The following is a 90368-nucleotide window of genomic DNA, read 5'->3' on the forward strand; positions in this document are numbered from 1 at the left end:
CGAGGTGGCGTATATTACGCTTTCCTCTTTCAGAGTCAAGCGTTTATTTTCGCTTTCGTCTGACTGACTACCGGGTTGTTAAGCCGCTTTCGAAGCCGCTTTGCCGTGTCAGTGGAGGCGCATTATAGGGAGTTCTCAGAGCCTGACAACCCCTAATTTGAAAAAACTTTCTGACCGCGCGTTTTTTAATCGTAACGCTTATTTTTGGCGCTGTTTGATGGCTTTTGGCAGGTCAGCAAGGCTATTAATGACCAAATCTGCCGCCGCCTCGCCCTCTTCCGTTACAGGTTTGCCAGTGCGTACCAGCACTTTAGTCCCAACCATAGCTGCGGCGGCGGCCTGCATATCTTCAATTTTGTCGCCAACCATATAAGAAGAAGCCATATCGATGTGCAGGAAGTCACGTGCAGAAATCAGCATACCCGGCTGCGGCTTACGGCAATCACAATTCTGACGAAACTCTTCCACGCTTCCTTCCGGGTGATGAGGGCAATAATAGATGCCATCGAGATCCACACCGCGGTCCGCCAGCGACCAGTCCATCCACTCGGTCAGGTTCTCAAAATCTGCCTCGGTGAACATCCCGCGTGCGATGCCGGACTGGTTAGTTACCAGCACCAGAGCAAAGCCCATCTCTTTTAATTCGCGCATTGCCTCTATAGCACCATCAATAAACTCGAATCGGTCAACTTCATATACATAGCCATGATCGACATTAATGGTGCCATCGCGGTCGAGAAAAATAGCGGGTACGGACTGTGCCACTGGAGAACTCCTGATACGGATTAATTGCGGCTAGTATCGCATGATTTAGTAATAAGGAGAGAACAGTCCTTCACTCCCTGATTGATTTAGACGTCTGGATGCCTTAACATCCATATCGATTACGGTAACTTTGGTTACTGGTAGCAGAAAATTCCACGGCTATTACCTATACGATAATAAATAACTCAATGATTAAACTTTCAAATATCACCAAGGTGTTCCAGCAGGGCAACCGCAGCATACAGGCATTAAACAATGTCAGTCTGCATGTGCCTGCCGGGCAAATTTATGGCGTGATTGGCGCGTCCGGTGCGGGGAAAAGCACCCTCATCCGCTGTGTAAACCTGCTTGAGCGTCCGACTCAGGGTTCAGTTCTGGTTGATGGCCAGGACCTGACAACGCTTTCCGAAACCCAGTTAACTAAAGCCCGTCGCCAGATTGGCATGATCTTCCAGCACTTTAATCTGCTCTCTTCGCGTACCGTATTCGGCAACGTTGCTTTGCCGCTTGAGCTGGACAATACGCCAAAAGAAGAGATTAAACGCCGCGTTACCGAACTGCTGGATTTAGTTGGCCTCAGTGAAAAACACGATGCCTGGCCTGCAAACCTTTCCGGTGGTCAGAAACAGCGCGTGGCGATTGCCCGTGCACTGGCAAGCAATCCAAAAGTGCTGTTGTGCGACGAAGCCACCAGCGCGCTGGATCCCGCCACAACCCGCTCTATTCTGGAGCTGCTGAAAGACATTAATCGTCGCCTGGGGCTGACTATTCTGCTCATCACCCACGAGATGGATGTCGTAAAACGCATTTGTGACTGCGTGGCCGTTATCAGCAACGGCGAGCTTATCGAGCAGGATACGGTGAGCGAAGTGTTCTCCCATCCGAAAACGCCTCTGGCTCAGCAGTTTATCCAGTCCACTCTGCATCTCGACGTACCGGAAGATTACGCTCAGCGCCTGAGCGCAGAGAATAAAGAAAGCGCGGTACCTTTATTGCGCCTGGAGTTCACCGGCCAGTCGGTCGATGCCCCCCTTCTCTCTGAAACAGCACGTACCTTCAACGTGAACAGCAACATTATTAGCGCGCAGATGGATTATGCCGGCGGCGTGAAGTTCGGCATCATGCTGTGCGAAATGCACGGCGAGCCAAAAGATACGCAATCGGCTATTGCCTGGCTGCAGGAGCAACACGTGAAAGTAGAGGTGCTGGGTTATGTCTGAAGCAATGATTTGGTTACTGGCTCGCGGCGTGTATGAAACGTTAGCCATGACCTTTGTTTCCGGTTTCTTCGGGTTTGTGATTGGCCTGCCTGTCGGCGTGTTGCTGTACATCACTCGCCCCGGGCAAATCAGCGCTAACGCGAAGCTTTATAGCAGCCTCTCGGCGGTAGTTAACATCTTCCGTTCTATCCCGTTCATTATTCTGCTCGTCTGGATGATTCCTTTTACCCGCGTCATCGTAGGAACTTCTATCGGCCTGCAGGCGGCGATCGTTCCATTGACCGTTGGTGCAGCGCCGTTTATTGCCCGAATGGTCGAAAACGCCCTGCTGGAAATCCCAACCGGTCTGATTGAAGCTTCACGCGCGATGGGCGCCACGCCGCTGCAAATCATCCGCAAAGTGTTGCTGCCGGAAGCACTTCCGGGCCTGGTAAATGCCGCCACCATTACCCTTATTACCCTGGTAGGCTATTCTGCAATGGGCGGTGCCGTTGGTGCGGGTGGTCTGGGCCAGATTGGCTATCAGTACGGTTACATCGGCTACAACGCGACAGTAATGAATACCGTGCTGGTTCTGCTGGTCGTGCTGGTTTACTTAATTCAATTCTCTGGCGATCGTATCGTCAGGGCTGTTACACACAAATAAACACAACTGCATTCATACAAGGAAAAGGACATGGCTTTTAACTTTAAAACGTTCGCCGCGGTCGGCGCTCTGATTGGCTCTCTGGCCCTGGTGGGTTGCGGTCAGGAAGAAAAAGATCCAAACCACATTAAAGTCGGCGTGATTGCCGGTGCAGAACAGCAGGTTGCCGAAGTCGCTCAGAAAGTGGCTAAAGAGAAATATGGCCTCGACGTTGAGCTGGTGACCTTTACCGACTATGTGCTGCCAAACGAAGCGCTGAGCAAAGGCGACATCGACGTTAACGCCTTCCAGCACAAGCCTTATCTGGATCAGCAGATCAAAGATCGCGGTTATAAGCTGGTTTCCGTGGGCAATACTTTTGTTTACCCAATCGCCGGTTATTCCAAAAAAATCAAATCTCTGGATGAGCTGCAGCCGGGTTCTCAGGTAGCACTGCCAAACGACCCGACTAACCTCGGTCGCTCTCTGCTGCTGCTGCAGAAAGAAGGTCTGATTAAACTGAAAGACGGTGTTGGCCTGCTGCCAACCGTTCTGGATGTAACCGAGAACCCAAAAAATCTGAAGCTGGTTGAGCTGGAAGCACCGCAGCTGCCACGTTCTCTGGATGATGCTCAGATTGCTCTGGCGGTCATCAACACCACTTACGCCAGCCAGATTGGCCTGACGCCAGCGAAAGACGGCATCTTCGTTGAAGACAAAAACTCTCCTTATGTGAACCTGATCGTTTCTCGTGAAGACAACAAAGATGCAGAGAACGTGAAGAAATTCGTTCAGGCATACCAGTCTGACGAAGTGAACGAAGCGGCCAACAAAGTCTTTAACGGCGGCGCGGTTAAAGGCTGGTAAGTTTCCATTCTTCAGTTTTACGTAAATAATTAAAGGCGGGCGCAAGCCCGCCTTGTTATTTTGATTCGGGCTTGCTTCAATGTTCCCCGTTTTACATTCATTGAGGAAAAATTATGCGTGCTTTACCGATCTGTTTATTAGCATTCATGCTGAGCGGCTGTTCAATGCTAAGCAGATCCCCCGTAGAACCCGTTCAAAGCACGGCAGCTGCGCCGAAGACAGAAACCGAGAAACCTAAAGCACCTCGCCCTGCTCCGGTCAGAATCTACACCAACGCAGAAGACTTAGTGGGTAAACCGTTCCGTGATTTAGGTGAAGTCAGCGGAGAGTCTTGCCAGGCAAGCAATCAGGATTCGCCTCCGAATATCCCGACCGCACGCAAGCGCATGCAGATCAATGCTTCCAAAATGAAAGCCAATGCGGTTCTGCAGCACAGTTGTGATGTCACCACGGGTGCGCCAGGGTGCTATCGTCAGGCCATTTGCGTTGGATCTGCGCTACAAGTTTCGGCGCAATGACCGAATTCCAGTTTGCGCAAATTGGCGTAATTCGCTCTCCTTATAAAGAAAAGTTTGCCGTACCGCGTCAGCCAGGCTTAGTCAAAGATGGCGGCGGTGAACTGCGTCTGCTTGCGCCGTACAACCAGGCCGATGCCGTTCGCGGGCTGGAGGCTTTTAGTCACCTGTGGCTACTGTTTGTATTCCATCAAACGATGGAAGGCGGCTGGCGCCCAACGGTACGTCCTCCCCGGCTGGGGGGGAATGCCCGCATGGGCGTGTTTGCTACCCGCTCTACCTTCCGCCCCAATCCTATTGGCATGTCGCTGGTTGAACTGAAAAGCATTCATTGCCAGAAAGATGAAGTCATTTTGCAGCTTGGCAGCCTGGATTTGGTAGACGGTACGCCCATCGTGGATATCAAACCGTACCTGCCCTTCGCAGAAGCCGTACCGGATGCGCGTGCGGGCTATGCGCAACAGGCGCCTCAGGCAGAAATGAACGTGACCTTTACGCCCGAGGTTCAGCTACAGCTCGCCGGGCTGGAAGGCCGCTATCCGCATATTGCGCGTTTTATCTGCCAGGTACTTGCTCAGGACCCTCGTCCTGCTTATCGTAAAGGCGAGGATGTCGGGAAGACTTACGCTGTTCTGCTGCTGGACTTTAACGTCCGCTGGCGCGTCACAGAGCAAGGCTTTGAGGTGTTTGTGCTCGAAGCGAGTTAATTTAGCCCCCTCTCTTTTGACATCTCTGCCACACTGGTAAACTAAACCACTTTTTTTGAAGCAGGCCGCCCGTGGCCTGCGATCTGCCGTTCAAATGGAACCGTAACAACATGCGTACTAGCCAATATCTGCTCTCCACTCTGAAGGAGACACCTGCCGACGCTGAAGTAGTCAGCCACCAGCTGATGCTGCGCGCCGGGATGATCCGTAAGCTGGCCTCCGGTTTATACACCTGGCTGCCGACAGGTTTACGCGTCCTGAAGAAAGTCGAAAACATCGTGCGTGAAGAGATGAACAACGCCGGTGCTATCGAAATGTGCATGCCGGTGGTTCAGCCAGCCGACCTGTGGCAGGAGAGTGGACGTTGGGAGCAATACGGTCCGGAGTTACTGCGTTTTGTTGACCGTGGCGAACGTCCTTTCGTGCTGGGTCCAACTCACGAAGAAGTGATCACCGATCTGATTCGCAATGAGCTGAGCTCTTATAAGCAGCTGCCGCTGAATCTGTTCCAGATCCAGACCAAATTCCGTGATGAAGTGCGCCCACGTTTTGGCGTTATGCGTTCCCGCGAATTCCTGATGAAAGACGCCTACTCGTTCCATACGTCTCAGGAATCCCTGCAGGAAACCTATGACAAGATGTACGAGGCTTACAGCAAAATCTTCTCCCGCATGGGTCTGGATTTCCGCGCCGTGCAGGCGGACACCGGCTCCATCGGCGGCAGCGCCTCCCATGAGTTCCAGGTGCTGGCACAAAGCGGTGAAGATGATGTGATCTTCTCTGACAGCTCGGACTATGCGGCAAACATTGAGTTCGCTGAAGCCCTTGCGCCGGCAGCAGGCCGTGCAGCACCGACCGCTGAAATGAGCCAGATTGATACTCCGAATGCTAAAACCATCGCCGAGCTGGTAGAGCAGTTCAACCTGCCAATCGAGAAAACGGTTAAAACTCTGCTGGTGAAAGCGACCGAAGGTAGCGCTTATCCGCTGGTTGCTTTGCTGGTTCGTGGCGATCACGAGCTGAACGAAGTGAAAGCCGAGAAGCTGCCACAGGTAGCAAGCCCGCTGACGTTCGCCACCGAACAGGAAATTCGCGATATCGTGAAAGCTGGCCCTGGCTCCCTGGGTCCGATCAACCTGCCGGTTCCGGTTGTGATTGACCGCAGCGTAGCCGCTATGAGCGATTTCGCCGCTGGTGCAAACATCGACGGCAAGCACTTTGTCGGCATTAACTGGGAACGCGACGTTGCGCTGCCGGAAGTGGCTGACATTCGCAACGTTGTTGCCGGCGACCCGAGCCCGGATGGCAAAGGCACGTTGATGATCAAACGCGGCATCGAAGTGGGTCACATCTTCCAGCTAGGCACCAAGTACTCTGAGGCGTTGAAAGCTGCCGTTCAGGGCGAAGATGGCCGTAACCAGACGCTGACCATGGGCTGCTACGGTATCGGTGTTACCCGAGTGGTCGCCGCCGCCATTGAACAGAACTTTGATGACCGCGGTATTCTGTGGCCGGATGCTATCGCTCCGTTCCACGTTGCGATTCTGCCAATGAACATGCACAAGTCCTTCCGCGTGCAGCAGCTGGCTGAAGAGCTGTATACCACGCTGCGTGCGCAGGGTATCGACGTGCTGCTGGATGACCGTAAAGAGCGTCCAGGCGTGATGTTTGCCGATATGGAACTGATTGGTATTCCTCACACCATCGTTATCGGCGACCGTAATCTCGACAACGAAGAGATCGAATATAAACATCGCCGTGCCGGTGAAAAGCAGATGATCAAAACCAGCGAGATCGTTGATTTCCTGGTAAAGCAGATCAAAGGTTAATTTACCGCTGAGCATAAAAAAGCCCGTCCAAATGGACGGGCTTTTTCGTTTTAGTCGTTACAGTCTTTGCCGGGCTTAAACTTCGCCCCCTTGTCGGCCACCAGCGCTTTTTGCAGCTCTCCGCTATCAGGGGAGGCCTGCAGCGTAAAGTGCCCTTCTACCACCAGCAGAATTGGCGCATTGTTCTTACCGCGAGCTGCCGCATAGGCACGTTCCAGTTCGGCGTTATCCGCCACGGCAAAAGTTTTACCTGTAGCGCAGTCCTCAAATACAGCGGCGTCGGCCATGTATTGGTACTTACCTTTCATCGGCATTGGCGTTGACGGCAGCTTCGCATCAACCGCTTTCAGCGTGTAGTTGAACTGCGATTCAATCGAGTTGCCTTCGCGGTCCAGCATCACCAGGCTGTCGCCCTTTGGATGGAAGTACTGCTTCTCGCCTTCGCTGTCGGTCAAGACCAGCTTATCGGCGGTACGCGCCCATTTACCGTAGCTGGCAAACGAGGCTCCCTTCCCCTGATAAGTCTGGTTCATCACCCAGGTACCGTCCTTTTCGAGGAACAGCGAGGTTTCAATCCCTTCACAGTCTGCGCAAGGTACTACGCCGCGATAGCTCTGCTGCATCGGTTTCAGTTCCGCCGCCTGAGCAGGGATCAGGGTTTGCGTTTCCGTACGATTATTACAGCCAAATAGCGTGAACAGGCTTAGCGCTGCCAGCGCCGCCAGAAGACTCTTCTTCATGCTTTATTCCTTATGCCATTGTCCCAACTTCGCCGCTACTCCGGATGGCGGCGAACTTTGCCGCGCAGTGCTTTGGTCGTCGACTTCTGCGCCTTAGAGGTCAGACGTCGCTCTTTAGAAGCTCGCGTCGGCTTTGTCGCGCGACGGCTCTTCTGCACTACGGTGAGTTCTTGTATCAGTGAAACCAGGCGAGCCACCGCCGCTTCACGGTTCATCTCCTGGCTTCGATATTCCTGGGCTTTGATCACCACGACGCCTTCAGGCGTGATCAAATGGTGACTTACTGCCAGCAGACGTATCTTATACGACTCGGGCAGGCTAGAGGCAGGGATATCAAAGCGCAAATGAATAGCCGTTGAGGTTTTATTCACATGCTGCCCGCCTGCACCCTGGGCGCGAATCGCGGTAATCGTGACTTCATTGTCCGGGATAGAAACCGTTCGCGACACTGAAATCATTGCTGCAGCCAGGCCGTAAAGTGGATTTCCAGATTATTCTCGCTATCAGACAGCCAAATCGCACCGTCCTGGATAGTCGCCTGCAGGTTCATGGTGCGCGTGCCAAATTCGCTTAGCTTCGCCAGCTGTACGTCATCCAGATACCAGATAGACAGGTTTTTAAACTGGCTCAGGCGGTTCTGGTTCTGCTGCCACCAAATTTCCGCCGCCCGACTATTATAGGTAAACAACGCTACCTCGGCCGACTGGCTGCAGGCTTTTTTCACCCGACGCTCTTCCGGCAGCCCAAGTTCTACCCACAGATCAATGCCGAGGTGATCGTTTTTACGCCAGATTTCCGGCTCGTCTTCCGCGCTAAGGCCGCGGGTAAACTCCAGACGCTCATCCGCATATTTGATCCACGCCAGCAGGCGCAACATCATGCGTTCCTGCGTTTCCGAAGGGTGGCGCGCCAGCGTCAGGCTGCTGTCCAGAAACCGATTACGATCGAGATCGGCCACATTTACCGTCGCCTTATAAATTGTCGCTTTTAACGCCATCACACTTCTCCATACACAATTGCGCGCTATTGTAGCGAAATAACATACTCGCGGCTCGAAGTATGACGGGTATATTTGCGTGGCTGATATCGGTTACATTGCTGTGGTATAGTCACCTTGCTAAACAGAGTTTATCTTCGTAGGCTTAGACTTGACCCCACGAATAGGTCTGAAGTCGGGACTCTGAGAGGAGGGTATGTGGAAAAGTATTGTGAATTGGTTCGGCAACGCTACGCGGAAATTGCCAGCGGTGATTTAGGCTACATTCCTGATGCCTTAGGATGCGTATTGAAGGCTCTGAACGAAGTCGCCTCCAGCGAGGCCGTCTCGGAGTCGGTCAGGGAACAGGCGGCTTATGCTGCCGCGAACTTACTGGTGAGCGATTATGTCAATGAATGATGCGTATCAACCCATCAACTGTGATGATTATGACAATCTCGAGCTCGCCTGCCAGCATCACTTGTTACTGACGCTGGAGTTAAAAGACGGAGAGATTTTCAAGGCCAAAGCGAGCGATCTGGTTTCTCGTAAAAACGTCGAATACCTGATTGTCGATGATGCCGGCGCTACGCGAGAGTTACGCCTCGATAAAATTAACAGCTTCAGCCACCCCGAAATTGGCACTATCGTGGTCAGCGTCGAATAACTGTTGTCACCGCATATAACACAAAACGGGCAGCCAGGTTGGTTGCCCGTTTTGTTTACGGCTTCATTGAGGCGTAGTACGCCGCCAAGTTGCTGATATCTTCGTCCGAAAGCCCGCTGACGTAAGCCTTCATGATTTCTGCCTGCCCACCGCTCCGCTCCCCTTTTTTGTAAGCCTGAAGCGAGTGTTCGAGATAGGCTTCGCTCTGCCCACCGATGTTTGGATAGAGCGGGGCAGACGCTTTCCCACTCATGCCATGGCAGGCGACACAGGTCATGGCCTTTGCTTCCCCGGCTTGTGCATCTCCTTTAGCGAGAGCGGGTAAACTACAGGCCATTAGCCCAAGCAGCAGTACGATTTTTTTCATTGCTCAACTCCCTTTTGCCAGTCTATATGCCAGCATGACTGTTCCGTGGCCTGCCCCTCGCGGGTGACAAAAATGCCTGGCGCAGCAATAAGCTGTTCGCCATAAAACAGCAGCGGCGTGGTATCTCGCTCCCACGGAGGAATACGCAGTTCCTGCCAGATTTTTTTCAGCGTCCGCCCTTTATCCCGGCCGACGATATGCAGCAAACCTGAAGCCTTAAAACGCAGACTAACGATTTCACCGTCTGCTGGCGCACGTACCGCCATTCCCTTACCGCTGAGAGAAACCATTCCCAGCCCTGGAAGATGCAGCGGGCGATAAGGCGCAGGCCATAAATAGCTTTTATCCCGATCGACGTTGAGCAGCGGAACCCAATACAGCTCCCCCTGAAAACGCCTGATTTCATGCTCCCCCAGGCGAAGGCGAGGATTGGCATCTTCCCGGCTTAAGGCAACTTCCTGCCATAAACGCAGCAGAGAAGCTCTGGACGGCATCGCGGCACGATGAAACGCCAACCAGCGTCGCACCAATGCAAATCGTCTGGCCTCGCTCATCGTCAACATCGGTTCAAGGCGCAGCGCACCCTGCTCTGACATTAACGTATCCAGTTGTTCCGCCAACAACTCGTCAAGGAGCTGCTCCTGCTCGCCGCACAGCTCAGCGCTGCGGGCAACGCTACGGGAAAAGTGTGGCCATCGCTGCTGCAAAAGGGGAACAACCCTCAGGCGCAGGAAATTCCGGTCGTATTTATCATCCTGGTTGCTTTCGTCTTCAATCCAGCAGAGCCGGTAAGCGTGAGCCCACTCTTCAAGCTGTGAGCGAGATGTTGTCAGCAAAGGACGCAATAATGAGGTATCGCCAAAGGGCAAGATAGCGGGCATCGACGCCAGTCCGGCCGGGCCGCTTCCACGCTTAAGCGCCAGCAGGAAGGTCTCGCACTGATCGTCCAGATGCTGCGCCGTGAGCAAAACTTCTCCGGCGAGGAGCGAATCCGATAACGCCTGATAGCGAGCCGCTCTCGCCTCCCCTTCAATCCCCTGCCCACCGGCAGGAAGCTGCACATGAGCCACATCAAAAGGCACACGCCATGCCGCACAAAGCGCCCGGCAATGTTCTACCCAGCTATCTGCCCTTGGGCTTAGTCCGTGGTGGATATGCATCGCTCTGATATTAAGTTCAGGCTGAACAGTATCGCGCAGGGTCACCAGTTGATGCAGCATAACGGTCGAGTCCAGCCCGCCGCTGAACGCCACCAGCAGCTGGCGATGAGGATGCAGGAAGGACTGAAGTTCGCGGATAGTCATAGTTCGTCGTTACGAAGGGTTTGCCCGGCAAATTACCGGGCATTCGCGACGCTGGCAAGGTTTACTGCTGATAAAGTTCCAGCGGCAAACCGTCAGGATCGCTGAAGAAAGTGAAGCTTTTGTTGGTCAGGGGATCGATGCGAATCGGTTCGCATTTTACGCCATGGCTTTCCAGGTGCGTTATCGCCTGCTCGATGTTATCCACGCTGAAGGCCAGATGACGAAGTCCGCAGGCCTCCGGGCGGCTCGGGCGCGCTGGCGGGAACGGGAAAGAGAACAGCTCAATCACATACTGGCCGTTCAACGCCAGATCGCCTTTCCAGGAATCTCGCTCTTTGCGGTAAACTTCCGACTCAAGCGTGAACTCCAGTACATCGCAATAGAATTGCTTACTGCGTTCGTAGTCCGACGCGATAATCGCGACGTGATGAATTTGCTTTAAACCCAGCATAAAATCTCCTTAGTCACTGCAGGGAAGGTAATCATCGCTTCCCTGCAAAGCAAGCTCTCAGGCCTCTTTTAGGACTCGTACTCTGTAGATCCCATCCTCACCGAGTTTTGCACCATGAATATCGGTTTCGAAGCCGGGATAGTGCTCTCCAACCGAGCAAAGCATCAGCAGAAAGTCGAGCACCGCGCGGCTCTCTTTGGTGATAACCTCTCCCGGCATTACCACCGGAACGCCCGGCGGATAAGGCAGGATCATGTTGGCTGATACTCTCCCCAAAAGCTCTTCAATCTCCACCGTTTCTACGTTGCCTTTGACCTGCTGCTGATAGGCTTCGTGCGGCGTCATGCGCATTTCCGGCAGGACGTCAAAAGCGCGCAGCATCAGATCCGGCAGGTTATGCTGCTTGATGAGCTTGTGGATCCCCTGCGCCAGCGTCTGAATACGCATATTGCGATAAAAGTCAGGATCTTCCGCGTACAGATCCGGCAGCATATTCTTCACCCGCAGATTAAGATCGTAAGAGCGCTTAAACTCCGTCAACCCACGCAGCAGGCTTAGCGCTTTTGTCTTATCAATGCCGATGCTGAACAGGAACAGCAGGTTATACGGACCGGTTTTCTCTACCACGACGCCGCGCTCATCGAGAAACTTGGCCACCAGCGCCGCCGGGATCCCCTCTTCCGCCATCTCCCCCAGCTCGCTCATGCCCGGTGTCAGGATGGTCACTTTGATCGGATCGAGATACATATGATCCGCATCGGCATCCCGGAAGCCGTGCCAGTCTTCTTCGCCTGGCGCAATAGGCCAGCACTCTGCCTCGTCAACATGATCGGGCTGCCAGATGTCGAAGAACCAGTCTTCTGATTCTTCACGCAGGCGCTGCACTTCCCGGCGGAAATGCAAAGCTCGCTCTACGGAACGGTTGATCAGCCTTTTACCGGGATTGCCGCGCATCATCGCCGCCGCGGTTTCAATGGAGGCCACCAGCGGGTAGCTCGGGGAAGTTGTGGTATGCATCATGTAGGCTTCGTTAAAGGTATCTTCATCGTAGTCACCTTTAATATGAATCATCGAAGCCTGTGAGAAAGCCGCCAGCAGCTTATGAGTCGACTGGGTTTCATAGATAACCTTGCCCGGAACCCTGTCGCCACTCATGCCGCTTTTTCCCTGATAAATCGGGTGGAAATTGGTATAGGGCACCCACGCTGAATCAAAATGAATCGACGGCACATCCAGCGTTTTTTTGATGAAGTCGGTGTTATACAACAGCCCGTCGTAGGTCGAGTTGGTGATAACCGCGTGTACCGGCCACTGTGCATTCGGGGTTTCAGCGACCTTATTCTCGATATTTTCTCGAGTGAACTCGCGCTGTGGGATCCCCCCCAGAATACCCAGCGCGTTACGCGTAGGCTTCAGCCAGATCGGCACCAGGTTAGTCATCATCAGCAAATGGGTCAGTGACTTATGGCAGTTACGATCGACCAGTATTGTGCTGCCCGACGGCGCGGCGTACATACCAACAATTTTGTTGGATGTCGAAGTGCCGTTGGTCACCATATAGCTTTGCTCGGCGCCAAAAGTGCGGGCGATATACTCTTCTGCCTCCAGGTGAGGGCCGGTATGGTCAAGCAGTGAGCCCAGCTCCGTCACCGAAATAGAGACGTCGGCCTTCAGCGTGTTACCGCCGAAGAAGTCGTAAAACAGACAACCGACCGGGCTTTTTTGGTAGGCGGTACCGGCCATATGCCCTGGCGTACAGAAGGTATATTTCCCCTCTTTCACATAGGTGAACAGCGCTTTGGTCAGCGGCGGCGTAATCGTATCCAGGTACTCGTCGGTGTACTGGCGAATACGCAGGGCGATGTCGTCGGCCGCGCTAAGCGCGTACTCGAAGAACCACAGCGCCATGCGCATTTCATTCACGCTAACGTCCAAAGAAGAGTGGGTATTGATGAATGCATACAGCGGCAGATCTTCATTTAGCAGGTTGATTTCGCTGCACAAGTCGAGGCTGTATTCGTCCCAGTCAAAAACAACGCCACAAATGCGCGGGTTGTGCTCGATCAGCTTAAGCAAGTCGGTACTGTTGGTCGGGTAGATGAGCTGAAAGCCGTGCAGTTCCAGCGCGCGATGAAGTTCCTTGATGGGCTCGTCTTTGTAGAAAACGCCGTGCGGCCCCATGATCGCAATGGTATTCAATGTTCACCTCCTGGAAAAAGACTGTGCTAAGCATAGCGTAATGTGATTTTCCATGAAGCTATAAATGCAAAAAGGGCCGGAAAATCCGACCCTTATCGTTATTCAACACCCTAAAATCAGGCGTAGCCGTAGCTCATCAGACGCTGGTAGCGACGGTTTAACAGCTCGTCTTTATTCAGCACATCGAGATCGGCCAGATCGGCCAGCAGCTGTGCACGCAGGGAAGCAGCCATCACTTCCGGGTTGCGGTGCGCGCCGCCCAGCGGCTCGGGGATCACGGTATCAATAAGCTTCAGCTCTTTCAGACGCGGAGCAACAATGCCCATTGCTTCTGCGGCCAGCGGAGCTTTATCGGCGCTTTTCCACAGAATGGACGCGCAGCCTTCTGGAGAGATAACGGAATAGGTGCTGTACTGCAGCATATTCACTTTGTCGCCCACGCCAATCGCCAGCGCGCCGCCGGAGCCACCTTCACCGATAACGGTACAGATGACCGGCACCTTCAGGCGGGACATTTCACGCAGGTTACGGGCAATCGCTTCAGACTGACCACGCTCTTCGGCGCCAACGCCCGGATAAGCTCCCGGCGTGTCGATGAAGGTGATGATCGGCATGTTAAAGCGTTCAGCCATTTCCATCAGGCGCAGCGCTTTGCGGTAGCCTTCCGGGGCCGGCATCCCGAAGTTACGACGGATTTTCTCTTTGGTTTCACGCCCTTTCTGATGACCAATGATCATCACCGGACGGCCTTCCAGACGAGCGATACCCCCGACAATGGCTTTATCGTCGGCATAGGCACGGTCACCCGCCAGTTCGTCAAACTCATCAAAAGCCAGACGAACGTAATCCAGGGTGTACGGACGCTGCGGATGGCGCGCCAGCTGCGCTATCTGCCATGCGCCTAAATCAGCGAAGATCTTGCGGGTCAGCTCAACGCTTTTCTCGCGCAGACGCTGCACTTCTTCGTCCAGATTAATATCCAGTTTTTCATCCTGGCGGCTAACGGCCGTCAGGGAATCGATTTTCGCTTCCAGCTCTGCAATCGGCTGTTCGAAATCAAGGAAATTCAGACTCATAATATTCCTGTTTTAGTCAAACTCCAGTTCCACCTGCTCCGAACCAATCAGCGTTCGCAAATCGTTAAGTAAACGATCGCTAGGGGAAACACGCCATGTCGCACCGAAGCGCAACCGGGCTCGTGCATCCACCCTCTGATAGTAGAGATGTACTGGAATTGTCCCCGAACGATGGGGTTCCAGAGACTGACGGAGACGGTTTAAAAGCTGGTCATCAATTTGCCTGTCCGTCAGCGAGATAGCAAGCCCACGCGCGTACTTTTCACGGGCTTCGTCGATGTCCATCAGCTCGCGGGCCGTCATTTTAAGCCCTCCGCTGAAGTCATCAAAGCTGACCTGTCCGCTGACGATCAGGATACGGTCTTTTTCCAGCAGATGCTGGTATTTTTCTAGTGCATCTGTGAATAACATCACTTCCAGACGACCAGAGCGGTCATCCAGCGTACAGATGCCGATGCGATTACCTCGCTTGGTGACCATCACCCGCGAAGCAATCACCAGACCCGCAGCCGTGGTCATTTTACCACGTTCTGTCGGGTGCATCTCTTTCAGGCGCATGCCACCGACATAGCGCTCAATTTCTTTCAGGTACTGGTTAATCGGGTGGCCGGTAAGATACAGCCCAAGCGTTTCACGCTCCCCTTCCAGCACCACATGATCCGGCCATGGGGTCACGCTGGCGTAGGATTTTTCGACCTGCTCTGGCTCTTCTGCCAGTACGCCGAACATATCCGCCTGGCCGATGGCTTCCGCTTTCGCGTGCTGGTCGGCCGCTTTCAGCGCATCACCTAAAGCGTTCATCAGTGCGGCACGGTGCGGCCCAAGCCGGTCGAATGCCCCGGACATAATGAGTTTTTCCAGCACCCTGCGATTCAGCTTTTTGATATCGGAGCGAGCACATAAATCAAAGAGATCGAGGAAGTGCCCGCCCTGATTTCGCGCCTCGATAATGGCTTCAATAGGGCCTTCGCCCACGCCTTTGATCGCGCCGATACCGTAAACAATTTCCCCGTCATCGTTAACGTGGAAATGATAAAGACCAGAGTTAATGTCCGGCGACAGAACTTTCAGCCCCATGCGCCAGCACTCATCCACCAGGCCAACCACTTTCTCGGTATTATCCATATCGGCGGTCATTACGGCCGCCATAAATTCTGCCGGATAGTGCGCCTTCAGCCACAGCGTCTGGTAAGAAACCAAAGCATAGGCGGCGGAGTGAGATTTGTTAAAGCCGTACCCGGCAAATTTCTCCACCAGGTCAAAGATTTTCATCGACAGCTCGCCGTCGACGCCGTTATTTATCGCGCCCTCTTCAAAGGTGCCGCGCTGCTTGGCCATTTCTTCCGGTTTCTTTTTACCCATCGCACGGCGCAGCATGTCCGCGCCGCCAAGGGTATAACCAGAAAGTACCTGGGCAATCTGCATAACCTGTTCCTGATACAGGATGATGCCGTAGGTTGGCTCCAGTACCGGTTTCAGGCTTTCGTGCTGCCATTCCACGTCCGGATAAGAAATCGCTTCGCGCCCGTGCTTACGGTCGATGAAGTTATCTACCATCCCTGACTGCAGCGGGCCCGGGCGGAACAGGGCCACGAGGGCAATCATATCTTCGAAGCAGTCAGGCTGCAGACGCTTAATCAGGTCCTTCATGCCGCGCGATTCAAGCTGGAAGACCGCAGTGGTTTCCGAGCGCTGCAGCATGTCGAAGCTTTTCTTGTCCTCGAGCGGGATGGCGGCGATATCAATCGGCTCCAGCCCCTGTTTTGCCCGACGCGGGTTGATCATTTTCAGCGCCCAGTCGATGATCGTCAGCGTACGCAGCCCCAGGAAGTCAAACTTCACCAGGCCGGCATATTCAACGTCGTTTTTATCAAACTGGGTAACAGGGTGCTGCCCCTGATCGTCACAATAAAGCGGCGCAAAATCAGTAATTTTGGTCGGCGCAATAACCACGCCACCGGCGTGTTTCCCGGCATTGCGCGTAACGCCTTCCAGCTTGCGCGCCATGTCGATCAGCGCTTTAACCTCTTCGTCAGCTTCGTAGATCTCCGGCAGTTGAGGCTCGGCCTCGAAGGCTTTCGCCAGCGTCATACCGGGATCGGGAGGAACCAGCTTGGAGATACGATCGACAAAGCCGTATGGGTGGCCGAGCACGCGGCCTACGTCACGAATAACCGCTTTCGCCGCCATCGTACCGAAGGTAATGATCTGCGAAACGGCTTCACGGCCATACATTTCCGATACGTGGTCGATAACCTGGTCACGTTTTTCCATGCAGAAATCGACGTCGAAGTCCGGCATCGAAACACGTTCCGGGTTAAGGAAACGTTCGAACAGCAGGTCAAATTCAAGCGGATCGAGATCGGTGATTTTCAGCGCATAGGCCACCAGCGACCCCGCACCGGAACCACGCCCCGGTCCCACAGGCACGCCGTTATCCTTGGACCACTGGATAAATTCCATCACGATCAGGAAGTAGCCGGGGAACCCCATCTGGTTAATAACCTGCAGCTCGATGTCCAGACGCTCGTCGTATTCAGGGCGTTTTTGGGCTCGCTCGTCAGGATCCGGGAACAGGAACTCAAGACGCTCCTCCAGCCCTTCTTTGGATTTCATGACCAGGAAATCTTCGGTGGTCATTTCACCGGTAGGGAACTGCGGCAGGAAGTATTCGCCAAGGCGCACGGTAACGTTGCAGCGTTTTGCGATTTCGACGCTGTTTTCCAGCGCTTCCGGAATATCCGAGAACAGCTCGCACATCTCTTCTTCGCTACGCATATATTGCTGAGCGGAGTAATTGCGCGGGCGCTTAGGATCGTCCAGCGTGAAGCCGTCGTGGATAGCTACGCGGATTTCATGCGCGTCAAAGTCGCCAGCGTCGATAAAACGGACGTCATTGGTTGCCACCACCGGCAGGCCGCGTTCGTCAGCCAGCGCTACGGCGGCGTGGAGATAGTTCTCTTCGTCCACTCGACCGGTACGAATCAATTCCAGATAGAAGCGATCGGCAAAATGCTGCTGCCAGAATTCCAGGCACTGATCGACCAGCGGCTGATTCCCACGAAGCAGGCTTTTACCAATATCTCCCATGCGCCCGCCGGACAGCAGGATCAGACCTTCATTTAGCTCAACCAGCCATTCACGGTCAATTATTGGGCCCGCGGCGCCGTAGCCACGCTGATAGGCACGAGAAATCAGTAAGGTAAGATTTTGGTAACCTTCGTTGTTCGCGGCCAGCACCGTCAAATGACTCAGTTCGTCACCCAACAGCTCGTTAGCCACGTTGAAGTCTGCGCCGATGATAGGCTTAATGCCGGCACCATGGCCGGAACCATAGAATTTCACCAGCCCGCAAAGGTTGGTGAAATCGGTGATAGCGAGAGCAGGCATGCCCAGCGCCGCGGCTTTTTTTACCAGCGGTCCGGTTTTAGCCAGCCCATCAATCATGGAATAGTCGCTGTGCACCCGAAGGTGAATGAAACGTGGTTCAGCCATCTCTCACCAATTACTCTGTATCAGCTACTCGCGCTCAGGACACCAGCCCAAGCACGCGTTTGACGGGACCGAAGCTGCGGCGATGATGCTCGGTGGCGCCATGCTCGGCCAGCTTTTCGAGATGAAAAGCGGTTGGATAGCCCTTGTGTTGGGCAAAACCGTATTGCGGGAAGCTAAGATCCAGCTCGGCCATTTCACGATCGCGCGTGACCTTGGCAAGTATTGACGCCGCGCTGATTTCTGCAACCCGGCTGTCGCCTTTTACCACCGCCAGCGACGGCACAGGCAGCGCAGGGCAACGGTTTCCATCGATCAGCACGTATTCCGGCACCACGCTCAAGCCTGCGACAGCACGCTGCATTGCCAGCATGGTGGCATGCAGGATATTGATTTTATCGATCTCTTCCGGCTCGGCGCGGCCCAGACTCCAGCTCAGCGCTTTCTCAATTATCTCGTCATACAGCGCCAGGCGACGCTTCTCTGATAGTTTTTTTGAATCTGCCAGGCCCACGATCGGCCTTGCCGGATCGAGGATCACCGCAGCGGTAACGACTGCGCCAACCAAAGGCCCGCGGCCCACTTCATCAACGCCTGCAACGAGATGCGTATGCGGGTAAACGAATTCGATCATTGAGCCAGCTCCAGCACGGCGTCCGCCGCCTGTTGGTCCGCGTTGCAACGGATCTGCTGATGCAACGCCCGGAAGGTATCGTGCATTTGATGACTGACCGCGCCGTCTTCCAGCAGTGGCTCCAGCGCACAGGCAAGCCCGATAGGCTCACACTCGTTTTGCAGCAGTTCTTTAACCAGCTCACGCCCTGCCAGCAGATTAGGCAGGGAAACATAGTCAGTTTTCACCAGGCGCTTCGCCAGCCAGAAGGTAAACGGCTTCATGCGATAGCCTACGACCATCGGGCATTTCGCCAGCATACATTCAAGCGCCGCCGTACCGGAGGCCAGAAGCGCTGCGTCGCTGGCAATCATCGCTTCACGTGCTTTTCCATCAAGCAGATGGACGTGTAGCTCTGGGGCAATCTCGGCCTTAATTTTTTCAAACTGCTCGCGACGTTTTGCATTCACCAGCGGCACGACAACTTCCAGCGCAGGCCAGCGCTTACGCAGTAATTGAGCGGTTCTCAGGAAGTCCGCGCTGAGCATTTCGACCTCAGCGCCGCGGCTGCCGGGCAGCAGCGCCAGGCATTTTGCATCAGGCGCAATACCTAACGTTGCGCGAGCGGCATTTTTATCCGGATCCAGCGGCATGGCATCTGCCATGGTGTGCCCGATGAAGCGACACGGGACGTTAAACCGGTCGTAAAACGCTTTTTCGAAAGGCAGAAAAGCCAGCACCAGATCGGTCGATCTGCCAATTTTGAAAACGCGTTTTTGTCGCCATGCCCAAACGGACGGGCTGACGTAGTGGATCGTGCGGATCCCCTGCTTCTTGAGGTTGCCTTCGAGGGTAATGTTGAAATCCGGCGCATCGATGCCGACGAACACGTCCGGCTGCAGCTCGGTGAAGCGCTTTGTGAGGTCACTGCGGATGTGAAGCAGGCGGCGTAAACGGCCCAGCACTTCAACAATGCCCATGACCGCAAGCTCTTCCATCTCATACCAGGTTTCACAACCTTCGGCCTGCATGAGCGGCCCGGCTACGCCAACAAAGCGAGCATCAGGCACGCGGGCTTTAAGTTCGCGGATGAGACCGGCACCAAGAATATCGCCGGAAGTTTCTCCGGCGACCAGGGCAATCGTGAGGGGACGACCAGGCTTCATTTAGCGAATCAAACCACGCGTGGAGCGCGCAAAGAATTCAACAAATGCGTTCACTTCCGGATGCTGAGCTGCAATTTCAGCAATTTCCGGCTTCGCCTCTTCAAGCGTTTTGCCGCTGCGATAGAGGATCTTGTAGGCGTTACGAATAGCGTGCAGCGCCTCTTTGCTGAAACCGCGACGCTTCAGGCCTTCGATGTTCACGCCAAACGGTGTCGCATGGTTGCCCTGAGCGATAACGTAAGGTGGAACGTCCTGCGCGACGCCGGAACAGCCGCCAACCATAACGTGAGCACCGATGATGCAGAACTGATGCACCGCGGTCATCCCACCAATGATGGCGTGATCCCCAATTTGTACGTGACCTGCGAGCGTTGCGTTGTTCGCGAGGATAACGCGATCGCCAACCCGACAATCATGCGCAATATGCGCATTGATCATCAGCAGGTTATCGCTACCCACCTTCGTCAATCCCTCGTCTTGTACCGTTCCGCGATGGATGGTGACGCTTTCGCGAATGCGGTTGCGATCGCCAATTTCCACACGAGTCGGCTCACCCGCATATTTCAGATCCTGGTTAACTTCACCGATAGACGCGAACTGGTAAATCTCGTTATCACGGCCAATTTTAGTATGGCCGTTTACGACAACATGGGATTTCAGTACCGTACCTTCGCCGATTTCAACGTTTGGACCTACGAGACAAAACGGGCCAATGTGGACGTTAGGGCCGATAACGGCACCCTCTTCCACGATAGCGGTTGGATGAATAAAGGCGGACTTATCAATCACGTATTAGGCCTCCCGGCTGCGTGCGCACATCATGGTTGCTTCGCAGACAATTTTTCCGTCAACGGTCGCAACGCCTTTGAAACGCGTCAGACCACGACGAGTTTTCTCAAAGGTGACTTCCATAACCATCTGATCGCCTGGCACGACCGGGCGCTTGAAGCGCGCTTCATCGATACCAGCAAAATAGTACAGTTCACCAGGCTCAAGTTTACCCACGCTTTTAAACGCCAGAATACCGGTAGCCTGCGCCATGGCTTCCAGAATCAGCACGCCAGGGAAAATTGGCTTGCCCGGGAAGTGGCCCTGGAAAAACGGCTCATTTACAGAGACATTTTTTACTGCGCGCAGAAAACGACCTTCTTCAAAATCCAGCACGCGGTCAACCAGCAAGAACGGATAACGGTGCGGCAGAAGCTCTAAAATCTCTTCAATGTGCAGAGTATGAGTGTCAGTTGTCAAAATACTCTTCCTGTCTAAATATTCTAAATGACAATAATAACACGGCCTGCGGCTATCAAAGAAAGCCAGCAGGCCGCAAATCAAAACGCGCGTCTCACGCTCCAACCCTTATGGCCGGAAGCACGGCAGCGCAGGGAGCAGGCGACGATCAGTCTTGTTGATTGACCTTACGTTCGATGGTTTTTAAGCGTTTGCTCATCTCATCGATATTCATCACCAGGGCAGCGGTTTTACGCCACGCTTTATTAGGCTGCAGTGGGATCCCCGAGGAGTAAACCCCTGGTTCGGTGATCGGGCGCATTACCATGCCCATACCGGTCACGGTCACCTTGTCACAGATTTCCATATGGCCGTTGATCACGCTGGCACCACCAATCATGCAATAACGGCCAATTTTCAGGCTGCCTGCCATGATAACGCCACCCGCAACCGCAGTATTGTCGCCAATCACAACGTTATGTGCAATCTGGCACTGGTTATCAATGATAACACCATTGCCGATAATCGTGTCATCCAGTGCACCGCGGTCGATAGTTGTGCAGGCGCCAATCTCAACGCGATCGCCAATAATCACCCGGCCCAGCTGAGGAATTTTCACCCAGTTACCGCGATCGTTGGCATAACCGAAGCCGTCAGAACCAATCACAGTGCTGGACTGAATCAGGCATTGAGCGCCGATTTCGATGTTGTGATAGATGGAGACATTCGCCCATAAACGGCTGCCAGCGCCGATTTTGGTATTTTTGCCTACGAAACAGCCTGCGCCAATAACCACGTTATCGCCAAGCTCAACGCCCGATTCGATAACGGCATTCGCGCCGACGGAAACATTATTACCCAGCTTAGCCGTCGCATCGATCGCCGCGCTGGGTGCGATATCACTTGCAGGCTGAGGCGTGGTATCAAGAATTTGTGCCATGCGGGCATAGGTCAGGTAGGGATTCTTCACTACCAGCGCCGCACTTTTGGCGTAAGGGAGGTCGGCTTCGGTCATGACGACGGCAGAAGCCTGGCAGACTGCCAGATGTTCACGATAACGAGGATTAACCATGAACGTGATGTGGCCAGACTGAGCAGTTTGCATAGATGCAACGCCGGTGATGACGAGATCGCCATCACCGTGCAATTCTGCATCCAACTGCTGGGCTAATTCAGCCAGTCGAATTGAAGACATTACTTATTTAACCTGTTTCAGTACGTCTGCAGTGATGTCTTTCACGTCGTTACCTGCGTAAGCAACGGTGTTTGCATCCAGAACAACATCATAACCTTTGTCATCTGCAACTTTCTTCACAGCGGCCTGGATACGAGTAACCAGTTTGCTGCGCTCTTCGTTGGAACGACGGTTGCGATCCTGCTCAAAAGCCTGTGCTTTTTCGGAGAACGACTGACGTTGAGCCATCACGTCTTTTTCCATTTTGCTGCGATCTGAAGCTTTCATGGTTGAACCATCGCGCTGCAGGCGTTGCATTTTGGATTGCAGATCGTTTTCCATCCCCTGCAGTTCGCCGGCACGGCCTTTGAACTCATTTTCCAGGGTTTTAGAAACACCAGTGCTTTGTGCGACCTGTTGGAACAGGTTGCCCATGTTAACTACTGCGATGCTGGAGGCAGCCTGAGCGCCGGCTGAAGCAACCATAGCAATCCCGAGACCTGCGGCAACTAACCACTTTTTCACAATAAACTCCTTACCATCCCATAGGTGTCCGAAGACACTGTTTTTTTGCGAACACCCGCGAACTGACTAAGCGGCTAACGGGTGCAACGCCTCACTGCTGTTGCGTTCCTTCGCGCAGAACAAATTACCAGGTTTTACCAATGTTAAACTGGAACTGTTCTGCCTTGTCTCCCTCATATTTCTTAAACGGCTGGGCATAAGAGAAGACCAGCGGCCCCAGAGGAGACATCCACTGCAATGCCAAACCTGCAGACATACGAATATTACCTGGCGTACTGTAATCAGGTATACCCGCAGCTCTGGTTTCGGCGGTATTTTCCCATTTGGTATCCCAAACGGTACCCGCGTCAACGAACAGGGAAGTTCGAACGGAGTTCGAGTACTTCTCGCTCAGGAACGGCGTCGGGGTAATCAGCTCAAAGCTGGCAACACCCATGGCGTTACCGCCCACCGCATCGTTAGAGTTACACACATTCCCGGTTGTACAGTTACGCTGGTTCGGCCCGAAGTAAGCCGCTTTAGGACCAATGTTGTTCGACTGGAACCCACGCACGGTGCTTGAACCACCGGCATAGAAGTTCTCGTAGAACGGAAGTTCTTTGCCACCCAGACCATCACCGTAACCCCAACGGGTACGGCCCAACATGACCCATGTATGATCGTCGTTGATCGGGAAGTAAGTCGCCGTATCTAACGTCACTTTATAGAACTCGTTATCAGAGCCTGGAACGGTGACTTTACCATTCAGGTTAACGCGAGAACCATCCGTCGGGAAATAACCGCGGTCGAGGTTGTTGTATGTCCAACCATAGTTCAGAGTGAAGTCATCCGCCGAGAAACTGTTGTCACTGGCGTTCATATTCGGGTGCTGACCCACAGAATCCAGGTAACGCCACATTGCTATCTGAGGCTGCATATTCGACAGATCGTTATGCACATAGCCCAGGCCGAGACGCAGCGTGTTGTATTCGTTTACCGGGAAGCCCAGCGTGGTATCTAAACCGTAGCTTTTGTTGGTGTAGTCGGACAGGTCCGCATCATCAGCTTTAAAGTCGTTATAGAAGATACGACCGCCGAGGCTAACGCCATCAACCGTAAAGTACGGATCGGTCGCCGACAGTTCCGCGTAGGTCTGGTAGTCGTTTTTGGTTCCGCTGATACCGACAGAGTAACCCGTACCCAGCCAGTTATCCTGCTGAACGCCAACCTGGAAGCTCACGCCACTTTCAGTACCGTAGCCAACACCGAAGTTGAAGCTACCGGTGTTGCGCTCTTTAACCTTGTAGACGACGTCAACCTGATCCGGGCTGCCCGACACGCGCTGGGTATCCACATCGACGGTCTCGAAGTAGCCCAGACGGTTCAGACGCTCTTTACCGGCATCAACCAGGTTGCTACCCAGCCAGGCCCCTTCCATCTGGCGCATTTCGCGACGCAGAACAGAATCTTTACTGGTGTCGTTACCTTCGAAGCGGATCTTACGCACGTAGTAACGGTTACCGGAGTCGACGTTAACGTGCAGCTTCACGGTTTTGTCAGCGTCATTAATTTCTGGCTGGGTCTGTACGCGCGGATACGCATAGCCATAACGGCCCAGCAGTTTCTTAATGTCGTCTTCCATTTTGGTGACTTTGGTGCCGTTATACAGCTCACCCGGCTTCATTTTGGTCAGGCTTTCAATTTCTGCTGAATGCCCTGCCAGATTGCCTTTCACATCCACGCCGGCAATCTTGTACTGATCGCCTTCAGTGATGTTAATCGTCACGTAAATGCTTTTCTTGTCCGGCGTCAGGCTAACCTGCGTGGAATCAATATTGAAACGCGCATAGCCACGGTCCAGATAGTAGCTACGCAGGGTTTCAAGGTCACCCGCCAGCTTCTGTTTCTGGTATTTACGGTCACCCACAACGTTCCACCACGGCACTTCATCACGCAGCTGGAAGCGAGAGATCAGTTCATCCGTGGTAAACGCATGGTTGCCCACGATGTTGATCTGCTGGATTTTCGCAGAGACGCCTTCCTGGAATACCAGCTTGAGGTCAACGCGGTTACGCGGCAGCGGCGTGACGACAGCTTTAACGCTGGCGCTGTATTTACCGACGCTGTAGTAGAAATCTTCCAGCCCTTTCTCGATGTCGCCCAGGGTCGTACGATCGAGGGATTCACCCACACGCACGCCGGAGGCTTCGAGGTTCTGCTTGAGCATGTCATCTTTCACCGACTTGTTGCCGGAGAAGGTGATGCTGGCAATTGTCGGGCGCTCTTTGACCTGCACCAGCAGCGAGTTGCCATCACGCAGAACCCGCACATCTTCAAAGTTGCCGGTGGCAAACAGTGAGCGGATTGTATTACTGATATCCTCGTCAGAGACAGTGTCGCCTACGCGCACTGGCATACTGAGGAGGGCCGCACCGACGGCGACTCGCTGCAGGCCTTCGAAATGAATGTCTTTCACCACGAACCCGTCTGCACCGTATACGGTGGCGCTGCTAAACAGCAGCGACGCTATGAGGAGCTTTTTCATCGCCATCGTTGTTATGCGTTCTTCCTAACCTAATTCTCTCTATAAACGAGAGAAATCATTGAAAAGTGCAAGCCCCATTAATAGCACCAGCAAGATAGAGCCAATGCGATAACTGAAGTCCTGAACTCGCTCGGAAACCGGTGTGCCTTTCAGTTTCTCAACCGCCAAAAAGAGCAGGTGCCCGCCGTCAAGGACGGGGAGTGGAAACAGATTAATAATCCCTAAGTTGACGCTGATAAGCGCCAGGAACATCAGGAAGTAAATTAAACCATATTCCGCCGACATACCTGCACCTTGAGCTATGGAGATTGGCCCACTGAGGTTGTTCAGTTTTACATCACCGGTTATTAATTTCCCCAGCATGTTGACCGTCAGCTTCATCAGTTGCCAGGTTTTATCCGTGGCTTCTGCTACAGCGGTGAACGGCCCATACTGACGCACTGTTTTGTACTCATCAGGCAGCGGGATAATTTTAGGTATCACCCCTGCAAACCCTTCAGCCTTCGCTTTACCCGGTTTTGTATCCGGTATCAGCGTCAAAGACAAGGGGCTACCCTGTCTTTCAATCTCTACAGCCAGCGCCTGCCCTGGATTATCACGAACCAGGTTAACAAACGTGCTCCACTGAAGGAGCGGCTGACCGTTGACTTTAACGATCCTGTCCCCGGCTTGCAAACCGGCCTTACTTGCCGCTGACTGAGGCTGGACTTCATCCAGTACGTTTTCAATCTGCGGACCACGAGGCCTGAAGCCAAGTGATGTTACCGGATCCTGCTTATCAGGCTCAAACTGCCAGTGGCTCAAATCGAGAGTCACATCCCGAGTTTGGTTCGTCCCAAACGGCGCATAAGAGACTCGGGCGCTCGCGTCGCCAATCTTACCGATTAAAGCTAAACGAACAGCATCCCAATCAGGCGTTTCGATGCCATCTATCGCTTTTAGTTCCATCCCGGCGCTAATTTGTGCTTCGGCAGCGATAGAGTTGGGGGTTATTTCACCGATCACCGGGCGCAGGCTAGGGATGCCAATGATAAACACGAGCCAGTAGGCAAAGATAGCGAAGATGAAGTTAGCGACAGGCCCGGCGGCAATGATAGCCGCCCTCTGTGAAACCGTTTTGTTGTTGAACGCCGCATGGCGCATTTCCGGTAACACCGGTTCAACGCGCTCATCCAGCATTTTGACGTAGCCGCCCAGCGGGATTAGCGCAATAACAAACTCGGTTCCCTGGCGGTCGGTACGACGCCATAGCGCCTTACCAAACCCGATGGAGAAGCGTTCCACACGAACGCCACAGCGGCGAGCAACCCAAAAATGGCCAAACTCATGCACGGTAATTAAAACACCCAGTGCAACGATAAACGCAGCCAAATTCCAGAGTATGCTCAGCATAAAACCTTCCGTTAAATCGTCCTGAATACCAGAAGCAGCAGACACGCAAACACCGGCACCGCCGCTGTCAGACTGTCAATGCGGTCAAGAATACCACCATGTCCTGGGATAAGGTGACCACTATCTTTAATACCGGCCTCGCGCTTGAACATACTCTCGGTTAAATCACCCAGCACGGACGCCAGCGCGGCGACAATGGAACAGGTTAGCAGAACAACAGGCGCAACGTTTAAATCAGCCCACATGCCGAACAGCAAAGAGATAACGGCAGACGTCGCAAGACCGCCGATAAACCCCTGCCAGGTCTTGCCTGGGGAAACCTTTGGCGCAAGCTTATGCTTGCCAAACATTTTCCCAAAGACATAAGCGCCTGAATCTGCGCCCCACACCAGCACCATCACGTACAACAGCCAGATTGAACCGCTGTAGTGGTTAATATCATAATGCCAGCTACGCAGCGCGACCATGCCCCAGAAGAACGGAATAATGGTTAGCAGGCCAAAGACCAGGCGGATCGGCTTAGAATTGCGCCACAGCGCCGCAGAGGCCGGGTAAAACAGAACCAGCAACAGCGCCGCTACCCACCAGACCAACGAAGCCCAAAGCGAGATTTCAATTACCGGTAAATGCACCGAATGCCGGTACTCTGGCAGCGAAATCAGCATGACCGCAAGCAGCAGCCCACAAAGAACGGCCAGCCAGACGCGCTGTGAACGCGCAACGAAACCAGCAAGTTGACCCCATTCCCATGCAGCCAGCATACAAATGACCAGCGTAGCAATCGCAAAGCCTACTGGCGGAAGCCAAAACAGCGCCGCGATTACAATGGGAATCATAATAAACGCGGAAATCAGGCGATACTTCAGCAAAAGTGACCCCCAACAGGCTTATTCACCACCAGGTGCTGTGCCACCAAAACGACGCTCTCGGGTTGCAAAAGCATTTAGCGCACCTTCAAAGTCTTGTTCATCGAAATCAGGCCAAAGAACATCGGTAAAATAAAGTTCCGCATAGGCAATTTGCCAGATGAGGAAATTACTGATGCGATGCTCTCCCCCTGTCCTAATTACTAAATCTACGGGAGCCAGTTCATGCATGCAGATCTGCTGACCGAGCAGTTCTTCATCTATCTGATCCGGGCGCAATGAGCCTTCCTGCACCTGCGACGCAAGCTGTCGCACTCCCTGAATGATATCCCAACGCCCGCCATAATTCGCGGCGATATTGAGCGTCAGCCCAGTATTCTCACTGGTTAATGCTTCAGCTTTTTTGATTCGTTCTTGCAGGCGGAGGTTGAATCGGCTGGTATCGCCGATTACCCGTAAGCGGACATTATGGCGGTGAAGGCTTTTAACCTCACTGTCTAATGCCCAGACGAACAGCTCCATCAATGCGGTCACTTCCTGAGCCGGGCGGTTCCAGTTCTCGCTGCTAAAAGCGTAAAGCGTCAGCGCATCAATGCCGTTGTTCGCTGCAAAGGTAACAGCCCGGCGTACCGATTTTGCGCCAGCTTTATGACCGAAAACCCTCATTTTCCCCTGACGCTTAGCCCACCGGCCGTTACCATCCATGATGATGGCAACATGGCGTGCGCCCTGCGTGATTAAGGATTCGCTTAATTGTTGATTAGCAGACAACATAACGCGTAATGATTCCCTGAAAAAAATTAAGCGGTACTCAGGAATACTGAAGCCTGGTGCACAAAAAAGCCGTGTTGTGACACGGCTTTCCACCTAACGCTCAGTCACATCTGGCGATTAAGTGGCGCAGACTATATCACTGAAGCACAAAGCGAACAAATGGCGGCACTTCAGCCGGCTGAATTATCACCGGCTTGCGAGGTTCATCACTTGTTTTTTGGCGATTTCACGAGCAATTGCATCCACACGCAGCACTTCTTCCACGCTTTGCGGTTCGCTTAAGTTCATTGCCTCAAGCACGCTGCGGTTTAACACCGCGATGTCGGTAAACCGCACCTGCTGATTCAGGAAAGCCTCAACGACCACTTCATTTGCCGCATTAAGCGCGGTAGTCGCCGCCTGCCCTTGCGCACTCGCATCAATAGCGAGTTTCAGGCATGGATAACGTTCGAAATCAGGCTCCATAAAGGTCAACGAGCCTGTTTTACAGAAATCGAGCGGTGCGACGCCGGATTCAACGCGTGCAGGGTAAGCCATAGCATGCGCGATAGGCGTGCGCATATCAGGCGCTCCCAGCTGAGCAAGTACGCTGCCGTCACGGTAGCGAACCATTGAGTGAATGACCGACTGAGGATGAATCAGCACTTCCATCTGTGCTGCAGATGCGTTGAATAACCAACGCGCTTCAATGTATTCGAGACCTTTATTCATCATGGTGGCGGAGTCGACGGAAATTTTACGCCCCATCGACCAGTTCGGGTGGCTGCATGCCTGATCGGGCGTCATTGCCGCTAAATCCGCATAAGCCGTTTCCCGGAACGGGCCACCCGATCCGGTGAGGATAATTGACGATACGCCATTATCCTCAAGGCTAGCGTATCCCAGGTTCCGCTGAATTGTTTCCGGCAAACTCTGAAAAATCGCGTTGTGTTCGCTGTCAATCGGCAACAATTGCGCCTTACTGCGTGCAACGGCTTCCATAAACAGTCGCCCGCAGGTGATCAGTGACTCTTTATTCGCCAGTAACACCTGCTTGCCCGCAGAAATAGCGGCCAGCGTAGGCGGCAGCCCGGCTACGCCAACGATAGCGGCCATCACCTGATCCACTTCACTTAACGCCGTAACTTCACAGGCCGCCTGCTCGCCCGCCAGTACCTCAGTTTTACTCCCCTGCTCTTTCAGGAGATTACGGACTTCCGCAGCCGCTGACTCGCTGGCCATCACCGCAAACCGCGGCGAAAACTCCAGGCACTGCTCAACCATTTTCCCGACGTTGCTGCCCGCAACCAATGCCGTTATGGCAAATTTGTCAGGATTATGACGAACGACGCTCAGCGTGCTGACGCCAATAGAGCCGGTGGATCCAAGAATAGTGAGCTGCTTCATGAGGTACTCAAAGTCGTAAAATGAAGGATTAATGGCGCATTAGTTTGCGGCGCAAGGCGCCCGTTGTCTATGCCTTTGCCTGACGTTTTATAAAGCAAAACGCCGCCCGTAAACGCTTCGCGATGCGCGAGGGCTTACTGAACGGCGTTATACTCGTCATACTTCAAGCTGCAGGTGCGTTACCTGCATACGTCCACTTCAGTCACATAGTTAGCAATGCTCCTGAAGATGTCCGTCTTTGCCGCCTTCCTGCAACTCGAATTATCTAGAGTATATACACAAAAAAAATGTGGTTTAGAACTGCATCAGCTCGGTTTCTTTTTCAGACAGAGCCGCATCCACTTTCTTAATGGCTGCATCAGTCAGTTTCTGCACGTCATCCTGAGAACGACGATCGTCATCTTCGCTGATCTCTTTGTCTTTCAGCAGGGCTTTAACTTTGTCGTTAGCGTCACGACGAACGTTACGTACCGCAACGCGTGCGCCTTCGGCTTCGCCACGTACGATTTTAATCAGATCTTTACGACGTTCTTCAGTCAGCGGAGGCAGTGGAACACGGATATCGGTACCCGCAGAGCTTGGGTTCAGACCGAGGTCAGAAGCCATGATCGCTTTTTCAACCGCCGGGCCCAAAGAACGATCGAAGACGTTGATCTTCAGGGTGCGGGTATCCTCAACGGTAACGCTGGCCAGCTGACGCAGCGGAGTTGGCGTACCGTAGTATTCCACTACGATACCGTCCAGCAGGCTTGGAGAAGCACGGCCGGTACGGATTTTGCTGATTTGGTTTTTAAACGCTTCGACGCATTTATCCATACGCACTTCAGCATCTTTTCTGATATCGCTAATCACGTTACGAATCCTTGAAAACTGGTTTAAGGCGGACCACGCTTATTCACGGCAGCAGTGACGCTGCAGGCTAAGTATAGTCCCGTTTATTCCTGGCTGTAGATAAAGCCAAATCTTACCCTGATTACAGGGCAACTGAAATTATTCAGTAATTAAAGTGCCTTCTTTCTCACCCATTACCACGCGACGCAGCGCACCCGGCTTATTCATGTTGAACACGCGGATCGGCAATTTGTGGTCGCGAGCAAGGGTAAACGCGGCTAGATCCATAACTTTAAGTTCTTTATCAAGAACTTCAGTGTAGGTCAGCTGCTCGTACAGCGTCGCAGCAGGATCTTTCACCGGATCGGCGGTAAACACGCCATCCACCTTGGTGGCTTTCAGCACCACGTCTGCTTCAATTTCAATCCCGCGCAGGCAGGCGGCAGAGTCAGTGGTAAAGAACGGGTTACCGGTACCGGCAGCAAGAATAACCACGCGGTTCGCGCGCAGCAGGCTAATCGCTTCTGCCCAGCTGTAGTTGTCGCAAACGCCATTCAATGGAATAGCGGACATCAGGCGGGCGTTCACATAGGCGCGGTGGAGCGCATCACGCATCGCCAGGCCGTTCATGACGGTCGCCAGCATGCCCATGTGGTCGCCCACGACGCGGTTCATGCCGGCTTTTGCCAGACCTGCACCACGGAATAAGTTGCCACCGCCGATTACCACCCCGACCTGAATGCCAAGTTCCACCAGCTCTTTAATTTCCTGAGCCATACGGTCCAGAATACTCGCGTCAATACCAAAGCCTTCTGTGCCTTGCAGAGCTTCGCCGCTCAGTTTGAGCAGAATACGTTTGTAGACGGGTTTTGCATTGGTAGCCATGTTTCTTTCCTGAGAACAGTCAACGAATGGGGGATGGTTAATTCTGGCGACATTCTGTCGCATTTCAGCCCGCTCGCCTAACGGAGCGCTCTGAAACTGTAAAGCTGGATAAAAAGGAACCGCCGGTTGGCGGTTCCTTTTAAGCCATTAAGACTGCTTGGACATAGCAGCAACTTCTGCTGCAAAGTCAGTCTCAACTTTCTCGATGCCTTCACCCACTTCGAAGCGGATGAAGTTAGTCACGTCAGCGTTGTGCTCTTTCAGCAGCTGAGCAACAGTTTTGCTTGGGTCCATCACGAACGGCTGACCAGTCAGAGAAACTTCGCCGGTGAATTTCTTCATGCGGCCTTCAACCATTTTCTCTGCGATTTCTTTTGGTTTACCGGACTGCATCGCGATGTCCAGCTGAACCTGGTATTCTTTCTCTACAACTTCTGCAGAAACGTCTTCAGGTTTAACGAACTCAGGCTTGCTTGCAGCGATGTGCATTGCCAGCTGTTTAACCAGCTCTTCATCAGCGCCTTTAGCCGCAACCAGAACACCGATACGTGCGCCGTGCTGGTAAGAACCCAGAACTTCGCCTTCCAGGGAAGAAACGCGACGGATGTTGATGTTCTCACCGATTTTAGCAACCAGTGCAACGCGCTCTTCTTCGAACTGCGCTTTCAGAACTTCAACGTCGGTGATTTTGCCAGCAACTGCTGCATCCAGAACTTTATTAGCAAACGCCTGGAAACCGCCGTCTTTAGCTACGAAGTCGGTCTGGCAGTTAACTTCCAGAATCACGCCGTAGTTGCCGTCGATCTTAGTGATGATCACGCCGTCAGCAGCAACGTTGCCTGCTTTTTTAGCTGCTTTGATCGCACCGGATTTACGCATGTTCTCGATTGCCAGCTCGATGTCGCCGTTGGCTTCGGTCAGCGCTTTTTTACAATCCATCATGCCAGCGCCAGTACGCTCACGCAGCTCTTTTACCAGGGATGCGGTAATTTCAGCCATTCTAAAATCCTCGGAGATGTGGCCTGCCCGACACGGTGGCCAGACGGGCTTAAAAGTGAAAAAGGGGCCATAAAAAGGCCCCTAACCAAACGAGATACTACCTGGTTAAATAAGGGCTCTGGCGAGCGTGCCTTATTATTCTGCTTCTACGAAGCTTTCTTCCGCCTGAGAAGCCAGATCCTGAGAACGGCCTTCACGAACGGTTGCAGCTACAGCGCCCAGGTACAGGCTAACAGCACGGATAGCATCGTCGTTACCAGGGATAACGAAATCAACACCGTCCGGATCAGAGTTGGTATCAACGATAGCAAATACTGGGATACCCAGGTTGTTTGCTTCTTTGATAGCGATGTGCTCGTGATCGGCATCGATAACAAACAGTGCGTCCGGCAGGCCGCCCATGTCTTTGATACCGCCCAGGCTGTTTTCCAGCTTGTCCAGCTCACGAGTGCGCATCAGCGCTTCTTTCTTAGTCAGCTTGTCGAAAGTACCGTCTTGAGCCTGAATTTCCAGGTCTTTCAGACGTTTGATGGACTGACGAACGGTTTTCCAGTTAGTCAGCATGCCGCCCAACCAGCGATGGTTCACGAAGAACTGATCGCAGCTGTTAGCAGCGTCTTTCACCGCTTCGCTTGCAGCGCGTTTAGTACCAACGAAAAGGATTTTGCCTTTGCGAGAAGAAATCTTGTTCAGTTCAGCCAGCGCTTCGTTGAACATTGGTACAGTTTTCTCAAGGTTGATGATGTGAACTTTGTTACGTGCGCCGAAGATGAAAGGCTTCATTTTCGGGTTCCAGTAACGGGTCTGGTGACCAAAGTGAACACCAGCCTTGAGCATGTCGCGCATGGAAACAGTAGCCATGTTTTAAAACCTCTATATAAAGTATGGGGTTATGCCTCCACGTATCCCATATTGCCGACCCCAAAGGGCACCCCGGAACATGTGTCGATACGTGTGTGTTATTTACACAAAGTGAGCGTATTTGGCTGTACCCGAAAAATCGGAATACAAGTCCGGCGCGCTTTATACCATAAATGGCGCTCAGACTCCAATAGTTGTTGCCGTGATGCCCGTTTGATGATTCTCAATTTTGCAGGGAGACGCCCCCCCTGATACCATTACAGCAACTTCCCTGCTCATTTCATGTCGACGTTATCGACATCTGCGGATCTGATATGGCTATCTCAATTAAGACACCTGAAGAAATCGAAAAAATGCGCATCGCTGGCCGCCTGGCTGCCGAAGTGCTGGAAATGATCGAACCCCACGTAAAACCGGGTATTACCACCGGCGAGCTGGATCGCATCTGTAATGACTACATCGTGAATGAACAGCAGGCCATTTCCGCCTGTCTGGGCTACCACGGCTTCCCAAAATCGGTCTGTATTTCTATCAATGAAGTGGTTTGCCACGGCATTCCAGACGATGAAAAAGCGCTGAAAGACGGCGATATCGTTAACATCGACGTCACCGTTATCAAAGACGAATACCACGGCGATACCTCAAAGATGTTCATCGTAGGTAATCCAACGATTCTTGGCGAACGCCTGTGCCGCATCACCCAGGAAAGTCTCTATCTGGCGCTGCGCATGGTGAAGCCGGGCATCCGTCTGCGCACCCTTGGCGCGGCTATCCAGAAGTTCGTTGAGGCCGAAGGTTTCTCCGTTGTGCGCGAGTACTGTGGTCACGGCATTGGCCGCGTGTTCCATGAAGAACCACAGGTTCTTCACTACGACGCAGACGACGGCGGCGTGGTACTTCAGCCGGGCATGACCTTCACCATCGAACCTATGGTCAACGCCGGTGATTACCGCATTCGCACCATGAAAGACGGCTGGACGGTGAAAACCAAAGATCGCAGCTTGTCTGCTCAATACGAGCATACTATTGTGGTGACGGAGAACGGCTGCGAGATTATGACCCTGCGTAAAGATGACACCATCCCTGCAGTGATTTCGCATAACGAATGATGCCCTGACGTCAGTCAGCAATCTAAGCCGGCCCTGAGCCGGCTTTTTTTATGGGTAGCGCACAATGAGTCCAGCTTTACCAGAGCAGTTTGCCAACACCACCGAACCCGAGATTTCCGGCCAGCCGGACTATCCAAACAGTTGGCAGGAAGCCGAACTTAACTGCGCGGACATCAAGTCGCACTTAGATACTTTCCAGAAATGGCTGGGTACGGCCTTTGATAGCGGCATTTCCGCTGAACGGCTGATTGAAGCCCGCACCGAATTTATCGATCAGCTGCTGCAGCGGCTGTGGATAGCTTATGGCTTTGCCGATGTTCCGGAAGCCGCGCTGGTTGCCGTGGGCGGCTATGGTCGCGCCGAGCTACACCCGCTGTCGGATATCGACCTGCTGATCCTGAGCCGCAAGCGGCTGACCGATGCCCAGGCGCAAAAAATCGGCGAGCTGCTGACCCTGCTTTGGGACGTGAAGCTGGAAGTCGGCCACAGCGTACGCACGCTGGAAGAGTGCCTGCTGGAAGGCTTATCAGACCTGACGGTGGCCACCAACCTTATCGAGTCTCGCCTGTTAATTGGCGACGTGGCCCTGTTCCTTGAACTCCAGAAACATATATTCAGTGAAGGCTTCTGGCCGTCGGCGAAGTTTTTTGCTGCCAAGGTTGAAGAGCAAAACGAGCGTCACCAGCGCTACCACGGCACCAGCTACAATCTTGAACCCGATATTAAAAGCAGCCCCGGCGGCCTGCGTGATATTCACACGCTGCAGTGGGTGGCCCGCCGCCACTTCGGTGCGACCTCAATGGGGGAAATGGTCGATTTTGGCTTCCTGACCGAAGCGGAGCGCAAAGAGCTTGATGAATGCCAGCATTTACTGTGGCGCATTCGCTTTGCTCTGCACCTCGAGGTTAATCGCTACGATAACCGCCTGCTGTTTGACCGCCAGCTTAGCGTGGCCCAGCGCCTGCACTACAGCGGCGAGGGCAACGAGCCGGTCGAACACATGATGAAGGATTTCTACCGCGTTACACGCCGCGTGGGCGAGCTGAACCAGATGCTTCTGCAGCTGTTCGACGAAGCTATTCTGGCGCTTGATGCCAGCGAAAAACCACGTCCGCTGGACGATGATTTCCAGCTGCGCGGCACGCTCATCGATTTGCGGGACGAAACTCTGTTCATGCGCGAACCGCAGGCTATCCTGCGCATGTTCTACATGATGGTACGAAATCGCGACATCACCGGCATTTACTCAACCACCCTGCGCCATCTTCGCCACGCCCGCCGTCACCTGACCCAGCCGCTTTGCTATATTCCGGAAGCCCGCGAGCTGTTTCTCGTGATGCTGCGTCATCCTGGCGCGGTAAGCCGTGCGCTGCTGCCAATGCATCGCCATAGCGTGCTGTGGGCCTATATGCCGCAGTGGTCGCACATCGTCGGCCAGATGCAGTTCGACCTGTTCCACGCCTACACGGTGGACGAACACACCATTCGCGTCCTGCAAAAGCTGGAAAGCTTCGCCAAAGAAGAAACACGCTCGAAGCACCCGCTGTGCGTCGATCTGTGGCCTCGCCTGTCGCACCCGGAGCTGATCTTAATCGCCGCGCTGTTCCACGACATCGCCAAAGGGCGAGGCGGCGATCATTCCGTGCTGGGAGCGCAGGACGTTCTTAAGTTTGCCGAACTTCACGGGCTGAACTCGCGGGAAACCCAACTGGTTGCCTGGCTGGTTCGTCAGCACCTGCTGATGTCCGTCACCGCCCAGCGTCGTGATATTCAGGATCCGGAAGTCATCAAGCAGTTTGCCGAAGAAGTTCAGACCGAAAACCGGCTGCGCTACCTGGTCTGCCTGACGGTCGCAGATATCTGCGCAACCAACGAAACGCTGTGGAACAGCTGGAAGCAAAGCCTGCTGCGTGAGCTGTACTTCGCTACCGAAAAGCAGCTGCGCCGCGGGATGCAGAACAGCCCTGACATGCGCGAACGCGTCCGCCACCACCAGCTTCAGGCGCTTGCACTGCTGCGGATGGATAATATCAACGAGGAAGCCCTGCACCATATCTGGGCGCGCTGCCGGGCCAACTATTTTGTTCGCCATACGCCAAACCAGATAGCCTGGCATGCACGTCATTTGTTGAAGCACGATCTCAGTCAGCCGATGATCCTGCTTAGCCCACAGGCAACGCGCGGCGGCACGGAGATCTTTATCTGGAGCCCGGACAGGCCTTATCTGTTTGCCGCCGTCTGCGCCGAACTCGACCGGCGTAACCTCAGCGTGCACGACGCGCAGATCTTCACGACCCGTGACGGCATGGCGATGGACACCTTTATCGTGCTCGAACCCGACGGCAGCCCGCTGTCGATTGATCGACACAATATTATTCGTCACAGCCTTGAGCAAGCGATCACCCAGACGACCTGGCAGCCGCCGCAGCCTCGTCGCCAGTCGGCAAAACTGCGCCACTTTACCGTCGATACCGAAGTCAATTTCCTGCCAACCCACACCGACCGGCGTACGTTCCTTGAGCTGATTGCGCTCGATCAGCCTGGCCTGCTGGCGAGGGTGGGTGAAGTGTTTGCCGACCTCGGGATTTCGCTCTATGGGGCGAGAATTACGACAATTGGTGAGCGAGTAGAAGATTTATTTATAATCGCGACCGCAGACCGGCGTGCGCTTAATAATGTGCTCCAGCAGGAAGTGCAGCAACGGTTGACAGCGGCCCTTAATCCAAACGATAAATAACGGTCTTTTATTTTTTACCTTTTTGGCCCTCGGGCGACAGTCAAGTTCCCTGTCGCCCAAAAGTTGAAAGGTAAGTCACAATCAGGAAATGTTCATCATGCAGCAGCTACAAAATGTAATCGAATCCGCTTTCGAGCGTCGCGCCGAGATCACCCCGGCAAATGTTGATACCGTGACCCGCGAAGCGGTGAATCAGGTGATTGCCCTGCTCGACAGCGGTGCGCTGCGCGTTGCTGAAAAAATTGACGGCCAGTGGGTAACCCACCAGTGGCTGAAGAAAGCGGTTCTGCTTTCTTTCCGCATTAACGACAATAAAGTCATCGAAGGCGCTGAAAGCCGCTATTTCGATAAAGTCCCGATGAAATTCGCCGACTACGACGAAGCTCGTTTCCAGAAAGAAGGCTTCCGCGTTGTGCCACCTGCGGCGGTCCGCCAGGGTGCTTTCATCGCACGTAACACCGTGCTGATGCCTTCCTACGTCAACATCGGCGCCTACGTCGATGAAGGCACCATGGTTGATACCTGGGCGACCGTTGGCTCCTGCGCGCAGATTGGTAAAAACGTTCACCTGTCCGGCGGCGTCGGCATCGGTGGCGTACTTGAGCCGCTGCAGGCTAACCCAACCATCATCGAAGACAACTGCTTCATCGGCGCACGTTCCGAAGTCGTCGAAGGCGTGATCGTCGAAGAAGGTTCCGTTATCTCCATGGGCGTTTACATCGGCCAGAGCACCCGTATCTACGATCGCGAAACCGGTGAAGTGCACTACGGCCGCGTTCCGGCGGGCTCCGTTGTCGTTTCCGGCAACCTGCCTTCTAAAGACGGTTCCTACAGCCTGTACTGCGCGGTCATCGTGAAGAAAGTGGACGCCAAAACCCGCGGTAAAGTGGGCATCAACGAACTGCTGCGCACCATCGACTAAGTTTTTTGCACCAAAAGGCGGGTTATCCCGCCTTTTTTGCATCTGGCACTAGCGGAAAAGGAATTTTCCGTTAACTCTCTAATGGTTATTGATATTTAAGGGTACCGCTTATGTACGATAATTTAAAAAGTCTGGGTATTACCAATCCTGATGAAATCGATCGTTACAGCCTCCGGCAGGAAGCCAACAACGATATCCTGAAAGTCTATTTCCAGAAGGATAAGGGCGAGTTTTTTGCCAAAAGCGTGAAGTTTAAATACCCACGCCAGCGCAAAACCGTGGTGGCCGATGGTGTAGGCCAGGGCTACAAAGAAGTGCAGGAGATCAGCCCCAACCTGCGCTATGTCATCGATGAGCTCGATCAGCTTTGCCAGCGCGACCGCACCGAAGTCGATCTGAAGCGTAAGATCCTCGACGATCTGCGCCACCTCGAGTCAGTGGTGACCAACAAGATCAGCGAAATTGAATCCGATCTGGAAAAACTGACCCGTAACAAGTAGTTCAGTAACCCATAAAAAAGGGCCGCTTTTGCGGCCCTTTTCAGTTCTACACGGAGATTACTGCATCAACAGGTAAATCTGCGAATCACCACGCTGGATGCTCAGCGCCATCACCGACGGCTTGCTGTCCATCACTTTACGCAGCTCGGCGATGTTGTTCACCGCCTGCTGGTTCACGCCGACGATAATGTCACCTTTTTTCAGGCCAATACGCGCCGCCGGAGTATTTGGCTTCACGCTGGTGACCTGCACGCCTTTCTGATCTTTACCGCCGCGGTTGCTCATTTCAGCCCCGTCGATACCGGTAAAGATAGTGGCAGCATCCACCTGGTTCTGGGTGCTTTGCTGCAGCTCCAGGCTGACCGTCACCGGCTTGCCGTCGCGCAGCAGGCCCAGCGAGATTTTGCTGCCTACTGGCATAGAACCGACTTCTGCACGCAGCGCGGCGAAGCTACTGATAGGCTTATTATTCAGGGAGGTAATTACATCCCCGGCCTTAATGCCCGCTTTTGCGGCGGAAGAGTTCGGCATCACCTGGCTGACAAACGCGCCGCGCTGAGCGTCGACTTTCATCGCTTTCGCCAGCTCAGAGTTCAGCTCGGTGCCCAGAATCCCCAGCTCGCCGCGGCGAACCTGGCCGTACTGCACCATCTGAGCGGTCAGGTTTTTCACCATATTGCTCGGAATAGCGAAGCCGATACCGATGTTGCCGCCGTCCGGCGCCAGAATTGCGGTGTTGATCCCGATAAGCTCGCCGTTCAGGTTAACCAGCGCCCCACCGGAGTTACCGCGGTTAATCGCCGCATCGGTCTGGATAAAGTTTTCGTAGTTTTCAACGTTCAGGCCGCTACGACCCAGCGCCGAAACGATACCGGAGGTCACGGTTTCACCCAGGCCATACGGGTTCCCAATCGCCACGGTGTAGTCCCCTACGCGCAGCGCGTCGGAGTCGGCAATTTTAATCGCCGTCAGGTTTTTCGGATCCTGTAGCTGGATAAGCGCGATATCGGAGCGCGGGTCTTTACCCACCACTTTGGCGTCAAACTTACGGCCATCGCTCAGCTGAACCTTGATCACGCTGGCGTTATCCACCACGTGGTTATTGGTGACTACATAGCCTTTCGCTGCGTCAATAATGACGCCAGAACCCAGCGCCATAAATTTCTGCTGCTGGCTGCCGCCGTCGGCTCCGCCCTGACCACCGCCCTGACAGAACGGCGAGCTCTGGAACGGCGAACCGTCCTGGCAGAACGGTGAGTTATCACCGAAGAATTGCTGGAAATTACGCCCCATACGCGGAGTATTTACCGTTGTGCTCCCTTCAACGTTGATACTCACCACTGAAGGCATCACCTGCTCCAGCATCGGCGCAAGGCTTGGCAGCGGCTGCGCAGCAGATGCAGAAGAGGCCGTCTCAGCGGCGGAGGCAGACATCGGACTCAGCGCCAAACCCAGACTAAGAGCCAGCGCACTCATTGCTAACGTGGTTTTTTTCATGGAATCATCTCAACTTTCAAATAACGCAAAATTGCTGTGTTGGTGTACACCATTCAGAGTGAACTTTACGCGCTAAGTTCAGCGCTTAAGTGCATGGAAAAAGTAAAAAATTATTGGTCATCTTTACAAAACTCGCGAAAACCTCACTCCACCGCCATCAGGCGTCGATACTCATCCCAGGCGTATAAATCGGTCATTCCACTGATGTAATCCTGGATAAGCCTTGCACGGAAATAGTATTCCCACACGGAAAAATCAAGGCTTGCCGGGTGTAAAGCGTTCACCGCTTCCACATAGGCAAGCCTATGTTTGGTCGAAAGCTTATGGAAAAGGCGTGACGCGATAGGCAGACGGCGCAGGCTTTCCTTGCTGACCAGCTCCGTGAAATCCTCGGTTGAAAGTTCGAGTAAGGGACTGTAAATATCCAGTAAGCCGCTGATAACCCGGTAACCCTGCAGTTCCAGCTGTTCGATATCCGGGTGGCTGAACACCTGGCGCACGGCCACCTGTTTATACAGCTCCAGCAGCCGGGCAAACGGGCTGTCGTCCTCCAGCAGCGCATGATTGAACTCGCCGGAGTAAATCTCCGGTAAATTGTCGATAAAGCGCTGGGCGGCATACGGGGCCAGCTTGTTCAGCGTATTGACGCGCAGATACATAAAGAACTGATCTTCCGCGCTGCGTCGCATTTGATTGGTGCGGGATTTATCCCAGGCATCTTTCACCACCAGCTCAAAGAGATCGCCCTTCGCCTGCTCTCCCCATGACTCGCAGAGATGCTGATACAGTTGCTCAACGCTGAAAATACGTTTTTCGACGGCATCTTCCAGATCGGCCACGCAGTAAGAAATATCGTCCGCCGCTTCCATTATCCAGGTGAGAGGAAAACGGCTGTATTCGCCAAGATCCAGCTCTTTGCGCAGGCGGGCGATATACCCTTCTTCCGACAGATAAAAGCCCGGTTTTTTCATTAAATAAGCGTGGCTGGCAGGTGGCGTGTCGGCAAACCAGGCCGGACGGGTGTACTTGAGGATGCAGCCGACCTGCGCCCAGGTCAGGTTCATCCGCAGCAGGCTATGCACCAGGCGAATACCCTGTGCGTTCCCTTCGAAATGACATAAATCCTGACGCACTTTACTGCGCAATGCGTTTAAAGACTCTTCGCCTTCGCGCAGCCGTAAAACGTCCACCTTGCAGCGGTCTTCGCTACGGGGCTGGCCGCCGCTGTCTTTTGGCTGCAGGCGCTGGCGAAACCAGTCGTTAATCGCCGACTCGCCAAAATGGCCGAACGGGGGATTACCGATGTCATGCATCAGGCAGGCCATTTCCACTATGCTTTCAAACGGGCCGGTCAGCTCATCGAGGCCATATTTCTCCAGCGCCTTTTGCTCCTTCAGGCGGCTGAGGATCTCCTTGGCAATGTAGCGCCCTACCTGCTGAACCTCTAGCGAATGGGTAAGACGGGTGCGCACGGCGGCATTGCGTTCAAGCGGGAAGACCTGAGTTTTCTGCTGCAGGCGGCGGATGGCCGGAGAGTTGATTATCCTGCCGCGATCGCTTTCGAAGATGCGCAGGATCTCAAGTTCGCTCTTCACGCCTTCGGGCGAGCGGAAGCGTCGGTGCCAGTTAATTTTTTTGCGGAAGTCTATTTCGCTCATGCCCACTCCTGTTCCGTTGATAAGGAGACTGTTTGCCATGATAGACTATGCCCCGAAAATCGAGTCATGTTCCACCACATTAGCGAGTATCTCTATGAAAGCAGGCATTATTGGTGCAATGGAAGAAGAAGTTACGCTGCTGCGTGACAAAATCGAAAACCGTCACACTCTGAGCATCGCCGGTTGCGAAATTTATACCGGGACGCTGAACGGCGTTGAAGTGGCGCTGCTGAAGTCCGGCATCGGCAAAGTTTCTGCGGCCATGGGTGCTACGCTGCTGCTGGAACACTGCAAGCCGGACGTTATCATCAACACCGGTTCAGCAGGTGGCCTGGCGCCAACGCTGAAAGTAGGCGATATCGTGGTGTCCGACGAAGTACGCTATCACGATGCTGACGTCACCGCTTTCGGTTACGAGTATGGCCAGATGGCGGGCTGTCCGGCGGCTTTCGTTGCCGACAAAAAGCTTATCGACGCGGCAGAAACCTGCATTAAAGAGCTGGATCTGCACGCGGTTCGCGGCCTGATCGTCAGTGGCGACGCGTTTATTAACGGCTCCGTTGCGCTGGCAAAAATTCGCCACAACTTCCCGCAGGCCGTTGCGGTAGAAATGGAAGCGACGGCTATTGGCCACGTCTGCCATAACTTCCACACGCCGTTCGTGGTGGTTCGCGCTATCTCCGACGTCGCCGACCAGCAGTCTCACCTCAGCTTTGAAGAGTTCCTGGCCGTTGCGGCGAAACAATCCACCCTGATGGTGGAGAAACTGGTTCAGCATCTGGCTCGTGGCTAAGCTCATCCTTTGGCGCGGGGCCGCCGCCCTGCTCCTTTGCCTCCCGGCGCTGCTGTTGGCGGCGCCTCGGGTCATCTCCCTCTCACCCGCTAATACCGAACTGGCCTTCGCGGCCGGTATCACCCCTATTGCGGTGAGCGCTTACTCTGATTACCCACCTCAGGCAAAGCAGATTGAACAGTTAGCCAACTGGCAGGGCGTCAATTTCGAGCGCATTGTCGCCCTGAAGCCGGATGCGGTACTGGCCTGGCGCGGCGGTAATCCCGACAGGCAGGTTAACCAGCTTGTTTCGCTGGGGATCAAGGTCATCTGGCTGGATCCGAAAAGTGTCTCTGACGTTGAGGCCGCGCTGCGCCAGCTTGCACCGCTTAGCCCAACGCCTGAAAAAGCGCTGAAGGCCGCGGCTGAGCTTTCCCGTCAGTTTGCCGAGCTGAAAGCCCGCTACGGCCATACCCAAAGCAAAAAAGTGTTCCTGCAGTTCAGCCAGCAGCCGCTTTTTACCACCAGCAAAGAGTCGATTCAGAACGAAGTCGTTGAGCTATGCGGCGGGCAAAATATCTTTGCCGACAGCCGGGTGCCCTGGCCACAGGTCAGCCGTGAACAGGTGCTGATGCGCAAACCACAGGCTATTATTATTGCTGGCGATGCGAGCAATATTCCGTCCGTACGGCAGTTCTGGAGTAATCAGTTGAAAGTTCCGGTTATTGCCGTCAATGATGACTGGTTTACACGTTCCGGCCCGCGTATTATCCTCGCCGCAAAACAGCTCTGCGAAGAGCTGGCGAAAGCTTAACGTCACGCTCTGAGGGTCATAAATGCTGGTCTATTGGCTGGATATCGTCGGTACCGCCGTGTTTGCTATTTCCGGCGTTTTGCTAGCCGGAAAGCTGCGGATGGATCCCTTTGGCGTGCTGGTGCTTGGCGTGGTCACGGCGGTAGGCGGGGGCACGATCCGCGATATGGCGCTGGCTAACGGCCCGGTGTTTTGGGTGAAAGATCCCACGGACCTCGTCGTCGCTATGGTGACCTGTATGCTGACAATTGTGCTGATACGCCAGCCTCGCCGCTTGCCTAAGTGGGTTCTTCCCGTGCTCGATGCCGTCGGCCTGGCGGTGTTTGTGGGTATTGGCGTTAACAAGGCTTTTCTGGCGCATGCCAGCCCGCTGGTTGCAATCTGCATGGGCGTAATTACCGGGGTAGGCGGCGGGATCATCCGCGACGTGCTGGCGCGCGAAATCCCTATGATTTTGCGCACTGAGATTTACGCCACCGCCTGCATTATCGGCGGTATCGTCCACGCCACGGCTTACCACACCTTTAACGTCCCGCTGGATCAGGCCAGTATGATTGGCATGGTGGTGACTTTGGTGATTCGCCTGGCGGCCATCTACTGGCACCTTAAACTGCCGACCTTTGCGCTAAATGACCGACAATAGCGATAAAAAAAGCCGCGTTTGATACGCGGCTTTCTTGTTTCAGCTGAACATCAGATGCTGAAGGAAGAACCACACCCACAGGTGCTTTTTGCGTTCGGGTTGGTCACCACGAAGCGGGAGCCTTCCAGGCCTTCGCTGTAATCTACCGCGCCGCCGACCAGGTATTGCAGGCTCATCGGATCCACAACCAGAGCAACGCCCTGTTTCTCGATGGTCATGTCGCCGTCGTTAATCTGGTCGTCAAAGGTGAAGCCATACTGGAAGCCGCTGCAACCACCACCGGTGATATAGACGCGAAGTTTCAGATCAGGGTTCTCTTCGTCTGCAATCAGACTTTTCACTTTATTGGCTGCTGCTTCGGTAAACTGCAGCGGCAGCGCTACGTCATCACTCATTTTTTGCTCCCAACAATGAACAAGTCGGGCAGAAAATAACCCGCACTTTAGCGGCATTATCTAATACCCTGGTAAATCGTTCAAGTATTCTGCCCGGCAGAAGCCAGCTCGTTCGCTCTGGCCTTCTCAGCCTCTTGTTTTGCCAGCGTTCTTGCCAGAATAACCGAGTATAAAGGTTTTCCGCCCAGGAATTGTGCCAACAGTGTGGCCCCAAGGCAGGTGATTATCATTGGCAGAATGAGCTGGTAATTATCCGTCATCTCAAGCACCAGCACGATTGCGGTCAACGGCGCGCGCAGTGAAGCCGCCAGCAGCGCCCCCATTCCGGCAATCGCAAAAGTCCCCATATCAAGGTGATAAGCCGGGAACCAGGCCGCACAGGCCGTACCGAAAGCCGTGCCTAACAGCGTGCCCAGCGCCAGCATTGGGGCAAAAATACCCCCCGGCGCGCCGGAGGAAAAACACAGCAGCGTCGTGATAACGCGAGCCACAAACAGGAACAGCAGCATGCCGATGGTGTAGTTCCCCATCGCCGCAATTGGGATCAGGCTAAACCCGCCGCCGGACGCCGCCTGCTGAATAAGCCCCAGCACGCCGCAAAGTCCACCGATGAGGCCGCCAATCAGCACCCATTTCTTAATATTGCCGCCGTGGATGCGCTGGAACATATCCTGAGCGCCAATCACCAGCCGGTTAAATACCACGCCGACAATGCCAAAGATCATGCCGAGAATCAGGTACAGCCACAGCGTGTTGACCGGCGCATCCGCCAGTTTGCCGACCTGAATCACCGTCGTTTCGGTATTAAAGATACGGAACACGATGCTCGACATAATCACGCCGATAAACACCGCTTTTATCGAAATCAGGTTGTAGCGGAACTGGCTACGCATCTCTTCGATGATAAACAGAATCCCGGCAAGAGGCGCATTAAACGCGGCGGACAAGCCTGCGGCTGCGCCGGTCGCCAGCAGCGAGTGCCGGGCTTCTGCGCCTTTCATGCGAAAAATGTCGGTGACCATTCGCCCTATATTACCGCCGAGCTGTACCGTTGGCCCTTCCCGCCCCAGCACCATTCCTGCACCAAGCGTGCCCATCCCGCCGATGAATTTCACCGGGATCACGCGCCACCAGCGCACCGGCCGCAAATCTTCCAGTGCACCTTCTATTTCAGGAATCCCCGAACCACCGGCCTCCGGCGCAAAGCGACGCACCAGAAAATACCCCACCATCGCCAGCAGCGCGGAGCTGATAAACGCCAGCGGCCACACCAGCCAGGCGCTGTCAGCAACCTGCGCCAACATACCGATACGGTGCTGCAGCACCCAGTTGACCGATTTCTCAAACGCCACGCCGACCAGGCCCGCCAGGGTTCCCACGATGGCAGCCATCAATAGAATCATTAGCGGCATTTTATCCTGGCCAATCAGGCGACGCAGAATAGCGCCGCGACGCTGGCTTACGCTTTGCGCCGGGTCGAGAGAATCATGGGCTAAATTCATGGGTTCAAACCGTTTAGTCATACAAATAAGGCGGGCATTTTACCCACAGAACACACCTTCGTCTTATTAAATTCCCTAATAAACCGTAACGTTTGATTTGGGCAAATATTTCAACGCAGCGCAGGTTTCACATAGAATAGCCCGCTGTCACCATTTCCACGAATCAGGAGCCGATTCATGAGTAAGTCTGAAAACCTGTACGCCGCAGCCCGCCAGGTCATTCCCGGCGGCGTTAACTCACCGGTACGCGCCTTTACCGGCGTGGGCGGTGTGCCACTGTTTATCGAGCGTGCGGACGGGGCTTACCTGTATGACGCGGACGGTAAAGCCTATATTGATTACGTCGGCTCGTGGGGCCCAATGGTGCTCGGCCACAACCATCCGGCGATCCGCAATGCGGTCATCGAAGCCGTTGAGCGCGGTCTGAGCTTTGGGGCGCCAACCGAAATGGAAGTGAAAATGGCGGAGCTGGTTTGCGAACTGGTTCCGACCATGGATATGGTTCGTATGGTGAACTCCGGTACCGAAGCCACCATGAGCGCCATCCGCCTGGCTCGCGGCTACACCGGCCGCGATAAAATCATCAAGTTCGAAGGCTGCTATCACGGCCACGCGGACTGCCTGCTGGTGAAAGCCGGATCCGGCGCGCTGACACTCGGCCAGCCAAACTCGCCGGGCGTACCGGCAGACTTTGCGAAACACACGCTGACCTGCACCTACAACGATCTGGTCTCCGTCCGCGAAGCCTTTGAGCAATATCCGCAGGATGTGGCCTGTATCATCGTTGAGCCGGTTGCCGGCAACATGAACTGCATTCCGCCTCACGCAGACTTCCTGCCGGGCCTGCGTGCGCTGTGCGACGAATTCGGCGCATTGCTGATTATCGATGAAGTTATGACCGGCTTCCGCGTGGCGCTGGCTGGCGCTCAGTCTTACTATGACGTCGAGCCAGACCTGACCTGCCTCGGCAAAATCATCGGCGGCGGGATGCCGGTAGGTGCCTTCGGCGGCCGCCGTGAAATCATGGACGCGCTGGCGCCAACCGGCCCGGTTTACCAGGCGGGTACGCTTTCCGGCAACCCAATTGCGATGGCGGCTGGCTTCGCCTGCCTGACCGAAGTCTCTCAGCCTGGCGTCCATCAGACTCTGACCGAACTGACGGAAATGCTGGCTACCGGCCTGCTTAAGGCGGCAAAAGCAGAAAACATCCCGCTGGTGGTGAATAACGTCGGCGGCATGTTCGGCCTGTTCTTCACCGATGCAGAAACAGTGACCGGCTATAAAGACGTGGTGGCGTGCGACGTGGAGCGCTTCAAGCGCTTCTTCCACCTGATGCTGCAAGAAGGCGTTTACCTGGCACCGTCCGCGTTTGAGGCGGGCTTTATGTCAGTGGCTCATAGCAAAGAAGATATTCAGAGAACCATCGACGCGGCGCGCCGCGTGTTTGCAAAACTGTAATATCTACCCTCACCCGGCCCCTTTGGGGATAAAGCCGGGTGAGGCGTTACCGCCCCTGCTTTCTCAGCAGATACACAAAGTAAGGCGCACCGATAAACGTCGCCAGCAGCCCCGCCGGAACCTGATTCGGGAACAGAATCATCCTGCCGCACCAGTCAGCCAGAATCATCAACATCCCCCCCAAAATCCCGGCAATCACTATCTGCGGCATCGCCCTGCGGAACCCAAGCATGCGAGCAATATGTGGTGCCATCAGTCCGACAAAGCTTAATGGGCCCACGATTAACGTTGCCGTGGCGGTCAGCGTTGCAGCCAGTAACAACAGCGCAAAACGCGATGGCGTTAATGCCATACCAACCGCTCTCGCCGTCGCGCCACCCAGCGGCAAAATCACCAGCCAGCGGCGGAACAGCGGCGTTATCGCCAGCAGGATAGCCATAACCACCAGCGTTCTTACCGCCTGATCTCCGGTAACGTTATAGGTCGAACCTGAGATCCAGGTCAGCAGCGTCGCCATACGCGGATCGCCGCTTGCCATCAACATCATCAATAACATGGTAAATGCGGTGCTGAGCGCCATCCCCGCCAGCAACATACGCTGCGGCGAGAAGCCTCCACGCCCGGCAGCAAGCATGATAATCAGTAACGTCACCGCCGCGCCAAGACTGCCTGCAGGCAGAAGCCAGACAAAGGCGTTTCCAGGCACGATAAACAGCATAAGTACGACGCCGAACGCCGCGCCGGAGCTAATCCCCAGCACTTCCGGGCTTGCCATCGCATTGCCGGTTAACCGCTGGATCAGGCAGCCTGCAACCGCCAGCATCACGCCTGCGGTCAGAGCAGCCATAACTCGCGGCCAGCGCCACGGCAGCACGTCATCAAAGAGCGCGCCGCTCAGCCAGCGCCAGCCATGAGCATCGCGCCCCAGAGCCAGCGCGGCGGTAATCACCAGCAGCAGAACGCCAAGGCTTATTACAACCCACAGCAGAACGCGCTGACGTTCGGCCTGCACGTGGTCTCCTGCGCTCATTGACGGCGCACCGCTGGTACGCAGGCGCGGCAGCAGCCACAGCAGAATAGGCGCGCCGATGAGCGCGGTAATGGTGCCGGTAGAAACCTCACCCCACACGCTGGAGAGCCAGACCACAACCTGGTCAGAAAGCCAGAGGATCAGCGCGCCAATCACCGGGGCCAGGAATAAACGAGCCGCCAGGCGACGAGCGCCTAACATTTTTGCCAGCAGAGGCGCGAATAGCCCGATAAAACCGACAATACCGACCGCGTTAACCAGCTGGGCGCTGAGAACAATCGCCAGCGCCAGCGTTGCCAGCCGTACCAGAGAAAGCGCCAGGCCGAGGTTACGGGCTACGCCATCGTCCAGCCCCATCAGCGTTAACGGGCGCAGCAGCAACAGCGTTAGCAGCAGGCCGCCCAGCAAACGTGGCCACAGGCTTTCTACGCTGCTCCAGTCCTGCTGGTTGAGCGAGCCGGTACTCCACAGGAACATATTCTGCAGCTGATCGTGGTGGAAGATAGCCAGCAGCTGGTTGACCGCGCCGCAGTAAAGGCTCAGTACCAGGCCCGCAAGAATAAGCGTGACCGGCGACATGCGCTTGCCCCAGGCAACGCCGAAGACCAGCAGGCCAACCGCTGCCGCGCCAATCAGCGCCGCAAACGGCTGGGCCGTCTGAGGTAGCACCCAGAGCGTGGCGACAGTGACGCCAAGCTGAGCGCCGCTGGCTACGCCAAGCGTGGTCGGTTCCGCCAGCGGGTTACGCAGCACCTGCTGGAATAACACACCGACGAGCCCCAGCCCGGCACCGACCAGCAGCGATATTGCCAGGCGCGGCAGCAGGCTGAAGTGAAAGAGCATCTGTTGAATATTGTCGATATCCGGCGCGACAAAGGCACTACTCCATTGCCCGGAAGGCAGCACGCCGCTCATGTTATGCAGCGTCAGCCAGAACGCACAGACAAACAGCCCCAGCAGCAGGCCGGCAGGGAAAATCACGTGACGTCTATTCATGCCAGGTTCCTCAGGCCGTCATCCAGCACGCGGGCAAAGTGCATCGCCGACATCGTCGTGCCATAGAGCCAGACGGCGGGAACCTGCTGGAAACGGTTCTGGCGGATAAACGGCATCGCTTTCCACAGAGGCGTCGCGGCAACCTGGCGGGCTATCGCTTCGTTTTTATGGTCAAAGCACAGCACATCGGCGTCTTTGATCGCCGCCAGGCGCTCAATCCCCACCACCGCGGTTCCCCAGAAGTTGGTCTGTTCCTGCCAGGCATTCGTCACCCCCAGCAGATCCATCACCTGTTCGAATAAGCTGTGCTTGCCCACCACCAGCGCATGGCGGTTATCCAAAAATGACATCAGCAGCACCGGACGGCTACCGCGAGCGGCAAAGCGGGGCTTCATGCTGGCAATAAACGCATCAAACTCGGCCAGATGGTTACTGGCAGCCTGCTGCATGCCCAGCGTGTCGCCCAGCTGAATTAACGATTTACGTGCAATATCCAGCGGCTTGCCGGAACCGTCGTTAAAATTGAAACCCAGTCCGGGCGCAATGCGGGTGATTTTCTCCGGCGAAGGTCCGTAGCCAGCAGAATAGAGAATTAAAGAGGGTTTTAGCTGCGCCATCAGCTCAAGGTTAGGCTCGGTGCGCAGGCCAACGTCCACCACGCCTTCCGGCAGCTTAGGTTCGTTAACCCAGATTTGGTAATTAGGAATATCGGCGACGGCCATTGGCGTGACGCCGAGCGCCATCATCAGCTCAACGGGCAGCCACTCCAGGGCGATGATGCGTTTTGCATCCGGCACCGCCGCCTGCGCCGCTGGAAGCCTCAGCAGCAGCGGTGAAAGCGCCATCGCCGCCAGAAGGCGGCGACGGGTCAAAAGAAAGTCATTCATACGGCTCATCAATAAACAAAACTTACCGGCGCAGCCCCCGCCGGGTGCGGCAGGATGCCCATCGGAATACCGTAGATGTGTTCCAGCGTATCGCTTTGCATCAGCGCCTCTGGCGTACCCTGGGCGATCATTTCCCCACCGCGTAGCGCCACAAGGTTATCGCAATAGCGTGCGGCCATATTGATATCGTGCAAAACGGCAACCACCGTCAGGCCGCGCTCCTGGCTCAGGCGATGAATCAGCGCCAGCACGTCCACCTGATGGGCAATATCCAGCGCGGAGGTAGGTTCATCGAGCAATAAACAACGGCTATCCTGCGCCACCAGCATGGCAATCCACGCCCGCTGACGTTCACCGCCGGACAGGCTATCCACCAGACGATGCGCAAACGGCTTCAACCCAACCAGGCTAATTGCCTCATCGACCAGCTCGCGGTCAGCCACGCCAAAGCGCCCTAATGCCCCATGCCACGGATAGCGGCCAATCGCTACCAGCTCGCGAACCGTCATCCCCTCAGCGGCCGGAAGCTGCTGGGGAAGATAGGCGACCTGACGGGCAAAAGCTTTGCTGCTCCAGCTGTCCAGCGGCTGCGAGTTAAGCAGGATCTCACCGTCCGAGGGCTTCTGGTGGCGACCCAGCATTTTCAGCAGCGTCGATTTACCAGAACCGTTGTGACCAATCAGACCGGTCACTTTTCCCACCGGGAAGGTGATGGATAGCGGATGAAGCAACGTGCGACCGGGCACGCGGAAGGTCACATCAGTGAGGCTAAAAGTGGTGTCGGGCTGAAGGTGTTTATCCTGCATGGTAGCCATCTTAGTGAAGGGCACGGCGAACCGTGCCCGGGAGACAAGTTAGAAGCGGAAGGTCGCGGTAGCAACCACCTGACGTTCAGCGCCCCAGTAGCATGCATAGTCACGGTAGCAGCTTGAGACATACTCACGGTTGAACAGGTTGTTGACGTTCACAGCCACGGAAGAGCCAGGCAAGCCGAATCGAGCCAGATCGTACTTAACCATAGCATCGGCAACGGTATAGCTCGGCACGTTAAACGTCTCGTTCACCTGCGGGCCGGAAGCATAGAAGCTGGACGTTGCGCCGACATAACGAGCACCAGCCCCGAAGGTGAATCCACTCAGTGCGGTTTCGTGGAAGGTGTAATCAGCCCACAGGGAGGCCATGTTACGTGGCACTTCTGCCGGGCGTTTACCCTGATACAGCGTGTCATGAGTATATTCAGCATCAGTGTAGGTGTAAGAAGCGGTCAGGTTGATATTCGCGCTAACGGCGGCTTTGGCTTCGAGCTCCAGGCCACGGGAGCGAATTTCTCCCCCCCTGAACACTAAAGGCATTATCGTTAGGGTCGACAGTTAAGTTCTTGTCTTTCGTCAGATGATAAACGGCAGCGGTGACCGTGACCGGCATGTCTTTAGGTACGTATTTCACGCCAGCTTCGTACTGTTTACCTTTAGACGGATCGAATGGCTTACCTTGTTTGGTAGAGCCTGACACCGGTTCAAAGGATTCGCTGTAGCTCACGTAAGGAGAGATGCCATTATCGAACAGATAATTCAGGCCACCACGCCACGTGAATTGGTTATCGCTAACTTCAGCCAATGTTCCTGAGGAGCGCGTAAACGTAGACGTTTTAGCAAAATCATATCGGCCACCCAGCGTCAGAACGAACCGGTTCCACTCCGCCTGATCCTGCATGTAAAGTCCCGTCTGCTGCTGACGGTTAATGACTGCATAAGGGAAGTTAGTCACAACGTTCGCGTTGCCGTACTGCGGATTACTCATGCTAAGTGGGTCTGCAGAGCCATACATAGCGTCAATGTCGTTGCGCATACGCATGTAATCAACGCCGGTCAGCAGGGTATGGTCAACCGCCCCTGTGGCGAATTTAGCCTGCGCCTGAGTATCTACTGAGAAGTTATTGAGGTCTTCGTCAGAACGAACGTAGGCACGGCTAATCTGTCCTGGAGCGACATAGCCATTCCCGTAAACGGAATCATAGAGCGTGTGAATACGCGTATAGCGAAGATTCTGGCGAACGGTCCAGGTATCGTTGAACTCGTGCGCGAAGCTATAGCCAACCATTTGCTGGCGACGAGACATTTTGTTGTCTCTCTCACCTTCATTGAAATCGGTAGGCAATTTGTGAGAGCTGCCGTTGGCATCAACGTAAGGAACAACCGTGCCCTGGCGAGGAAGCCAGCCGTAATAACCCGCGTTAGGATCGCTTTGGAAGTTACTCAGGAAGGTGAAATCTGTTTTGTCATCCGGGCGCCAGCTAAAGGATGGGGCAATAGCGTAGCGGTTTGATTTGACCATTTCTTGCTGGGCATTTTCGCTGCGGCCTAAGCCAGTCAGGCGGTAGGAGAATTCACCGTTATCATCCAGCGCATCGCTGAAGTCAAAACCGGTTTGCCACAGGTTGTTAGTGCCCATCTTAAACTGAATTTCGTGCAGCGGCTCGGTAGTCGGGCGCTTGCTGACCATACTCACTACGCCGCCTGGATGGCTTTTACCATAAAGCACAGACACAGGGCCACGCAGCAGCTCAACACGTTCCAGGAAATAAGGATCCATAGAAGCTTCAGAGTAGTTATCTCCCTGCAGTTTCATGCCATCCAGATATTGGTTAGTGTTAACGGTCGAAGATGTCGTGAAACCACGAATGGAGACCACGTCATAAGTTGAAGAACTTCCGCGAGTAGAGAACACGCCAGGCGTGTAATCCAGGGCTTCTTTCACCGTCTGCGGCTGACGGGTATCCATCTCTTCGCGGGTCACCACCGAAATAGACTGCGGGGTCTTTTCAATCGGGGTATCGGTTTTGGTCGCCGTGGCGCTGCGCTTGGCGGCGATGGTTGGCGATGGACCCCATGCGCTTTCGGCCGGCACCGCGGTGGCAGAAACGGTAATTGTGTCTTCTTTTTTGGTCGTGCCGGTATCCGCCGCGAAGCTATTTGCGCTGACGGTGCCCACCGCCGCCGCCACGAAAAGGGCAAGCTTACGGACAGGGTTTTTGGCTGGCTGACCAGGGAGTGAACGCGCCATGATATTTTCTCTGGTGAAGTAGTAAATGATAACGTAAACGATAATTATTATTATGCCCGCAGGATAATAGACGAAACGTTTGCTGCATAGCAAGCGCTTCACATCCGCGCGGATACTAAGGGAATAAGAAATAACCCGATGGTTTATGAGGTGTTATTCAGGTGTGAAATTTAAGATAAGGAACGTCTTATCGCGGGCAATAAGGCGAAAAAAAACCTCTCCCGTTTCGGGGAGAGGTTTAGGTTGAAGTTAAACTTAATTACTGCCGAACATATCCTTAATCCAGCCCGCAACGCCGTCGCTTTTCTGTTCCTGAGCGGGTTGTTGCTGCTGCTGAGGCTGCTGCTGCGGTTGTTGCTGCGGCTGCTGGCCTGCTGGAGCCTGGCTGAACGGATTAGCAGACTGCTCTTCCTGCTGGCTCTGCTGGCAGAGCGCACTCGGGTTCGTCGTCCAGACCGGCAGAACGCGATCGCCACCGCCGCTGCACTGGAAGTAGCCCGCACCGTTCACGCTCATATCAACGATATCTTCCGGCTGAGTCAGATCCAGCGGGATCGGTGACTGGTTCGCCAGATAACGCTGATACAGCGACATCGCCCCGCTGGCGCCATACAGCTTGGTCGGCTGGTTGTTATCGCGGCCGACCCAGGTAATGGTCACTTCACGACCGTCAATGCCGGCAAACCAGGTATCGACGTTGTTGTTGGTGGTACCGGTTTTCCCCGCCAGGTGCAGGTTCGGGTACTTCCCGCCCAGCGCACGTCCCGTACCGCGAGCCACCACCTGCTGCATACCAAACAGCGTCAGGTAAGCCGCCTGCGCAGGCACTGCCTGTTCCGCCTGCGGGAAGCTCTGGTACAGCACGGTACCGTCTTCGGCAATCACCGAACGCAGCGCGGAGAGCGTGGCGCGGTTACCGCCGCTGGCGATAGTCTGGAACGCCTGCGCGACCTGGATAGGCGTCAGGTTCAGCGCCCCCAGGATCATCGCCGGCACCGGACTAAGCTGATCTTTTGGCACCCCAAGCTTGGTCCAGGTATCGGTAATAGCCGGTAAGCCAAGCGTCATGCCGAGGTTAACGGTCGGGACGTTCATCGAGCGCGTTAGCGCATCAACCAGCATCACCTGCCCGCTATACTGATGGTTATCGTTCTGCGGCGACCACACCTGGCCATTCGACAGCTTGATCCCAACCGGGGCATCGGCAAGCCAGGTATTCAGGCGGAATTTATCCGGCTGGCTCAGCGCCGTCAGATAAGTGGCCGGTTTTGCCAGCGAGCCAATCGAACGACGAGCCTGCAGCGCACGGTTAAAGCCGGCAAACTGAGGCTCAGCCCCGCCGACAACCGCCCGAACTTCACCGGTAAAGCGGTCAACAATGACCATTGCCGCTTCCAGATCGTTCAGCTTACGGGAAGCACGCAGCACCGGCACGCCTTCGGTCACCGCTTTTTCCGCCGCATCCTGAGACACGGAATCAAAGGTGGTGAAGATCTTCACGCCGGACAGGTCTTTCACCTTGTCGCCCAGCTTGTCCTGAAGCTCCTGACGCACCATCTGCATAAAGGCTGGCTGTGGGGAAATAACGCCCCCGCGAGGCTGCACGCCCAGAGGACGAGCGCTCAGCATGTCATACAGCTCCTGATCGATAACCTTTTGTTCCTGCAGCAGGCGCAGGACCAGGTTACGGCGTTCAAGCGCCAGCTTCGGATTACGCCACGGGTTATAGAGCGACGCGCCCTTAACCATGCCCACCAGCAGCGCCTGCTGGTCGAGGCTAAGCTCTTCCACCGGACGGCCGAAGTAATAAAGGCTTGCCAGCGGGAAGCCACGAATCTGATCGTCGCCGCTCTGGCCGAGGTACACCTCGTTCAGATACAGCTCAAGGATGCGATCTTTGTCGTAGCGGGCGTCCATGATCAGTGCCATGTAGGCTTCGTTAGCCTTACGCCACAGCGTGCGCTGGTTGCTCAGGAAGAGGTTTTTCACCAGTTGCTGAGTCAGCGTACTGCCGCCCTGCACCGCACGCCCGGCCGTCAGGTTAGCGACAACGGCGCGGCCAATGGAGTAAATGCTGATCCCGTCATGCTCATAGAAATGACGGTCTTCGGTCGCGATAAGCGTGTCTACCAGCAGATCCGGGAAACCGGAGCGCGGCACGAACAGGCGCTGCTCGCCGTTTGGCGAAGAGAGCATGGTTATCAGGCGCGGGTCGAGGCGGAAGATCCCGAAGCTGCGGTTATTATCCATGTTCTGGATAGATTCCAGGTGGCCACCGTCAAACACCAGGCGCGCGCGAATCTGCCCTTCTTTACCATCCGGGAAGTCAAACGGACGGCGAATCAGCTCGATGTTGTTCCCCTGCACGGTGAACTCGCCCGGACGCGTCATGCTCGACACCTGCCGATACTGAGTCGCTTCCAGCAGCTTCACCATCTCCGCTTTGCTGTAAGGCATATCCGGCTCAAGGTTCACCATGCGGCCGTAGACCGCCGCCGGAAGCTGCCAGACTTTGCCGTCAATACGGCTGCGGATCTGCTGATCGAGGTACACGCCGTAAATGACCAGCACCACAAAGAAGATGATCGCCAGCTTCACCAACAGCCAGAAGAAACGGCGTTTTTTCGACGGGCGGCCCGATCCTTTCCCCTTACCTTTTCCCTTACGCGGCGGCATTGGTTCCTCGTCTTCGTAGTCATCGTCTTCGTACTCGTCGTCGTAATCCTCTTCCTTGAGTCGACGACGGCTCACCTTCTCTTTCGCCGGACGCGTTGGTTTTCCTTTACGTCCAATAGGCTCGCGGTCATTCCCCGCCATGCATCTTCTCCACAAAAGTTCAGGCGCAAAGGCCCGATTCTCCGTTCTTCCGCGCAATGCGAAAGAAGAAATCTCTCAAAAAAACAGCCAGACATTCTTATCAGGAATGTCTTTTCATGTTTGCTCCCTCTCCCTTTAGGAGTGGGTTGGCGCTCTCAGGAATACTTCTTCGTGCGCCGGGTCGGCGCGGTATTCGCCGGATCGTCCGGCCAGACATGTTTTGGGTAGCGCCCCTTCATCTCTTTTTGTACTTCACGCCAGGCCCCGTTCCAGAACGCCGTTAAATCACGAGTTATCTGCAGCGGCCGCTGCGCCGGAGATAATAGCTCAAGCACCAGCGGAACGCGCCCCTCGGCAATGCAGGGCGTCTGGGCTTCACCAAACATTTCCTGAATACGCACCGCCAGCACCGGCGGATTTTCGCTGTCGTAGCGAATCGCAATCTGGCTTCCGGTCGGCACAGTGTAATGAGTTGGCAGAGCACTATCCAGCCGTTGACGCATCGGCCAGGCAAGCAAGTTGCTTAGCGCCCGGCTAAGGTCGATATTTTTCAGCGCCCGCAGCGAGTGCACGCCGCGCATTTCCGGCAGCAGCCAGTCTTCGAGCGTTGCCAGCAGCGATTCATCGTCTACCGCCGGCCACTTCTGCTCCGGCAGCAAGCGAGCGGCACAGGCCAGGCGTAAACGCAGTTGCTGAGCCGAAACCGACCACTCGAGCAGCCCAAGCCCGCGCTCACGGATCCCGTTTAAGATCGCCTGCTGCATTTCTTCTTCTGAAGGCTTCGCTAACAGCTGGGTTTTCACCACCAGCCTGCCGATTTGCCGACGGCGATACGCTTTTAACGATCCCCGCTCTTCATCCCACTCCACCGAATCACTTTCCGTCAGCAGGTGCGGCATCCGCGCGACAAGCTCTTCAACATCCAGCGGCAGCGCAAGCAGGATACGGGCATCCGGCGACTGGCTGCCCTGCAGCAGCAGAGGGGCAATCAGCCATTCATGCCGCGTCATGGCGTCGTCCTGCTCCAGCATAGCGCCCATCCCGTTCGCCAGCTGATAGCGACCTTCAGCCCCACGCCGCCGGGCGATACGATCGGCAAATCCGCTGGCCAGCAGCGGCATAACCAGCGAGATATCCGGCTCGCCGCCTCGCCCGTTCATTCTTTTCAGTAACTGAGTGGCTCTCTGCCGCCAGTTGCCGTTCCTGCTGTCGAAAAGAGACCGCAAATCACCGCCGCCCTGAGTACGCGGCGGCTCTTCGAGGATCGCCGCAAGCCATGCGGCGGTGGCCTGCTCATCCGCCGTTTTTGCCGTCACCAGCATTGAGGCGAGGCGCGGGTCGTTGCCCATCTGCGCCATTTTTTGCCCTTGCGCGGTTAACCGATGCTGCTCGTCCACGGCGCCTAGCTGATGCAGGAGACGGCTGGCGGCCGTCAGGTTTACGTCCGGCGGAACATCAAGCCAGGTCAGCTGACGCACATCCTGACAGCCCCACTGCAGCAGCTCCAGCAGCAGGCCGGACAGATCGCTTTGTAAGATTTCCGGTTCGCTCTGCGCCGCCGCACGTTCAGCCTGTTCGGCGGCAATCAGGTGCAGACAAATACCCGGCTCCAGACGCCCGGCGCGCCCTGCCCGCTGGGTCATAGAAGCCTGGCTCACGCGCTGGGTTACCAGGCGAGTCAGCCCGGTGCGGGCATCAAAACGCGCGACGCGCTCCTGGGCCGCATCCACCACCAGGCGGATCCCTTCGATAGTCAGGCTGGTCTCAGCAATGTTAGTCGCCAGAACCACCTTACGCGTTCCCGCAGCGGCGGGCAGAATCGCCTTACGCTGCTCGCTCAGGGGCAACGCGCCGTACAGCGGGCAAAGCTGAACGTCGCTTGCCACACGCTCTCTGAGCTGCTCCTGCACGCGCTGAATTTCACCCACGCCGGGTAAAAACAGCAGCAGCGATCCGGACTCTTCACGCATCAATCCCGCCACCGCGCTCGCTACGGCTTCATCAAAGCGCTGATGCGCCGGCAGCGCCATGTAACGACGCTCAACCGGGAAAGCCCTGCCCTCGGAGGTAATGACCGGCGCATCCGGCAGGCATTGCTGCAGGCGTTGATTGTCCAGCGTCGCGGACATAATCAGGATCTTAAGGTCATCGCGCAGCCCGGCCTGCACGTCAAGCAGCAGGGCCAGGGCGAGATCGGCCTGCAGGCTTCGCTCGTGGAACTCATCGAGGATCACAAGCCCAATGCCGCTCAGCTCGGGATCCTGTTGGATCAGCCGCGTTAAAATCCCTTCGGTAACGACCTCAAGGCGAGTATTCGGCCCCACGCAACTGTCGGCACGCATCCGGTAACCGACGGTTTCGCCCGGTTTTTCCCCCAATAATTCGGCCAGCCTTTGAGCAACGTTGCGCGCGGCAAGGCGACGAGGTTCAAGCAGCAAAATGCGGCCTTCCAGCTTACTCTGCTGAAGGATTTGCAGCGGCAGCCAGGTAGATTTACCTGCGCCGGTAGGGGCATTGAGCAAAATTTGCGGGGCATACTCGAGCGCTTTCAGCACTTCCGGCAGTACGGCCGCAACCGGTAATGAGGACACAAACGGCTCCAAAGGGTTAACATCAGCAGTCGCGCATTGTAGCATCCCGCCAAACCATAACCGAGAGACAACCATGGCCGAGAGTCGTCGCCTGTTTTTTGCCCTGACGTTACCGTCCGAGGTTCAGCAGCAGATTATCCACTGGCGTGCAGCCGAGTTTCCGCCGGATGCTGGCCGCCCGGTCGCCGCGGCCAATCTGCACCTCACGCTGGCGTTTTTAGGGGATGTTTCCGACGAAAAGCGTCAGGCGCTTTGCCGACTCGCGGGCCGTATTCGCCAGCCTGGCTTTACCCTGCGTCTGGATGATGCCGGGCAGTGGTTACGCTCAAGCGTCGTCTGGCTGGGCCCGCGCCAGGCTCCGCGCGGCTTATTGCAGCTGGCCAATATGTTACGCTCCCAGGCCGCACGCAGCGGCTGCTACCAGTCTCCGCAGCCGTTTCATCCTCACGTCACGCTGTACCGCAGCGCCCTTCGTTCCGCCGCGCTCCCGGCGCCGGGCTTCAGCTGGCAGTTCCAGGTCAATGAGTTTTCACTGTACGAATCCCTTTTTGAACGGGGAAGAACCCGCTATCAGGTGCTAGAAAACTGGCCGCTGACTAATAAGGAAGAGTAGATGGAATTTTCACCCGCACTGCAGCCCGCCACCCTCATCAAACGCTATAAACGCTTTCTGGCTGACGTAGTAACCGCCGAGGGCGAAACCATGACGCTGCATTGCCCTAATACCGGCGCAATGACCGGCTGCGCCACTCCCGGTGATACCGTCTGGTACTCCACTTCCGCCAGCGCAACGCGTAAATACCCCCATACATGGGAGCTTACGCAGACGCAAAAGGGTGAGATAATTTGCGTCAATACGTTACGTGCGAACGCGCTGGTCAAAGAGATGCTGACGACGGTTCCTCCCGCAGAACTTACGGGCTATAGCGCGATACAGGCCGAAGTTAAATACGGTGAAGAACGCAGTCGAATTGACTTTATGTTACAAGCGAGTAACAAGGTTAACTGCTATATTGAAGTGAAATCAGTCACGTTACTTGAGCAGGATAAAGGCTATTTTCCCGATGCCGTTAGCCTGCGGGGTCAGAAGCATTTAAGAGAGTTAATGAATGTGGTTCAGCAAGGAGAGCGCGCGGTGCTACTGTTTGCGGTATTGCATTCTGCTATAAATAGCGTCTCGCCAGCCCGCCACATTGATGAAAAGTATGCGCGGCTGTTAACCGAGGCGCAGCAGTGTGGGGTTGAAATTATCGCCTGGAAGGCAGAACTTTCTGCCGAAGGGATGACTCTAACTACGCCGTTGCCTGTCTATTTATGAAAGCATCTGGTTAAGGACAGATAACGTATTGTCTTTTTTATAGTCGGGTCGTTTCGCAAATAAGCTTTTCTTCACACGGTTGTCAAGAGAGGAGTTTATATAATTGCCATCCTGAAAAGCATCTGCTATTTATAGCGGCCTGATTTTACCCCGACAGGGGACCGATAAGTGCGTGTTAAGGAGAAACAACATGCAAGAAGGGCAAAAGCGTAAAACATCGTCCCTGAGTATTCTCGCCATCGCTGGGGTGGAGCCATACCAGGAGAAAACGGGCGAAGAGTACATGAACGAAGCCCAGCTGTCGCACTTCAAGCGCATTCTTGAAGCATGGCGTAATCAGCTCATGGACGAGGTAGATCGCACCGTTTCGCATATGCAGGATGAAGCAGCTAACTTCCCGGACCCGGTTGACCGTGCGGCCCAGGAAGAAGAGTTCAGCCTCGAATTGCGTAACCGCGATCGTGAACGCAAGCTGATCAAAAAGATCGAAAAAACGCTCAAGAAAGTGGAAGACGAAGATTTCGGCTACTGCGAATCCTGCGGTGTAGAAATCGGCATTCGTCGCCTTGAAGCACGTCCGACGGCTGATTTGTGTATCGACTGCAAAACGTTGGCAGAAATCCGCGAAAAACAGATGGCCGGCTAACGGCTCTCGGAAATGCCAGACCTCTATGGCGGGAGACTCTCCCGCCATATTACTTTATTGCTCCCCGAAAACATGTCAGCTCAACTCTATATTGGCCGTTTTGCCCCTTCACCTTCCGGTGAACTGCATTTTGGCTCACTGATAGCCGCCCTCGGCAGCTACCTCCAGGCTCGCTCGCAGCAGGGCCGCTGGCTGGTACGCATCGAAGATATCGATCCTCCCCGTGAAGTCCCCGGCGCCGCCGACACCATCCTCAAACAGCTTGAGCACTATGGGCTGCACTGGGATGGCGAAGTGCTGTGGCAGTCTCAGCGCCACGACGCCTATCGCGCCGCGCTGGAGTGGCTCCAGCAGCAGGGGCTGAGCTATTACTGCACCTGCACCCGGAGCCGTATTCAGCAGATTGGCGGTTTCTACGACGGCCATTGCCGGACGTTGGGCCACGGGCCGCAAAATGCGGCGATGCGGCTGATGCAAGACAATCCGGTGCTCAGCTTCCATGACGGCCTGCGCGGGCAGCTGAATGCGGACGTTGCTCTGGCGCGGGAAGATTTCATCATTCACCGCCGCGACGGCCTGTTCGCCTATAATCTGGCTGTCGTCGTCGACGACCATTTTCAGGGCGTGACGGAAATCGTGCGCGGCGCGGACCTGATTGAGCCAACGGTAAGACAAATCTCGCTGTATCAGCAATTTGGCTGGCCCGCCCCGGGCTATATTCATCTGCCGCTGGCGCTGAATGATCAAGGCGCTAAGCTATCGAAACAGAATCACGCGCCGGCGCTGCCGCAGGGCGATCCTCGCCCTTTACTGGTAGAAGCGCTGCGCTTTTTAAATCAACAAGTAGCGGGCGACTGGCAGGATCTGACGCTGGAAAGCCTGCTCGAACAAGCCGTGGTTAACTGGTCGCTTGATAATGTGCCGGTGAATACATCATTCTCAAATGCCCCGCACTGAGCTATGATTAGCCGCTGTTTTTTTTGTCCCTATGATTGACACTGCCGAGGTGGACTATTTTTACCCGAGTCGCTAATTTTTGCCGCAAGGTGCTTAACCGCGATGACGTCGTGGTCGAGGAGAATGAAATTCTCCCGCACATTACTGTTATCCCGCGCGATCAGCACGCTATTTCCCGCAAAGATATCAGTGAAAATGCCCTCAAGGTGCTTTACCGTTTGAACAAAGCAGGCTACGAGGCTTACCTCGTCGGCGGCGGTGTCCGCGACCTGCTGCTGGGCAAAAAACCGAAAGATTTCGACGTCACCACCAGCGCGACCCCGGATCAGGTGCGTAAGCTGTTCCGTAACTGCCGCCTGGTCGGCCGCCGCTTCCGTCTGGCTCACGTGATGTTTGGGCCGGAGATCATCGAAGTGGCCACCTTCCGTGGTCACCATGAAGAACAGCAGTCCGACGACCGTCAGACCTCGCAGCGCGGCCAGAACGGTATGCTGCTGCGTGACAACATCTTTGGTTCTATCGAAGAAGATGCCCAGCGTCGCGACTTTACCATCAACAGCCTTTACTACAGCGTGGCCGATTTCTCGGTACGCGACTACGTCGGCGGGCTGAACGACCTGAACAAAGGCATCATCCGCCTGATTGGCGATCCGGAAACGCGCTACCGCGAAGACCCGGTTCGTATGCTGCGTGCAGTGCGCTTTGCCGCCAAGCTGAACATGACTATCAGCCCGGAAAGCGGCGAGCCGATTCCTCGCCTGGCGACGCTGCTTAACGATGTGCCAGCGGCGCGCTTATTTGAAGAGTCGCTCAAACTCCTGCAGGCCGGGTATGGTTTTGAAACTTACCAGCTACTGCGTGAGTATCAGCTGTTCCAGCCGCTGTTCCCAATCATCTCCCGCTATTTTACCGAGCAGGGCGACAGCCCAATGGAGCGCATCATTGCGCTGGTGCTGAAGAATACCGATAACCGCATTCACAACGATATGCGCGTGAATCCGGCGTTCCTGTTCGCGGCAATGTTCTGGTATCCGCAGCTGGAAATGGCGCAGAAAATAGCCCAGGAAAGCGGCCTCGCCTACTACGATGCCTTTGCGCTGGCGATGAATGAAGTGCTGGATGAAGCCTGCCGTGCGCTGGCGATCCCAAAACGCATCACCACGCTGGTACGTGATATCTGGGGCCTGCAGCTTCGTCTGTCGCGCCGTCAGGGCAAACGCGCCTGGAAGCTTATGGAGCATCCTAAATTCCGTGCGTCTTACGATCTGCTGGCGCTGCGTGCAGAGGTTGAGAACAACCAGGAACTGCTGCGACTGACCAAATGGTGGGGCGAATTCCAGGTGGCGGCACCGCCAATGCAAAAAGATATGCTGAACGATCTTGGCGATGAACCCGCCGCGCGCCGCCGGACGCGTCGCCCGCGCAAACGTGCGCCACGCCGCGAAGGCAGCGCATGACCCTCGCGTATATCGCGCTGGGCAGTAACCAGGCGTCACCGCTGGAGCAGGTTTCTTCAGCTCTTGACGCCCTTGCCGCCATTCCACAAAGCCGAATGGTGGCAACTTCTTCGTTTTACCGCACTCCCCCGCTGGGCCCGCAGGATCAGCCAGATTATCTGAATGCTGCCGTGGTACTTGATACCGACCTGTCCGCCGAAGCCCTGTTAGACCATACTCAACGTATCGAACTTGAACATGGCCGCGTTCGCAAAGAAGATCGCTGGGGACCGCGTACGTTAGATCTCGATCTTATGCTGTTTGGCGATGAGGTGATGCACACCGACCGTCTGACCGTGCCCCATTACGATATGAAGAACCGTGCGTTTATGCTGGTTCCGCTACTGGAAATAGCACCTGAATGCCGCTTTCCTGACGGGCAATCTGTTGCTGAGATACTGGTTCGCCTCTCTCAGGAGGGTATCACCCGCTGGTAAACAGCGCGCCCGTATCCTGTTCAAACCTTTCTCCGGGGATGATGATGAAACCCACTACCACCTCCACCCTGCGTAAGCTCAAGCAGGACAAAAAGAAATTCGCCACCCTTACCGCCTATGACTTTAGCTTCGCCAGGCTGTTTGCTGACGAAGGCATTGGCGTATTGCTGGTTGGCGATTCACTGGGCATGACGGTTCAGGGCCACGACTCCACGCTGCCGGTCACGGTGGAAGACATTGCCTACCACACCCGTGCGGTTCGCCGCGGTGCACCAAATTGCCTGCTGCTGGCCGATCTGCCGTTCATGGCCTACGCCACGCCGGAGCAGGCATTTGCCAATTCCGCAGAGGTGATGCGCGCCGGGGCCAACATGGTGAAAATCGAGGGCGGACGCTGGCTGGCTGAGACGGTGAAAATGCTGACCGAACGCGCTGTCCCGGTCTGTGGCCACCTTGGACTCACCCCGCAGTCAGTAAACATTTTCGGCGGTTATAAAGTGCAGGGCCGCGACGAACAGGCGGCTCAAACGCTGCTGGACGACGCCCTGGCGCTGGAAGCTGCTGGTGCCCAGCTGTTGGTGCTGGAATGCGTGCCGGTGGAACTGGCAAAACGCGTTACCGAAGCCCTTTCTATCCCGGTGATTGGCATTGGCGCGGGCAACGTCACGGACGGGCAAATTCTGGTGATGCATGATGCCTTCGGGATAACCGGCGGCCACATTCCTAAATTTGCGAAGAATTTCCTTGCTGAGACCGGTGATATTCGTGCCGCGGTGCGCCAGTACATTAATGAAGTCGAGTCCGGCAGCTATCCGGACAACGAACACAGTTTCTACTGACAGGAGATAGGTTGTGCTGATTATCGAAACGTTACCGCTGCTGCGTCAGCAGATTCGCCGCTGGCGCCAGGAAGGCAAGCGCATCGCCCTGGTGCCGACGATGGGCAACCTGCACGATGGACATATGACGCTGGTTGAAGAAGCCAAAGCCGTTGCCGATGTGGTAGTGGTCAGTATTTTCGTCAATCCGATGCAGTTTGACAGACCGGACGATTTAGCCCGCTACCCGCGCACGCTGCAGGAAGACTGCGAGAAGCTGAACCGCCGCAAGGTGGATATGGTCTTCGCGCCTGCGCCGGTGGATGTTTATCCGCAGGGCCTCGACACGCAAACCTTTGTGGATGTGCCGGGGATCTCCACCATGCTGGAAGGTGCCAGTCGTCCTGGGCATTTCCGTGGCGTGTCCACCATCGTCAGCAAGCTGTTCAACCTGGTTCAGCCCGACGTTGCCTGCTTCGGCCAGAAGGATTATCAGCAGCTGGCGCTGATCCGTAAGATGGTTGCCGATATGGGCTATGACATTGAGATCGTCGGCGTGCCTACCGTGCGCGCTAAAGACGGCCTGGCGCTCAGCTCCCGCAATGGTTATCTGACCGCCGACCAGCGTAAAATCGCCCCAGGCTTAAGCAAAGTAATGAACAATCTTGCCGACAAGCTGCGCAGCGGCGATCGTGATACCGAAGAGATGTTGATCCTTGCGGCGACCGAACTAAACGAAAAAGGCTTCCGTTCAGACGACCTGCAAATCCGTGACGCAGACACGCTTCTGGAGCTATCGCCAGAAAGCAAAAGCGCGGTGATCCTGATGGCAGCCTGGCTTGGTCAGGCGCGACTGATTGATAACGTTACCGTCGATTTGGCGCAGTAGACAGCCTAAATAAAAAGGGCAATACTGCCTCGAATATCCACTGCGCTGAGGATCTCAGCGCTTTTTAAGCCCAGTAACAAAGGTTCAAGTTTATGATTCGCACCATGCTGCAAGGCAAGTTACACCGCGTCAAAGTGACTCAGGCGGACTTGCATTACGAAGGCTCCTGCGCCATCGATCAGGACTTCCTTGAGGCGGCAGGCATTCTGGAATATGAAGCCATCGACATCTACAACGTCACCAACGGGAAGCGTTTCTCTACCTACGCTATCGCCGGTGAACGTGGCTCTAAAATCATCTCCGTTAACGGCGCGGCGGCACACTGTGCTGACGTCGGTGACATTCTGATTATCGCCAGCTACGTCACCATGCCGGACGAACAGGCACGCAGCTGGCAGCCAAAAGTAGCCTACTTTGACGGTGAGAATGAGATGAAACGTCTCGCGAAAGCGGTGCCGGTTCAGGTAGCGTAATCATCACCCTACCCTCTCCCACTTGGGAGAGGGTATCGAACGACCCCACTTTAGCTCACGCCTCAGGCTGATTGGTAATCGTCCTCGACATCGTCTCCAGCGAATCCGTCCTCATAATATAAAGCCGCTTCAGCAAGAACGGGTTATCGCCCGGCTTCACCTTGCCACGCACCGTCGTAACCGCCATATGGAAACCTGCGTCATTCGCCGCTTTCACCGCGGTATCGTTATAGCCGCCAAACGGATAGGACAGGTAAAGCACGTGCGGATTGAACTGCGACAGCGCGCGGCGCGAGTGCTCAAAATCAAACAGAATATTGTGATAACTGCGGCTCAGAAGGATCGGGCGGCGATAGTTATCGACACGGTGCAGGAAATGGGTATGCGACTGGATATCAAAGACACTTTGGATCGCTTCCAGCTCGGAAATGCTCATAAACTGTAGCGATTTTGGGTTCCACGGCTGCGGATGGCGCTTGATCCGTGACGAGATAATGTAAGCCGTCGCTTTGAAGTCGTACTGCTTGAGAATCGGAAACGCGTAGCGATAAACCGACTTCAGCCCGTCATCAAAGGTGATGACCACCGAACGAGCCGGAAGGTTCATGCGGTTACGCACATAGCCTTCAAGCTGGTACATCGTCAGCGTGGTGTAGCCCATATCGCGTAGCCAGGTCATCTGGTTGCTGAAGGCGACCACCGAAGTCGTGGTGGAGGTGTGGCGGAAACGGGTATTTTCCTCATCACGCAGAATATGATGATAGGTCAGGACCGGAATGCCGTTATCGGGCTGTGCGTCCAGGCTGCTGACGTAGCCCAGGCGGTTGCCGATGCGAATCTGATACCAGGTCTGGTTCAGGCGATCTTTCAGCTTGCCGATGATCGGGTAGCGAAGATTATCCGCCAGGGTGCCAAACACCGCTGAAGAGGTGACGGGCTCGTTATAGATAGCCACATCGCGGAAGGTGATCAGGTTTTGGTTACTCAACGGCTTATTCAGATCGCCCAGCCGGTCTTCCACCCGCTGCTTACCTTTTACCGGGCCAAGATGCGCCTTGTCGATAAACCCGGTACCGAAGCCAAAGTTAAACTCATAATAATCCGCCACCGTCGGCACAACGGCCAGGATCTGGCCCTGCCCAATTCTGCCGACGGAAATCACGCTATCCCCAACCTGCGCCCAGATATCGGCGTCTTCGGTAGTTTGCATATATTGGGCGGGCGTGTCGTGGCTACTGAGCAGGCTGGCCTGGGCGGTACCGATGCTGATGACCAGCATGACGCAATAAACGAGGCGAGTTAACATGGCAAATTAGTCAGTTTTTTGTCGGGAAGACGGAAGGAATTCATTATTTTAGCAAAAGTTAGGTGAATACCAACCTGAATAGATAAATACCCTCAATATCTGTGCAGCAATACGAAGGGCGGATTCTTTTGCTGCTGGTGCCAGAGGCTGGTTACCCCTTCCCCACCTTGCTCCACAATGAGCTGGCGAAACGCCTCGCTGGTGACGTTTTCACGCTGTTCCAGCATGGCTAACAGCAGCGGAAGCGTCACGCCGGAGATGACTTCGCAGTGCTCATGCTTATGGTTCATCAGCGCTGCAGTCCGATACGGCGCTTCACCGGTAATGTCGGTCAGAAAGATGACGCCGTCGCCCGAGTCGCAATGGTGGAGCGCATCGCACATCATCCGGCTCAGCATATTGGTGCTTAATCCTTCCCAGAAATTAACCGCACTGCACTGCGGCTGCGGACCAAAACGCAGCTCGATGGCATCCAGCATCTTTTGTGCGTAGTCGTCGTGTCCGGCAATGACCCAACCCAGCATAAAGCATCTCCTGTTAATGGAGCGACAGTGTGCCAGAACGTCGAATAAGTAGCCTGATGCGCATCAATATGGAGTAAAAAAATCCCCCTAAAGAGGGGGATTCAGACTGGTGACAAACCGCTGGCGAAAAGAAAAACTCCAGACGGCTCGTTACAAATAGGAAAATCAATTCATTGATTTTCGGCTGATAACCACAAAGAGGGAAAAACCACGCTTTTTCCCTCTTTGTTAGCAACGTCAAATCCCCCTAAAGAGGGGGATTCAGAAGAGAAAATCAGGTACGCAGACCGCGACCGCGCTGGATGAGGTACCAGCACAGCAGGTAGAACACGACGATAAAGATGGCCAGCACTCCAACGGTGGTCACCAGCGGCACATCGGTAATGCCCAGGAAACCAAAGCGGAAGCCGCTGATCATATAAACAATCGGGTTCAGGTGCGACAGCGCCTGCCAGAACGGCGGCAGCAGGGTCAGGGAGTAAAACACCCCACCCAGATAGGTCAGCGGCGTCAGCACGAAGGTCGGGATCAGGCTGATGTCATCAAAGGTTTTGGCGAAGACCGCGTTCAGCAGGCCGGCCAGCGAGAATAATACCGCCGTCAGTACCAGCGTCAGCGCCACGAACAGCCAGGAATGCACCTGGAACGGCACGAAGAACAGCGACACCGCCGTCACCAGCACGCCCACACACAGCCCGCGCGCGACGCCGCCGCCGACATAACCCGCGATAATCACGTGCGTCGGCACCGGCGCCACCAGCAGCTCTTCAATGTTGCGCTGGAACTTGGCGCTAAAGAATGACGAAGCGACGTTGGCGTAAGCGTTGGTGATCACCGCCATCATGATCAGGCCCGGTACGATAAACTGCATATAGGTGAAGCCGTGCATTTCGCCGATACGCGAACCAATCAGGTTGCCGAAGATAATGAAGTACAGGGTCATGGTGATGACCGGCGGAACCAGCGTCTGGATCCAGATACGGGCGAAGCGGTGAACCTCTTTGGTCCAAATGCTTTTCAGCGCCACCCAGTACAGCTGCATCATGACCGATCCCCTTGTTTACCGTTTACCAGCGTCACGAACAGCTCTTCGAGACGGTTAGCTTTGTTACGCATACTTTGCACCTGGATACCCTGCGCGCTGAGCTGGCTGAACACGCTGTTAATCCCCTGCTCCCGCAGTACTTCCACCTCAAGCGTGGAGGTGTCTACCAGGCGATACTGATAGCCATCCAGCTTAGGCAGTGGGCTCTTCGGCGCCAGATCCAGGATAAAGGTTTCTGATTTCAGCTTGGAAAGCAGAGACTTCATGGAAGTGTTCTCTACCAGTTCACCGCGCTGGATAATGCCGATGTTGCGGCACAGCATTTCGGCCTCTTCCAGATAGTGGGTGGTCAGAATAATGGTGGTGCCTTTATCGTTAAGATCTTTCAGGAACCCCCACATTGAGCGGCGAAGTTCAATGTCTACGCCAGCGGTTGGTTCATCCAGAATCAGCAGCTTTGGCTCGTGCATCAGCGCGCGAGCAATCATCAGGCGGCGCTTCATCCCACCGGAAAGCATACGGGCACGTTCGTTGCGTTTTTCCCACAGATCGAGCTGTTTTAAATACTTTTCACTACGCGCTATCGCTTCGCTGCGCTCAACGCCGTAGTAGCCCGCCTGATGCACGACTATCTGCTGCACCGTCTCAAACGGGTTGAAGTTGAATTCCTGCGGGACCAGGCCGAGCTGGCGCTTGGCGTTAACCACGTCTTTTTGCAGGTCGTAACCAAACACCCGCACGCGGCCGGAGGTTTTATTCACCAGCGAGCTGATGATGCCGATAGTGGTGGATTTGCCCGCACCGTTAGGGCCGAGCAGCGCATAAAAATCGCCCGCCTCAACACGAAGATCTATGCCGCGCAGCGCCTGGACGCCACCGTGATAGGTTTTCGTTAACTGTTCCAGTTCCAATGCAATTGTCATGGATATTCGCTTACCTTATTCGGTACTTGTTTGAAAATTCGTTGAGTTACCCTATATTACCCCATCGCACTTCTCGGGTGACAGGCGTTAACCTCACATGAAAGATATTGATTCCCTTATCAGCAATAATGAACTTTGGTCAAAAATGCTGGTTGAGGAAGACCCCGGTTTCTTCGAAAGGCTTGCCCAGGCACAAAAACCCCGCTTTCTCTGGATTGGCTGCTCCGACAGCCGCGTTCCCGCTGAACGCCTTACCGGCCTGGAACCAGGCGAACTCTTCGTTCACCGCAACGTGGCAAACCTGGTTGTTCATACCGACCTGAACTGCCTTTCCGTTGTGCAGTACGCCGTAGACGTGCTTGAAGTTGAGCACATTATTATTTGCGGTCACTACGGATGCGGCGGCGTGCAGGCTGCGGTAGAGAACCCGGAGCTGGGCTTAATTAACAACTGGCTGCTGCACATTCGCGACCTGTGGTTCAAGCATAGTTCGCTCTTAGGGGAACTGGCACCGGAACAGCGGATGGATACGCTCTGTGAACTGAACGTCATGGAGCAGGTGTACAACATCGGCCATTCCACCATCATGCAGTCTGCCTGGAAACGCGGCCAGAAAGTCACGGTTCACGGCTGGGTCTATGGGATTCACGACGGACGCCTGCGCGACCTCGAAGTGACGGCCACCAGCCGTGAGTCGCTTGAGCAGGGTTACCGCAGCGGGATTTCCAATCTGAAAAATACCCACCATAGCCACCGGAATCGCGCAGCTTCGCAGTAATCCCGGCAAAAGTGGATAGCAAAAAGGGCCCTTAAGGCCCTTTTTTGTTAGCTAGCGACTTTTACTCGTCGAGCATAACCACTTTGCCGACGAACGGCAGGTGGCGATAGCGCTGGGCGTAGTCGATGCCGTAGCCCACCACGAACTCGTCCGGAATAGAGAAACCAACGTATTCAACGTTAACGTTCACTTCGCGGCGGGTTGGTTTGTCCAGCAGCGTACAAATGGCCAGAGATTTTGGCTCGCGCAGGCTCAGGATTTCACGCACTTTGCTCAGGGTATTGCCGGAGTCGATAATGTCTTCGACGATCAGCACGTCTTTCCCGCGAATGTCTTCATCCAGGTCTTTGAGGATTTTTACGTCACGAGTGGTGGACATGCCGCTGCCGTAGCTGGAGGCGGTCATAAAATCGACTTCGTGGGATACCTGCACTTCACGGCACAGATCCGCCATAAACATAAATGAACCGCGCAGCAGACCTACCAGCACCATATCACTGCCGCTGTCGCGATAGTGTTCGGTGATTTGACGACCCAGTTCAGCAACACGGGCTTTGATCTCCGCTTCCGGGATCATCACTTCAACAGTATGTTTCATATATCTAACCATATGATTTAAAAACAAATCATTTAATGCTGGTGAACCTGCAGCCAACACAAAATATTGAGGCGAGGAGTATACCAGCAAATGGCCTTCACATCCGCACTTCAAAAAAAAGCCATAAATGTGACAACCATCACACTTGTTAATAACTATAATTAAATGCTATCAAACCTTTATGAGTGTGATAATTGTGAATACAAATAAAACCGGATCGCAACTATTTGTGACCCTCTCAGCCCTCTTTGCCGTTCTTTGCGGGCTCTATTTACTTTTTGGCGGGATATGGTTAGTGGCTATCGGCGGGTCGTGGTATTACCCGATCGCCGGCCTGGTGATGCTCGGCGTCGCCTGGCTGCTGTGGAAAAGCAAAGCCTCTGCGCTTTGGCTCTACGCAGCCCTGCTACTGTGTACTATGGCCTGGGGCGTCTGGGAAGTCGGCTTCGACTTCTGGGCGCTGACGCCACGCTGCGACGTGCTGGTGTTCTTCGGCGTCTGGCTTCTGCTGCCGTTTGTGTCTCGCCGCCTGGTAATTCCAGCAAGCGGCGCGGCGGCATCGCTGGTGGTTTCCCTGTTGATTACCGCCGTTGTGCTGGTCTGGGCGGGCTTTAACGACCCGCAAGAGATCAACGGTACGCTGCAGTTGGATAACACCGCCGCTGCCGCCGGGTCTTCAATTCCTGATGCCGACTGGCCAGCTTATGGCCGCAATCAGGAAGGGCAGCGTTTCTCTCCGCTCAAGCAGATCACCACCCAAAACGTGGGCCAGCTGAAGGAAGCCTGGCGCTTCCAGACCGGCGACGTGAAGCGTGCTACCGACCCGGGCGAAATCACCAACGAAGTCACCCCGATCAAAATTCGGGACATGCTTTACCTGTGTACCGCGCACCAGCAGCTGTTCGCGCTGGATGCGTCTACCGGGAAAGAGAAGTGGAAGTTTGACCCTCAGTTAAATACCGATCCTTCGTTCCAGCACGTGACCTGCCGGGGAGTTTCTTACCACGAGGCCACCGCAGACAACGCCTCTGCGGACGTTGTGGCCGACTGTCCTCGCCGCATTATTCTGCCGGTGAACGACGGTCGCTTGTTTGCTCTTAATGCCGACACCGGCAAGCTGTGTGAGAGCTTTGCGAACAAAGGCATCCTGAACCTGCAAACCAATCAGCCGGTGACCACGCCAGGGATGTATGAGCCGACTTCACCGCCTATCGTGACCGACAAGGTGATTGTGATTGCCGGGGCGGTGACCGATAACTTTTCCACTCGCGAACCTTCCGGCGTGATACGTGGTTTTGACGTTAACACCGGTAAACTGCTGTGGGCGTTTGACCCAGGCGCGAAAGATCCAAACGCTATCCCGGATGACGGGCATCATTACACGCTGAACTCCCCGAACTCGTGGGCTCCGGCGGCTTATGACGCAAAACTGGATCTGGTTTATCTGCCGATGGGCGTGACTACGCCGGACATCTGGGGCGGCAACCGCACGCCTGAGCAGGAGCGTTACGCCAGCAGCATTGTGGCGCTGAATGCCACCACCGGTAAGCTGGCCTGGTCCTATCAGACCGTACACCACGACCTGTGGGATATGGACATGCCTGCCCAGCCAACCCTTGCCGACATCACCGACAAGAGCGGCAATAAGGTTCCGGTAGTTTACGCTCCGGCCAAAACCGGCAATATCTTCGTGCTGGATCGTCGCGACGGTAAGTTAGTGGTTCCTGCGCCGGAACAACCGGTCCCGCAGGGCGCCGCTAAAGGTGACCATGTTTCCCCTACTCAGCCGTTCTCCGAGCTGACCTTCCGTCCGAAGAAAGATCTGAGCGGCGCGGATATGTGGGGCGCAACCATGTTTGACCAGCTGGTGTGCCGAGTGATGTTCCACAGCATGCGCTATGAAGGCATCTTTACTCCGCCTTCAGAGAAAGGAACGCTGGTCTTCCCGGGTAACCTGGGCATGTTCGAGTGGGGCGGGATTTCCGTTGACCCGAATAACCAGGTCGCGATGACCAACCCAATGGCGCTGCCGTTCGTGTCTAAGCTGATTCCACGTGGCCCTGGCAACCCAATGGAGCCGCCAAAAGACGCCAAAGGTTCAGGCACTGAATCCGGCGTTCAGCCGCAGTACGGCGTGCCGTATGGCGTCACGCTGAACCCGTTCCTGTCGCCGCTCGGCCTGCCGTGTAAACAACCAGCCTGGGGCTATATCTCCGGCGTTGACCTGAAAACCAACGAGATCGTGTGGAAGAAACGCATTGGTACCGTGGAAGACAGCATGCCGTTCCCAACCGGGATCCCAATGAAATTCCGCATGGGGATGCCGATGCTGGGTGGCCCAATCTCCACCGCCGGTAACGTGATGTTCATTGGCGCAACCGCAGATAATTACCTGCGCGCGTTTGATATGCGTGACGGGAAACAGCTGTGGGAAGCGCGTCTGCCGGCAGGTGGGCAGGCTACGCCGATGACGTATGAAGTTAACGGCAAGCAGTACGTGGTGATTTCCGCAGGCGGCCATGGCTCCTTCGGCACCAAGATGGGTGATTATATCGTGGCGTACGCTCTACCGGACGACGCGAAGTAACTCATTGCTGTAACGCATTGCGGGTGGCTCAGGCCACCCGCTCTTGCTTTTACGCGACGGTAAAACCGAGCATCATCCCGGTATCTTCATGCTCCAAAAGATGGCAGTGCGCCATATAGGCCGCTTCCTTCGGTGCGGCATGATCGAACTTCACCAGCACTTCGCTGCGCGCGCCTTCCACCTTCACCGTGTCTTTCCAGCCCTGACGATGTGCCGCCACCGGCCTGCCGTTCTCTGACAGAATGCGGAACTGGGTACCATGAATATGGAACGGGTGGAGCATCATGTCGCCTTCCCCTGATATCGTCCATTTCTCGTATTTCCCTTTCTGCGCGGCAAACGCCGGAGTTGCCATATCAAAGGCTTTTCCATTGATTTTGTTCGCGTTGTGGAAATCAAACCCGTGGCTCATGCCACCGTGGTTCATATTTCCCATACTGCCGTGGTCCATATTTTTCATGTTGCCATGATCCATATTGCCCATACTGCCGTGGCCGTCCATCGACATGCCTGCCATAGCCTGCATGCCGTATTTATCCATCAACGCCTGCATCCCCATCATGTCGAGCATCGGATCCATCATCAGCTGCAGCCAGCGTTCCGTCACGCCCTCCAGCGACGGTAGCGCAGGCACGTTGACCAGCTTGTCAGGCAACGTACCGGAGGCAGCGATGATCAGCGGCTGGATATGAACAATCGGCGCTGGCTTATCAAATGGCGCCACGGTCATGCCCATTTGCTTCACCGGCAGAGTGACGATATCAAATGGTTTGCCGTCACGGGTATCCACCAGCACTTCAAACCGTTCGCCCATCAGCAATTCCAGCTCGGTGACTTTTACCGGCTCGGCCAGCAGGCCGCCGTCGCTGGCAATAACATAGAGAGGACGATTATCGCTGGCGGCAATATTCAGAGAGCGGGCATTGCAGCCGTTAAGCAAGCGCAGACGCAGCCAGCCGCGCGGATTGGAATGCTGCGGATAAACGGCACCGTTGCACAATAGCGTATCGCCGAACCAGCCTACGGCCGCGCTCATGACGTCCAGCTGGTAGTCAATCTCGCCATCTTTACCGAAACGTTTGTCCTGGATAATCAGCGGAATATCATCAATTCCCCACTGCTTCGGCAGCATTAACTGAGCGCTTTCGTTATCCTCAATCAGCACCAGCCCGCCAAGCCCCATGGCAACCTGATGCCCGGTTTTGCCATGCTGATGCGGGTGGAACCAGCAGGTCGCCGCCCGCTGCTGCGGCGTAAAAGTCACGCTCCGCTTTGCACCCGCCGCGATAACGCCCTGTGGGCCGCCGTCAACCTCACCGCCGACTTCAAGCCCATGCCAGTGCACGGTAGTTTCTTCTGCCAGGTTATTATGGATATCAACCGTGACCGCTTCGCCCTGAGTCAGCCTGAGCGCCGGGCCCAGCAGCGAACCGTTGTAGCCCCAGGTTGTAGCCGTTTTACCGGCAAAAACGCTCTTTCCTGCATTAACGCTGAGACTGATGCTATTTTTAGCATCAGGGGCAAGCAAAGGCGGGACAGGCAACGCCGGACGATCGGCCGCCAGCACGGTACGGCTCCAGAGTGGCAGCGCGCTGAAAGCCCCGAGTGCCGCGGTATATTTCAAAAAATTACGGCGATGCATAGTCAGTTCCTTTCGTTGGCATACTTGGTGGCGAGCATAAACCTTTCCCTAACGGTAAGGTCAAGTTTTAAGCTCATAATAAATATCGTCGACGCCCTTTTAACTGTGTTAACGTTTCGTATCTGAGAAAAAGTGGTAGACGTGATGAAGATGGGAGTTAGGGCGTTATTACTGGGCGTATTGCTGGCTTTTTCTACCAGCAGCCTGGCGCTAAGCGAGTCTGAAGCAGAGGATATGGCCGATCTGACTGCGGTGTTTGTGTTCTTAAAAAATGATTGTGGCTACCAAAATCTCCCGAACGGCCAGATCCGACGCGCTCTGGTGTTTTTTGCCCAGCAAAATCAATGGGATCTCACTAATTACGATAGCTGGAACATGAAAGCGCTGGGTGAAGACAGCTATAAAGATTTGAGCGGTATCGCTATTCCCACTGCAACAAAATGCAAATCTCTGGCAAGGGACTCCTTAAGCCTGCTGGCCTACGTCAAGTAACCTTCCCTCTCTCGCCGATGCTGAAATGTTGACCGTGCACCCACGGTCAATGTTGGCTATCATGTTACGCCGGATTTACAACGGTGTTAACAGAGGAGGCATCCCCGATGACCCACCCAACCGTGTGGCAGGAAACGCTACATGACAAGTTTGGCCAGTACTTTGCCATCGACAACGTCCTTTACCACGAAAAAACCGACCACCAGGATCTGATCATCTTTGAAAATGCGGCTTTCGGCCGGGTGATGGCGCTGGACGGCGTGGTGCAAACCACCGAGCGCGATGAGTTTATCTACCATGAGATGATGACCCACGTTCCGCTGCTGGCGCACGGCCAGGCGGAGCACGTGCTGATTATCGGCGGCGGCGACGGCGCAATGCTGCGTGAGGTTTGCCGACATCGCGGCGTGAAGACGATAACCATGGTGGAGATCGATGCTGGCGTTGTGGCCTTCTGCCGCCAGTATTTACCGAACCATAATGCCGGCAGCTATGACGACCCGCGTTTTACGCTGGTTATCGACGACGGCGTCAACTTTGTTAACCAGACCACCCAGACCTTCGATGTGATTATCTCGGACTGCACCGATCCTATCGGGCCGGGAGAAAGCCTGTTCACCTCTGATTTTTATCAGGGCTGCAAGCGCTGCCTGAATCCTGGCGGGGTCTTCGTTGCCCAGAACGGCGTTTGCTTCCTGCAGCAGGATGAAGCCATCGACAGCCACCGCAAGCTGGGCCACTACTTTGGCGACGTCAGCTTTTACCAGGCGGCTATACCGACCTATTTTGGCGGCATCATGACCTTTGCATGGGCAACCGATAACCCGGCGCTTCGTCACTTATCGAGCGAAATCATTCAGGCACGCTTTCATAAAGCCGGCATTTCCTGCCGCTACTATACCCCTGCAGTCCACACGGCCGCGTTTGCGCTTCCGCAGTATTTGCTGGATGCGCTGTCCTGACAGCCGCCCTCTGGAGACGATAAAAAATTGAAAAAACTGAAACTGCACGGCTTTAACAACCTGACCAAAAGCCTGAGTTTTTGTATCTACGATATCTGCTATGCCAAAACCGCCGATGAGCGTGACGGCTACATCGCCTATATCGACGAGCTGTATAACGCTAACCGTCTGACGGAAATCCTCAGCGAAACCTGCTCCATCATCGGCGCCAATATCCTGAACATCGCCCGTCAGGATTATGAGCCGCAGGGTGCCAGCGTCACTATTCTGGTGAGTGAGGAGCCCGTCGACCCGCAGAGTATCGACCAGTCAGAACATCCAGGCCCGCTGCCGGACACGATCGTCGCCCATCTTGATAAAAGCCATATCTGCGTTCACACCTATCCGGAAAGCCATCCTGAAGGCGGCCTGTGCACCTTCAGGGCCGATATAGAAGTGTCGACCTGCGGGGTGATTTCTCCGCTGAACGCGCTCAATTACCTGATTCACCAGCTAGAAAGCGACATCGTGACCATCGACTATCGCGTGCGCGGCTTTACCCGCGATGTGAACGGCCTGAAGCATTTCATCGACCACGAGATAAACTCAATTCAGAACTTTATGTCCGACGATATGAAGGCGCTGTACGACATGGTGGACGTCAACGTGTACCAGGAGAACATCTTCCATACCAAGATGTTGCTGAAAGAGTTTGACCTCAAACACTACCTGTTTAACGTCAAACCTGAGGAGTTGAGTGCCGAAGAACGAAAAACGATCGCCGACCTGCTGTGGAAAGAGATGCGCGAAATCTACTACGGCCGCAACATTCCGGCTGTATAAATCTTGATGACGTGGAGCGCCCAGGGCTCCACGTTACTCAACGCTGCTGCATGAATTCCCGGTAAGCGTTAACCACCTGCAGAAAATCCTCTACGCCGCAAAAAGAGAGGCTTTCTTCGTCGTAATAGCTCATCCCTTCTTCTATCTCATCGCCGGAAATTTCCAGCTGATTGGCACGGACGATCACCTCTTCTTCGTCCAGCCACAGGGTATATTCATGCCCGGCACGCTGCCACTGACGTTCGCTGCCTTTCACCGAGAGTACGGCCTGCTCGACTTCATCCAGAAGCGCCAGGTTGCCCTTCACTTCTTCATTAAACCAGTGGCCGACAACCTCGTGCCCCATCGACATACGCACCTTCACCACGCCGGTGACGTCACGCAGAAATTCATAGTCCATCGCTGTTTCCTCTACATCGCGGGGGGAAATCCTCACCCACGCTTACAGGCTTAATTATCGCAGCAAAGTTGGGGGAAAACAGCGGGGCGAGTACAAGGCCGAGAAATAAAAAGGTGAGAGCGGGACCCTGCGGTCTGATGCCCTCACCCCGTCCCTCTCCCGTAGGAGAGGATGCAAACGCTAAAAACCGTCTCTTCAGAGACGGTTTTGCTGTTTATACCGCAGTCTGGAAGATAACGCCGTCAGCCTTCTCGGTGTACTGAGAAAGCTGGTCAAAGTTCAGGTAGCGGTAGGTATCCACCGCCGTTTTATCAACCTGAGCCATGAAGGTCTGGTATTCATCAGGGGTTGGCAGTTTACCCAGCAGGGAAGCGACTGCCGCCAGCTCTGCGGACGCCAGGAAGACGTTCGCCCCGGTGCCCAAACGGTTCGGGAAGTTACGGGTCGAGGTCGATACCACGGTTGCCCCATCCGCCACGCGAGCCTGGTTACCCATGCACAGGGAGCAGCCTGGAATTTCGATACGCGCCCCGCTCTTACCGAACACGCTGTAATAACCTTCTTCGGTCAGCTGAGCCGCATCCATACGGGTTGGCGGAGCCACCCACAGGCGGGTTGGCAGCTGACCTTTGTGGCTGTCCAGCAGCTTACCGGCAGCACGGAAGTGGCCGATGTTGGTCATGCAGGAACCGATAAACACTTCATCAATCTTCTCACCGGCAACGTCGGACAGCAGACGAGCATCGTCCGGGTCATTTGGCGCGCAGAGGATAGGCTCTTTGATATCGTTCAGATCGATGTCGATCACTGCCGCGTATTCTGCGTCAGCGTCGGCTTCCATCAGCTGCGGATCGGCCAGCCATTTTTCCATGCCCTGAATACGGCGCTCAAGCGTACGACGGTCGCCGTAACCTTCGGCAATCATCCACTTCAACAGCACGATGTTGGAGTTCAGATACTCTTCGATCGGCTCGCGATCCAGCTTAATGGTACAACCTGCGGCGGAACGCTCAGCGGAAGCATCGGTCAGCTCAAACGCCTGCTCAACTTTAAGCGTTGGCAGACCTTCGATTTCCAGGATGCGGCCAGAGAAGATGTTTTTCTTCCCTTTCTTCTCGACGGTCAGCAGGCCCTGCTTGATAGCGTACAGCGGAATAGCATGCACCAAATCACGCAGGGTAATACCCGGCTGCATTTTGCCTTTAAAGCGAACCAGCACGGACTCCGGCATATCCAGAGGCATAACGCCGGTCGCGGCGGCAAACGCCACCAGGCCAGAACCCGCTGGGAATGAAATCCCGATAGGGAAACGGGTGTGGGAGTCACCGCCGGTGCCAACGGTATCCGGCAGCAGCATGCGGTTCAGCCACGAGTGAATGACGCCATCGCCCGGACGCAGAGACACGCCGCCACGGTTCATAATGAAATCAGGCAGAGTGTGGTGAGTCGTCACGTCAACCGGCTTCGGATAAGCGGCGGTGTGACAGAAGGACTGCATCACCAGGTCAGCGGAGAAGCCAAGGCAAGCCAGGTCTTTCAGCTCATCACGGGTCATTGGGCCGGTGGTGTCCTGGGAGCCTACGGAAGTCATCTTCGGCTCGCAGTAAGCGCCAGGGCGCACGCCATCTACGCCACAGGCGCGGCCAACCATTTTCTGTGCCAGCGAGTAACCACGGGTGCTGGCAGCAACGTCTTTCGCCTGAACGAAGACTTCGCTATGCGGCAGGCTCAGCGCCTCACGCGCTTTGGTCGTCAGGCCACGGCCGATGATCAGCGGAATACGGCCGCCGGCGCGGACTTCGTCCAGCAGCACGTCGGTTTTCAGCTCAAAGTTGGCGATTACCGCGTCGGTGTCGTGATTACGCACTTCGCCTTTGTACGGGTAAATGTCGATAACATCGCCCATATTCAGGTCATTTACGTCAACTTCGATCGGCAGTGCACCGGCATCTTCCATGGTGTTAAAGAAGATTGGCGCAATTTTCCCGCCGAGCACGACGCCGCCGCCGCGCTTGTTCGGCACGTTCGGGATGTCGTCGCCCATAAACCACAGCACGGAGTTGGTGGCGGATTTACGGGAAGAACCGGTGCCCACAACGTCGCCCACGTAGGCCAGCGGGAAACCTTTCTTCTGCAACGCTTCGATCTGTTTGATCGGGCCAATAGCGCCAGCCTGATCCGGCTCAATGCCTTCGCGGGCATTTTTCAGCATCGCCAGGGCGTGCAGCGGGATGTCCGGGCGGGACCAGGCGTCCGGCGCAGGAGACAGGTCATCGGTGTTGGTTTCGCCGGTGACCTTAAAGACGGTAACGGTGATTTTCTCGGCCAGTTTAGGGCGAGACAGGAACCACTCGGCTTCGGACCAGGACTTCAGCACCTGCTGAGCGTAGGTGTTGCCCGCTTTGGCTTTCTCTTCTACGTCGTAGAAGTTATCGAACATCAGCAGCGTGTGGGACAGCGCTTTGGCGGCAATCGGCGCCAGCTTTTCGTTATCCAGCGCGTCAATCAGCGGATGAATGTTGTAGCCACCCTGCATGGTGCCCAGCAGTTCAATGGCTTTTTCAGGGGAGATCAGCGGGGAAGTGGCATCGCCTTTGGCAATGGCAGCAAGGAAACCTGCTTTCACGTAGGCGGCTTCATCAACGCCCGGCGGTACACGGTTAGTAATCAGATCTAACAGGAATGCTTCTTCACCTGCGGGTGGGGTTTTCAGCAGCTCAACCAGTGCGGCCATTTGGGTGGCATCTAAGGGTTTTGGAACAATCCCTTCTGCGGCACGTTCAGCTACGTGCTTACGGTATTCTTCTAGCACGACGGTTCTCCTCGCTCTCATTGTCATTTGGCGCCACCGGATCTCTCTCTTCACGCTCCTGTGAGACAGCAGTTTGTAGGGTAAATGCCCGGTACCGCGTCGGGCAGCATATCAGGATTTTCAGGGGGTGTTAATCTGTTTACAAAAAAGCAACATTAAAACTTTGCTGAATCGTTAAGGGGGAATAGATTACTTTTTGATATGACGTTCAGGCACAAAAAAACCGCATTTCGGCGGTTCGTTTGCCCTGACAAAGTGGTAGCACACGATGACAGGAGATGTTTTGTGGCAAGTCCAGTACGAGAACGATAATGCCCTTATCAGTTTGTGGTTGCAAGGCATCTTGTTTATTTTGCGAACAAACATCTAAAAGAGGATGCAAGCCACTGCAAACTTAAAATATCCATATCTGAGCGCACTCTTTTATCCTACATTCGACGACGGCCTGCTTCGCTGGTGTAGCAGCCAGTCATCGGGTTCGGGAGCAGCTCAACCGCTCTACGTGGTAAGTCCTGTACACTTGCCTGATTCTGCCTTTCCCGGTGAAGAAGGGATCGCCGTAGCCCAAAAGGGTATACACGCATTGGAAATGCGTTTGCTGTACGCGCTGCTTCTGTTGTCAGGTTCACTGCTTTCGCTGAGCCAGGGTGGCTGGAATATTTCAGACATCAGCGTTCAGTTCGTTTTGAACCTGGGCAATTAAGCTACTGGCCGCTCGCAAGGGCGGCCTTTTACGGGCAAAAAAAACGGCCCCGAAGGGCCGCTTTATCAAACTCGAAAAGTTACTTTTTCTTCGCTTTCGCGTTTGGCAGGTCGGTGATGCTGCCTTCGAACACTTCAGCCGCCAGGCCAACGGATTCGTGCAGCGTCGGGTGAGCGTGGATGGTGAGCGCAATATCTTCTGCGTCACAGCCCATCTCGATAGCCAGACCGATTTCGCCCAGCAGCTCGCCGCCGTTAGTCCCGACAATCGCCCCACCGATAACGCGGTGAGTCTCTTTGTCGAAGATAAGCTTGGTCACGCCATCGGCGCAGTCGGAAGCGATAGCACGGCCAGAAGCTGCCCACGGGAAGGTGGCGGTTTCGTAGCTGATGCCTTTCTCTTTCGCTTCTTTCTCGGTCAGACCAACCCATGCAACTTCTGGCTCGGTGTAAGCGATAGATGGGATCACTTTCGGGTCGAAGTAGTGCTTCATCCCGGCGATAACTTCTGCGGCAACGTGGCCTTCGTGAACACCTTTGTGCGCCAGCATTGGCTGACCGACGATGTCGCCGATAGCAAAGATGTGAGGAACGTTGGTGCGCAGCTGCTTGTCAACGCGGATAAAGCCACGGTCGTCCACTTCAACACCGGCTTTGCCGGCATCAAGGTTTTTACCGTTCGGCACGCGGCCGATAGCGACCAGAACCGCGTCGTAACGCTGTGGTTCAGCAGGGGCTTTTTTGCCTTCCATGGAAACGTAGATGCCGTCTTCTTTCGCTTCAACGGCGGTCACTTTGGTTTCCAGCATCAGGTTGAATTTCTTGCTGATGCGTTTGGTGAAGACCTTAACGATGTCTTTGTCTGCAGCCGGGATAACCTGGTCGAACATTTCAACCACGTCAATGTCTGAACCCAGCGCATGGTACACGGTGCCCATTTCCAGACCGATGATACCGCCGCCCATAACCAGCAGGCGTTTCGGTACGGATTTCAGCTCCAGCGCGTCCGTGGAGTCCCACACTCGTGGATCTTCATGAGGAATGAACGGCAGCTCGATCGGACGGGAACCCGCCGCGATGATAGCGTTGTCGAAGTTGATCACGGTTTTACCGTTTTCGCCTTCAACTTCCAGAGTGTTAGCCCCGGTGAATTTACCCAGACCGTTTACCACTTTCACTTTACGGCCTTTGGCCATACCCGCCAGGCCGCCGGTCAGCTGAGTGATAACTTTTTCTTTCCAGGTACGAATTTTGTCGATATCGGTTTTCGGCTCACCGAAAACGATGCCGTGCTCGGCCAGTGCTTTTGCTTCTTCGATAACTTTAGCAACGTGCAGCAGCGCTTTAGAAGGGATACAGCCGACGTTCAGACAAACACCGCCGAGGGTGCTGTAACGCTCTACGATGACGGTTTCCAGACCTAAATCCGCGGCGCGGAATGCTGCGGAGTAACCTGCTGGGCCTGCCCCAAGTACTACGACCTGAGTTTTGATTTCTGTGCTCATCATGACCTCTTAATTTATACCCGTCGTCCACCGGGTCGTTCTATCCGCCCGCAGTTTACAAAATTGTTAACAATTTTTAAACAACAAACGGCTCACGAATTGTCGCTTTCGCCGATAACCTCACAAACCGCATGAGATTATCAGAAAAAAGCCGGCCGATTGGCCGGCTTTTCAATTACATCACCAGGCGGCGAATATCAGACAGCATATTGTTGATGATGGTGATAAAGCGAGCCCCATCAGCGCCGTCGATTACGCGGTGGTCGAAGGAAAGAGACATTGGCATCATCAGACGCGGCGTGAACTCTTTACCGTTCCAGACCGGCTCCATTGCAGACTTGGAGACACCCAGGATAGCCACTTCTGGCGCGTTAACAATCGGCGCGAAGTGAGTTGTCCCGATACCACCCAGGCTGGAGATGGTGAAGCAGCCGCCCTGCATTTCGCCAGCGGTCAGCTTGCCGTCGCGAGCTTTTTTGGAGATAGCCATCAGTTCGCGAGACAGCTCGGTGATGCTCTTCTTGTTCACGTCTTTGAAGACCGGAACAACCAGACCATTCGGGGTATCAACCGCCACACCGATGTTGATGTATTTTTTCAGCGTCAGCTTCTGGCCATCTTCGGACAGGGAGCTGTTGAAGCGAGGCATCTGCTCCAGCGCGGCCGCAACGGCTTTCATGATGAACACCACAGGGGTGAACTTCACGTCCAGCTTACGCTTAGCGGCTTCGTCGTTCTGCTGCTTACGGAACGCTTCCAGATCGGTGATATCGGTTTTGTCGAAGTGGGTAACGTGCGGGATCATCACCCAGTTACGGCTCAGGTTAGCACCAGAGATTTTCTGGATGCGGCCCATTTCCACTTCTTCGATTTCGCCGAACTTGCTGAAGTCTACTTTCGGCCATGGCAGCATGCCCGGCAGACCGCCGCCGGTCGCAGCCGGAGCTGCTTCAGCGCGCTTAACAGCGTCTTTCACGTAAGCCTGAACGTCTTCGCGCAGGATACGACCTTTACGGCCGGTGCCTTTCACTTTCGCCAGGTTAACACCGAACTCGCGAGCCAGACGACGGATCAGCGGAGTCGCATGAACGTACGCGTCGTTTTCAGCGAATTCAGATTTGCCTTCTGCTTTAGCAGCTGGTGCCGCGGCTTTTGCTGCCGGGGCTGGTGCCGCAGCGGCTGGAGCTGGTGCAGCAGCCGGGGCCGCAGCAGGCGCAGCGCCTTCCACTTCGAAGACCATGATCAGGGAGCCGGTAGACACTTTGTCGCCGGTGCTGATTTTGATTTCTTTCACGGTACCGGCGAATGGCGCAGGTACTTCCATGGAAGCTTTGTCGCCTTCAACGGTAATCAGTGACTGCTCAGCGGCAACTTTATCGCCCACTTTGACCATCACTTCAGTGACTTCAACTTCGTCACCGCCGATGTCCGGGACGTTAACTTCTTTCGAGCCAGAAGCCGCAGGCGCAGCGGCGGCGGCCGGAGCAGCAGCCTGTGCTGGAGCGGCCGCAGGTGCAGCACCCGCCACTTCGAAGACCATAATCAGAGAGCCGGTAGACACTTTGTCGCCGGTGCTGATTTTGATCTCTTTAACCACGCCCGCGAACGGAGCCGGTACTTCCATAGAGGCTTTGTCGCCTTCTACGGTGAGCAGAGACTGTTCAGCGGCAACGGTGTCGCCCACTTTCACCATGATCTCGGTAACTTCTACTTCGTCACCGCCGATGTCCGGCACGTTAACGTCTTTTGCGCTCGCGGCAGCAGGTGCTGCGGCCGGCGCGGCTTCTTTCTTCTCTTCTGCCTTAGCAGGTGCAGCGGCTGCTGCACCTTCGGCGGAATCGAAAATCATAATCAGTTTGCCGGTCTCGGTTTTGTCGCCGACAGAGACTTTGATCTCTTTTACGACGCCAGCCTGTGGAGACGGAACTTCCATAGAGGCTTTGTCGCCTTCTACGACGATCAGCGACTGTTCAGCTTCAACTTTGTCGCCAACTTTGACCAGGATCTCGGTGATTTCAACTTCATCAGCGCCGATGTCTGGTACTTTGATTTCGATAGCCATTGTCTCTTTACCTCTTACGCCAGACGCGGGTTAACTTTTTCTGCATCGATGTTGAATTTGGTAATTGCGTCTGCAACTACTTTCTTATCGATTTCGCCACGTTTAGCCAGTTCGCCCAGGGCCGCTACGACCACGTAAGAAGCATCAACTTCGAAGTGGTGACGCAGGTTTTCGCGGCTGTCAGAACGACCGAAGCCGTCGGTACCCAGTACGCGATAATCATCAGCTGGTACGTAAGTACGAACCTGCTCGGCGAACAGTTTCATATAGTCAGTAGAAGCTACCGCTGGAGCGTCGCTCATCACCTGAGCGATGTAAGGAACGCGCGGAGTTTCCATTGGGTGCAGCATGTTCCAGCGCTCACAGTCCTGGCCATCACGTGCTAGTTCGGTGAAGGAAGTTACGCTGTACACGTCGGAGCCCACGCCGTAGTCGTTCGCCAGGATCTGAGCTGCTTCACGCACGTGACGCAGGATAGAACCGGAGCCCAGCAGCTGAACTTTACCTTTGCTACCTGCAACGGTTTCGAGTTTGTAGATACCTTTACGGATACCTTCCTCGGCACCTGCTGGCATAGCCGGCATGTGGTAGTTTTCGTTCAGGGTGGTGATGTAGTAGTAAATGTTCTCTTGTGCTTCACCGTACATACGGGTCAGACCATCGTGCATGATGACGGCCACTTCGTACGCGTAAGACGGGTCGTAAGAGATACAGTTAGGGATAGTCAGAGACTGAATGTGGCTGTGGCCATCTTCGTGCTGCAGACCTTCACCGTTCAGGGTCGTACGACCGGAAGTACCACCTACCAGGAAGCCGCGAGCCTGTTGGTCGCCAGCCTGCCAGCACAGGTCACCGATACGCTGGAAACCGAACATGGAGTAGTAGATGTAGAACGGAATCATCGGCAGGTTGTTGGTGCTGTAAGAGGTCGCAGCAGCCAGCCAGGATGCGCCTGCACCCAGTTCGTTGATCCCTTCCTGCAGAATCTGACCTTTCTCGTCTTCTTTATAGTATGCAACCTGCTCACGGTCCTGCGGGGTGTACTGCTGACCGTTCGGGCTGTAGATACCAATCTGACGGAACAGACCTTCCATACCAAAGGTACGCGCCTCATCGGCGATGATTGGAACCAGACGGTCTTTGATAGACGGGTTCTTCAGCATCACGTTCAGGGCACGAACGAAGGCGATGGTGGTGGAGATTTCTTTGTTCTGCTCTTCCAGCAGCTGAGAGAAGTCTTCCAGCGCTGGCAGTTCCAGTTTTTCAGAGAAGTTTGGCTGACGAGCAGGCAGGTAGCCTTTCAGCGCCTGACGACGTTCGTGCAGGTACTTGTGCTCTTCAGAGCCTTCAGGGAAGGTGATGTAAGACAGGTTTTCTACCTGCTCATCGGACACTGGAACGTTGAAACGGTCGCGGATGTAACGCACGCCGTCCATGTTCATTTTCTTCACCTGGTGAGCGATGTTTTTACCTTCTGCGGTATCGCCCATGCCGTAACCTTTGATGGTGTGGGCCAGGATAACGGTCGCTTTACCTTTGGTGTCCTGCGCTTTTTTCAGTGCAGCGTACACTTTCTTCGGATCGTGACCACCACGGTTCAGCGCCCAGATCTGCTCATCAGTCCAGTCAGCAACCAGTGCAGCGGTTTCAGGATATTTACCGAAGAAGTGCTCACGTACGTAGGCGCCGTCTTTGGATTTGAAGGTCTGGTAGTCGCCGTCAACGGTTTCGTTCATCAGCTGGATCAGTTTACCGCTGGTGTCTTTACGCAGCAGCTCATCCCAACGACCGCCCCACATCACTTTGATAACGTTCCAGCCAGCACCGCTGAAGATGCCTTCCAGTTCGTTGATGATCTTACCGTTGCCGGTGACCGGACCATCCAGACGCTGCAGGTTACAGTTGATGATGAAGCACAGGTTGTCCAGCTTCTCACGGGTCGCGATAGTAATCGCCCCTTTAGATTCTGGCTCATCCATTTCACCGTCGCCCAGGAAGGCGTAAACGGTTTGCTCGGAGGTGTCTTTCAGGCCACGGTGTTCCAGATATTTCAGGAATTTAGCCTGGTAGATAGCACCGATTGGGCCCAGCCCCATAGAAACGGTCGGGAACTGCCAGAATTCTGGCATCAGTTTAGGGTGCGGGTAAGAAGACAGACCTTTACCGTGAACTTCCTGACGGAAGTTGTTCATCTGCTCTTCGGTCAGACGCCCTTCAAGGAAGGCACGTGCATAGATGCCCGGAGAGATGTGGCCCTGGAAGTACACCAGATCGCCGCCATCTTTCTCGTTGGCTGCACGGAAGAAGTGGTTAAAGCACACTTCGTAAACGGTGGCAGAAGACTGGAAGGAAGCCATGTGGCCGCCCAGCTCCAGGTCTTTCTTGGATGCGCGCAGAACGGTCATAATGGCGTTCCAGCGGATAGCAGAACGGATACGGCGTTCCAGATCCAGATTGCCCGGATATTCCGGTTCGTCTTCAACGGCAATGGTGTTCACATAGTTGCGAGCACCTGCAGAAGCAGCGACTTTCACGCCGCCTTTGCTGGCTTCGGACAGCAGCTGATCGATCAGATACTGTGCACGCTCAACACCTTCTTCACGGATAACCGATTCGATCGCCTGTAGCCAGTCGCGAGTTTCAATCGGATCCACGTCATTTGGGAAACGTTCTGACATGGGGGTATTCCTTATCTGTCTAATACGTTGATTATCTGGAACCTGTCCCATTGTATTTTCACGAGAAAACACAATAAGACAGGTTCTGTGTTTAGTTGCCGCGCGCTAAAGTTTGGCGCTTAATCCTTACGTTGCTGAAGGAGACGGAGAGAGCGTTCACGACGACTCTGCTCGCGGCTACGATCCAGCAATATTTCCTCAATAAACGCCAGGTGACGGTGCGACGCTTCTCGCGCCTGCTCCGGCTGGCGAGCCATAATCGCCGCAAAAATGCTGGCGCGATGGCTGCTCACTTGCGCCAACATCTCGCGGCGCGCGTAGAGCAATTCAAAATTCTGGCGAACGTTTTGTTCGAGCATCGGCTCCATGCAGCGCAATAAATGCAGAAGCACAACATTATGCGCGGCTTCGGTTACGGCAATTTGATACTGCATGACGGCATCGGCTTCGGCGTCTAAATCACCGGACTCCTGAGCCTGCTGGATAGCGACATGGCAATCACCAATGCGCGAGAGGTCTTCTTCCGTACCGCGAAGCGCCGCGTAATAGGCCGCAATCCCCTCAAGTGCATGACGGGTTTCTAGCAGATCAAACTGGGATTCGGGGTGGTCTGATAGCAGTTCAACCAGCGGGTCACTCAGGCTCTGCCAAAGGTTGTTCTGAACAAAAGTACCGCCGCCCTGGCGACGAAGCAGCAAACCCTTCGCTTCGAGACGCTGAATGGCCTCGCGCAATGAAGGACGGGAAACATCGAATTGTTTCGCCAGTTCGCGTTCAGGTGGAAGTTTTTCGCCCGGGCGCAGAGTGCCCTCAAGGATGAGAAACTCCAGCTGCTGCTCTATCACATCGGATAATTTGGGTTGGCGGATTTTGCTGTAGGCCATCGTTCCCTATCTCTGCCATGAGCTCGGAGTCAATTGGTAAGACCAATTTCACGTTCGTGAGGCTAAAAGTAACAAAGTATTCACCTTCTGTCCATATTGGTTTTGATTGAAATCATGAAAGCAGGCACATTTTAACAATAATAAGAGTATGGCTTTTCAAACCCGTAACCTGTCGCACAAGCCACGTTTACTCCTTAAGTGGCAATGTTAACGTTTATGAAACGATATATTTTTCAATCGCAACCGATAACGCCTGCAAAAAAGCGGCATATTCATGCAATGAAAACGCATGCCAAAGGAAGCCACAGATCGGCTTTTGCCCTCGCCCTTTTTTACAAATGGTTTCTTTTTACCCAACTCGTCAGAGCAGTGACAGAAAGCAGGTGCAAAGGCGCTCGCTTAACACTATTCTTTGCGATGCGGTAGCCCTATCCGCAAAATTCATAATTGATAGCCGTAAAAAAAAGACTACACATTACGGAATACAACAATTACATCCGCGTCAATGTAGCGCAGACATTAACCACTACGAGGTTACATGATGGAAGGTCAACAGCACGGCGACACGCTGAAACGCGGCCTTAAAAACCGCCATATTCAGCTTATCGCGCTGGGTGGAGCTATCGGGACGGGCCTGTTTCTGGGCAGCGCATCCGTCATCCAGTCCGCAGGTCCGGCAATTATTCTCGGCTATGCCATCGCCGGGTTTATCGCTTTTTTAATTATGCGCCAGCTGGGTGAAATGGTCGTTGAGGAGCCGGTAGCCGGGTCATTCAGCCATTTCGCTTATAAGTATTGGGGCGGTTTCGCGGGCTTCGCTTCAGGCTGGAACTACTGGGTACTGTACGTCCTGGTTGCCATGGCTGAGCTGACGGCAGTCGGCAAATACATCCAGTTCTGGTGGCCGGAGATCCCTACCTGGGCCACGGCGGCAGTGTTCTTTGTCGCTATCAACGCCATCAATTTAACCAACGTTAAAGTCTTTGGTGAGATGGAGTTCTGGTTCGCCATTATCAAAGTGGTGGCCGTTATTGCCATGATTCTGTTCGGCGGCTGGCTGCTGTTTAGCGGCAACGGCGGCCCGCAGGCTTCCGTGAGCAACCTCTGGGATCAGGGTGGTTTCCTGCCGCACGGCATCACCGGGCTGGTCATGATGATGGCTATCATTATGTTCTCCTTCGGCGGCCTTGAGCTGGTCGGTATTACCGCCGCCGAAGCAGATAATCCTGAAGTGAGCATTCCAAAAGCGACCAACCAGGTTATCTACCGTATTCTGATTTTCTATGTGGGTTCGCTGGCGATTCTGCTGTCTCTGCTGCCGTGGACTCGCGTCACCGCCGACACCAGCCCGTTCGTTCTGATCTTCCATGAGCTGGGCGATACCTTCGTTGCCAACGCGCTGAATGTCGTGGTGCTTACCGCCGCGCTGTCGGTTTACAACAGCTGCGTTTACTGCAACAGCCGTATGCTGTTCGGCCTGGCGCAGCAGGGTAACGCGCCGAAGATGCTGAAAAACGTCGATAAGCGCGGCGTGCCGGTGAACACGATTCTGGTTTCCGCTGGCTTTACCGCCCTCTGCGTGCTGATTAACTACCTGGCGCCTGAATCGGCCTTCGGTCTGCTGATGGCGCTGGTGGTCTCGGCTCTGGTGATCAACTGGGCAATGATCAGCCTGGCACACATGAAGTTCCGCCGGGCAAAACAGCAGCAAGGAGTCAAAACCCGCTTCCCTGCCCTGTTCTATCCTTTAGGAAACTGGGTCTGCCTGCTGTTCATGGTTGCCGTGCTGGTCATCATGCTGATTACGCCGGGCATGGCTATCTCGGTTTACCTGATTCCGGTATGGATTGCGATTCTGGGCGTGGGTTACTTCCTTAAGCAGAAGAACCTGAAGGCGGTTAAAGCCTGATAAACAAAACGCCCCGCAAATATGGACTGACCCCATAAAGTTGGACAGTTCATGTTAAGCGGCTATCGGGGTCTGGGTTCGGTATTCTACCGGACTCAGGCCTTTTAATTTCAGACTGATCCGCTCGTTGTTATAGTAATGGATATAGTCCTCTATCGCCTTCCTCAGTTCATTCAGATCGCTGAACCTGTTCAGGTAAAAACACTCCGATTTCAGTGTGCCGAAGAAGTTCTCCATCACCGCATTATCCAGACAGTTTCCTTTGCGCGACATACTTTGTGTCATGCCC

At 54.8% G+C, this 90368-nt stretch carries 79 protein-coding genes and 1 pseudogene; 32 read left to right on the top strand and 48 right to left on the bottom strand.

Annotation, left to right across the window (positions count from 1 at the left end):
* Positions 1-198: 198 nt before the first annotated feature.
* Positions 199-765: a D-glycero-beta-D-manno-heptose 1,7-bisphosphate 7-phosphatase gene (gene gmhB, locus HX778_RS04410; protein ID WP_038475392.1), complete on the bottom strand. Its 567-nt coding sequence runs from the start codon at positions 763-765 to the stop codon at positions 199-201.
* A gap of 188 nt (positions 766-953) precedes the next feature.
* Here gmhB and metN point away from each other — a divergent pair, with 188 nt between their 5' ends.
* The 6 genes from metN to proS all read left to right on the top strand — a co-directional run bounded on the left by metN (position 954) and on the right by proS (position 6528).
* Positions 954-1985 carry a methionine ABC transporter ATP-binding protein MetN gene (gene metN, locus HX778_RS04415; protein WP_038475394.1) on the top strand — a complete coding sequence of 344 codons (1032 nt, stop codon included), beginning with the start codon at positions 954-956 and terminating at the stop codon, positions 1983-1985.
* On the top strand, positions 1978-2631 hold the full coding sequence (locus HX778_RS04420) for a methionine ABC transporter permease MetI (RefSeq protein WP_038475396.1): 654 nt from the start codon (positions 1978-1980) through the stop codon (positions 2629-2631). The genes metN and HX778_RS04420 overlap by 8 nt, the downstream gene beginning before the upstream one ends.
* Before the next feature lie 30 nt (positions 2632-2661).
* Entirely contained in the window at positions 2662-3477 is an 816-nt protein-coding gene (metQ, locus tag HX778_RS04425; protein WP_038475398.1) for a methionine ABC transporter substrate-binding lipoprotein MetQ, read from the top strand.
* 113 nt (positions 3478-3590) lie between these two features.
* A complete protein-coding gene (rcsF, locus tag HX778_RS04430) occupies positions 3591-3995 on the top strand; it encodes an Rcs stress response system protein RcsF (RefSeq protein ID WP_038475400.1) in 405 nt (134 codons plus the stop codon).
* The gene (gene tsaA / locus HX778_RS04435; protein ID WP_176981383.1) at positions 3992-4699 is read left to right on the top strand and encodes a tRNA (N6-threonylcarbamoyladenosine(37)-N6)-methyltransferase TrmO; all 708 of its coding nucleotides are present in this window, start codon (positions 3992-3994) and stop codon (positions 4697-4699) included. Before rcsF ends, tsaA begins: the two co-directional genes overlap by 4 nt.
* Positions 4700-4809: 110 nt before the next feature.
* Positions 4810-6528, top strand: a complete 1719-nt coding sequence (proS, locus tag HX778_RS04440) for a proline--tRNA ligase (protein WP_038482937.1) — start codon at positions 4810-4812, stop codon at positions 6526-6528.
* 50 nt (positions 6529-6578) lie between these two features.
* Here proS and nlpE read toward each other — a convergent pair whose 3' ends face one another.
* Genes nlpE through HX778_RS04455 form a run of 3 tightly spaced genes read right to left on the bottom strand, consistent with a single transcriptional unit; the run spans position 6579 to position 8265 of the window.
* Entirely contained in the window at positions 6579-7268 is a 690-nt protein-coding gene (gene nlpE / locus HX778_RS04445) for an envelope stress response activation lipoprotein NlpE (protein WP_038475405.1), read from the bottom strand.
* 35 nt (positions 7269-7303) lie between these two features.
* The gene (gene arfB / locus HX778_RS04450) at positions 7304-7726 is read right to left on the bottom strand and encodes an alternative ribosome rescue aminoacyl-tRNA hydrolase ArfB (RefSeq protein WP_038475407.1); all 423 of its coding nucleotides are present in this window, start codon (positions 7724-7726) and stop codon (positions 7304-7306) included.
* The gene (locus HX778_RS04455; protein WP_038475409.1) at positions 7723-8265 is read right to left on the bottom strand and encodes a YaeQ family protein; all 543 of its coding nucleotides are present in this window, start codon (positions 8263-8265) and stop codon (positions 7723-7725) included. Before HX778_RS04455 ends, arfB begins: the two co-directional genes overlap by 4 nt.
* A gap of 198 nt (positions 8266-8463) precedes the next feature.
* On the opposite strand from HX778_RS04455, the gene HX778_RS04460 reads away from it, so the two are divergent.
* Positions 8464-8664 carry a YaeP family protein gene (locus HX778_RS04460; RefSeq protein ID WP_008456963.1) on the top strand — a complete coding sequence of 67 codons (201 nt, stop codon included), beginning with the start codon at positions 8464-8466 and terminating at the stop codon, positions 8662-8664.
* Positions 8651-8911 carry a Rho-binding antiterminator gene (gene rof, locus HX778_RS04465; RefSeq protein ID WP_126357486.1) on the top strand — a complete coding sequence of 87 codons (261 nt, stop codon included), beginning with the start codon at positions 8651-8653 and terminating at the stop codon, positions 8909-8911. Before HX778_RS04460 ends, rof begins: the two co-directional genes overlap by 14 nt.
* Before the next feature lie 55 nt (positions 8912-8966).
* Here the strand turns inward: rof and HX778_RS04470 are convergent, their stop codons facing one another.
* From HX778_RS04470 to rpsB, 21 genes are all read right to left on the bottom strand, one after another.
* Positions 8967-9278 (bottom strand): cytochrome c, encoded by a 312-nt coding sequence (locus HX778_RS04470; RefSeq protein WP_176981384.1) that lies wholly within the window; start codon positions 9276-9278, stop codon positions 8967-8969.
* A complete protein-coding gene (gene tilS, locus HX778_RS04475) occupies positions 9275-10582 on the bottom strand; it encodes a tRNA lysidine(34) synthetase TilS (RefSeq protein WP_176981385.1) in 1308 nt (435 codons plus the stop codon). Before tilS ends, HX778_RS04470 begins: the two co-directional genes overlap by 4 nt.
* Positions 10583-10643: 61 nt before the next feature.
* Positions 10644-11033 (bottom strand): VOC family protein, encoded by a 390-nt coding sequence (locus tag HX778_RS04480; protein WP_038475416.1) that lies wholly within the window; start codon positions 11031-11033, stop codon positions 10644-10646.
* A gap of 57 nt (positions 11034-11090) precedes the next feature.
* On the bottom strand, positions 11091-13232 hold the full coding sequence (locus tag HX778_RS04485) for a lysine decarboxylase LdcC (RefSeq protein ID WP_176981386.1): 2142 nt from the start codon (positions 13230-13232) through the stop codon (positions 11091-11093).
* 116 nt (positions 13233-13348) lie between these two features.
* Complete coding sequence (gene accA / locus HX778_RS04490; RefSeq protein ID WP_038475420.1) at positions 13349-14308, bottom strand: acetyl-CoA carboxylase carboxyl transferase subunit alpha; 960 nt, start codon at positions 14306-14308, stop codon at positions 13349-13351.
* 12 nt (positions 14309-14320) lie between these two features.
* The gene (gene dnaE, locus HX778_RS04495; RefSeq protein WP_038475422.1) at positions 14321-17803 is read right to left on the bottom strand and encodes a DNA polymerase III subunit alpha; all 3483 of its coding nucleotides are present in this window, start codon (positions 17801-17803) and stop codon (positions 14321-14323) included.
* Positions 17804-17837: 34 nt separating this feature from the next.
* The gene (gene rnhB, locus HX778_RS04500) at positions 17838-18434 is read right to left on the bottom strand and encodes a ribonuclease HII (RefSeq protein ID WP_038475424.1); all 597 of its coding nucleotides are present in this window, start codon (positions 18432-18434) and stop codon (positions 17838-17840) included.
* Positions 18431-19579, bottom strand: coding sequence for a lipid-A-disaccharide synthase (lpxB, locus tag HX778_RS04505; protein WP_038475426.1), 1149 nt, complete (start codon positions 19577-19579; stop codon positions 18431-18433). Before lpxB ends, rnhB begins: the two co-directional genes overlap by 4 nt.
* Positions 19580-20368 (bottom strand): acyl-ACP--UDP-N-acetylglucosamine O-acyltransferase, encoded by a 789-nt coding sequence (gene lpxA, locus HX778_RS04510; protein ID WP_176981387.1) that lies wholly within the window; start codon positions 20366-20368, stop codon positions 19580-19582.
* Positions 20369-20371: 3 nt separating this feature from the next.
* Positions 20372-20827 (bottom strand): 3-hydroxyacyl-ACP dehydratase FabZ, encoded by a 456-nt coding sequence (fabZ, locus tag HX778_RS04515; RefSeq protein WP_016534975.1) that lies wholly within the window; start codon positions 20825-20827, stop codon positions 20372-20374.
* Between the two features lie 148 nt (positions 20828-20975).
* Entirely contained in the window at positions 20976-22001 is a 1026-nt protein-coding gene (gene lpxD / locus HX778_RS04520; RefSeq protein ID WP_176981388.1) for a UDP-3-O-(3-hydroxymyristoyl)glucosamine N-acyltransferase, read from the bottom strand.
* Positions 22002-22004: 3 nt separating this feature from the next.
* Positions 22005-22505: a molecular chaperone Skp gene (gene skp / locus HX778_RS04525; RefSeq protein ID WP_038475434.1), complete on the bottom strand. Its 501-nt coding sequence runs from the start codon at positions 22503-22505 to the stop codon at positions 22005-22007.
* 124 nt (positions 22506-22629) lie between these two features.
* A complete protein-coding gene (gene bamA / locus HX778_RS04530) occupies positions 22630-25035 on the bottom strand; it encodes an outer membrane protein assembly factor BamA (protein ID WP_038475436.1) in 2406 nt (801 codons plus the stop codon).
* 33 nt (positions 25036-25068) lie between these two features.
* The gene (rseP, locus tag HX778_RS04535) at positions 25069-26421 is read right to left on the bottom strand and encodes a sigma E protease regulator RseP (RefSeq protein ID WP_038475440.1); all 1353 of its coding nucleotides are present in this window, start codon (positions 26419-26421) and stop codon (positions 25069-25071) included.
* An 11-nt stretch (positions 26422-26432) separates the two neighbouring features.
* On the bottom strand, positions 26433-27290 hold the full coding sequence (gene cdsA, locus HX778_RS04540; RefSeq protein ID WP_038475443.1) for a phosphatidate cytidylyltransferase: 858 nt from the start codon (positions 27288-27290) through the stop codon (positions 26433-26435).
* 18 nt (positions 27291-27308) lie between these two features.
* Positions 27309-28061, bottom strand: a complete 753-nt coding sequence (gene ispU / locus HX778_RS04545; RefSeq protein WP_038475445.1) for a (2E,6E)-farnesyl-diphosphate-specific ditrans,polycis-undecaprenyl-diphosphate synthase — start codon at positions 28059-28061, stop codon at positions 27309-27311.
* A gap of 186 nt (positions 28062-28247) precedes the next feature.
* On the bottom strand, positions 28248-29447 hold the full coding sequence (gene ispC, locus HX778_RS04550; RefSeq protein ID WP_176981389.1) for a 1-deoxy-D-xylulose-5-phosphate reductoisomerase: 1200 nt from the start codon (positions 29445-29447) through the stop codon (positions 28248-28250).
* A 294-nt stretch (positions 29448-29741) separates the two neighbouring features.
* The gene (gene frr / locus HX778_RS04555) at positions 29742-30299 is read right to left on the bottom strand and encodes a ribosome recycling factor (protein ID WP_038475447.1); all 558 of its coding nucleotides are present in this window, start codon (positions 30297-30299) and stop codon (positions 29742-29744) included.
* A gap of 138 nt (positions 30300-30437) precedes the next feature.
* Entirely contained in the window at positions 30438-31163 is a 726-nt protein-coding gene (pyrH, locus tag HX778_RS04560; RefSeq protein ID WP_038475448.1) for a UMP kinase, read from the bottom strand.
* Positions 31164-31310: 147 nt separating this feature from the next.
* Positions 31311-32162 (bottom strand): translation elongation factor Ts, encoded by an 852-nt coding sequence (gene tsf / locus HX778_RS04565; RefSeq protein WP_008456925.1) that lies wholly within the window; start codon positions 32160-32162, stop codon positions 31311-31313.
* A 135-nt stretch (positions 32163-32297) separates the two neighbouring features.
* Positions 32298-33023: a 30S ribosomal protein S2 gene (gene rpsB / locus HX778_RS04570; protein ID WP_038475450.1), complete on the bottom strand. Its 726-nt coding sequence runs from the start codon at positions 33021-33023 to the stop codon at positions 32298-32300.
* Between the two features lie 314 nt (positions 33024-33337).
* On the opposite strand from rpsB, the gene map reads away from it, so the two are divergent.
* The 4 genes from map to HX778_RS04590 all read left to right on the top strand — a co-directional run bounded on the left by map (position 33338) and on the right by HX778_RS04590 (position 38291).
* Positions 33338-34132, top strand: a complete 795-nt coding sequence (gene map / locus HX778_RS04575) for a type I methionyl aminopeptidase (RefSeq protein WP_038475452.1) — start codon at positions 33338-33340, stop codon at positions 34130-34132.
* 64 nt (positions 34133-34196) lie between these two features.
* A complete protein-coding gene (gene glnD / locus HX778_RS04580) occupies positions 34197-36869 on the top strand; it encodes a bifunctional uridylyltransferase/uridylyl-removing protein GlnD (protein WP_038475453.1) in 2673 nt (890 codons plus the stop codon).
* Positions 36870-36966: 97 nt separating this feature from the next.
* The gene (dapD, locus tag HX778_RS04585) at positions 36967-37791 is read left to right on the top strand and encodes a 2,3,4,5-tetrahydropyridine-2,6-dicarboxylate N-succinyltransferase (RefSeq protein ID WP_016534961.1); all 825 of its coding nucleotides are present in this window, start codon (positions 36967-36969) and stop codon (positions 37789-37791) included.
* A 110-nt stretch (positions 37792-37901) separates the two neighbouring features.
* Complete coding sequence (locus HX778_RS04590) at positions 37902-38291, top strand: DUF3461 family protein (protein ID WP_008456913.1); 390 nt, start codon at positions 37902-37904, stop codon at positions 38289-38291.
* A gap of 57 nt (positions 38292-38348) precedes the next feature.
* Here HX778_RS04590 and degP read toward each other — a convergent pair whose 3' ends face one another.
* Positions 38349-39788, bottom strand: a complete 1440-nt coding sequence (degP, locus tag HX778_RS04595; protein ID WP_176981390.1) for a serine endoprotease DegP — start codon at positions 39786-39788, stop codon at positions 38349-38351.
* Positions 39789-39931: 143 nt separating this feature from the next.
* Positions 39932-41446 (bottom strand): dGTPase, encoded by a 1515-nt coding sequence (gene dgt, locus HX778_RS04600; RefSeq protein WP_038475455.1) that lies wholly within the window; start codon positions 41444-41446, stop codon positions 39932-39934.
* Positions 41447-41540: 94 nt separating this feature from the next.
* On the opposite strand from dgt, the gene mtnN reads away from it, so the two are divergent.
* From mtnN to HX778_RS04615, 3 genes are read left to right on the top strand one after another with little or no spacing between them, the layout of a single operon-like run.
* Positions 41541-42239, top strand: a complete 699-nt coding sequence (gene mtnN, locus HX778_RS04605; RefSeq protein WP_038482940.1) for a 5'-methylthioadenosine/S-adenosylhomocysteine nucleosidase — start codon at positions 41541-41543, stop codon at positions 42237-42239.
* Entirely contained in the window at positions 42232-43032 is an 801-nt protein-coding gene (gene btuF / locus HX778_RS04610) for a vitamin B12 ABC transporter substrate-binding protein BtuF (RefSeq protein WP_038475456.1), read from the top strand. Before mtnN ends, btuF begins: the two co-directional genes overlap by 8 nt.
* 22 nt (positions 43033-43054) lie before the next feature.
* The gene (locus HX778_RS04615) at positions 43055-43675 is read left to right on the top strand and encodes a TRIC cation channel family protein (protein WP_176981391.1); all 621 of its coding nucleotides are present in this window, start codon (positions 43055-43057) and stop codon (positions 43673-43675) included.
* Between the two features lie 50 nt (positions 43676-43725).
* Here HX778_RS04615 and erpA read toward each other — a convergent pair whose 3' ends face one another.
* Both erpA and clcA read right to left on the bottom strand, forming a co-directional pair.
* The gene (erpA, locus tag HX778_RS04620) at positions 43726-44070 is read right to left on the bottom strand and encodes an iron-sulfur cluster insertion protein ErpA (RefSeq protein WP_038475460.1); all 345 of its coding nucleotides are present in this window, start codon (positions 44068-44070) and stop codon (positions 43726-43728) included.
* Between the two features lie 80 nt (positions 44071-44150).
* Positions 44151-45572, bottom strand: coding sequence for a H(+)/Cl(-) exchange transporter ClcA (clcA, locus tag HX778_RS04625; protein WP_038475462.1), 1422 nt, complete (start codon positions 45570-45572; stop codon positions 44151-44153).
* 177 nt (positions 45573-45749) lie between these two features.
* On the opposite strand from clcA, the gene hemL reads away from it, so the two are divergent.
* Entirely contained in the window at positions 45750-47030 is a 1281-nt protein-coding gene (hemL, locus tag HX778_RS04630; protein ID WP_038475463.1) for a glutamate-1-semialdehyde 2,1-aminomutase, read from the top strand.
* 46 nt (positions 47031-47076) lie between these two features.
* Here hemL and fhuB read toward each other — a convergent pair whose 3' ends face one another.
* From fhuB to hrpB, 6 genes and pseudogenes are all read right to left on the bottom strand, one after another.
* Positions 47077-49056 carry a Fe(3+)-hydroxamate ABC transporter permease FhuB gene (fhuB, locus tag HX778_RS04635; protein WP_176981392.1) on the bottom strand — a complete coding sequence of 660 codons (1980 nt, stop codon included), beginning with the start codon at positions 49054-49056 and terminating at the stop codon, positions 47077-47079.
* Entirely contained in the window at positions 49053-49952 is a 900-nt protein-coding gene (gene fhuD / locus HX778_RS04640; RefSeq protein WP_176981393.1) for a Fe(3+)-hydroxamate ABC transporter substrate-binding protein FhuD, read from the bottom strand. The genes fhuB and fhuD overlap by 4 nt, the downstream gene beginning before the upstream one ends.
* On the bottom strand, positions 49952-50749 hold the full coding sequence (gene fhuC / locus HX778_RS04645; RefSeq protein WP_038475466.1) for a Fe3+-hydroxamate ABC transporter ATP-binding protein FhuC: 798 nt from the start codon (positions 50747-50749) through the stop codon (positions 49952-49954). Before fhuC ends, fhuD begins: the two co-directional genes overlap by 1 nt.
* A gap of 48 nt (positions 50750-50797) precedes the next feature.
* Positions 50798-53006 (bottom strand): annotated as a pseudogene (fhuA, locus tag HX778_RS04650) (ferrichrome porin FhuA).
* A 255-nt stretch (positions 53007-53261) separates the two neighbouring features.
* The gene (mrcB, locus tag HX778_RS04655) at positions 53262-55823 is read right to left on the bottom strand and encodes a bifunctional glycosyl transferase/transpeptidase (RefSeq protein ID WP_038475467.1); all 2562 of its coding nucleotides are present in this window, start codon (positions 55821-55823) and stop codon (positions 53262-53264) included.
* A 155-nt stretch (positions 55824-55978) separates the two neighbouring features.
* Positions 55979-58414, bottom strand: coding sequence for an ATP-dependent helicase HrpB (gene hrpB / locus HX778_RS04660; protein WP_176981394.1), 2436 nt, complete (start codon positions 58412-58414; stop codon positions 55979-55981).
* Positions 58415-58487: 73 nt separating this feature from the next.
* On the opposite strand from hrpB, the gene thpR reads away from it, so the two are divergent.
* The 9 genes from thpR to panD all read left to right on the top strand — a co-directional run bounded on the left by thpR (position 58488) and on the right by panD (position 65448).
* Entirely contained in the window at positions 58488-59027 is a 540-nt protein-coding gene (thpR, locus tag HX778_RS04665; RefSeq protein ID WP_038475470.1) for an RNA 2',3'-cyclic phosphodiesterase, read from the top strand.
* Positions 59028-59732, top strand: a complete 705-nt coding sequence (sfsA, locus tag HX778_RS04670) for a DNA/RNA nuclease SfsA (RefSeq protein WP_038475472.1) — start codon at positions 59028-59030, stop codon at positions 59730-59732.
* Between the two features lie 190 nt (positions 59733-59922).
* Positions 59923-60378 (top strand): RNA polymerase-binding protein DksA, encoded by a 456-nt coding sequence (dksA, locus tag HX778_RS04675; protein WP_038475474.1) that lies wholly within the window; start codon positions 59923-59925, stop codon positions 60376-60378.
* Positions 60379-60450: 72 nt separating this feature from the next.
* On the top strand, positions 60451-61335 hold the full coding sequence (gene gluQRS / locus HX778_RS04680; RefSeq protein ID WP_176981404.1) for a tRNA glutamyl-Q(34) synthetase GluQRS: 885 nt from the start codon (positions 60451-60453) through the stop codon (positions 61333-61335).
* A 56-nt stretch (positions 61336-61391) separates the two neighbouring features.
* Positions 61392-62792: a polynucleotide adenylyltransferase PcnB gene (gene pcnB / locus HX778_RS04685; RefSeq protein ID WP_235212930.1), complete on the top strand. Its 1401-nt coding sequence runs from the start codon at positions 61392-61394 to the stop codon at positions 62790-62792.
* Positions 62789-63268, top strand: coding sequence for a 2-amino-4-hydroxy-6-hydroxymethyldihydropteridine diphosphokinase (folK, locus tag HX778_RS04690; RefSeq protein WP_176981395.1), 480 nt, complete (start codon positions 62789-62791; stop codon positions 63266-63268). Before pcnB ends, folK begins: the two co-directional genes overlap by 4 nt.
* A gap of 44 nt (positions 63269-63312) precedes the next feature.
* Positions 63313-64107: a 3-methyl-2-oxobutanoate hydroxymethyltransferase gene (gene panB, locus HX778_RS04695; protein WP_176981396.1), complete on the top strand. Its 795-nt coding sequence runs from the start codon at positions 63313-63315 to the stop codon at positions 64105-64107.
* 13 nt (positions 64108-64120) lie between these two features.
* Positions 64121-64975, top strand: coding sequence for a pantoate--beta-alanine ligase (gene panC, locus HX778_RS04700; protein WP_038475481.1), 855 nt, complete (start codon positions 64121-64123; stop codon positions 64973-64975).
* 92 nt (positions 64976-65067) lie between these two features.
* Positions 65068-65448 carry an aspartate 1-decarboxylase gene (gene panD, locus HX778_RS04705; protein WP_008461846.1) on the top strand — a complete coding sequence of 127 codons (381 nt, stop codon included), beginning with the start codon at positions 65068-65070 and terminating at the stop codon, positions 65446-65448.
* 55 nt (positions 65449-65503) lie between these two features.
* Here the strand turns inward: panD and HX778_RS04710 are convergent, their stop codons facing one another.
* The 4 genes from HX778_RS04710 to HX778_RS04725 all read right to left on the bottom strand — a co-directional run bounded on the left by HX778_RS04710 (position 65504) and on the right by HX778_RS04725 (position 69246).
* On the bottom strand, positions 65504-66754 hold the full coding sequence (locus HX778_RS04710; RefSeq protein ID WP_038475486.1) for a polysaccharide deacetylase family protein: 1251 nt from the start codon (positions 66752-66754) through the stop codon (positions 65504-65506).
* Positions 66755-66846: 92 nt separating this feature from the next.
* Entirely contained in the window at positions 66847-67278 is a 432-nt protein-coding gene (locus tag HX778_RS04715; protein WP_176981397.1) for a PTS sugar transporter subunit IIA, read from the bottom strand.
* Between the two features lie 274 nt (positions 67279-67552).
* Positions 67553-68323 carry an ABC transporter permease gene (locus HX778_RS04720; protein ID WP_038475492.1) on the bottom strand — a complete coding sequence of 257 codons (771 nt, stop codon included), beginning with the start codon at positions 68321-68323 and terminating at the stop codon, positions 67553-67555.
* The gene (locus HX778_RS04725; RefSeq protein WP_038475495.1) at positions 68320-69246 is read right to left on the bottom strand and encodes an ABC transporter ATP-binding protein; all 927 of its coding nucleotides are present in this window, start codon (positions 69244-69246) and stop codon (positions 68320-68322) included. The genes HX778_RS04720 and HX778_RS04725 overlap by 4 nt, the downstream gene beginning before the upstream one ends.
* A gap of 97 nt (positions 69247-69343) precedes the next feature.
* Between HX778_RS04725 and can the strand changes: the two genes are divergently transcribed.
* On the top strand, positions 69344-70024 hold the full coding sequence (gene can, locus HX778_RS04730) for a carbonate dehydratase (protein WP_038475498.1): 681 nt from the start codon (positions 69344-69346) through the stop codon (positions 70022-70024).
* Positions 70025-70085: 61 nt separating this feature from the next.
* Here can and hpt read toward each other — a convergent pair whose 3' ends face one another.
* On the bottom strand, positions 70086-70622 hold the full coding sequence (hpt, locus tag HX778_RS04735) for a hypoxanthine phosphoribosyltransferase (protein ID WP_008461837.1): 537 nt from the start codon (positions 70620-70622) through the stop codon (positions 70086-70088).
* A 181-nt stretch (positions 70623-70803) separates the two neighbouring features.
* Here hpt and HX778_RS04740 point away from each other — a divergent pair, with 181 nt between their 5' ends.
* Positions 70804-73209: a glucose/quinate/shikimate family membrane-bound PQQ-dependent dehydrogenase gene (locus HX778_RS04740; RefSeq protein WP_052048988.1), complete on the top strand. Its 2406-nt coding sequence runs from the start codon at positions 70804-70806 to the stop codon at positions 73207-73209.
* A 49-nt stretch (positions 73210-73258) separates the two neighbouring features.
* Here HX778_RS04740 and cueO read toward each other — a convergent pair whose 3' ends face one another.
* On the bottom strand, positions 73259-74851 hold the full coding sequence (gene cueO, locus HX778_RS04745; RefSeq protein WP_038475503.1) for a multicopper oxidase CueO: 1593 nt from the start codon (positions 74849-74851) through the stop codon (positions 73259-73261).
* Between the two features lie 144 nt (positions 74852-74995).
* On the opposite strand from cueO, the gene HX778_RS04750 reads away from it, so the two are divergent.
* The 3 genes from HX778_RS04750 to speD all read left to right on the top strand — a co-directional run bounded on the left by HX778_RS04750 (position 74996) and on the right by speD (position 77127).
* On the top strand, positions 74996-75343 hold the full coding sequence (locus HX778_RS04750) for a YacC family pilotin-like protein (protein ID WP_038475505.1): 348 nt from the start codon (positions 74996-74998) through the stop codon (positions 75341-75343).
* A gap of 107 nt (positions 75344-75450) precedes the next feature.
* Positions 75451-76305, top strand: a complete 855-nt coding sequence (gene speE / locus HX778_RS04755) for a polyamine aminopropyltransferase (protein ID WP_176981398.1) — start codon at positions 75451-75453, stop codon at positions 76303-76305.
* Positions 76306-76332: 27 nt separating this feature from the next.
* Positions 76333-77127 carry an adenosylmethionine decarboxylase gene (gene speD / locus HX778_RS04760; protein ID WP_176981399.1) on the top strand — a complete coding sequence of 265 codons (795 nt, stop codon included), beginning with the start codon at positions 76333-76335 and terminating at the stop codon, positions 77125-77127.
* Between the two features lie 37 nt (positions 77128-77164).
* On the opposite strand, the gene yacL is transcribed toward speD, so the two are convergent.
* Both yacL and acnB read right to left on the bottom strand, forming a co-directional pair.
* Positions 77165-77527 carry a protein YacL gene (gene yacL / locus HX778_RS04765; RefSeq protein ID WP_176981400.1) on the bottom strand — a complete coding sequence of 121 codons (363 nt, stop codon included), beginning with the start codon at positions 77525-77527 and terminating at the stop codon, positions 77165-77167.
* 214 nt (positions 77528-77741) lie between these two features.
* Positions 77742-80339: a bifunctional aconitate hydratase 2/2-methylisocitrate dehydratase gene (acnB, locus tag HX778_RS04770; RefSeq protein ID WP_144244038.1), complete on the bottom strand. Its 2598-nt coding sequence runs from the start codon at positions 80337-80339 to the stop codon at positions 77742-77744.
* Positions 80340-80715: 376 nt separating this feature from the next.
* Between acnB and HX778_RS04775 the strand changes: the two genes are divergently transcribed.
* Entirely contained in the window at positions 80716-81042 is a 327-nt protein-coding gene (locus tag HX778_RS04775; protein ID WP_176981382.1) for a hypothetical protein, read from the top strand.
* A gap of 79 nt (positions 81043-81121) precedes the next feature.
* On the opposite strand, the gene lpdA is transcribed toward HX778_RS04775, so the two are convergent.
* From lpdA to pdhR, 4 genes are all read right to left on the bottom strand, one after another.
* Entirely contained in the window at positions 81122-82546 is a 1425-nt protein-coding gene (lpdA, locus tag HX778_RS04780) for a dihydrolipoyl dehydrogenase (RefSeq protein ID WP_154187276.1), read from the bottom strand.
* A 175-nt stretch (positions 82547-82721) separates the two neighbouring features.
* Complete coding sequence (gene aceF, locus HX778_RS04785; RefSeq protein WP_176981401.1) at positions 82722-84608, bottom strand: pyruvate dehydrogenase complex dihydrolipoyllysine-residue acetyltransferase; 1887 nt, start codon at positions 84606-84608, stop codon at positions 82722-82724.
* Positions 84609-84622: 14 nt separating this feature from the next.
* Entirely contained in the window at positions 84623-87286 is a 2664-nt protein-coding gene (gene aceE, locus HX778_RS04790; protein ID WP_038475522.1) for a pyruvate dehydrogenase (acetyl-transferring), homodimeric type, read from the bottom strand.
* Between the two features lie 119 nt (positions 87287-87405).
* Positions 87406-88170 (bottom strand): pyruvate dehydrogenase complex transcriptional repressor PdhR, encoded by a 765-nt coding sequence (pdhR, locus tag HX778_RS04795; RefSeq protein ID WP_038475525.1) that lies wholly within the window; start codon positions 88168-88170, stop codon positions 87406-87408.
* A gap of 538 nt (positions 88171-88708) precedes the next feature.
* Here pdhR and aroP point away from each other — a divergent pair.
* Positions 88709-90079, top strand: a complete 1371-nt coding sequence (gene aroP / locus HX778_RS04800) for an aromatic amino acid transporter AroP (RefSeq protein WP_176981402.1) — start codon at positions 88709-88711, stop codon at positions 90077-90079.
* 54 nt (positions 90080-90133) lie between these two features.
* On the opposite strand, the gene HX778_RS04805 is transcribed toward aroP, so the two are convergent.
* Positions 90134-90368, bottom strand: a 235-nt coding sequence (locus HX778_RS04805) for an IS3 family transposase (RefSeq protein WP_176981403.1), incomplete at its 5' end; no start/stop codon positions are given.

This window comes from Cedecea sp. P7760, assembly GCF_013386425.1.
In the GTDB taxonomy this organism is placed as follows: Bacteria; Pseudomonadota; Gammaproteobacteria; order Enterobacterales; family Enterobacteriaceae; genus Cedecea; species Cedecea selenatireducens.

What these genes read in the sequence shown, in the direction of transcription:
- metN (WP_038475394.1), top strand. Translation starts at nt 954, where the DNA reads ATGATTAAACTTTCAAATATCACCAAGGTGTTCCAGCAGGGCAACCGC.
- HX778_RS04420 (WP_038475396.1), top strand. Translation starts at nt 1,978, where the DNA reads ATGTCTGAAGCAATGATTTGGTTACTGGCTCGCGGCGTGTATGAAACG.
- metQ (WP_038475398.1), top strand. Translation starts at nt 2,662, where the DNA reads ATGGCTTTTAACTTTAAAACGTTCGCCGCGGTCGGCGCTCTGATTGGC.
- rcsF (WP_038475400.1), top strand. Translation starts at nt 3,591, where the DNA reads ATGCGTGCTTTACCGATCTGTTTATTAGCATTCATGCTGAGCGGCTGT.
- tsaA (WP_176981383.1), top strand. Translation starts at nt 3,992, where the DNA reads ATGACCGAATTCCAGTTTGCGCAAATTGGCGTAATTCGCTCTCCTTAT.
- proS (WP_038482937.1), top strand. Translation starts at nt 4,810, where the DNA reads ATGCGTACTAGCCAATATCTGCTCTCCACTCTGAAGGAGACACCTGCC.
- nlpE (WP_038475405.1), bottom strand. Translation starts at nt 7,268, where the DNA reads ATGAAGAAGAGTCTTCTGGCGGCGCTGGCAGCGCTAAGCCTGTTCACG.
- arfB (WP_038475407.1), bottom strand. Translation starts at nt 7,726, where the DNA reads ATGATTTCAGTGTCGCGAACGGTTTCTATCCCGGACAATGAAGTCACG.
- HX778_RS04455 (WP_038475409.1), bottom strand. Translation starts at nt 8,265, where the DNA reads ATGGCGTTAAAAGCGACAATTTATAAGGCGACGGTAAATGTGGCCGAT.
- rof (WP_126357486.1), top strand. Translation starts at nt 8,651, where the DNA reads ATGTCAATGAATGATGCGTATCAACCCATCAACTGTGATGATTATGAC.
- HX778_RS04470 (WP_176981384.1), bottom strand. Translation starts at nt 9,278, where the DNA reads ATGAAAAAAATCGTACTGCTGCTTGGGCTAATGGCCTGTAGTTTACCC.
- tilS (WP_176981385.1), bottom strand. Translation starts at nt 10,582, where the DNA reads ATGACTATCCGCGAACTTCAGTCCTTCCTGCATCCTCATCGCCAGCTG.
- HX778_RS04480 (WP_038475416.1), bottom strand. Translation starts at nt 11,033, where the DNA reads ATGCTGGGTTTAAAGCAAATTCATCACGTCGCGATTATCGCGTCGGAC.
- accA (WP_038475420.1), bottom strand. Translation starts at nt 14,308, where the DNA reads ATGAGTCTGAATTTCCTTGATTTCGAACAGCCGATTGCAGAGCTGGAA.
- dnaE (WP_038475422.1), bottom strand. Translation starts at nt 17,803, where the DNA reads ATGGCTGAACCACGTTTCATTCACCTTCGGGTGCACAGCGACTATTCC.
- rnhB (WP_038475424.1), bottom strand. Translation starts at nt 18,434, where the DNA reads ATGATCGAATTCGTTTACCCGCATACGCATCTCGTTGCAGGCGTTGAT.
- lpxB (WP_038475426.1), bottom strand. Translation starts at nt 19,579, where the DNA reads ATGAAGCCTGGTCGTCCCCTCACGATTGCCCTGGTCGCCGGAGAAACT.
- lpxD (WP_176981388.1), bottom strand. Translation starts at nt 22,001, where the DNA reads ATGTCTTCAATTCGACTGGCTGAATTAGCCCAGCAGTTGGATGCAGAA.
- bamA (WP_038475436.1), bottom strand. Translation starts at nt 25,035, where the DNA reads ATGGCGATGAAAAAGCTCCTCATAGCGTCGCTGCTGTTTAGCAGCGCC.
- rseP (WP_038475440.1), bottom strand. Translation starts at nt 26,421, where the DNA reads ATGCTGAGCATACTCTGGAATTTGGCTGCGTTTATCGTTGCACTGGGT.
- ispU (WP_038475445.1), bottom strand. Translation starts at nt 28,061, where the DNA reads ATGTTGTCTGCTAATCAACAATTAAGCGAATCCTTAATCACGCAGGGC.
- ispC (WP_176981389.1), bottom strand. Translation starts at nt 29,447, where the DNA reads ATGAAGCAGCTCACTATTCTTGGATCCACCGGCTCTATTGGCGTCAGC.
- pyrH (WP_038475448.1), bottom strand. Translation starts at nt 31,163, where the DNA reads ATGGCTACCAATGCAAAACCCGTCTACAAACGTATTCTGCTCAAACTG.
- tsf (WP_008456925.1), bottom strand. Translation starts at nt 32,162, where the DNA reads ATGGCTGAAATTACCGCATCCCTGGTAAAAGAGCTGCGTGAGCGTACT.
- rpsB (WP_038475450.1), bottom strand. Translation starts at nt 33,023, where the DNA reads ATGGCTACTGTTTCCATGCGCGACATGCTCAAGGCTGGTGTTCACTTT.
- map (WP_038475452.1), top strand. Translation starts at nt 33,338, where the DNA reads ATGGCTATCTCAATTAAGACACCTGAAGAAATCGAAAAAATGCGCATC.
- glnD (WP_038475453.1), top strand. Translation starts at nt 34,197, where the DNA reads ATGAGTCCAGCTTTACCAGAGCAGTTTGCCAACACCACCGAACCCGAG.
- dapD (WP_016534961.1), top strand. Translation starts at nt 36,967, where the DNA reads ATGCAGCAGCTACAAAATGTAATCGAATCCGCTTTCGAGCGTCGCGCC.
- HX778_RS04590 (WP_008456913.1), top strand. Translation starts at nt 37,902, where the DNA reads ATGTACGATAATTTAAAAAGTCTGGGTATTACCAATCCTGATGAAATC.
- degP (WP_176981390.1), bottom strand. Translation starts at nt 39,788, where the DNA reads ATGAAAAAAACCACGTTAGCAATGAGTGCGCTGGCTCTTAGTCTGGGT.
- dgt (WP_038475455.1), bottom strand. Translation starts at nt 41,446, where the DNA reads ATGAGCGAAATAGACTTCCGCAAAAAAATTAACTGGCACCGACGCTTC.
- mtnN (WP_038482940.1), top strand. Translation starts at nt 41,541, where the DNA reads ATGAAAGCAGGCATTATTGGTGCAATGGAAGAAGAAGTTACGCTGCTG.
- HX778_RS04615 (WP_176981391.1), top strand. Translation starts at nt 43,055, where the DNA reads ATGCTGGTCTATTGGCTGGATATCGTCGGTACCGCCGTGTTTGCTATT.
- erpA (WP_038475460.1), bottom strand. Translation starts at nt 44,070, where the DNA reads ATGAGTGATGACGTAGCGCTGCCGCTGCAGTTTACCGAAGCAGCAGCC.
- clcA (WP_038475462.1), bottom strand. Translation starts at nt 45,572, where the DNA reads ATGAATTTAGCCCATGATTCTCTCGACCCGGCGCAAAGCGTAAGCCAG.
- hemL (WP_038475463.1), top strand. Translation starts at nt 45,750, where the DNA reads ATGAGTAAGTCTGAAAACCTGTACGCCGCAGCCCGCCAGGTCATTCCC.
- fhuB (WP_176981392.1), bottom strand. Translation starts at nt 49,056, where the DNA reads ATGAATAGACGTCACGTGATTTTCCCTGCCGGCCTGCTGCTGGGGCTG.
- fhuD (WP_176981393.1), bottom strand. Translation starts at nt 49,952, where the DNA reads ATGAGCCGTATGAATGACTTTCTTTTGACCCGTCGCCGCCTTCTGGCG.
- fhuC (WP_038475466.1), bottom strand. Translation starts at nt 50,749, where the DNA reads ATGCAGGATAAACACCTTCAGCCCGACACCACTTTTAGCCTCACTGAT.
- mrcB (WP_038475467.1), bottom strand. Translation starts at nt 55,823, where the DNA reads ATGGCGGGGAATGACCGCGAGCCTATTGGACGTAAAGGAAAACCAACG.
- thpR (WP_038475470.1), top strand. Translation starts at nt 58,488, where the DNA reads ATGGCCGAGAGTCGTCGCCTGTTTTTTGCCCTGACGTTACCGTCCGAG.
- sfsA (WP_038475472.1), top strand. Translation starts at nt 59,028, where the DNA reads ATGGAATTTTCACCCGCACTGCAGCCCGCCACCCTCATCAAACGCTAT.
- dksA (WP_038475474.1), top strand. Translation starts at nt 59,923, where the DNA reads ATGCAAGAAGGGCAAAAGCGTAAAACATCGTCCCTGAGTATTCTCGCC.
- gluQRS (WP_176981404.1), top strand. Translation starts at nt 60,451, where the DNA reads ATGTCAGCTCAACTCTATATTGGCCGTTTTGCCCCTTCACCTTCCGGT.
- folK (WP_176981395.1), top strand. Translation starts at nt 62,789, where the DNA reads ATGACCCTCGCGTATATCGCGCTGGGCAGTAACCAGGCGTCACCGCTG.
- panB (WP_176981396.1), top strand. Translation starts at nt 63,313, where the DNA reads ATGAAACCCACTACCACCTCCACCCTGCGTAAGCTCAAGCAGGACAAA.
- panD (WP_008461846.1), top strand. Translation starts at nt 65,068, where the DNA reads ATGATTCGCACCATGCTGCAAGGCAAGTTACACCGCGTCAAAGTGACT.
- HX778_RS04710 (WP_038475486.1), bottom strand. Translation starts at nt 66,754, where the DNA reads ATGTTAACTCGCCTCGTTTATTGCGTCATGCTGGTCATCAGCATCGGT.
- HX778_RS04715 (WP_176981397.1), bottom strand. Translation starts at nt 67,278, where the DNA reads ATGCTGGGTTGGGTCATTGCCGGACACGACGACTACGCACAAAAGATG.
- HX778_RS04720 (WP_038475492.1), bottom strand. Translation starts at nt 68,323, where the DNA reads ATGATGCAGCTGTACTGGGTGGCGCTGAAAAGCATTTGGACCAAAGAG.
- HX778_RS04725 (WP_038475495.1), bottom strand. Translation starts at nt 69,246, where the DNA reads ATGACAATTGCATTGGAACTGGAACAGTTAACGAAAACCTATCACGGT.
- can (WP_038475498.1), top strand. Translation starts at nt 69,344, where the DNA reads ATGAAAGATATTGATTCCCTTATCAGCAATAATGAACTTTGGTCAAAA.
- hpt (WP_008461837.1), bottom strand. Translation starts at nt 70,622, where the DNA reads ATGAAACATACTGTTGAAGTGATGATCCCGGAAGCGGAGATCAAAGCC.
- HX778_RS04740 (WP_052048988.1), top strand. Translation starts at nt 70,804, where the DNA reads ATGAGTGTGATAATTGTGAATACAAATAAAACCGGATCGCAACTATTT.
- cueO (WP_038475503.1), bottom strand. Translation starts at nt 74,851, where the DNA reads ATGCATCGCCGTAATTTTTTGAAATATACCGCGGCACTCGGGGCTTTC.
- HX778_RS04750 (WP_038475505.1), top strand. Translation starts at nt 74,996, where the DNA reads ATGAAGATGGGAGTTAGGGCGTTATTACTGGGCGTATTGCTGGCTTTT.
- speE (WP_176981398.1), top strand. Translation starts at nt 75,451, where the DNA reads ATGACCCACCCAACCGTGTGGCAGGAAACGCTACATGACAAGTTTGGC.
- yacL (WP_176981400.1), bottom strand. Translation starts at nt 77,527, where the DNA reads ATGGACTATGAATTTCTGCGTGACGTCACCGGCGTGGTGAAGGTGCGT.
- HX778_RS04775 (WP_176981382.1), top strand. Translation starts at nt 80,716, where the DNA reads ATGCAAGCCACTGCAAACTTAAAATATCCATATCTGAGCGCACTCTTT.
- lpdA (WP_154187276.1), bottom strand. Translation starts at nt 82,546, where the DNA reads ATGAGCACAGAAATCAAAACTCAGGTCGTAGTACTTGGGGCAGGCCCA.
- aceF (WP_176981401.1), bottom strand. Translation starts at nt 84,608, where the DNA reads ATGGCTATCGAAATCAAAGTACCAGACATCGGCGCTGATGAAGTTGAA.
- aceE (WP_038475522.1), bottom strand. Translation starts at nt 87,286, where the DNA reads ATGTCAGAACGTTTCCCAAATGACGTGGATCCGATTGAAACTCGCGAC.
- pdhR (WP_038475525.1), bottom strand. Translation starts at nt 88,170, where the DNA reads ATGGCCTACAGCAAAATCCGCCAACCCAAATTATCCGATGTGATAGAG.
- aroP (WP_176981402.1), top strand. Translation starts at nt 88,709, where the DNA reads ATGATGGAAGGTCAACAGCACGGCGACACGCTGAAACGCGGCCTTAAA.